The sequence below is a fragment of the Geodermatophilus nigrescens genome, assembly GCF_900129495.1.
Taxonomy (GTDB): Bacteria; Actinomycetota; Actinomycetes; order Mycobacteriales; family Geodermatophilaceae; genus Geodermatophilus; species Geodermatophilus nigrescens.
The window spans coordinates 55543-168719 of record NZ_FQVX01000005.1 but is presented as its reverse complement, the minus strand read 5'-3'; the positions used below and the strand labels follow the sequence as shown (position 1 = coordinate 168719).

At 75.7% G+C, this 113177-nt stretch carries 110 protein-coding genes and 2 riboswitches (2 of these 112 only partly in view); of the genes, 60 read left to right on the top strand and 50 right to left on the bottom strand.

Features of this window, described 5'->3' with window-relative positions:
- The 3 genes in view from BUE37_RS21100 to BUE37_RS21090 are tightly spaced (each overlapping or abutting the next) and all read right to left on the bottom strand, a layout consistent with a single transcriptional unit that may run on beyond the window.
- Window positions 1–2362 carry the 5' portion of a DNA polymerase III subunit alpha gene (locus BUE37_RS21100; protein ID WP_073422404.1) on the bottom strand. 1469 nt of this gene lie to the left of the window's left edge, so 2362 of the gene's 3831 nt are visible here — the first part of the coding sequence; the start codon lies at window positions 2360–2362; the stop codon falls past the left edge of the window.
- A complete protein-coding gene (locus tag BUE37_RS21095; RefSeq protein ID WP_083628983.1) occupies window positions 2359–2850 on the bottom strand; it encodes an SAV_6107 family HEPN domain-containing protein in 492 nt (163 codons plus the stop codon). The genes BUE37_RS21100 and BUE37_RS21095 overlap by 4 nt, the downstream gene beginning before the upstream one ends.
- Window positions 2850–3170, bottom strand: coding sequence for a DUF6504 family protein (locus BUE37_RS21090; protein WP_073422403.1), 321 nt, complete (start codon window positions 3168–3170; stop codon window positions 2850–2852). Before BUE37_RS21090 ends, BUE37_RS21095 begins: the two co-directional genes overlap by 1 nt.
- 214 nt (window positions 3171–3384) lie before the next feature.
- Here BUE37_RS21090 and BUE37_RS21085 point away from each other — a divergent pair, with 214 nt between their 5' ends.
- Genes BUE37_RS21085 through BUE37_RS21060 form a run of 6 tightly spaced genes read left to right on the top strand, consistent with a single transcriptional unit; the run spans window position 3385 to window position 8762 of the window.
- Window positions 3385–3912 (top strand): YbaK/EbsC family protein, encoded by a 528-nt coding sequence (locus BUE37_RS21085; RefSeq protein WP_073422402.1) that lies wholly within the window; start codon window positions 3385–3387, stop codon window positions 3910–3912.
- 13 nt (window positions 3913–3925) lie between these two features.
- On the top strand, window positions 3926–4498 hold the full coding sequence (locus BUE37_RS21080; RefSeq protein ID WP_083628982.1) for a GNAT family N-acetyltransferase: 573 nt from the start codon (window positions 3926–3928) through the stop codon (window positions 4496–4498).
- Between the two features lie 2 nt (window positions 4499–4500).
- Window positions 4501–6171, top strand: a complete 1671-nt coding sequence (locus BUE37_RS21075; RefSeq protein WP_073422401.1) for a phytoene desaturase family protein — start codon at window positions 4501–4503, stop codon at window positions 6169–6171.
- Complete coding sequence (locus tag BUE37_RS21070) at window positions 6168–6974, top strand: carotenoid biosynthesis protein (protein ID WP_245794827.1); 807 nt, start codon at window positions 6168–6170, stop codon at window positions 6972–6974. Before BUE37_RS21075 ends, BUE37_RS21070 begins: the two co-directional genes overlap by 4 nt.
- A complete protein-coding gene (locus BUE37_RS21065; protein WP_073422400.1) occupies window positions 6971–8071 on the top strand; it encodes a glycosyltransferase family 2 protein in 1101 nt (366 codons plus the stop codon). The genes BUE37_RS21070 and BUE37_RS21065 overlap by 4 nt, the downstream gene beginning before the upstream one ends.
- 19 nt (window positions 8072–8090) lie before the next feature.
- Window positions 8091–8762, top strand: coding sequence for a flavin reductase family protein (locus BUE37_RS21060; RefSeq protein WP_245794826.1), 672 nt, complete (start codon window positions 8091–8093; stop codon window positions 8760–8762).
- 61 nt (window positions 8763–8823) lie between these two features.
- On the opposite strand, the gene BUE37_RS21055 is transcribed toward BUE37_RS21060, so the two are convergent.
- The gene (locus BUE37_RS21055; RefSeq protein ID WP_073422399.1) at window positions 8824–9798 is read right to left on the bottom strand and encodes a carbohydrate kinase family protein; all 975 of its coding nucleotides are present in this window, start codon (window positions 9796–9798) and stop codon (window positions 8824–8826) included.
- A gap of 104 nt (window positions 9799–9902) precedes the next feature.
- Here BUE37_RS21055 and BUE37_RS24080 point away from each other — a divergent pair, with 104 nt between their 5' ends.
- Window positions 9903–10070, top strand: coding sequence for a hypothetical protein (locus tag BUE37_RS24080; protein ID WP_175562952.1), 168 nt, complete (start codon window positions 9903–9905; stop codon window positions 10068–10070).
- Here BUE37_RS24080 and BUE37_RS21050 read toward each other — a convergent pair.
- Entirely contained in the window at window positions 10067–10750 is a 684-nt protein-coding gene (locus tag BUE37_RS21050; protein WP_073422398.1) for a CDP-alcohol phosphatidyltransferase family protein, read from the bottom strand. The genes BUE37_RS24080 and BUE37_RS21050 overlap by 4 nt on opposite strands.
- An 88-nt stretch (window positions 10751–10838) precedes the next feature.
- On the opposite strand from BUE37_RS21050, the gene BUE37_RS24890 reads away from it, so the two are divergent.
- The gene (locus BUE37_RS24890; protein ID WP_073422397.1) at window positions 10839–11648 is read left to right on the top strand and encodes a lipase family alpha/beta hydrolase; all 810 of its coding nucleotides are present in this window, start codon (window positions 10839–10841) and stop codon (window positions 11646–11648) included.
- A 46-nt stretch (window positions 11649–11694) separates the two neighbouring features.
- Here the strand turns inward: BUE37_RS24890 and BUE37_RS24075 are convergent, their stop codons facing one another.
- Genes BUE37_RS24075 through BUE37_RS21020 form a run of 5 tightly spaced genes read right to left on the bottom strand, consistent with a single transcriptional unit; the run spans window position 11695 to window position 15401 of the window.
- On the bottom strand, window positions 11695–12297 hold the full coding sequence (locus BUE37_RS24075; protein ID WP_073422396.1) for a hypothetical protein: 603 nt from the start codon (window positions 12295–12297) through the stop codon (window positions 11695–11697).
- Window positions 12294–13148 (bottom strand): hypothetical protein, encoded by an 855-nt coding sequence (locus BUE37_RS23525; protein WP_073422395.1) that lies wholly within the window; start codon window positions 13146–13148, stop codon window positions 12294–12296. Before BUE37_RS23525 ends, BUE37_RS24075 begins: the two co-directional genes overlap by 4 nt.
- Complete coding sequence (locus BUE37_RS21030) at window positions 13145–14020, bottom strand: ATP-binding cassette domain-containing protein (RefSeq protein ID WP_073422394.1); 876 nt, start codon at window positions 14018–14020, stop codon at window positions 13145–13147. Before BUE37_RS21030 ends, BUE37_RS23525 begins: the two co-directional genes overlap by 4 nt.
- A complete protein-coding gene (locus BUE37_RS21025; protein ID WP_073422393.1) occupies window positions 14017–14850 on the bottom strand; it encodes a zf-HC2 domain-containing protein in 834 nt (277 codons plus the stop codon). Before BUE37_RS21025 ends, BUE37_RS21030 begins: the two co-directional genes overlap by 4 nt.
- Window positions 14847–15401 carry an RNA polymerase sigma factor gene (locus tag BUE37_RS21020; RefSeq protein WP_073422392.1) on the bottom strand — a complete coding sequence of 185 codons (555 nt, stop codon included), beginning with the start codon at window positions 15399–15401 and terminating at the stop codon, window positions 14847–14849. The genes BUE37_RS21025 and BUE37_RS21020 overlap by 4 nt, the downstream gene beginning before the upstream one ends.
- A gap of 190 nt (window positions 15402–15591) precedes the next feature.
- Here BUE37_RS21020 and BUE37_RS21015 point away from each other — a divergent pair, with 190 nt between their 5' ends.
- The gene (locus BUE37_RS21015; protein ID WP_073422391.1) at window positions 15592–16380 is read left to right on the top strand and encodes an ArsR/SmtB family transcription factor; all 789 of its coding nucleotides are present in this window, start codon (window positions 15592–15594) and stop codon (window positions 16378–16380) included.
- Here the strand turns inward: BUE37_RS21015 and BUE37_RS21010 are convergent.
- Genes BUE37_RS21010 through BUE37_RS21000 form a run of 3 tightly spaced genes read right to left on the bottom strand, consistent with a single transcriptional unit; the run spans window position 16370 to window position 19196 of the window.
- Window positions 16370–17182, bottom strand: a complete 813-nt coding sequence (locus BUE37_RS21010) for an ABC transporter permease (protein WP_073422390.1) — start codon at window positions 17180–17182, stop codon at window positions 16370–16372. The genes BUE37_RS21015 and BUE37_RS21010 overlap by 11 nt on opposite strands.
- The gene (locus tag BUE37_RS21005) at window positions 17179–18096 is read right to left on the bottom strand and encodes an ABC transporter ATP-binding protein (protein WP_073422389.1); all 918 of its coding nucleotides are present in this window, start codon (window positions 18094–18096) and stop codon (window positions 17179–17181) included. Before BUE37_RS21005 ends, BUE37_RS21010 begins: the two co-directional genes overlap by 4 nt.
- On the bottom strand, window positions 18093–19196 hold the full coding sequence (locus BUE37_RS21000; RefSeq protein WP_073422481.1) for a transcriptional regulator: 1104 nt from the start codon (window positions 19194–19196) through the stop codon (window positions 18093–18095). The genes BUE37_RS21005 and BUE37_RS21000 overlap by 4 nt, the downstream gene beginning before the upstream one ends.
- Window positions 19197–19289: 93 nt before the next feature.
- Here BUE37_RS21000 and BUE37_RS20995 point away from each other — a divergent pair, with 93 nt between their 5' ends.
- The gene (locus BUE37_RS20995) at window positions 19290–19931 is read left to right on the top strand and encodes a hypothetical protein (RefSeq protein ID WP_073422388.1); all 642 of its coding nucleotides are present in this window, start codon (window positions 19290–19292) and stop codon (window positions 19929–19931) included.
- Window positions 19932–19950: 19 nt separating this feature from the next.
- Here BUE37_RS20995 and metF read toward each other — a convergent pair whose 3' ends face one another.
- On the bottom strand, window positions 19951–20883 hold the full coding sequence (gene metF / locus BUE37_RS20990) for a methylenetetrahydrofolate reductase [NAD(P)H] (protein ID WP_073422387.1): 933 nt from the start codon (window positions 20881–20883) through the stop codon (window positions 19951–19953).
- A 104-nt stretch (window positions 20884–20987) separates the two neighbouring features.
- On the opposite strand from metF, the gene BUE37_RS20985 reads away from it, so the two are divergent.
- The 3 genes from BUE37_RS20985 to BUE37_RS20975 are packed head-to-tail and all read left to right on the top strand — an operon-like array spanning window position 20988 to window position 24606.
- Entirely contained in the window at window positions 20988–22187 is a 1200-nt protein-coding gene (locus BUE37_RS20985; protein ID WP_245794825.1) for a polyprenyl synthetase family protein, read from the top strand.
- A gap of 2 nt (window positions 22188–22189) precedes the next feature.
- Entirely contained in the window at window positions 22190–23680 is a 1491-nt protein-coding gene (gene crtI / locus BUE37_RS20980) for a phytoene desaturase family protein (RefSeq protein WP_073422386.1), read from the top strand.
- Window positions 23677–24606: a phytoene/squalene synthase family protein gene (locus BUE37_RS20975; protein ID WP_073422385.1), complete on the top strand. Its 930-nt coding sequence runs from the start codon at window positions 23677–23679 to the stop codon at window positions 24604–24606. Before crtI ends, BUE37_RS20975 begins: the two co-directional genes overlap by 4 nt.
- Before the next feature lie 55 nt (window positions 24607–24661).
- Here the strand turns inward: BUE37_RS20975 and BUE37_RS20970 are convergent, their stop codons facing one another.
- Window positions 24662–25000: an Rv2175c family DNA-binding protein gene (locus tag BUE37_RS20970; protein WP_245794824.1), complete on the bottom strand. Its 339-nt coding sequence runs from the start codon at window positions 24998–25000 to the stop codon at window positions 24662–24664.
- 84 nt (window positions 25001–25084) lie between these two features.
- On the opposite strand from BUE37_RS20970, the gene BUE37_RS20965 reads away from it, so the two are divergent.
- The 6 genes from BUE37_RS20965 (at window position 25085) to BUE37_RS20940 (ending at window position 31396) form a co-directional block, all read left to right on the top strand.
- On the top strand, window positions 25085–25894 hold the full coding sequence (locus BUE37_RS20965) for a TIGR02587 family membrane protein (RefSeq protein WP_073422384.1): 810 nt from the start codon (window positions 25085–25087) through the stop codon (window positions 25892–25894).
- A gap of 32 nt (window positions 25895–25926) precedes the next feature.
- The gene (locus BUE37_RS20960) at window positions 25927–26340 is read left to right on the top strand and encodes a hypothetical protein (protein ID WP_139253088.1); all 414 of its coding nucleotides are present in this window, start codon (window positions 25927–25929) and stop codon (window positions 26338–26340) included.
- Between the two features lie 39 nt (window positions 26341–26379).
- A riboswitch (ZMP/ZTP riboswitch) is annotated at window positions 26380–26463 on the top strand.
- A gap of 25 nt (window positions 26464–26488) precedes the next feature.
- Complete coding sequence (locus BUE37_RS20955) at window positions 26489–27943, top strand: glycine hydroxymethyltransferase (RefSeq protein WP_175562951.1); 1455 nt, start codon at window positions 26489–26491, stop codon at window positions 27941–27943.
- A 106-nt stretch (window positions 27944–28049) separates the two neighbouring features.
- The gene (gene pknB / locus BUE37_RS20950; protein WP_073422382.1) at window positions 28050–30059 is read left to right on the top strand and encodes a Stk1 family PASTA domain-containing Ser/Thr kinase; all 2010 of its coding nucleotides are present in this window, start codon (window positions 28050–28052) and stop codon (window positions 30057–30059) included.
- Window positions 30056–30934 carry a deoxyribonuclease IV gene (locus BUE37_RS20945; protein ID WP_073422381.1) on the top strand — a complete coding sequence of 293 codons (879 nt, stop codon included), beginning with the start codon at window positions 30056–30058 and terminating at the stop codon, window positions 30932–30934. Before pknB ends, BUE37_RS20945 begins: the two co-directional genes overlap by 4 nt.
- 135 nt (window positions 30935–31069) lie before the next feature.
- On the top strand, window positions 31070–31396 hold the full coding sequence (locus tag BUE37_RS20940; RefSeq protein WP_073422380.1) for a GYD domain-containing protein: 327 nt from the start codon (window positions 31070–31072) through the stop codon (window positions 31394–31396).
- A gap of 19 nt (window positions 31397–31415) precedes the next feature.
- Here the strand turns inward: BUE37_RS20940 and BUE37_RS20935 are convergent, their stop codons facing one another.
- Genes BUE37_RS20935 through BUE37_RS20925 form a run of 3 tightly spaced genes read right to left on the bottom strand, consistent with a single transcriptional unit; the run spans window position 31416 to window position 34810 of the window.
- The gene (locus BUE37_RS20935; RefSeq protein WP_245794823.1) at window positions 31416–32438 is read right to left on the bottom strand and encodes a threonine aldolase family protein; all 1023 of its coding nucleotides are present in this window, start codon (window positions 32436–32438) and stop codon (window positions 31416–31418) included.
- Complete coding sequence (locus BUE37_RS20930) at window positions 32431–33759, bottom strand: class II 3-deoxy-7-phosphoheptulonate synthase (protein WP_139253087.1); 1329 nt, start codon at window positions 33757–33759, stop codon at window positions 32431–32433. Before BUE37_RS20930 ends, BUE37_RS20935 begins: the two co-directional genes overlap by 8 nt.
- Window positions 33760–33787: 28 nt before the next feature.
- On the bottom strand, window positions 33788–34810 hold the full coding sequence (locus BUE37_RS20925) for an ATP-dependent 6-phosphofructokinase (RefSeq protein ID WP_073422378.1): 1023 nt from the start codon (window positions 34808–34810) through the stop codon (window positions 33788–33790).
- Window positions 34811–34902: 92 nt separating this feature from the next.
- Here BUE37_RS20925 and BUE37_RS20920 point away from each other — a divergent pair, with 92 nt between their 5' ends.
- Window positions 34903–35298 carry a PaaI family thioesterase gene (locus BUE37_RS20920; protein ID WP_073422377.1) on the top strand — a complete coding sequence of 132 codons (396 nt, stop codon included), beginning with the start codon at window positions 34903–34905 and terminating at the stop codon, window positions 35296–35298.
- Between the two features lie 158 nt (window positions 35299–35456).
- Window positions 35457–37586, top strand: coding sequence for a methyl-accepting chemotaxis protein (locus BUE37_RS20915; protein ID WP_073422475.1), 2130 nt, complete (start codon window positions 35457–35459; stop codon window positions 37584–37586).
- Between the two features lie 51 nt (window positions 37587–37637).
- Here BUE37_RS20915 and BUE37_RS20910 read toward each other — a convergent pair whose 3' ends face one another.
- The 3 genes from BUE37_RS20910 to BUE37_RS20900 form a co-directional block, all read right to left on the bottom strand.
- A complete protein-coding gene (locus BUE37_RS20910) occupies window positions 37638–38126 on the bottom strand; it encodes a polyadenylate-specific 3'-exoribonuclease AS (protein ID WP_073422376.1) in 489 nt (162 codons plus the stop codon).
- Window positions 38127–38151: 25 nt separating this feature from the next.
- Window positions 38152–39447 (bottom strand): cation:proton antiporter domain-containing protein, encoded by a 1296-nt coding sequence (locus BUE37_RS20905; protein ID WP_217651342.1) that lies wholly within the window; start codon window positions 39445–39447, stop codon window positions 38152–38154.
- A gap of 133 nt (window positions 39448–39580) precedes the next feature.
- Window positions 39581–40486, bottom strand: coding sequence for a short-chain dehydrogenase/reductase (locus BUE37_RS20900; RefSeq protein ID WP_073422375.1), 906 nt, complete (start codon window positions 40484–40486; stop codon window positions 39581–39583).
- 103 nt (window positions 40487–40589) lie between these two features.
- Between BUE37_RS20900 and BUE37_RS20895 the strand changes: the two genes are divergently transcribed.
- The 3 genes from BUE37_RS20895 to BUE37_RS24070 are packed head-to-tail and all read left to right on the top strand — an operon-like array spanning window position 40590 to window position 43644.
- On the top strand, window positions 40590–42098 hold the full coding sequence (locus tag BUE37_RS20895) for a flavin-containing monooxygenase (RefSeq protein WP_073422374.1): 1509 nt from the start codon (window positions 40590–40592) through the stop codon (window positions 42096–42098).
- Window positions 42095–43036: an alpha/beta fold hydrolase gene (locus BUE37_RS20890; protein WP_139253086.1), complete on the top strand. Its 942-nt coding sequence runs from the start codon at window positions 42095–42097 to the stop codon at window positions 43034–43036. Before BUE37_RS20895 ends, BUE37_RS20890 begins: the two co-directional genes overlap by 4 nt.
- Before the next feature lie 11 nt (window positions 43037–43047).
- A complete protein-coding gene (locus BUE37_RS24070; RefSeq protein WP_073422373.1) occupies window positions 43048–43644 on the top strand; it encodes a TetR/AcrR family transcriptional regulator in 597 nt (198 codons plus the stop codon).
- On the opposite strand, the gene BUE37_RS20880 is transcribed toward BUE37_RS24070, so the two are convergent.
- A complete protein-coding gene (locus BUE37_RS20880; RefSeq protein WP_245794822.1) occupies window positions 43641–44387 on the bottom strand; it encodes a lysophospholipid acyltransferase family protein in 747 nt (248 codons plus the stop codon). The genes BUE37_RS24070 and BUE37_RS20880 overlap by 4 nt on opposite strands.
- Window positions 44388–44540: 153 nt before the next feature.
- On the opposite strand from BUE37_RS20880, the gene BUE37_RS20875 reads away from it, so the two are divergent.
- Entirely contained in the window at window positions 44541–45272 is a 732-nt protein-coding gene (locus tag BUE37_RS20875; protein WP_073422371.1) for a hypothetical protein, read from the top strand.
- Window positions 45273–45276: 4 nt separating this feature from the next.
- On the opposite strand, the gene BUE37_RS20870 is transcribed toward BUE37_RS20875, so the two are convergent.
- From BUE37_RS20870 to BUE37_RS20855, 4 genes are read right to left on the bottom strand one after another with little or no spacing between them, the layout of a single operon-like run.
- A complete protein-coding gene (locus BUE37_RS20870; protein WP_073422370.1) occupies window positions 45277–46263 on the bottom strand; it encodes an ROK family glucokinase in 987 nt (328 codons plus the stop codon).
- The gene (locus BUE37_RS20865; RefSeq protein ID WP_073422369.1) at window positions 46263–46649 is read right to left on the bottom strand and encodes a hypothetical protein; all 387 of its coding nucleotides are present in this window, start codon (window positions 46647–46649) and stop codon (window positions 46263–46265) included. Before BUE37_RS20865 ends, BUE37_RS20870 begins: the two co-directional genes overlap by 1 nt.
- The gene (locus BUE37_RS20860) at window positions 46646–47815 is read right to left on the bottom strand and encodes an ArsA family ATPase (protein ID WP_073422368.1); all 1170 of its coding nucleotides are present in this window, start codon (window positions 47813–47815) and stop codon (window positions 46646–46648) included. The genes BUE37_RS20865 and BUE37_RS20860 overlap by 4 nt, the downstream gene beginning before the upstream one ends.
- A gap of 7 nt (window positions 47816–47822) precedes the next feature.
- Window positions 47823–48254, bottom strand: a complete 432-nt coding sequence (locus BUE37_RS20855; protein WP_073422367.1) for an SRPBCC family protein — start codon at window positions 48252–48254, stop codon at window positions 47823–47825.
- 154 nt (window positions 48255–48408) lie between these two features.
- On the opposite strand from BUE37_RS20855, the gene BUE37_RS20850 reads away from it, so the two are divergent.
- Window positions 48409–50202, top strand: coding sequence for an AMP-dependent synthetase/ligase (locus tag BUE37_RS20850; RefSeq protein ID WP_073422366.1), 1794 nt, complete (start codon window positions 48409–48411; stop codon window positions 50200–50202).
- An 82-nt stretch (window positions 50203–50284) separates the two neighbouring features.
- Here BUE37_RS20850 and BUE37_RS20845 read toward each other — a convergent pair whose 3' ends face one another.
- The 5 genes from BUE37_RS20845 to BUE37_RS20825 form a co-directional block, all read right to left on the bottom strand.
- Entirely contained in the window at window positions 50285–51403 is a 1119-nt protein-coding gene (locus tag BUE37_RS20845; protein ID WP_073422365.1) for a glycosyltransferase family 4 protein, read from the bottom strand.
- Window positions 51400–52716, bottom strand: a complete 1317-nt coding sequence (locus BUE37_RS20840) for a M48 family metallopeptidase (RefSeq protein WP_073422364.1) — start codon at window positions 52714–52716, stop codon at window positions 51400–51402. The genes BUE37_RS20845 and BUE37_RS20840 overlap by 4 nt, the downstream gene beginning before the upstream one ends.
- A 182-nt stretch (window positions 52717–52898) precedes the next feature.
- Window positions 52899–54089 carry a C40 family peptidase gene (locus tag BUE37_RS20835; RefSeq protein WP_083628977.1) on the bottom strand — a complete coding sequence of 397 codons (1191 nt, stop codon included), beginning with the start codon at window positions 54087–54089 and terminating at the stop codon, window positions 52899–52901.
- A gap of 17 nt (window positions 54090–54106) precedes the next feature.
- A riboswitch (cyclic di-AMP (ydaO/yuaA leader) is annotated at window positions 54107–54284 on the bottom strand.
- Between the two features lie 159 nt (window positions 54285–54443).
- The gene (locus tag BUE37_RS20830) at window positions 54444–54752 is read right to left on the bottom strand and encodes a hypothetical protein (protein ID WP_073422363.1); all 309 of its coding nucleotides are present in this window, start codon (window positions 54750–54752) and stop codon (window positions 54444–54446) included.
- A 111-nt stretch (window positions 54753–54863) separates the two neighbouring features.
- Complete coding sequence (locus tag BUE37_RS20825) at window positions 54864–56591, bottom strand: NlpC/P60 family protein (RefSeq protein ID WP_073422362.1); 1728 nt, start codon at window positions 56589–56591, stop codon at window positions 54864–54866.
- Between the two features lie 246 nt (window positions 56592–56837).
- Between BUE37_RS20825 and BUE37_RS20820 the strand changes: the two genes are divergently transcribed.
- Together BUE37_RS20820 and BUE37_RS20815 are read left to right on the top strand one after the other, a co-directional pair.
- Entirely contained in the window at window positions 56838–58703 is a 1866-nt protein-coding gene (locus BUE37_RS20820; RefSeq protein ID WP_245794821.1) for a DEDD exonuclease domain-containing protein, read from the top strand.
- A 41-nt stretch (window positions 58704–58744) separates the two neighbouring features.
- The gene (locus BUE37_RS20815) at window positions 58745–59032 is read left to right on the top strand and encodes an Lrp/AsnC family transcriptional regulator (protein ID WP_073422361.1); all 288 of its coding nucleotides are present in this window, start codon (window positions 58745–58747) and stop codon (window positions 59030–59032) included.
- Between the two features lie 7 nt (window positions 59033–59039).
- On the opposite strand, the gene trpD is transcribed toward BUE37_RS20815, so the two are convergent.
- Together trpD and BUE37_RS20805 are read right to left on the bottom strand one after the other, a co-directional pair.
- On the bottom strand, window positions 59040–60098 hold the full coding sequence (gene trpD / locus BUE37_RS20810; protein WP_073422360.1) for an anthranilate phosphoribosyltransferase: 1059 nt from the start codon (window positions 60096–60098) through the stop codon (window positions 59040–59042).
- Window positions 60095–60532 carry a hypothetical protein gene (locus BUE37_RS20805; protein WP_175562950.1) on the bottom strand — a complete coding sequence of 146 codons (438 nt, stop codon included), beginning with the start codon at window positions 60530–60532 and terminating at the stop codon, window positions 60095–60097. The genes trpD and BUE37_RS20805 overlap by 4 nt, the downstream gene beginning before the upstream one ends.
- A gap of 141 nt (window positions 60533–60673) precedes the next feature.
- On the opposite strand from BUE37_RS20805, the gene ctaE reads away from it, so the two are divergent.
- Genes ctaE through qcrB form a run of 4 tightly spaced genes read left to right on the top strand, consistent with a single transcriptional unit; the run spans window position 60674 to window position 64986 of the window.
- Window positions 60674–61288: an aa3-type cytochrome oxidase subunit III gene (gene ctaE / locus BUE37_RS20800; RefSeq protein WP_073422470.1), complete on the top strand. Its 615-nt coding sequence runs from the start codon at window positions 60674–60676 to the stop codon at window positions 61286–61288.
- Between the two features lie 7 nt (window positions 61289–61295).
- Window positions 61296–62177 (top strand): cytochrome bc1 complex diheme cytochrome c subunit, encoded by an 882-nt coding sequence (gene qcrC, locus BUE37_RS24885; protein WP_073422359.1) that lies wholly within the window; start codon window positions 61296–61298, stop codon window positions 62175–62177.
- The gene (qcrA, locus tag BUE37_RS20790) at window positions 62174–63286 is read left to right on the top strand and encodes a cytochrome bc1 complex Rieske iron-sulfur subunit (RefSeq protein ID WP_083628976.1); all 1113 of its coding nucleotides are present in this window, start codon (window positions 62174–62176) and stop codon (window positions 63284–63286) included. Before qcrC ends, qcrA begins: the two co-directional genes overlap by 4 nt.
- A complete protein-coding gene (gene qcrB, locus BUE37_RS20785; protein WP_073422358.1) occupies window positions 63286–64986 on the top strand; it encodes a cytochrome bc1 complex cytochrome b subunit in 1701 nt (566 codons plus the stop codon). The genes qcrA and qcrB overlap by 1 nt, the downstream gene beginning before the upstream one ends.
- Before the next feature lie 744 nt (window positions 64987–65730).
- On the opposite strand, the gene BUE37_RS20780 is transcribed toward qcrB, so the two are convergent.
- Together BUE37_RS20780 and ctaC are read right to left on the bottom strand one after the other, a co-directional pair.
- Window positions 65731–66135: a cytochrome c oxidase subunit 4 gene (locus BUE37_RS20780; RefSeq protein WP_073422357.1), complete on the bottom strand. Its 405-nt coding sequence runs from the start codon at window positions 66133–66135 to the stop codon at window positions 65731–65733.
- Window positions 66136–66177: 42 nt separating this feature from the next.
- Complete coding sequence (gene ctaC, locus BUE37_RS20775) at window positions 66178–67050, bottom strand: aa3-type cytochrome oxidase subunit II (protein ID WP_073422356.1); 873 nt, start codon at window positions 67048–67050, stop codon at window positions 66178–66180.
- A gap of 253 nt (window positions 67051–67303) precedes the next feature.
- On the opposite strand from ctaC, the gene BUE37_RS20770 reads away from it, so the two are divergent.
- The 3 genes from BUE37_RS20770 to asnB are packed head-to-tail and all read left to right on the top strand — an operon-like array spanning window position 67304 to window position 70023.
- Window positions 67304–67669 carry a metalloprotease gene (locus BUE37_RS20770; RefSeq protein WP_073422355.1) on the top strand — a complete coding sequence of 122 codons (366 nt, stop codon included), beginning with the start codon at window positions 67304–67306 and terminating at the stop codon, window positions 67667–67669.
- On the top strand, window positions 67659–68033 hold the full coding sequence (locus BUE37_RS20765; protein WP_083628975.1) for a DUF3817 domain-containing protein: 375 nt from the start codon (window positions 67659–67661) through the stop codon (window positions 68031–68033). The genes BUE37_RS20770 and BUE37_RS20765 overlap by 11 nt, the downstream gene beginning before the upstream one ends.
- A 55-nt stretch (window positions 68034–68088) precedes the next feature.
- The gene (gene asnB, locus BUE37_RS20760) at window positions 68089–70023 is read left to right on the top strand and encodes an asparagine synthase (glutamine-hydrolyzing) (protein WP_073422354.1); all 1935 of its coding nucleotides are present in this window, start codon (window positions 68089–68091) and stop codon (window positions 70021–70023) included.
- Between the two features lie 65 nt (window positions 70024–70088).
- Here the strand turns inward: asnB and BUE37_RS20755 are convergent, their stop codons facing one another.
- Window positions 70089–70445, bottom strand: a complete 357-nt coding sequence (locus tag BUE37_RS20755) for a HesB/IscA family protein (RefSeq protein WP_073422353.1) — start codon at window positions 70443–70445, stop codon at window positions 70089–70091.
- 143 nt (window positions 70446–70588) lie between these two features.
- Between BUE37_RS20755 and BUE37_RS20750 the strand changes: the two genes are divergently transcribed.
- On the top strand, window positions 70589–71200 hold the full coding sequence (locus BUE37_RS20750) for a DUF3043 domain-containing protein (protein ID WP_073422352.1): 612 nt from the start codon (window positions 70589–70591) through the stop codon (window positions 71198–71200).
- Between the two features lie 31 nt (window positions 71201–71231).
- Window positions 71232–72215 (top strand): aldo/keto reductase family protein, encoded by a 984-nt coding sequence (locus BUE37_RS20745; RefSeq protein ID WP_073422351.1) that lies wholly within the window; start codon window positions 71232–71234, stop codon window positions 72213–72215.
- Window positions 72216–72269: 54 nt separating this feature from the next.
- Here BUE37_RS20745 and BUE37_RS20740 read toward each other — a convergent pair whose 3' ends face one another.
- Window positions 72270–72482: a hypothetical protein gene (locus tag BUE37_RS20740; protein WP_073422350.1), complete on the bottom strand. Its 213-nt coding sequence runs from the start codon at window positions 72480–72482 to the stop codon at window positions 72270–72272.
- A 115-nt stretch (window positions 72483–72597) separates the two neighbouring features.
- Here BUE37_RS20740 and BUE37_RS20735 point away from each other — a divergent pair, with 115 nt between their 5' ends.
- Genes BUE37_RS20735 through BUE37_RS20720 form a run of 4 tightly spaced genes read left to right on the top strand, consistent with a single transcriptional unit; the run spans window position 72598 to window position 74955 of the window.
- Window positions 72598–73038: a phage holin family protein gene (locus tag BUE37_RS20735; protein ID WP_073422349.1), complete on the top strand. Its 441-nt coding sequence runs from the start codon at window positions 72598–72600 to the stop codon at window positions 73036–73038.
- A complete protein-coding gene (locus BUE37_RS20730) occupies window positions 73035–73514 on the top strand; it encodes a DUF3618 domain-containing protein (protein WP_073422348.1) in 480 nt (159 codons plus the stop codon). The genes BUE37_RS20735 and BUE37_RS20730 overlap by 4 nt, the downstream gene beginning before the upstream one ends.
- Window positions 73511–73786, top strand: a complete 276-nt coding sequence (locus BUE37_RS20725; RefSeq protein ID WP_073422347.1) for a DUF4235 domain-containing protein — start codon at window positions 73511–73513, stop codon at window positions 73784–73786. Before BUE37_RS20730 ends, BUE37_RS20725 begins: the two co-directional genes overlap by 4 nt.
- 32 nt (window positions 73787–73818) lie before the next feature.
- A complete protein-coding gene (locus tag BUE37_RS20720) occupies window positions 73819–74955 on the top strand; it encodes a YihY/virulence factor BrkB family protein (protein WP_073422346.1) in 1137 nt (378 codons plus the stop codon).
- Between the two features lie 33 nt (window positions 74956–74988).
- Here BUE37_RS20720 and gcvT read toward each other — a convergent pair whose 3' ends face one another.
- Window positions 74989–76098, bottom strand: a complete 1110-nt coding sequence (gene gcvT / locus BUE37_RS20715; protein ID WP_073422345.1) for a glycine cleavage system aminomethyltransferase GcvT — start codon at window positions 76096–76098, stop codon at window positions 74989–74991.
- A gap of 82 nt (window positions 76099–76180) precedes the next feature.
- Here gcvT and BUE37_RS20710 point away from each other — a divergent pair, with 82 nt between their 5' ends.
- The 4 genes from BUE37_RS20710 to BUE37_RS20695 all read left to right on the top strand — a co-directional run bounded on the left by BUE37_RS20710 (window position 76181) and on the right by BUE37_RS20695 (window position 82216).
- Complete coding sequence (locus BUE37_RS20710; protein WP_073422344.1) at window positions 76181–77692, top strand: leucyl aminopeptidase; 1512 nt, start codon at window positions 76181–76183, stop codon at window positions 77690–77692.
- Window positions 77693–77842: 150 nt separating this feature from the next.
- Window positions 77843–79222 carry a dihydrolipoyl dehydrogenase gene (gene lpdA, locus BUE37_RS20705; RefSeq protein ID WP_217651341.1) on the top strand — a complete coding sequence of 460 codons (1380 nt, stop codon included), beginning with the start codon at window positions 77843–77845 and terminating at the stop codon, window positions 79220–79222.
- Window positions 79223–79288: 66 nt separating this feature from the next.
- The gene (gene sucB, locus BUE37_RS20700) at window positions 79289–81232 is read left to right on the top strand and encodes a 2-oxoglutarate dehydrogenase, E2 component, dihydrolipoamide succinyltransferase (RefSeq protein WP_073422342.1); all 1944 of its coding nucleotides are present in this window, start codon (window positions 79289–79291) and stop codon (window positions 81230–81232) included.
- A 72-nt stretch (window positions 81233–81304) separates the two neighbouring features.
- Window positions 81305–82216, top strand: a complete 912-nt coding sequence (locus BUE37_RS20695; protein ID WP_073422341.1) for a TIGR01777 family oxidoreductase — start codon at window positions 81305–81307, stop codon at window positions 82214–82216.
- Window positions 82217–82221: 5 nt separating this feature from the next.
- Here the strand turns inward: BUE37_RS20695 and BUE37_RS20690 are convergent, their stop codons facing one another.
- Window positions 82222–83862, bottom strand: coding sequence for a serine/threonine-protein kinase (locus BUE37_RS20690; protein ID WP_073422340.1), 1641 nt, complete (start codon window positions 83860–83862; stop codon window positions 82222–82224).
- Window positions 83863–83980: 118 nt separating this feature from the next.
- Between BUE37_RS20690 and BUE37_RS20685 the strand changes: the two genes are divergently transcribed.
- From BUE37_RS20685 to BUE37_RS20670, 4 genes are read left to right on the top strand one after another with little or no spacing between them, the layout of a single operon-like run.
- Window positions 83981–85225, top strand: a complete 1245-nt coding sequence (locus BUE37_RS20685; RefSeq protein WP_073422339.1) for an NAD(P)/FAD-dependent oxidoreductase — start codon at window positions 83981–83983, stop codon at window positions 85223–85225.
- A complete protein-coding gene (locus BUE37_RS20680) occupies window positions 85225–85959 on the top strand; it encodes a Type 1 glutamine amidotransferase-like domain-containing protein (protein ID WP_073422338.1) in 735 nt (244 codons plus the stop codon). Before BUE37_RS20685 ends, BUE37_RS20680 begins: the two co-directional genes overlap by 1 nt.
- A 22-nt stretch (window positions 85960–85981) precedes the next feature.
- Window positions 85982–86641, top strand: coding sequence for a lipoyl(octanoyl) transferase LipB (gene lipB, locus BUE37_RS20675; RefSeq protein WP_073422337.1), 660 nt, complete (start codon window positions 85982–85984; stop codon window positions 86639–86641).
- Window positions 86642–86646: 5 nt separating this feature from the next.
- Window positions 86647–87033 (top strand): PPOX class F420-dependent oxidoreductase, encoded by a 387-nt coding sequence (locus BUE37_RS20670; protein ID WP_139253084.1) that lies wholly within the window; start codon window positions 86647–86649, stop codon window positions 87031–87033.
- A gap of 55 nt (window positions 87034–87088) precedes the next feature.
- On the opposite strand, the gene leuS is transcribed toward BUE37_RS20670, so the two are convergent.
- The gene (gene leuS / locus BUE37_RS20665) at window positions 87089–90004 is read right to left on the bottom strand and encodes a leucine--tRNA ligase (RefSeq protein WP_073422336.1); all 2916 of its coding nucleotides are present in this window, start codon (window positions 90002–90004) and stop codon (window positions 87089–87091) included.
- 215 nt (window positions 90005–90219) lie between these two features.
- On the opposite strand from leuS, the gene BUE37_RS20660 reads away from it, so the two are divergent.
- The 4 genes from BUE37_RS20660 to BUE37_RS20645 all read left to right on the top strand — a co-directional run bounded on the left by BUE37_RS20660 (window position 90220) and on the right by BUE37_RS20645 (window position 95668).
- Window positions 90220–92496 (top strand): putative bifunctional diguanylate cyclase/phosphodiesterase, encoded by a 2277-nt coding sequence (locus BUE37_RS20660; RefSeq protein ID WP_245794820.1) that lies wholly within the window; start codon window positions 90220–90222, stop codon window positions 92494–92496.
- A 77-nt stretch (window positions 92497–92573) separates the two neighbouring features.
- Window positions 92574–93647 carry a hypothetical protein gene (locus tag BUE37_RS20655; RefSeq protein WP_073422334.1) on the top strand — a complete coding sequence of 358 codons (1074 nt, stop codon included), beginning with the start codon at window positions 92574–92576 and terminating at the stop codon, window positions 93645–93647.
- Between the two features lie 102 nt (window positions 93648–93749).
- Window positions 93750–94724, top strand: a complete 975-nt coding sequence (gene lipA / locus BUE37_RS20650; protein WP_073422333.1) for a lipoyl synthase — start codon at window positions 93750–93752, stop codon at window positions 94722–94724.
- A 62-nt stretch (window positions 94725–94786) separates the two neighbouring features.
- The gene (locus BUE37_RS20645; RefSeq protein WP_073422332.1) at window positions 94787–95668 is read left to right on the top strand and encodes a DUF4191 domain-containing protein; all 882 of its coding nucleotides are present in this window, start codon (window positions 94787–94789) and stop codon (window positions 95666–95668) included.
- Between the two features lie 91 nt (window positions 95669–95759).
- Here BUE37_RS20645 and BUE37_RS20640 read toward each other — a convergent pair whose 3' ends face one another.
- The 4 genes from BUE37_RS20640 to BUE37_RS20625 all read right to left on the bottom strand — a co-directional run bounded on the left by BUE37_RS20640 (window position 95760) and on the right by BUE37_RS20625 (window position 99184).
- Window positions 95760–96467: a DUF2652 domain-containing protein gene (locus BUE37_RS20640; RefSeq protein WP_073422331.1), complete on the bottom strand. Its 708-nt coding sequence runs from the start codon at window positions 96465–96467 to the stop codon at window positions 95760–95762.
- An 8-nt stretch (window positions 96468–96475) separates the two neighbouring features.
- Window positions 96476–98206, bottom strand: a complete 1731-nt coding sequence (locus tag BUE37_RS20635; protein ID WP_073422330.1) for an MFS transporter — start codon at window positions 98204–98206, stop codon at window positions 96476–96478.
- 61 nt (window positions 98207–98267) lie between these two features.
- Complete coding sequence (locus tag BUE37_RS20630; RefSeq protein WP_073422329.1) at window positions 98268–98765, bottom strand: GNAT family N-acetyltransferase; 498 nt, start codon at window positions 98763–98765, stop codon at window positions 98268–98270.
- A complete protein-coding gene (locus tag BUE37_RS20625; protein ID WP_073422328.1) occupies window positions 98762–99184 on the bottom strand; it encodes an RDD family protein in 423 nt (140 codons plus the stop codon). The genes BUE37_RS20630 and BUE37_RS20625 overlap by 4 nt, the downstream gene beginning before the upstream one ends.
- A gap of 162 nt (window positions 99185–99346) precedes the next feature.
- On the opposite strand from BUE37_RS20625, the gene glnA reads away from it, so the two are divergent.
- The gene (glnA, locus tag BUE37_RS20620) at window positions 99347–100783 is read left to right on the top strand and encodes a type I glutamate--ammonia ligase (protein ID WP_073422327.1); all 1437 of its coding nucleotides are present in this window, start codon (window positions 99347–99349) and stop codon (window positions 100781–100783) included.
- A 64-nt stretch (window positions 100784–100847) separates the two neighbouring features.
- Here the strand turns inward: glnA and BUE37_RS20615 are convergent, their stop codons facing one another.
- On the bottom strand, window positions 100848–101918 hold the full coding sequence (locus BUE37_RS20615; RefSeq protein WP_073422326.1) for a tyrosine-type recombinase/integrase: 1071 nt from the start codon (window positions 101916–101918) through the stop codon (window positions 100848–100850).
- A 299-nt stretch (window positions 101919–102217) separates the two neighbouring features.
- On the opposite strand from BUE37_RS20615, the gene BUE37_RS20610 reads away from it, so the two are divergent.
- The 3 genes from BUE37_RS20610 (at window position 102218) to BUE37_RS20600 (ending at window position 105047) form a co-directional block, all read left to right on the top strand.
- Window positions 102218–103963: a DUF4304 domain-containing protein gene (locus BUE37_RS20610; RefSeq protein WP_073422325.1), complete on the top strand. Its 1746-nt coding sequence runs from the start codon at window positions 102218–102220 to the stop codon at window positions 103961–103963.
- A 158-nt stretch (window positions 103964–104121) separates the two neighbouring features.
- On the top strand, window positions 104122–104367 hold the full coding sequence (locus BUE37_RS20605) for a hypothetical protein (RefSeq protein ID WP_073422324.1): 246 nt from the start codon (window positions 104122–104124) through the stop codon (window positions 104365–104367).
- A gap of 422 nt (window positions 104368–104789) precedes the next feature.
- Window positions 104790–105047: a hypothetical protein gene (locus BUE37_RS20600; protein WP_073422323.1), complete on the top strand. Its 258-nt coding sequence runs from the start codon at window positions 104790–104792 to the stop codon at window positions 105045–105047.
- A gap of 1099 nt (window positions 105048–106146) precedes the next feature.
- Here the strand turns inward: BUE37_RS20600 and BUE37_RS20595 are convergent.
- Window positions 106147–107079, bottom strand: a complete 933-nt coding sequence (locus BUE37_RS20595) for an EamA family transporter (RefSeq protein ID WP_139253083.1) — start codon at window positions 107077–107079, stop codon at window positions 106147–106149.
- A 62-nt stretch (window positions 107080–107141) separates the two neighbouring features.
- Between BUE37_RS20595 and BUE37_RS20590 the strand changes: the two genes are divergently transcribed.
- Window positions 107142–107645: an Lrp/AsnC family transcriptional regulator gene (locus tag BUE37_RS20590; protein ID WP_073422322.1), complete on the top strand. Its 504-nt coding sequence runs from the start codon at window positions 107142–107144 to the stop codon at window positions 107643–107645.
- A 42-nt stretch (window positions 107646–107687) separates the two neighbouring features.
- On the opposite strand, the gene BUE37_RS20585 is transcribed toward BUE37_RS20590, so the two are convergent.
- Complete coding sequence (locus BUE37_RS20585; RefSeq protein WP_073422321.1) at window positions 107688–107960, bottom strand: hypothetical protein; 273 nt, start codon at window positions 107958–107960, stop codon at window positions 107688–107690.
- Between the two features lie 205 nt (window positions 107961–108165).
- Here BUE37_RS20585 and BUE37_RS20580 point away from each other — a divergent pair, with 205 nt between their 5' ends.
- The gene (locus BUE37_RS20580; protein ID WP_245794819.1) at window positions 108166–109332 is read left to right on the top strand and encodes a transglycosylase domain-containing protein; all 1167 of its coding nucleotides are present in this window, start codon (window positions 108166–108168) and stop codon (window positions 109330–109332) included.
- 97 nt (window positions 109333–109429) lie between these two features.
- The gene (locus tag BUE37_RS20575) at window positions 109430–110890 is read left to right on the top strand and encodes a sugar porter family MFS transporter (protein ID WP_083628972.1); all 1461 of its coding nucleotides are present in this window, start codon (window positions 109430–109432) and stop codon (window positions 110888–110890) included.
- Window positions 110891–110917: 27 nt separating this feature from the next.
- On the opposite strand, the gene araA is transcribed toward BUE37_RS20575, so the two are convergent.
- The 3 genes in view from araA to BUE37_RS20560 are tightly spaced (at most 14 nt apart) and all read right to left on the bottom strand, a layout consistent with a single transcriptional unit that may run on beyond the window.
- Window positions 110918–112426 (bottom strand): L-arabinose isomerase, encoded by a 1509-nt coding sequence (gene araA, locus BUE37_RS20570; protein ID WP_139253082.1) that lies wholly within the window; start codon window positions 112424–112426, stop codon window positions 110918–110920.
- Window positions 112427–112440: 14 nt separating this feature from the next.
- A complete protein-coding gene (locus tag BUE37_RS20565) occupies window positions 112441–113115 on the bottom strand; it encodes an L-ribulose-5-phosphate 4-epimerase (RefSeq protein ID WP_073422319.1) in 675 nt (224 codons plus the stop codon).
- Window positions 113112–113177: the 3' end of a xylulokinase gene (locus BUE37_RS20560; protein ID WP_073422318.1), read on the bottom strand. It continues 1557 nt past the right edge of the window; only the last 66 of its 1623 coding nucleotides appear in the window; its start codon lies beyond the right edge, outside the window; it ends in the stop codon at window positions 113112–113114. Before BUE37_RS20560 ends, BUE37_RS20565 begins: the two co-directional genes overlap by 4 nt.

Genomic DNA, 113177 nt, shown 5'->3' with positions numbered 1-113177 from the left:
CCGGCATGAACCAGGCCCGCACCTCCGCGTGCAGCTCCTTGTCGCCGAGCGCGCGGCGGGCCTCGTCGGCCTGGGCGAGGTCGCAGCCGGTCATCTGCGCCACGATCTGCAGCACCTGCTCGTGGAAGACGACGACGCCGGCGGTCTCCCGCAGGTACGGCGCGAGGTCGGGGTGCGGGTAGACCGGGTCGCGCCAGCCGTTCCGGGCGAGCAGGAACGGCGTCACCATGTCGCTCTTCACCGGCCCGGGCCGGAACAGCGAGATGTCGATGACGATGTCCTCGAACGTCTCCGGCCCGAACTTGCCGACCAGCTCGCGCTGCCCCGGCGACTCGATCTGGAACATGCCGAGGGTCCGGGTCGAGCGGATCAGCTCGAAGGTGGTCGGGTCGTCGCGCGGGACGGCGTCGATGTCGACGGTCTCGCCGTCGACCCGGGCCACCTCGTCGATGGCGTGCGCGATCGCCGACTGCATCCGGATGCCCAGCAGGTCGAGCTTGAGCAGCCCGAGCTCCTCGACGTCGTCCTTGTCGAACTGGCTCATCGGATAGCCGAGGTAGCTGCTCTCCACCGGCGTGCGGTCGAGCAGCGTGGCGTCGGACAGCAGCACCCCGCACGGGTGCAGCGCGATGTGCCGGGGCAGGCCGTCGAGCCGGGCGACGAGGTCGAACAGCAGGTCGAGGTCGCCGGTGCCGCCGCCGCGCTGGGAGCCCAGCCGGCTGGCCCGCAGCTCGGGCAGGTCGCGCAGCGCCGCGTGCACCTGGTCGGCCCGGATGTGCGGGAAGGCCTTGGCGACGGCGTCGATCTCGCCCGGGGGCAGGCCGAGCGCGGCGCCGACGTCGCGGATCGCGTGCCGCACCCGGTAGGTGTCCATCATCGAGATGCAGCTGACCCGGTGGGCGCCGAAGCGGGCGATGACCGCGTCGTAGACCTCCATCCGCCGGGCGGACTCCACGTCGATGTCGATGTCGGGCAGCTGGTGGCGCAGCGGGGAGAGGAACCGCTCCATGAGCAGGCCGTAGCGGATCGGGTCGACGTCGGAGATGCCGAGCAGGTAGGTGACCAGGCTGCCCGCGCCCGACCCCCGCGCCGCCGCCCGGACCCGCAGGCCCTTGATGAGGTCGACCACGTCGGCGACGGTGAGGAAGTAGGAGGGGTAGCCGAGGGAGTCGATGACGGCGAGCTCCTCCTCCAGCCGCACCAGCACCTTCTCGCTGCGCGCCATCCCGCGCCGGCCCAGCCCCGCCTCGCAGCGGGCCCGCAGCACCTGCGAGGGGCCCATCCCCCGCTCCGCCGGGGACGTGACGACGTCGAGCTCGGGGTAGCGCACGGTGCCGATGCCGAGGTCCTCGCGGACGTCGACGGCGCACTGCTCGGCCAGCCGGGCGGTGCGCTCGAGCAGCCGCAGCGCCGCGTCGCGGTCGGGGCCGGCGATCTCCTCGGCGACCTCGGCCATCTCCTTGCCCGACTTGAGGTACCCCTCGGCGGTGCGCCGGTCGACGTGCCGGGTGTCGAGGGCGACCAGCCGCCGGGAGGCGTCGAGGACGTCGGCGGTGGGCGCGTCGATGGCGTCGACGTAGCGGACGGCGTTGCTCAGCACCACCGGCACACCCTCCTCGGCGGCGAAGCGCATCAGCCGCTGGGCGCGCAGCCGGTCACCGCGGCCGCGGTGGTGCACCAGCTCGACCACCAGCGACCCGGGGCCGAACACCGACCGCCAGGCGTCCAGGCGTGCGGAGGCGACGTCGGCCCGGCCGGCGGCCAGCGCGCGGCCCACCGGCGAGTCGGGACCGAGCACCGCGACCAGGCCGGGCGCGTGCTCGGCGGCCAGCGCCAGCGAGGCGACCGGCTCGCCGCGGGTGCCGCGCAGGTGCGTGGCGCTCGTCAGCCGGCACAGCGACCGCCAGCCCGCGCCGTCGCGGGCGAGGAAGGTGACCCGCGGCAGCCGCGGGTCGACGCTCGCCCCGCCGCGCACCGGGCTGCGCCGCACCGGCGCCACCCCACCCGCACCGCGCCCACCCGCACCGTGTTCACCCGCACCGTGCCCACCCGCACCGCGTCCACCCGCGCGCCGGGCCGCCAGCTCGTCGTCCTCACCCAGCACGCGCGCCAGCGCCGGCGGCACCGTGGTGTCCACCGCCGGGGCGACCGCGAGGTCGACCCCGAACAGCGGGCGCACCCCGGCCGACCGGCAGGCCTGCGCGAACTTGACCGCCCCGTAGAGGCCGTCGCGGTCGGTCAGGGCCAGCGCACCCATGCCGTGCTCGGCGGCGCGGGCCACGAGGTCGGCGGGGTGGTTGGCCCCGTGGCGCAGGGAGTACCCGGAGGCGACGTGCAGGTGGACGAAGGGGTCGCCGCTCACCGCCCGCGCGCGGGACGGTGGGCGGTGCCGCCGACCAGGCGCGGCCGGGGCGCCGGCTCCGGCGTGCGGGCCAGCACCTCCTCGACCACGGCGAGGAAGGCGCCGGAGTCGCGGACCAGGTCGTCGGCCTCGCGCTCGGTGACCGCGCGGGACAGCCCGGCCTCGGCCGCGGCCCGCTTGGCCGCGCCGGCGGCGAAGAAGGTGGCCCACTCCCCCAGCTCGGGGGCGACCTGCTCGAGCAGCACCCAGGCGCTGCACGGCCGGCGGCGGCCGCTCTCGGGCCGGGTGCGGGCCGAGAGCACCGCGGCGGCGGCGCGCAGCGCGGCGAGGTGGGCGGTGGCGTAGCGGTCCCGCGCGTCGGCGGCGCGGGAGGCCTCCGCCAGGGCCCGGGTGGCCTGGTCGAGCAGCTGCGCCGTGGCCGCGGGCAGCGGCGGCGGGAGGGGCAGCTGGCCGGTCCCGTCGTAGGTCATGGCGTGCGCGGCGCCCATCAGTCGTGCACCCGCACGAGCGACCAGCGGTTGTCCGCCGCGTCCCAGCACAGGTCGTAGACGCCGGCGAAGCTCATCCGCGAGCGCCCGGCCCGCACCGCCTCGACCCGGTACACCTCGCGCGGGGCGACGAGGTCGGCCGAGGCGCCGCCGGCGGCGGTCCGCTGCCACCAGGGCGCGGTCTCCACCCACGAGTCGAGCAGCTCGCCGACGACGTAGCGGCCCTGCCCGCGCCAGAACTGCGCCGGCCCGAGCGGCCCGCGCTCGACCCGCACCTCCTCGCCGACCCGCTCGCCGACGTCACCCAGCACCCGGCTCATGACGACTCCCCACCCCGCGCCGCTGACGGCCTGCCTCCCGCCCGGGCGGGGAAGTCCCGGGGCGGTGCTCGACCCGTTCGAACGTCTGTTCGAACAGTTCGAGTAGACCCGACCCCGCCGGTCGCGTCAAGCCGGACGCGCCCGGCCGGAGGACTCCCCGTCCGCGCGCCGGACGGTACGGCGGGGGTGTGACAGCGGTGGCAGGATCGCCGCCATGACCCGACCCGCCGCCCACCCCCGGGTGGCAGCGATCGCCGGGCTGCTCGCCGCGGCCGGCGCCGCCGGGGAGGTGCGCGAGGTCCCCGCCGGGGCGCGCACCGCGGCCGACGCCGCCGCCGGGCTCGGCGTGCCGGTCGGGGCGATCGCCAGCAGCCTGGTGTTCGACGTCGGCGGCCTCCCGCTGCTCGTGCTCACCAGCGGCGCCCACCGGGTCGACACCGCGAAGGTGGCCACCCTGCTCGGCGTGCCCCGCGTCGAGCGCGCGTCGGCCGACTTCGTCCGCGCGCACACCGGCCAGCCCATCGGCGGGGTCGCCCCGATCGGCCACCCCGAGCCGATCGGCACGCTCGTCGACGTCGAGCTGGCCCGGCACGAGCGCGTCTGGGCCGCCGCGGGACACCCGTCGGCGGTCTTCCCCACCACCTACGACGAGCTGCTGCGCCTGACGGGCGGCACCGCCGCCGAGGTCGGCGACGGCCCGCAGGAGACCCTGCAGACCCCCGCGGGTGCGGTGGGTCAGTGAGCGAGGAGAGACCGTGACCGGCACGACGCCCGCCGCCCGGGTGACCGAGCTGCCCGCCGGCTGGCTGCGCGACCACATGCACGAGGCGCTGGCCATCTACGGCGCCGCCATGGGCTACGACGCCTCGGTGGTGGCCGGCCGCTACGGGTACGCCGTCCAGCACACCGAGCGCCCGGGCTTCCGCGCCGTCGGCGGGTTCGCGCCCACGCCCGACGGCGAGCAGCTCGTCGGCTTCGGCTACGGCTACCTCGTCGCCCCGGGCCAGTGGTGGCACGACCAGGTGCGCGCGGCGCTCGACCGGCGCACCGCCAAGCGCTGGCTCCCGGGCGCCTTCGAGGTCTGCGAGCTGCACGTGCACCCCGAGACGCAGAGCCGGGGCCTGGGCCGGCGGCTGCTGCACGCCCTGGTCGAGGGCGTCGACGCGCCGGCCGCGCTGCTGTCCACGCCCGACGCCGACACCAAGGCCTTCCGGCTGTACCACGCCGACGGCTTCGTCGACCTCGCCCGCGGCCACCACTTCCCCGGCGACGCGCGGCCCTTCGCCATCCTCGGCGCCCGGCTGCCGCTGCAGCCGGTGCGCCGCTGAGCGTGCCGGGACCCGACCGGGCCGCCGGCGGGGCCGCCGACCGCAGGGTCGACGCCGTCGTCGTCGGCGCGGGCCACAACGGGCTCGTCGCCGCCTGCTACCTGGCCCGCGAGGGGCTGACCGTCGAGGTCGTCGAGCGCGACGACGTCCTCGGCGGCGCGGTGTCCACCGTCGAGCGCTGGCCGGGGGTGCGGGTCGACCGCGGCTCCAGCGCGCACGTGATCGTCCGGCACAGCGGGGTCGTCGAGGAGCTCGACCTCGCCGCCCACGGGCTGACCTACGTCGACTGCGACCCCTGGGGCTTCGCGCCCGCGCCCTCCCCCGGCGACCCGGGCCCGGACGGCCTGCCGCTGGTCTTCTCGGTCGACCTCGACGCCACCTGCGCCTCGATCGCCGCCGCCTGCGGGCAGGCCGACGCCGACGCCTACCGCCGCTTCGTCGGGGTGTGGGGGCCGCGCAGCCGCGCCGTCGTCGACTCCTTCGGCCGCCGCCCCACCCCGCTGGGCCTGGCCCGCGCGTTCTGGCCGCTGGGCGCGCCCACCGGCGGCAACCCGCGCACCCCCGGCGGCGACCTCGCCGTCGACTTCCTCGGCTCCGGCGACGCGCTGCTCGACCGCTGGTTCGCCTCCGAACGGCTCAAGGCGGCGCTGGCCTGGTTCGGCGCGCAGTCCGGCCCGCCGATGTCCGAGCCCGGCACCGCGGCGATGGTCGCCTGGGTCGCGCTGCTGCACGACACCCCGCCGGGCCACCCGGTGGGCGGCTCGGGCGGGCTGACGGCGGCGCTGCGCGCCCGGCTGGAGTCCGACGGCGGCCGGGTCACCCTCGGCGACGGCGCCGCGCGGCTGCTGGTCGACGGCGACCGGGTGACCGGCGTCGAGACGGTGTCCGGACGGCGGATCGAGGCGCCGGTCGTGGTCGCCGCCTGCCACGTGCTGGCCACCCGCGACCTCGCCGGGGACCACGCACCGCCGGCGCTGGCCGACGCCGCCCCGCCGGTGGGCAACGGCTTCGGGCTGGTGCTGCGCTGCCTCACCGACGCCGTCCCGCGCTACCCGGGGGTCGACCCGGCGGTGTCCGCGCAGGGCCTGCAGCTGCTGTGCACCGACCGCGCGCAGCTCGCCGCCGCGCACGGCGACTGGCTGTCCGGCCGGCTGCCGCGCGAGCCGGTGCCGCTGGCGATGTCGTTCTCCGCGAGCGACGACACCCTCGCCCCGCCCGGGCGGCACGTCGTCACGATCTGGGGGCAGTGGTACCCCTACGACCTCGCCGGCGGCGGCGACTGGGACGCCCTCGCCGCGGGCGAGGCACAGCGGCTGGTCGACGCCGTCGAGCGGTTCGCGCCCGGGTTCGCCGCGTCCGTGCAGGACGTGTACGTGCAGACGCCGCTGCTGCTGGAGCGCGAGCTGTCCCTGCTGCGGGGCAACGTCATGCACGTGGAGATGGGTCTGGCCAGCATGTTCGCCTTCCGGCCGACGCCGGCGCTGTCGGGCTACCGCGTCCCCGGCCTGGCCGGCCTCTACCTGGCGGGCGCCTCCACGCACCCCGGAGGCGGGGTGTCGGGCAACTCCGGCCGCACGGCGGCGCGCGCGGTGCTCGCCGACCGCGGCCTCGTCACCCGCGCCCGCGCCCGCGTGCAGGGGGCGGCCGGCCGGCTGCTGCGGGCGGTGCGGTGAGCGCCGCGACGGCGGCCGTGCGGGGGGCCGGCGCCCCGGCGCGGGTGCCGCTACTCCTCGCCGTCCTGCTCGTGCTGGCCGCGATCGCCTACCCGCTCACCGACGGCACCGCCCGCGACGCGGTCTCCTGGACGATCGTGCTGCTCGGCTCGGCGGTGTCGGTGACCGCGGCCGCGGCCCGGCACGGCGGGCGCACCGGCGCGGCCGTGCTCGCCGTCGTGGTGGTCGCGGCGATCGCCTTCGAGGCGGTCGGGACGGCGACCGGGTTCCCCTACGGGCCCTACACCTACACCGACGCGCTGGGCCCACAGGTGCTCGAGGTCCCGTACCTGGTGCCGCTGGCCTGGCTGATGATGGCCTGGCCGAGCCGGGTGCTCGCCGAGCTGCTCACCCGCCGCGTGCGCCCGGGCCGGCGGCGGGCCGCGCGGGTCGTCGTCGCCGCGGCGGTGTTCGCCGGGTGGGACGTCGTGCTCGACCCGCAGCTGGTGCAGGCCGGCTACTGGACCTGGGCGGAGCCCACCCCCGGGCTGCCCGGCATCGACACCGTGCCGCTGACCAACCTGGGCGGCTGGCTGCTCGCGGGGCTCGTGCTCATGGCCGTGCTGGAGCTGGTGGTCGCGCGCACCGCGGTCCCCGGCGGGCCGCGCGCGGACGCCGCCCCGCTGCTGGTGATCGGCTGGATGGTCGCCGGCGGGGCGCTCGCCCACGCGCTGTGGCTGGACCTGCCCGGGTCGGCGGCCTGGGGCGCGGGGCTGACGGCGGTCGTCGTCGCCGTCCTCGCCGTGCAGGCCCGCCGGCGGTGAGCGGCGCGGCCGTCCGGGCGCTGTCCGGCCTGGCCGTCGCCGGCGCCGCGCACGCGGCCGTGAACGCCGCCCTGCTGCGGCGCGCGCCGGCCCGCCCGCCGGAGGTGACCCGGCCGGTCACCGTCGTCGTCCCGGTGCGCGACGAGGAGGCACAGGTCGGCGCCTGCCTGGCCGCGGTACTGGCCTCGCGCGGGGTGCCCGGCCTGCGGGTGGTGGTGGTCGACGACGGCTCCACCGACGGCACGGCCGCCCGGGTGCGCGCGATCGGCGACCCCCGGGTCGAGCTCGTGCCGGCGGGTGACCTCCCCGCCGGGTGGCTGGGCAAGCCGCACGCCTGCTGGGTGGGCGCGCAGACCATGCGCGAGGACGGCTACCTCGTCTTCGTCGACGCCGACGTGCGGCTCGCCCCCGACGCCGTCGCCGCCGCGGTGGCGCTGCTCGACGCGCACGACCTCGACCTGGTCTCGCCGTGGCCGCGGCCGGTGGCCGGCACGCTCGCCGAGCGCCTGGTGCAGCCGCTGTCGCCGTGGCTGTGGATGACGACGCTGCCGCTGCGGGCCGCCGAGCGCTCGCCGCGGCCGTCGCTGACCGCCGCCAACGGCCAGTTCCTCGCGCTCACCCGGCGCGGGTACCTGCGCGCCCGCGGGCACGCGGCGGTGCGCGACGAGGTGGTGGAGGACGTCGCCCTGGCCCGGGCGGTCAAGCGCTCGGGCGGGCGCGCGGTCCCGGCGGCTGGCGCGGCGCTGGCCGAGTGCCGGATGTACGACGGCTGGGCGGCGATGCGCGAGGGCTACGGCAAGTCGCTGTGGGCGTCGGTCGGCGGCTCGCCGGCGGCGTCCGTGGCGGCGGCCGCGGTGCTCACCGCCGTCGGCGTCGTCCCCCCGCTGGCGGCGCTGCGCGGCTCGCGGGCCGGGCTGCTCGGCTGGGCGGCCGGGGTGACCGGCCGGGCGGTGGCCGCGGCGGTCACGGGCGGGCGGGTGTGGCCCGACGCGCTGGCGCACCCGGTCTCGCTGCTGGCGCTCGACCTGCTGCTGGCCGGGTCGCTGTCGGGGCGGCGCCGGGGCACGCTCACCTGGCGCGGGCGCGCGCTGCGCTGACCCGGGGTGAGGATGGGGCGTGACCTCGCCCGTGGACCCGCCCGAGACCAGCCGCCCCCGCACGCCCTTCGACCCGGGGCAGATGCGCCCGTCGGACTTCTACCGGGTGATGAACTCCGTCGTCGTGCCGCGGCCGATCGCGTGGGTGCTGTCCCGTTCGGCCGAGGGCGTGCACAACCTGGCGCCGCACTCCTTCTACACGGTGGCGTGCGTGCAGCCGCCGGTCGTGCAGTTCACCTCGGTGGGCCGCAAGGACTCGCTGACCAACATCGAGGCCACCGGCGAGTTCACCGTGAACCTGGTGCCCGAGGAGCTGTTCGAGCAGGCCAACGCCACCGGCACCGACTTCCCGCCCGACCAGAGCGAGGCCGAGGCCGCCGGCATCCGGCTCGAGCCGAGCGAGAAGGTGGGCGCGCTGCGGGTGGCGCAGTCGCCGGTGAGCATCGAGTGCACGCTGCACTCCACGCTGCGGCTGGGCGACAGCACCGTCGTCTTCGGCCGGGTGGAGTGGGTGACCGTGGTGAGCGACGCCGTCCGCGACGGCCGGCCCCGGATCGAGGAGCTGCGGCCGCTGGCGCGCCTCGGCGGCAACGAGTGGTGCACCGTCGGCGACATCCGCACGATCCCGCGGATCCCCTACGCGAAGTGGGCCGAGGACCCCTCGATCGGCGAGCAGGTCCGCGGCGGCTGAGGCATGGGAGGCTTTCCCCACGTCCTGCGGCGCAGGACGTGGGGAAAGCCTCCCATGCCTGTCACGGCAGGTGCGCGGCCACCTCGGCGGCGGCGTCGGCGCCGAACGCGTCGGCGAACCGCTCGAGGAACGGCTCGCGGCGCAGCTCGTACTCCTGGGTGCCGACCACCTCGACGGCCTCGGTGGCCACCGCGGAGCCGAGCTGGGTGGCCCGCTCCAGCGACAGTCCCCAGGTGCGGCCGGCGATGAAGCCGGCGCGCAGGGCGTCGCCGCCGCCGGTGGGCTCGACCGGCTTGGTCTCCGGGACGGCGATGACCTCGATCGGGTCGGCGTCGCGCTGCCGGACGAGCACGCCCTGGGCGGCGCGGGTGGTGACCCAGGTGCTCACGCGGCCGAGGATCTCCGCGGCGTCCCAGCCGGTCTTCTGCATGAGCAGCGCCGACTCGTACTCGTTGGTGAACAGCAGGTCGGCGCCGTCGACGAGGTCGCGGATCAGGTCGCCGTCGGCCCAGGCCAGCTGCTGGCTGGGGTCGGCGGCGAAGGGGTAGCCGCGGTCGCGGCACTCCTGGGTGTGCCGGGCCATCGCCGTCGGGTCGTTGGGGCCGATGACGACGAGGTCGGGCGCGCCGACGCGGTCGCACACCGGGGCCAGCTCGATCTGCCCGGCCTCGCTCATCGCGCCCGAGTAGAAGGAGGCGATCTGGTTGTTCACCGCGTCGGTGGTGCACACGAAGCGCGCCGTGTGCTTGAGCTCGGACCAGCGGACGTCGCGGGTGTCCACGCCGTGGCGGGTCAGCCAGGCGTCGTAGTCGGCGAAGTCGTTGCCCACCGAGCCGACCAGCACGGGCGCGAGGCCGAGCAGGGCCATGCCGTAGGCCATGTTCGCGCCGGCGCCGCCGCGGTGCTGGATGAGGTCGTCGACCAGGAACGACAGGGAGACGTTCTCCATCTGCCCCTCCACGAACTGCTCGGTGAAGCGGCCGGGGAAGGTCATCAGGTGGTCGGTGGCGATGGAGCCGGTGACGACGACGGGCACGGGGGCTCCTCGGGACGGGACGGCGGAACCCGCCCACCCTAAGAGGCGCTCCCGGGGGACCGCCGCGCGGCGTGGGGTGCGGGCGGGACGGGTAGGCCCGTGCCATGACCGACCACACGCTCGCCACGATGGAGGAGCTGGACCCCGCGCGCGGCGGGGGCGGCCCCGGCGACCACGTCGCGGTCTGCGCCTGCGGCTGGCGCAGCGACGCCGAGCCCGACCGCGACTCGGCCCTGGAGCGGCTGACCGAGCACGCGGAGGAGAACGACTAGTCGCCCAGCGCCCGGCGCAGCGAGACGCCGAGCTGCGCGGTGCCGACCAGGCCGAGCAGGGCGCCGACGGCGGCACCGGCGGTGACCACCAGCGCCGGGCCGCCGTCGACCCCGGCCGCCGCGTCCAGCCCGGTCGCGGCCACGATGCCCGCCCCGCCCACGGTGAAGCCGGTCATCGCCACCCGGGTGGGCCGCTCCCAGACCGAGATCGACCCGGTCTCGGCCACCCCGGCCTGCCCGGCTCGGGCGCGCAGGTAGTCCGGCAGCCAGCACAGCGCCCCGAAGACGGCGGCCAGCCAGCCCGGCGCCCCCGCGGCCCACAGCGCCAGCGCGTAGGCGGCCTCGGTGAGCCGGTCGACGGCGGAGTCCAGGACGTAACCGCGGCGCGAGGCCCGCCCGCCCGCGAGCGCCAACGCCCCGTCGAGGGAGTCGAGCAGGCCCGACAGCCCGACCAGCAGCCCGCCGGCGATCAGCCACGCGCCGCCGGCCACCGCCGGACCGACCGCGGCCAGCGCGACGAGCAGGCCGAGCGCCGTCGCGGCGAGCGGCGGCAGCCAGGACAGCGCCCGGGCCAGCGCGTAGGCCAGCGACAGCCAGCCGTGCACCAGGCGGCTGGCGGCCGGGTCGGTGCCGCCGTGCCACCGCGACCACTCGGCGAGGTACTCGTCGCGGCTCAGCACGGGCGCAGTCTCCCGCAGCGACACGGGGAGGGACCGCGGCCCGCCAGTGCCGAGCCACCGTCCGGCCGGGACCGGGGACAGTGGAGCGGTGCTCGCCGGCCTCGCCCCCGCCCGCCGCCGCCTGCTGCTGGCGCTGCTCGCGCTCGTCGTCGTCGCGGTGGCCGCCGTCGCCGCACTGCTGCTGACCGGCAGCGGCGACGACGCCGCGCCCGCCGCCCCGGTGTCCCAGGACGAGCCCGGCCCGGTGCTGCTGGTCCCCGGCTACGGCGGGTCCACCGGCTCGCTGGCGTCGCTGGCCGGACGGCTGACCGCCGAGGGCCGCGACGCCACCGTCGTCGCACTGCCGGACGGGGGCACCGGCGACCTGGCCGCCGCGGCCGACGCACTGGACGCCGCCGCCGAGGACGCCCTGGCGCGGACCGGCGCCCGCAGCGTCGACGTCGTCGGCTACTCCGCCGGCGGGGTGGTGGCGCGGCTGTGGGCGGCCGACGGCGGCGCGGAACGGGCGCGGCGGATCGTGACGCTCGGGTCGCCCCACCACGGCACGCGGCTGGCCGACCTGGCCCTCTCCGTCGCCCCGGAGCAGTGCCCGGAGGCGTGCCGCCAGCTGGCCACCGGCAGCGACCTGCTCACCGGGCTGAACGAGGACGACGAGACGCCGGCGGGCCCCACCTGGGTGTCGATCTGGACGGCGCAGGACCAGACGGTGACGCCGCCGGAGTCCGCCCGCCTCGAGGGCGCGCTGGAGCTCGAGGTGCAGTCGGTGTGCGCGCAGGCGCAGGTGGGCCACGGGCAGCTCCCCCGCGACCCGCTCGTGCAGGCGATGGTGCTGGCCCAGCTCGCGGCCGGCGACCCGGTGCCCCTGGGCCCCGGCGACTGCGCCCGCCTGGGCGGCTGACCCGGCGCGGCGGGGATCAGGTGACCTGATCGGAGCGCGTCCTGGCTCACCGCCGACGCCGAGCCAGGACGCGCGGCGGTGAGCCAGGACGCCGCGGCCATGCGCCCCCGCCCGTCGCGAGGGTCACGACCAGCGCTCCGGCGAGCGCGGCGACCGCCCACGCGAGCGTGCCCTCCGGGGGCATCGGCACCGCCGCCGGGGCGAACACCAGCGTGGCGAGCAGCAGGCCCCCGGCCCCTGCCGCGACCGCCTCCCCCGGCTCGGCGACGCCGGCGCGGCGCAGCACCGCCGCGGCCGCGAGCGTCAGCGCGAGCACCCCGCCCGCGCTGACCAGCAGGGCGCCGACAGCGGTGCCCGGCGCCCGGACTGCCACCGCCGCGACGCCCGCCGTCCACAGGCCGCAGGGCACGGAGAGGGCGGCCAGGCGCCCCGCGGTGCGCCGGCGGAGGGAGGACGGCACGGCGTCGGCCGCTGCCGCCGCCGGCTCGTCGAGCACGAACGCCGCCGCGACGGCCGGTGGCACCAGGGCCAGGTGCAGCCAGGCGTAGGGCGGGCCGTCCCCCGCCGCGAGCACGCAGCCGGCCAGCAGCACCGCGCCCACGGCGGAGGCGCCGCCCACCGCGACCGGGTCGACGCCCCGCGGGCTCACAGGAACACCCGGGTGGGGTCGGCCGCGCAGGCCAACGCGAGGCAGCCCACCGCGACGACGGCCAGGACGGCGAGCACCCGCCACAGCCGCGTCCGCCGGGCACCGGTCGCCTCGTGGACCATGGCCGCCGTCGCCGCCAGCCCGCACAGCGCGACCTGGTAGGCGACGTACCACCAGGGCGACCCGCCGGCCAGCCACGGGGGCGCGTCGGGCCCGTCGGCGGAGGTCCACGTGGCGAACGGCGCGTTGAGGTGGACCAGCGTCCCCCACCGGGTGGCCGTCATCATCAGGCCGGCCGTGCAGGCGAGCGTCCAGCCGGTCAGGACGACGGCGGCGACCAGCCCGGCGCCGGGGAAGCGCGTCCAGCGGCCGACGAGGACGCCGACCAGCGGACCGCCCACGGCGGCGACCACGCCGGTCGCGAGCATCCCGGCCTGCCGGCCCCACCCGATCGCGACCGGCAGGTCCGCCGCCGCCAGCGCGAGCGCCACCCAGACCGCCCACGCCAGGGCCACCGCACCCGGGACCAGGCAGGCGAGAGCCAGCGCCGCCGTGCGCAGGGCGCCGTCGGCCGGTGCCGCCCGGACCGCGTCCCCCGGCCGCGACGTCGAGCGGGTCAGGGAGTGGCCGACCAGGACGCCGGCGAGGCCGAGGCAGGCTGCGGGGACGACGGCCAGGTCACCGCCGGCGTCGTCGAGGTCGCCGAGGGAGGTCGCGGTGGCCCAGAGCAGCAGGAGCACGCCGGCGAGGAACACCGGGGAGCGGGCGTAGCGGCGCGCCTCCGCGGCGGCCAGGGTCCGCAGGGTCGCACCCCGGGTCGACGGCGCGGGCCGAGCCAGCACGGCGCTCACGCCGCCACCCCCGTCGTCCGCGCGCGCTCGCCGAGCAGCAGCAGGTAGGCGTCCTCGAGCGTGGGCTCGGCCGGTTCGGCGCCGGCTGGGGCGGCCTGCCCGACGACGCGGTGGCGGCCGGTGCCGGTGCGCCAGGAGGCGCGGGCGGCGGGGTCCGGCGCGTCGGCCAGCCACACCCGGCCCGCGGCGGTGGCCACCAGGTCGGCGACCGCGCCGTCGAAGCGCACCCGGCCGCCGTCGAGCACGACGACGCGGTCGCAGAGCGCGGCGACGTCCTCGGTCTGGTGCGTCGACAGCAGGACGGTCGACCGCTCCCCCGCCCGGGACAGCACCTGACGCAGGGTCACGCGCTGCCCGGGATCCACGCCGGTGGTCGGCTCGTCCAGGAGCAGCAGGTCGGGGTCGCCGAGCAGGGCTTGCGCCAGGCCCAACCGGCGCCGCTGGCCACCCGAGAGCGCGGAGACCCGCCGGGCCGCCACGCCGTCGAGGTCGACCAGCTCCAGCACGCGGCGCACCTCGGCGTGCCGGGCGGCCCGGTCGGTCCACTCCTTGAGGACGGCCATGTAGTCGACGAAGCCGAACCCGGTGAAGCCGCGCGGGTGGCCCATCTCCTGCGGCAGGTAGCCCAGCCGGCGGCGGACCGCGGCCAGCTGCTCGGGCCCGGCCGGCCGGGTTCCGAACAGCACGACCTCGCCGGCGCCGGGGGTCAGCACGGTGGCCGTGATCCGCAGCAGCGTCGTCTTGCCCGCCCCGTTGGGTCCGAGCAGCCCGGTGATCCCGGGCCCGAGCGTCAGGTGGACGTCGTCCAGGGCGGCGGTACCGCGGAAGCGCTTGGTGACGCCGGTGAGCGCGACGGTCGGCACGACGGTCATGACGGACTCCCCAGGGTGGTGAGGGAACGGGACCGGAGGGCGAGCACGAGCAGCGCCAGGCAGCCGAGGACGGCGTAGGCGACGAGGAGGGCCGGCGCGAGGACGGCGGTGGGGTCGGCGGCCCGGGACGCCGAGGTCACCGCGGCTGTCCAGCCGGCACCGAGGGCGGCGGCGGTGACGGTCGGCCGCACCCAGGTCGAGGCGGCCAGCAGCGCCGCTGTGAGGGACAGGGCCGGCAGCAGCCACGCGACCGCCGTCCAGGACAGGGCCGGGACGAGCAGTGCTGCGAGCAGCACCGGAGGCAGGGAGGCGGCCAGGACAGCGGCCGTGCGGAGGAGCAGCAGGCGGGTCGCGGGGTACGGCGTGGCCAGCGCCGCCTCGTGGGAGGGGTCGGCGTCGGGGCCGTAGGCGAACGCGACGCCCGCGACCGGGACGAGCGGCGCCACGAGCAGGAAGAAGGTGAGCCCGCGGTCGCCGCCGTAGGCGGCCCCGAGGCCGACGAAGACCAGCGTCACGACCAGTCCCACCAGCCAGGAGGTGCGCAGCGACGGCGCGGTGGCGACGAGGAGGGCGTCAGGGGCGGGGACGCCGAGGCGGACCAGCAGCCGCTCCAGCCGGCGCGGGCGCCCGGCGACCGCCTCGTCCCGCACCCGCTCCCAGGCCGCGTCCAGCAGCGGCACCGGCACGTGCGCGGCGATGCGGTCCCGACAGGACGCACAGCGCAGCAGGTGCTGCTCCAGCGAGGCCGCCGCCACCGGGCCGGCGTCCCCCCGCACGTAGCGGGACAGCAGGTCCTCGTCGGCGTGCCACCCGCCGGTCGACGTGCTCATGCCAGGCCTCCGGCCAGTTCTCGACGCAGGTGTGCCTTCGCGCGGTGCAGACGGGTCTTGACGGTGGCGGCAGGGATGCCGAGCAGCCGGGCGGCCTGCCGGGTGGACAGCCCGTCGAGCACGGTCGCCTGCACCACGGCCCGCATCTCCGGTGAGAGCCGCAGCAGGGCCGAGCCCAGGTCGCCGTACTCCACGCCGAGCAACGCGACCTCCTCGGCGCTCGGCGCGGTCCCCGGGTCGGCCTCCTCCTCCAGCGGCAGCACCACCGCGGCCCGCCGCCCGCGCAGCCGCGACACCAGCCGTCGGACGGCGATGCCCCAGAGCCAGGCCGCGACCTCACCGTCGCCGCGCCAGCGCTCGGCGCCCCGCCACAACGCGAGGAAGCTGTCCTGGAGCACGTCGGCGACGACGTCCGGGTCGTTGCACCGGCGCAGGAGGCGAGCGGACAGCCACGGCGCGTGCCGCTCGTAGAGCCGGCGCATGGCCGCGAGGTCCCCATCGGCCAGGGCGGCCAGCAGGGCGGCGTCCTCGTCCGCCGGTCCGGCTCGCATGCCAGGACTGTCGCAGTGCGACCCCCGGATGGTTCCCGTCCCGGACGTGCGATCCCGGCCGGACCGCCCGCAGCGGGTCCCGGTCACCGGACCGTCGGGCGTCTCCCCCCGAGACGGGGGTGCGAGGGGACGGGACGCACCATCCGGCCGCCCGTTGACTCATGCAGGCAGATACCTGCATGATCCGGGCGTGGACGACGGACGGGACGTCGACGCGGTCTTCCGGGCCCTCGCCGACCCCACCCGGCGGTCGTTCCTCGACCGGCTGCGCGAGCAGAACGGGCAGACCCTCGGCGAGCTGTGCGCACGGCTCGGCATGGCCCGGCAGTCGGCCACCCAGCACCTCGACGTCCTCGTCCGCGCCGGCCTGGTCACCGTCGTCCGCCGCGGCCGCGAGCGCCTGCACTTCCTCAACGCGGTGCCCCTGTACGACATCGCGGAGCGCTGGATCTCCGCCTTCGACCGGCCTCGCCTCGAGGCCCTCTCCGCCATCCGGTCCCGAGCAGAGGAGCTCGCCATGTACGCAGCGGTCCCCACCTACGTCTACGTCACCTACGTCCGCGCCACCGCCGAGCAGGTCTGGCAGGCGCTCACCGACGCCGACCTCACCGCCCGCTACTGGGGGCACGCCAACGTGTCGGACTGGCAGCCGGGCAGCCGCTGGGAGCACCGTCGCACCGACGGCTCGGACGTCGCCGACGCCGGCGGCCGCGTGCTGGAGACCGATCCCCCGCACCGGCTGGTGATGACCTTCGGCGGGCCCGAGGAGACGCCCGGCGACTCGCGCGTCACGTTCCTCGTCGAGCAGGGCGAGGGCATCGTCCGGCTCACCGTCACCCACGAGGACCTGCCCGACGAGCAGGGGCTGCGCGACGTCTCGCAGGGGTGGCCCGCGGTGCTCGCCAACCTCAAGTCGCTGCTGGAGACCGGCGAGGTGCTGCCCGCGGCGCCGTGGGAGATGCCGGCTCCTACGAGGTGACGTCCTTGGTCGTGAAGTTGGCCCACGCCGCGGCGAGCAGCACGCCGACGTAGACGCCCTGCAGCGCCAGCCCGCGCACCACGTCGCGCCACAGGACGGGGTCGCGGAACAGGTCGACGAAGGCCAGCCAGTACCGCGTGGGCAGGTACGGCGCGATCGGCGAGGCGGCGTCGAGGGTGAACAGCAGCGACGAGGTCACCAGCACCGCCAGCGCCCCGAGCGCCGCGGCCAGCGGCGAGTCGGTGAGCGTGGAGAAGAACAGCCCGAACGCGGCGACGCCGAGCATCGACACCGCCACGTAGCCGATCGCCATCAGCGTCCGCACCGCCAGCTCCTCCGGCGTGAGCGAGGTGCCCGACACCGACGTGCCGCCGGCGACCGGCCGCGCGTCGAACAGCAGCGTGCCCACCAGGTAGCCGACGGCGGCGACCACCACGACCGTGACGACGACGAACGCCAGCACGGCCACCAGCTTGGCCACCAGCAGCCGGGTGCGCCCGGCCGGGCGGGCGAGCAGGTAGCGCAGCGTCCCGGCCTGCGCCTCCCCCGCGACGGCGTCCCCGCTGACCACCGCGACGGCGATCGGCAGGAACAGCGGCAGCACGATCGCCAGCGCGGCCAGCGGGTAGAGCTGGCCGTTGGTGAGCACGGCCGACAGGAACGGCGGGCCCTCCCCCGGCCGCGGCGCCAGGTCGGTGAGCCGCAGCAGCACCGCGACGAGCACAGGCAGGGCGTTGAGGACGGCGATGGTCACCCACGTCCGCGGCCGCCCGAAGGTCTTGCGCAGCTCGACGCCGATCACGCCCGCTCCACCCGGTCGGCGCTGGTGCCCGCGGCGGCGAGCACCACCTCCTCGAGCGTGGGCCGCTGCAGGGCCAGCCCGCGCACCGGCACACCCGCGCCCACGAGCAGCGCGTTGACCTCCGCCGGGTCGGCGCCGCGCACGACCACCCGCCCGCCGTCGGCGGACAGCACCCGGCCGTCGAGCACCGCGCGCACCCGCTCGGGCGCCGGGGTGTCGACGACGGTGGCGCCGGTCGGCGCGGTGAGGTGCGCCATCTCGTCCTGGAGCACCAGCCGGCCGCGGTCGAGCACGCCGACCCGGCTGCACAGCTGCTCCACCTCGGCGAGCAGGTGGCTGGACAGGAACACCGTCGTCCCGCCGCGGTGCAGGTCCAGCAGCAGCTCGCGGACCTCGGAGATGCCCTGCGGGTCCAGGCCGTTGGTGGGCTCGTCGAGGACCAGCAGCTCGGGACGGCGCAGCAGCGCGCCGGCGAGGCCGAGCCGCTGGCGCATGCCCAGCGAGTAGGCACCGACCTTCCGGCGCCCCACCCCGCCGAGGCCGACCTGGTCGAGCACCTCGGCGACCCGCCGCCTCCGCGTGCGGCGGGACCCGCCCGGCCCGGCGGCGTCGAGCAGCGCCAGGTTGGCCGCGCCGGACAGGTGCCGGTGGTGCGCCGGGCCCTCGATGAGCGCACCGACCCGCGGCAGCACCCGCCGTCCGGCCCGCGGCATCCGCTCGCCGAGCAGCTCCACCTCCCCGCGGGTGGGCAGCACCAGGCCCAGCAGCATCCGCACCGTCGTCGTCTTGCCCGAGCCGTTGGCGCCGAGGAAGCCGTAGACGTCGCCGGTGCGCACGTCGAGGTCGATCCCGTCGACGGCGCGGACCCGGCCGTACTGCTTGACCAGCCCGCGGGTGACGACGACCGAGCTCACGACGGCGCCCCGGTGAGCGCGGCGGCGGCGTCGGCGAGCGCGTCGAGGTCGACGGTGCCGGTGAGCAGGAAGGTGCCCGCGCCCGGGGCGTCGACGAGCATCAGCCCGAGCGGGCCGGCGGCGATCCGGGTGCCGCGCTCGTCGCGGACGGCGTCGGGTGCGGCGGCCAGCGCGGAGCGCACGCCCGCGGCCAGCCGGCCCGGCACCGGCGCGACGGCGAGCAGGGTGACGCCCCGGCCGTAGAGGCCCACCGCCTCCGGCGCCCCCTCGAGCGTGCGCCGGGGCAGTCCGGCCAGCTCGGCGGGCAGCCGGCCCGGGGACAGCGCCCGGTCGGCGGCCTCCCGGAGCAGCCCGCCGGGGTCCGCGCCCTGCCGGACGCGGGCGCCCGGCGGCGGGTCGAAGGCGACGACGCCGGCCGGGGGCACCGCGAGGTCGAGGTCGAGGAAGCGGGTGTCCAGCGCCGGCATCGTCGCGCCCTCGGCGAGGACCTCCACGGCCAGCGGGAGCCCGGTGGCGGCGTCGGCCCAGACGTCCACCCGGGCCACCGACGACGCCGCCGCGGCCGGGACCAGGCGCAGGCCGAGGGCGTCGCGGCCGGCCACCCGGCGGGCGCCGATCCGCGCCAGCTCGTCGTCGCCGGCCTCCGACAGCAGCCGCCGGCCCAGGCTCGCGGGGACCAGGTCCGGCGGCGCGGGCAGGGTGAGCGGCGCGGGGCCGGTGCGCTCGGCGGTGGCCGACTCGTACTCCCAGGTCCAGGTGCCCGCCGGGTCGGTGTGCACGCCGGTCTCCCCCGCCGCGCCCACGACGTCGACCCGGTGCTCGTCCTCGCCGCGCCACCACACGCGCAGCTGCACGCGGTCGCTGAGCAGGTCGGCGACGGCGGGCAGCTGGTCGCTCACCGGCAGGCTCAGCCCGCCGGCCGAGACCGCGTAGCCGGAGAACCCGACGCCGCCGCTGGCCAGCACGGCGTCGCGGAGGTCGGCCGCCGCGACGTCGGCGTCGTCGGCCGGCAGCGCCGCCACGACCGCCGGCAGCGCGCACAGGACGGCGACGAGCGCGGCGACCACCGCCCACCGGCGGCCCCGGCCGTGCCCCGACATGCGCGCCACGCTACGAGCGGCCCGCAACCCGGCCGCCCGGACCGTCGCGCAGCGCGGACGTGAGCGCGGCGCACCGGCGGGTATGCGCCCGTCATGGCCCCTCCCCTCAGCGATGCCGTCGTCGTCGACGTCCTGCGCCGCCTCGACCGGCTCACCGCGCCGCTGGTCACCCGGCTGGGTCGCCCGCCGCAGCTGCCGGCCGCCGAGCGCGACGACTGGTGGGCCGACCGGGCCTCGCGGGTGGCCGCCGCCGCGAGCGGCCTGCCGCGGCTGGCCGGGCGGCTCGCCGACGTCCTGCCGCTGCAGAACACCGTCGGCACCGCCGTGCAGTCGTTGGTGGTCCTCGGGGTCGCCGGCGAGCACGGCGTCACCGACCCGGCCGAGCGGGTGTCGCTGCTCTCGCGGGTGCTGCTCGCGCGCGACCTGCCGGCCGACCGGGTGCGCCCGCTGCTCGAGCGGGTGCGCGGCGCCTACACCGAGACCGCGTTCGGCGCGCGGGAGGAGCGCGTGGGCCTGTCCGGGGCGGCGCGCACCGTCTGGCGGGCCGCCCGGCTGCTCGGCCGCATCGACGAGGCGCTCGACGCCCGCCCGAAGGGGCGCCTGGGCGCGCGGGCGCTGGCCAACCTGCCCGTCGTCGGCGTCCTCGGCGGGTACGCCGCGGAGCGCGAGGCCCTGCGCAAGGCGGCGCGGATGACCGCCGACCTGCTCGGCCCCGCGCGCCCCGTGACGGTCTAGCGGCTGCCGGTCCAGCAGCTCAGGAGACGCCGGCCAGCGTCGAGGGCACCGAGGTCCCGGTGGCCGGGTCGGTGAGGTTGAGGAAGACCTCACGCGTCGCCGTCGACCGGTTCATGGTGATGAAGTGGATGCCGGGCACGCCCTCGTCCAGCAGCCGCCGGCACATCGCCGTCGCCACCTCGACGCCGTAGGCGCGCACCGCCGCCTTGTGCCGCGGCGAGTCGCCGTCGAGCTCGGCGAAGCGGGCGGCCAGCTCCTCGGGGAAGGCCTGCCCCGACAGCTGGACGATCCGGGTGATCTGCCGGGCGTTGGTCACCGGCATGACGCCCGCGATCACCGGGACGTCGCAGCCCTCGGCGGCCACCCGGTCGCGCAGCCGCAGGTAGTCCTCGACGCGGAAGAACATCTGCGTGATGGCGAAGTCGGCGCCCGCCCGGCACTTGCGGACGAACATCTCGACGTCGGTGTCCAGGTCCGGCGAGCGCGGGTGCCGCTCCGGGAAGGCCGCGACGCCGACGGAGAAGTCGCCCATGGAGCGGATGAGCTCGACCAGCTCGGCGGCGTACTCGAGGCCCTCGGGGTGCTTGACCCAGTGGGCCTGCGGGTCGGCGCCCGGCGGGTCGCCGCGCAGCGCCAGCACGTTGCGCACGCCCGCGGCGGCCAGCCGGCTGACCACGTGCCGGAGCTCGGCGACGGAGTGGTCGACGGCGGTCAGGTGCGCCAGCGGCGTCATCGTCGTCTCGGCGGCGATCCGCTCGGTGACCGCGACGGTGCCCTCGCGGGTGGAGCCGCCCGCCCCGTAGGTGACCGAGACGAACGACGGCTGCAGCCGCTCCAGCTGCCGCAGGGCGGTCCACAGCTGGGCCTCGCCCTCGGGCGTCTTCGCGGGGAAGAACTCGAACGACCAGGTCGGCCGCGAGGAGGCCAGCAGCTCTCGGACGCTTGCGCTCACGGGATCCGAGGGTACGTGCGGGACGGTCGGCGGCCGTGCATCCGCCCGCCCGGTCCGGGCAGAAGGACCCCCGACGGCGACGGCGCGACGGCGAGGAGAGCCCCGTGAGCAAGGCCCATCGGCCCCTGGACGGGACGCGCACGACTACATGGGGCGATACTGGCCGGGTGATCACCGGCGCGGCTGAGCAGCACGGATCCGTCGTCCGGGCGCTGCCGACGCCCCTGACCGCCGCCGACCTGACCCGCATCCGCGGCGCCGTGTCGGCCGCGCTGACCGGTTTCCTGGAGGAGCAGCGGGCCACGCTGTCGGCGATGGACCCCTCGCTGACTCCCCTCGTCGACGAGGTCTGCGCGCTGGCCGACGGCGGCAAGCGGCTGCGCCCGCTGTTCGCCTACTGGGGCTGGCGCGGGGTCACCGAGGACGTGAGCGGCCCCGCCGAGGACGACGCCGCGGTGCTGCGCGCCGTCGCCGCCCTGGAGTTCGTGCACGCCAGCGCCCTCGTCCACGACGACGTCATGGACGGCGCGCTGACCCGCCGCGGCCGCCCGGCCACCCACGTCGGCTTCGCCTCCCGGCACGGCGACGACGGCCTGTCCGGCGACGGCACCGCCTTCGGCGTCGGCGCGGCGATCCTCGTCGGCGACCTCGCCCTCGTGTGGTCCGACGAGCTGCTGCGCCGCTCCGGCATCTCCGCGCCGGCCCTGGCCCGCGCCCGCTCGGTGTGGGACACGATGCGCACCGAGGTGACCGCCGGGCAGTACCTCGACCTGCTGCGCGCCGCCGGCGGCCTGCCCGGCGCCCAGGGCGCGCTGACCGTCGCCCGGTACAAGAGCGCCGGCTACACGGTGCAGCGCCCGCTGCAGCTCGGTGCCGCGATCGCCGGCGCCGGCCCGCGCGCCGCCGACGTCTACACGTCCATCGGCCTGCCGCTCGGCGAGGCGTTCCAGCTGCGCGACGACGTCCTCGGCGTGTTCGGCGACCCGGCGGTCACCGGCAAGTCCGCCGACGACGACCTGCGCGAGGGCAAGCAGACGCTGCTGGTGGTCCTCGCCGAGGAGGCGGCCGACGACGCGGGCCGACGGCTGCTGCACGAGTCCCTCGGCGACCCCGACGCCGGCGAGGAGCAGTTCGCCGCCCTGCGCGCGCTCATCGAGCGGACCGGCGCCCGCGCCCGGGTCGAGGAGCGGATCGCCGAGCGCACCGCCACCGCCCGCGCCGCGATCGCCGATGCGCCGATCGCCGCGGAGGCCCGCGCCGCCCTCGACGCGCTCGCCGTCGCCGCCACCACCCGGACCGCCTGAGCGTGCGCACCGTCCCCGGGGCCACCGACCGGGTGGTCGTCGTCGGCGCCGGCCTCGCGGGCCTGGCCACCGCCCTGCGGCTGCGCGGCGCCGGCCGCGAGGTGACCGTCGTCGAGCGCGGCGACGGCCCGGGCGGCCGCGCCGGCGTGGTGCGGCGCGACGGCTACGTCCTCGACACCGGCCCGTCGGTGTTCACCGCGCCGGAGCTGGTCGCCGACACCCTCGCCGCGGTCGGCGAGAAGCTCGAGGACCGCCTGGAGCTGGTCCCGCTGGAGACCACCTACCGCGCGCAGTTCGCCGACGGCTCGCACCTCGACGTGCACGCCGACGTCGACCGGTTCGCCGCCGAGGTCGAGGCCCTGGCCGGACCGGCCGAGGCCGCCGCCCTGCGCCGCTACCTCGCCGACCTCGCCGAGCTGTACCGGCTGCAGCTGTCCACCTTCATCGACCGCAACCTCGACACCCCGCTGGACCTGCTCGGCCCCGAGCTGTGGGCGCTGGCCCGGCGCGGCGGCTTCGGCCGGCTGTCCAGCCACGTCGCCCGCTTCTTCGACGACGACCGGCTGCGGCGGCTGTTCAGCTTCCAGGCGCTCTACGCCGGCGTGTCGCCGTTCCGTGCGATCGCCGCCTACGCCGTCATCGCCCAGCTCGACATCGGCGCCGGCGTCTGGCACCCGGTCGGCGGGATCGGCGCGGTACCGCGGGCGATGGCCGCCGCCGCGGCCGACGCCGGCGTGGTGTTCCGGTACGGCGCAACCGTCGAGCGGCTCGACCTGCGCGGCCGGCGGGTCACCGGCGTCTGCCTCGAGGGCGGCGAGCGGCTGCCCGCCGACGCCGTCGTCGTCACCACCGACGTCCCGGAGCGGCTGGTGCCCGGCTTCTCCCGCCTGCGGCGGCCCACCTACTCGCCGTCCTGCGTGACCCTGCACCTCGGCGTGCGCAACGAGCTGCCCGGGCAGGCGCACCACACGATCAGCTTCGGCGCGGCCTGGCAGCAGGTGTTCGACGAGCTCACCCGCGACGGGCGGCCGATGAGCGACCCGAGCCTGCTGGTGAGCATGCCCTCGCGCACCGACCGGTCGCTGGCCCCCGACGGCGGGCAGGTGCTGAGCGTGGTGGCGCCCGCGCCGAACCTCGACCCGCGCTCGGGCGGCAACCCGGGCATCGACTGGGACGCCCTCGCCCCCCGCTACCGCGAGGAGGTGCTGGCCACGCTGGAGGCCCGCGGCTGGACCGGGATCACCGACGCGATCGAGGTGGAGCACGTGGACACCCCGCTGACCTGGGCGCGGCAGGGCATGGCGGCGGGGACGCCGTTCGCCCTGGCGCACACCTTCGGCCAGACCGGACCCTTCCGGACGCCGACGCTGCCCCGCCGCGGCCCGGAGAACGTGGTGCTGGCCGGCTCCTCGGTGCAGCCCGGCGTCGGGGTGCCGATGGTCGTCATCTCCGGCCGGCTGGCTGCCGAGCGCATCACCGGGCCGGTCCGATGACGGCGACCGAGCGGCCGCTGACCACGGCCGAGCGGCAGGAGCGCCTCGACGCCGCCTACCGGTACTGCGCGGCGGTCAACGCCGAGCACGGCAAGAGCTACCACCTGGCCACCCGGCTGCTCACCGCCGACCGCCGGCCGGCCGTCCACGCGCTCTACGCCGCCGCGCGCACCGCCGACGACCTCGTCGACCACCCGGGCGCCGACCCCGAGCGCGACCTCGCCGACTGGTCGCGGGCGTTGCTCGACGAGCTCGAGGCCGGCTGGTCCGACGACCCGGTGCGCCTGGCCACGGTGCACACCTACCGGCGGTACCGGATCCCGGTCGAGCACCTCGTCGACTTCCTCGCCGCGATGACCAGCGACCTCACCGTCACCGGCTACGCCGACATCGCCGCGCTCGACCGGTACATGTGGGGCTCGGCATCGGTGATCGGGCTGCAGGTGCTGCCGGTGCTCGGCACCGCGCCCGGCGTCACCCGCGAGGAGGCCGCGCCGCACGCCATCGCGCTCGGCGAGGCGTTCCAGCTGACGAACTTCCTGCGCGACGTGGCCGAGGACGCCGACCGGGGCCGCGTCTACCTGCCGGCCGACGTCATGGCCGCCCACGGCGTGACCCGTGAGCAGCTCGAGGCCAAGCGGTACGACGCCCGCTTCCGCGCGCTGATGCAGGAGATGGTGGAGATCGTCCGCCGCCGCTACGACGACGCCGCCCCCGGGACGCCGATGCTCGCGCCGGAGTCCCGCGACTGCGTGCGGGCGGCGACGGCGCTCTACGGCGGCATCCTCACCGAGATCGAGCGCGCCGACCACCGCGTCCTCGACCGCCGGGTGACGGTGTCCAAGCCGCGCCGGCTCGGCATCTTCGCCCGCCGCCTCGCGAGCGCCCAGGCCGTCCGCCTCCGGTCCCGCACCCGCAGGGCATAGGAAGCGATGCGCACGCGTCAGCTCCTGACACGTGCGCATCGCTTCCTACACCTCGTCAGAACGCGAGGGCCTGCGCCCGCCGCGTCACCTCGGTGTGCCGGTCGCCGCGGAGCGCCGCCACCGGGGTGCCCGGCAGCGACTCGTCCTCGCGGAACAGCCACTCGAACACCTCGGTGTCGGAGAAGCCGCCGTCGCGGAGGACGGTGATCAGCCCCGGCAGGTGGCGCAGCACGGCGCCGTCCTGGAGGAAGTCGGCCGGGATGCGGCTGTTCCCGCTGCCCGGGACGGCCATGAGCTTGCCCTCGCGGACCAGCTGCCGGACCTTGTTCGGCGAGACCCCGAGCGCGGCGGCGACCTCGGCCGGCGTGAGGGTCTGCATCTCGTCGGACTGCACGGTCCGAGCCTAGGACGCCGGTACCGCCGGCCGGGCGGCTGCCAGACTGCTCCCCCGGACGACCACCGAGGACACCTGGGGAGCATGGCGACCGAGTCGGAGGGCCGCGTCCTCCTGCAGGGCACCGGACGGGCGCTGGGCGGCGCCCTGCTGTTCGCGTCCCCGATCTTCATGACGATGGAGGTCTGGCAGCTGGGCCTGGTCGTCCCCCGGTACCGGCTGGCCCTGCTCACGCTGGCGACCGTCGTGCTGGTCCTGCTGCTCACCCGCTTCTTCGGCGCGACGACGGCCCGGGAGGGCTGGCGCGGCATCGTCACCGACGCGGGGATCGCGGTCGTCATGGCGGCCGTCGCGGCGACCCTCGTCCTCACCGCCCTCGCCGTGCTGTCCCCGCTGCCCGAGTGGCGCGACGCGCTCTCGGTGCTGGCGATCGAGCTGCTCCCGGCCGCGGTCGGCGCGTCCTACGCCCGGGGCCAGCTCGGGCGCACCGCGCGCCCGTCGCGGGTCACCGGCTACGCCGACGAGCTGCTGCTCATGGTCGCGGGCGCGGTCGTCTTCTCGGCCAACATCGCGCCCACCGAGGAGGTGGTCCTGCTGGCCGCGCGCACCGGCCCGTGGCACGCGCTGGCCCTGGTCGGGCTGAGCCTCGCCCTCATGCACGGCTTCGTGTACTCGGTGGGCTTCAAGGGGCAGGAGGCGCCCACCGGCGGCGTGCTGCGGACCTTCGTCGTCTTCACCGTCGTCGGGTACGTGCTCACGCTGGCCGTGTCGGCGTACCTGCTCTGGACCTTCGGCCGGCTCGACGGCACGGGCGCGGGCGCGGCCCTCACCCAGTGCGTCGTCCTGGCCCTGCCGGGCAGCCTGGGCCCCGCCGCCGCCCGGCTGGTGCTGTGAGGGGAGACGGACCGGTGGAGGAGACGGACACGGTGGACGACGGACCGGAGCGGGCGTCCGGGCACAGCGCGGCCGACCGGCCGACGCGCGGCGAGTACGCCGTCGGCGCGCTGGGGTTGCTCCTCGTCCTGGCGCTGCTGGCCTTCCTCGGGTACCAGGCGCTCGCGGTCCGGCAGACGGGACCGCGGCTCACCGCCACCGTCACCGGCATCGAGCAGGTGGAGGGCGGGTGGCAGGCCCGTTTCTCGGTGCGTAACAGCGGAGGCGCCGCCGTCGGGCAGGTGGAGGTGACCGGGACGCTGGAGTCGGGCGGGACGAGCGAGGAGGCGACGGCGACCCTGGACTACGTGCCCGCGCAGAGCTCCCGCGAGGGGGCGCTGCTGTTCACCGCCGACCCCCGCTCGGGCCGCCTCGAGGTGCGTCCCGTCGGGTACGCCCTCCCCTGACCTGCGGGATCCGCCGGACCGGCTCCCCGGCTACCATCGGCGGCAGGCCGTGACTGGCGCATCGAGGTGGGACACCACCGGGGAGCGGCCTGCACCTCCCCGCCGGGCGCCTGGGCACCGCTGACGACGACACCCGCCAGGAGCCCCCATGAGCGACGTGACCCCCTCCTTCGACGCCGCCGCCGCGTCCACGGCCTACCGCAGCGCGCTGTCGGTCATCGCCGAGGTCGAGCCGCGCGTGGCCGACGCGATCGGCGCCGAGCTCGCCGACCAGCGCGGCTCGCTCAAGCTCATCGCGAGCGAGAACTACGCCTCCCCCGCCGTGCTGCTGACCATGGGCAACTGGTTCAGCGACAAGTACGCCGAGGGCACCGTCGGGCACCGCTTCTACGCCGGCTGCCAGAACGTCGACACCGTGGAGGCGCTGGCCGCCGAGCACGCCCGCGAGCTGTTCGGTGCCCCGCACGCCTACGTCCAGCCGCACTCCGGCATCGACGCCAACCTCGTCGCCTTCTGGGCCGTGCTCGCCCAGCGCATCGAGTCCCCCGCGCTCGAGCGGGCCGGCGTCCGGCACGTCAACGACCTCACCGACGAGGACTGGGCCACGCTCCGGCACGCCCTCGGCGACCAGCGGATGCTCGGCATGAGCCTCGACGCCGGCGGCCACCTCACCCACGGCTTCCGCCCGAACATCAGCGGCAAGATGTTCGCCCAGTCCTCCTACGGCACCGACCCGGAGACGGGGCTGCTGGACTACGACGCCGTCCGCGCCCGCGCCCGCGAGTTCCGCCCGCTGATCCTGATGGCCGGCTACTCCGCCTACCCGCGCAAGGTCGACTTCGCGAGGATGCGCGAGATCGCCGACGAGGTCGGCGCCACGCTGATCGTCGACATGAGCCACTTCGCCGGCCTGGTCGCCGGGAAGGTGTTCACCGGCGACTTCGACCCGGTGCCCCACGCGCACGTCGTCACCAGCACCAGCCACAAGTCGCTGCGCGGCCCGCGCGGCGGGTTCGTGCTCGCCCAGCCCGAGTACGCCGACGCCGTCGACCGCGGCTGCCCGATGGTGCTCGGCGGGCCGCTGCCGCACGTCATGGCCGCCAAGGCCGTCGCGTTCGCCGAGGCGCGCCGCCCGCAGTTCGCCACCTACGCGCAGACCGTCGTCGACAACGCCGTCGCCCTCGCGGAGGGCCTGTCCCGCCGCGGCGCGACGCTCGTCACCGGCGGCACCGAGAACCACATCGTGCTGCTCGACGTCTCCGGCTTCGGCCTGACCGGCCGCCAGGCGGAGTCCGCGCTGCTCGACGCCGGCATCGTCACCAACCGCAACTCCGTGCCGGCCGACCCGAACGGCGCCTGGTACACCTCCGGCGTCCGGCTGGGCACCCCGGCGCTGACCACCCGCGGGTTCGGCGCCGCCGAGTTCGACCGCACCGCCGAACTCATCGTCGACGTGCTCCGCAACACGACGCCGACCACCACGCGGGACGGGTCGCCGTCCAAGGCGAAGTACGCCGTCGACGGCGGCCTGGCCGACAAGACCCGCGCCGCGGCCGCCGAGCTCGTCGCCGCCCACCCGCTCTACCCCGGCCTGGAGCTGTAGCCGGTCCGGCGCACCCTCCCGTGACCGGTGTGACGGGAGGGTGCGCCGGTCCGCCGCCTGCGCGTGTGTCCGCCGTTCCCGCGCCGGGCGCTCCTAGACTCGACGCGTGGACACCGCCGTGACCGACCCCGTGGTCGGCCTCGTCCTCGAGGGGCGCTACCGCCTCGAGGAGCGGGTGGCGCGCGGCGGCATGTCCACGGTCTACGCCGCCACCGACCTGCGGCTGCACCGCACGGTCGCGGTCAAGGTGATGGCCGAGCACCTCGCCCACGACGCGACGTTCGTCGACCGGTTCATCCGCGAGGCGCGGGCGGCGGCGATGCTCAGCCACCCGAACGTCGTCGGCGTCAGCGACCAGGGCAGCGACCAGGGCCTGGTGTTCCTGGTCATGGAGCTCGTCCGCGGCCGCACGCTGCGCGACCTGCTGCAGGCCCGCGGCCGGCTCACCGTCGGCGAGGCGTTCGCCGTCCTCGAGCCGGTGCTCGCCGGCCTCACCGCCGCGCACCGCGCCGGGATCGTGCACCGCGACGTCAAGCCGGAGAACGTGCTGATCGGCCTCGACGGCACGGTCAAGGTCGCCGACTTCGGGCTGGCCCGCGCGCTCACCGGCACCGGGCAGACCAGCCACACCGGCGGTGTGCTGATCGGCACCGTCGCCTACCTCTCCCCCGAGCAGCTCGAGCGCGGCCGCGCCGACGCCCGCAGCGACGTGTACGCCGCCGGCCTCGTGCTGTTCGAGATGCTCACCGGCCACCCGCCCTACGGCGGCGACACCCCGCTCGCGGTGGCCTACCAGCACGTCCACCACGACGTGCCCGAGCCCTCCTCCGAGGTGCCCGGCGTCCCGTGGCAGGTCGACGAGCTGGTCAAGCGCACCACCCGCCGCGACCCGGCCGTCCGGCCGCTGGACGCGGGCGCGTTCCTCGCCGACCTCGAGGACGTGCGCACCGACCTGGGCCTGGCCCGCGTGCCGGTGCCCACCGGGCGCAGCTCGGCCGGCCCCGGCACCATCCGCCCGACCAACCGGCCCTCGCGCCGGCACCCGTCCGAGCCCGGCCGCGACGGCCGGGAGCCCGGACGCGACTCGGAGCCCGGCACCGAGGTGCTCGGCGCCGGACGCTCCTCGCGCGGCGGCCGCACCTCGATGCTGCCGGGCATGGGCGCGGGCCCCACCACCGACGTCGGCGGCCGCCGCCCGGCCCCCGCGACCCGGCCGGGGCTCTCGCCGCACGTGCGCAAGCGGCGGATGCGCCTCGCCGTCGCCGTCGTGCTGCTGCTGGCCGTCACTATCGGCGCCGTCGGCTGGTGGATGGGCTCGGGGCGCTGGACGCAGGTGCCGACCGTCGTCGGCAGCGACCGCGCGGCCGCCGTCGACCTGCTGCAGGGCGCGGACCTCGACCCGGTGTTCGCCGAGGACGAGTTCAGCGAGACCGTGCCCGAGGGCGTGGTCATCTCCGCCGACCCCGAGGGCGGCGAGGCGATCCGCAACAGCGACGTCGAGCTGGTCGTGTCCAAGGGCCCGGAGCGCTTCGTGGTGCCCACCGACCTCGTCGGGGTGCCGATCGAGACGGTGCGCGACCAGCTGGGCGAGACGCCGATCGCCCTCACCGAGCAGCCGGACTACAGCGACGACGTCCCGGCCGGCTCGGTCACCCGCTTCGAGCCCGAGGCCGGCACGCAGCTCACCCGCAACCAGCCGGTCACCGTCTTCGTCAGCCAGGGCCGGGCGCCGGTCGACGTCCCCAACGTCATCGGGCAGAGCGCCGACGCCGCCCAGGAGAACCTCGAGTCGCTCGGCTTCACCGTCACGCGCACCGAGGGCCGCAGCGCCGACGTCTCCACCGGCGCTGTCATGGCCGTCGACCCGGGCCCGGGCACCGAGGCGCCCTACGGCAGCACGATCACGATCCAGGTGTCGCTGGGCGTGCCGCAGGTGACCGTCCCCGACGTCGGCGGGGAGCGCGCCGCCGACGCCGTCGCCGCCCTGGAGGCCGCGGGCCTGCGGGTGACGACGTCGACGTTCATCACCGGCGACCGCGTCTACCGGCAGAGCCCCGCCCCGGGCACCGTCGTCGACCAGGGCAGCGAGGTCAGCCTGCTGCTCAGCTTCGGGTGACCCCGCCCCCGATCGGGGCGCACATCCAGGTCGCCGGCGGTCTGGCCACCGGAGGACTGCGCTACACCGACGACGTCGGCGCCCGGGCCGTGCAGGTGTTCGTGGGCAACCCGCGCGGCTGGAAGCGCAGCGCCGGCGACCCCGCGCAGGACGCCGCCTTCGTCGAGGGCCTCGCCGAGCGCGGCATCCCGTCGTTCGTGCACACGCCGTTCCTGGTCAACGTCGGCTCCCCCACCGCGGCCACCGTCGACCGCTCCGTCGAGACCATCGCCGCCGACCTCGCCCGCGGCGTGCAGCTCGGCGTCCGCGGCGTCGTGGTGCACGCGGGCTCCGCCGTCGACCAGGACCGCTACGAGGCCGCGCTGCGCCAGCTGCGCGAGCGGCTGCTGCCGGTGCTCGACGCGCTGCCCGACGACGGCCCGCGGCTGCTGGTCGAGCCCACGGCCGGCGGTGGGCGCTCGCTCGCGGCCACCGTCGAGGACCTCGGCCCCTACCTCGCGGCGCTCGACATGCACCCGAAGGTCGGCGTCTGCCTGGACACCTGCCACGCGTGGGCGGCCGGGCACGACCTGGCCACCCCGGGCGGGGCGACGGCGACGCTCGATGCGCTGGAGGCCGCCGTCGGCCCGGGCCGGCTCGGGCTGGTGCACGCCAACGACTCCCTCGACGAGCGCGGCTCGAAGCGCGACCGGCACACCACGATCGGGGAGGGCTCGATCGGCGCCGCGGCCTTCGGCGAGCTGCTGGCCCACCCGTCGATGGCCGGCGTCCCGGTGGTGGTGGAGACGCCGAGCGCCGACCGCGGCCACGCCCGCGACATCGCCCTGCTCTGCGCCCTCCGCGACGGCCGCCCGCTGGAGACCTCCGCCGCCTGAGCGCCGCGCCGGGCCCCGTGCGCCTCCCGTCGTCGACGACCGATCGGGCAGGGCGAGGAGTCCGCCCCCGGCTGCCGGGCGGGGCTAGGCTCCCGCGCGTCCGGCAGGACTCCACTCGCGCGAGGGGGAGCCACCATGGCGCTCTACCTGTCGAGGTTCAGCTACACGCCGGAGACCTGGGCGCGGCTGGCCGGGAACCCCGAGGACCGGAGGACGGCGGCCGGGGCCTACATCGAGTCGGTCGGCGGCTCGCTGCACGGCTTCTGGTACGCGTTCGGGACGCACGACGGCTACACGCTCTGGGAGGCGCCCGACCACGTGTCGATGGCCACCGTCGCGATCGCCCTCAGCAGCGGCGGGGCGATCCGGTCGCTCGAGACGACGGTCCTGCTGACCGTCGAGGAGACCCTCGACGCGCTGCGGCGGGTCGGTCAGGTGCAGTACCGCCCGCCCGGCTCGTAGGCCCCGGCCCGACCGGGCGTCAGCGGTCGAGGAGGGCGGCGAGCACGTCGCCGGCGCGCTCGACCGCGGCCCGGTCGACGTCGAGGTGCGTGACCAGCCGGACGCGGCGCGGGCTCACCTGCGACACCAGCACGCCCTGCGCCTTGGCCGCCTCGGCCACCACGGGCGCGGGGACGTCGTCGACGACGACCATGTTCGTCTCCACCGTCGCCGGGTCGACGCCCAGGCGCTTGGCCAGCAGCCGCGCGTGCTCGTGGTCCTCGGCGAGCCGGGCGAGGTGGTGGTCCAGCGCGTACGACCCGGCCGCGGCGAGCACCCCGGCCTGCCGCATGCCGCCGCCGAGGCGCTTGCGCCACAGCCGGCCGACGGCGATCCGCTCGGCGGAGGCCACGAGCACCGACCCGACCGGCGCGCCCAGCCCCTTGGACAGGCAGACCGACGCGGTGTCGGCGAGCCGGCCGTAGGTGGCGAGGTCGACGCCGGCGGCAATGGAGGCGTTCCAGATCCGGGCGCCGTCGAGGTGCACGGCGACGCCGGCGCCGCGGGACCAGTCCCACAGCCGCTGCAGCTCGGCCAGCGGCTGCACCCGCCCGCCGCCGCGGTTGTGCGTGTTCTCCACGGCGACGGCGGCGGTGGCGGTCAGGTGCCAGTCGCCGCGCGGGCGCACCTGGTCGACCAGCGCGTCCGCGTCGAGCAGCCCACCGGCGGAGACGACCGTGCGGGTGGAGATGCCGAACACCGCGGCCGCGGCACCCATCTCGTAGGTGACCACGTGCGCGTCGGCGTCGCAGAGCACCTCCTGGCCGGGCTCGCAGACCAGCCGCATGCCGATCTGGTTGCCCATCGTCCCGGAGGGCACGAAGAGCGCGGCCTCGTGGCCGAACAGGTCCGCGACCCGCTCCTCCAGCGCCCGGATGGCCGGGTCCTCGCCGTAGACGTCGTCGCCCACCTCGGCCTCGGCCATCGCCCGGCGCATCGCCGGGGTGGGCCGGGTGACGGTGTCGGAGCGGAGGTCGATCAGCTCAGCCACGGCCTCAGCCACGCAGCATCTCCGCCACGAGGAAGGCCAGCTCCAGGGACTGCCCGGTGTTCAGCCGCGGGTCGCAGGCCGTCTCGTACCGGCTGTTGAGGTCCTCGTCGCTGATCTCCATGGCGCCGCCGAGGCACTCGGTGACGTCCTCGCCGGTGAGCTCGACGTGGATGCCGCCGGGCCAGGTGCCCAGCGCCCGGTGCACGTCGAAGAAACCGAGCACCTCGTCGACGACCCGGTCGAAGTGCCGGGTCTTGTAGCCGGTCGAGGACTCGTGGGTGTTGCCGTGCATCGGGTCGCACTGCCACACGACCTGGTGGCCGCTGGCGGTGACCTTCTCCACGATCGCCGGGAGGACGTCGCGGATCTTCCCGTTGCCCATCCGGCTGATCAGCGTGAGCCGGCCGGGGACGCCGTCGGGGTCGAGCCGCTCGACGAGCTCGGTGGCCTGCTCCGGGGTCGTCGTCGGGCCGATCTTGACGCCGATCGGGTTGGCGATCCGTGACATGAACTCCACGTGCGCGCCGTCGAGCTGGCGGGTGCGCTCGCCGATCCACACGAAGTGCGCCGACGCCGCGAACGGCCGGCCCTCGTGGTGCCGCAGCAGCGCGGCCTCGTAGTCGAGCACCAGCGCCTCGTGGCTGCTGTAGAGCTCCACGCCGCGCAGCGCGGTGTCGTCGACGCCGCAGGCCTTCATGAACGCCAGCGCCCGGTCGATCTCCCGGGCGATGACCTCGTAGCGGACGCCGGCCGGCGAGCTCGCGACGAAGTCCTTGTTCCAGTCGTGCACGGCGTGCAGGTCGGCCAGGCCGCCCCGGGCGTAGGCGCGGATCATGTTCATCGCCGCGGCGGAGTTGGCGTAGGCGCGCACCAGCCGGTTCGGGTCGTGCACCCGCTTCTCGGCTACCGGCTCCAGCGAGTTGATCATGTCCCCGCGGTAGGACGGCAGGCCGAGGGCGTCGAGCTCGGAGGAGCGCGGCTTGGCGTACTGGCCGGCCACGCGCCCCACCTTCACCACCGGCACGCTCGCGCCGTAGGTGAGGACGACGGCCATCTGCAGCAGCGTGCGCGTGGTGCTCTGCAGGTGCGCGTCGGTGTTGAGGTCGAAGGTCTCCGCGCAGTCCCCGCCCTGCAGCAGGAAGGCGCGGCCCTGCGCCACCTCGGCCAGGCGGCCGCGCAGCTCGTCGACCTCGCTGGGCGCCACGATCGGCGGCACGGTCGACAGCGTCGTCAGGACGGAGTCCAGGGCCGCGCGGTCGGGCCAGGTCGGCTGCTGGGCGGCGGGCAGCTCCCGCCACCGGTCGGCGGCGGGCGCGGACTGCGGCAGGTTCACGCCTGCGAGGGTACGGCGGTCCCGCAGGTCAGCCGAAGAACACCTCCACCTCGGCGTAGCGCTCCAGCGGCACGAGCTTGAGCCGCGCGGTGGCCTCGGCGATCGGCACCGGCACGACGTCGGTGCCGCGCAGCGCCACCATCACCCCGGACAGGCCGGCGGCGAGCGCGTCGACGGCGGCCAGCCCGAACCGGGTGGCGAGCACCCGGTCGAACGCCGACGGGGTGCCGCCGCGCTGCACGTGCCCGAGCACCACCGCCCGCGACTCCCGGCCGGTGCGCTCCTCCAGGACGGCGGCCAGCGCGGCGCCGATGCCGCCGAGGCGCACGTGGCCGAAGGCGTCGGTCTGCCCGGTGGCGGTGACCAGGGCGCCGTCGGCCGGCCGCGCGCCCTCCGAGACGACGACGATCGGTGAGAAGCCGGAGTCGAAGCGGTGCAGGCAGTGCGCCACCACCGCGTCGACGTCGAAGGGCCGCTCCGGAACGAGCACCACGGTGGCACCCCCGGCCATCCCCGCGTGCAGCGCGATCCAGCCGGCGTGCCGGCCCATCACCTCGACGACGAGCGTGCGGTGGTGGCTGTCGCCGGTGGTGTGCAGCCGGTCGATGGCCTCCATCGCCACCCCGACGGCGGTGTCGAAGCCGAACGTGTAGTCGGTGCCGTCGAGGTCGTTGTCGATCGTCTTGGGCACGCCGACCACCCGCACGCCCTCGGCGGCCAGCTTCGCCGCCACCCCGAGGGTGTCCTCCCCGCCCACCGGCACCAGCGCGTCGACGCGGTGCCGCTCCAGCGTGGCGAGCACCCGCGCCGGCCCGTCGGGCGAGCCGTAGGGGTTGGTGCGCGAGGTGCCGAGCACGGTGCCCCCGCGCGGCAGCAGCCCCCGGACGGCGGCCAGGTCGAGCGGCACGGCGTCGTCGTCCAGCAGGCCGCGCCAGCCGTCGCGGAAGCCGACCACCTCGTCGCCGGCCGCCGTCGCCTTCCGGACGACGGCGCGGATGACCGCGTTGAGGCCGGGGCAGTCGCCGCCGCCGGTCAGGATGCCGATGCGCATGCGTGCTCCCGGGGACGAACCGCAGGTCCGGGCGTGATCCTGCCGCAGATCGGGCCCGCCGAGGAGGGGGCGGACCGGGCAGGATCCGGCGCGTGGACCCCGCCGCGCTGCTCGCCCAGATGCCCTTCGCCGTCACCGCCGGGGTGGAGCTCCACTCTGCCTCCCCCGCCGAGGTCACCGGCCGGCTGCCGTGGGCGCCGGAGCGCTGCACCGCCGGCGGGGTGCTGCACGGCGGCGCGCTCATGACGCTGGCCGACACCGTCGGCGCCGTCTGCGCCTTCCTCAACCTGCCGCCGGGGGCGACGACCTCGACGCTCGCCTCGGCCACCTCGCTCCTGCGCGCCGTCCGGGGCGGCGCCGCGCACGCCACCGCCCGCCCGCTGCACGTCGGCCGCTCGACGATCGTCGTCCTCACCGAGGTGACCGACGACGACGGCCGGCCGGTCGCCTCGGTCACCCAGACCCAGGCGGTCCTCGGTCCCGCCTGACCCCCGTCGATCACACCGGGGGGTCACACCGCCGTCGCGACTCGTCCCACCCGTCCCACCGGTCCCGCGGCCGCCCGTTCCGGTACAGGTCCGGCCGTGAGGTGCCGACGCTGCCGCGCGACGCCGGGTGCACCCGCCCGGGTCGGGAGGGGGACGAGATGCGCGTGCCGGGGATCGGCCAGTGGGGCATCAGGACGAAGGTGGTCGCGCTCGCGGTCGTGAGCGTGGCCGTCACCGGCGGCGCCATGGCGGGGGTGAGCGCCTGGCAGAGCGCGCGCTTCGCCGACACGACCCACGACTCGGTCACCGAGCTGGTCGACGACAGCGTCGCCCGGACCGCGGCCGGCGTGCACGACGTCGTCGCCACCCAGGGCCAGTCGACCGCCGCGGTGGTCGACAGCCAGCTCGCCGTCGCCCTCGACGTGCTCGCCCGCTCCGGCGGCCTGACCGTGGGCGGCCCCGGCGGACCCGTGCGCTGGGAGGCCAAGAACCAGCTCTCCGGCGAGGTCACCCCGATGGACCTGCCTCGGGTGACCGTCGGCGGCGCGTGGCTCGGCCAGAACGCCGACCCCGCCGTGCCCACCGCCGTCGTCGACCAGATCAAGGCGCTGGTCGGCGGCACCGCCACGGTCTTCCAGCGGACGCCGTCGGGCGACATGCTGCGCGTGGCGACCAACGTCGTCTCGGCGACCGGCACCCGCGCGATCGGCACCTACATCCCGGCCACCAACCCCGACGGCGCACCGAACCCGGTCGTCTCCGCGGTCACCGCCGGGCAGACCTACCGGGGCAACGCGTTCGTCGTCGACTCCTGGTACGTCTCGGCCTACACGCCGCTGCTCGACCGGGCCGGCCAGCTCGTCGGCATGCTCTACGTGGGCGAGAAGCAGCAGTCGATCCCGGCGCTGCGCGAGAGCCTCGAGGCCACCGGCGTCGGCGAGAACGGGCACGTCGAGGTCTGGGGCGGCACCGGCGACCGGGCGGGCACCGTGCTGGTCAGCCCCGGCGGCGAGCGCGACGGCGAGCAGCTCATCGACGCCACCGACGCCGACGGCCGCCCGTGGGTGCGCGAGATCGTCGACGCCGCCGTGGCGCTGGAGGACGGCGCGCAGGCGACCGTGGCCTTCACCGACCCCGAGGCCGGCCCGAGCACCGCCACCGTCACCTACTACGCGCCGTGGGACTGGGTGCTGGTCACGATCGCCCGCGACGCCGACTTCACCGGCCCGGTCGACCGGCTCGACGACGGCCGCAGCGCGATGGTCACCGCCCTGGTGCTGGCCGCCGTCCTCGTCGCCCTGCTCGGCGGGGTCGTGGCCTGGCAGCTCGGCCGCCGGCTCACCGCGCCGCTGGAGCAGCTGCGCGCCCGGATGGCCGAGATCGCCGACGGCGAGGGCGACCTGACCCAGCGCATGCCGGTCAGCGGCGACGACGAGGTCGGCCAGCTGTCCGCGGCGTTCAACCGCTTCGTCGAGAAGGTCGCCGGCACCATCCGCGACATCGGCGGGTGCGCCCGCCAGGTGGCCGCGTCGGCCTCCGGGGTCGCCTCCGTGGCCGACGGGCTGGCCGGCCGGGCCGCGCGCAGCCGCGACCAGGCGCAGGCGGCGCAGACCGCGGCCAGCGACATCAGCGCCGGGGTGTCGGCGGCGGCCGCGGGCGCGGAGGAGATGGGGCTGTCGATCTCCGACATCGCCCGCAGCGCCGGCGAGGCCGCCGAGGTGGGCCGGCAGGCCGCCGAGCTGGCCCGCCAGACCGAGGGCGCCATCGCCGCGCTCGGCACCAGCTCGGCCGAGATCGGCGAGGTCGTGCGGGTCATCGCCGCCGTCGCCGAGCAGACCAACCTGCTCGCGCTCAACGCGACCATCGAGGCCGCGCGCGCCGGCGAGGCCGGCAAGGGCTTCGCCGTGGTGGCCAACGAGGTCAAGGAGCTCGCCCAGGAGGCGGCCCGCGCCAGCGACGACATCGCCCGCCGGGTGGAGGCCATCCAGGCCGACACCGGCACCGCGGTCGGCTCGATCACCCGCATCGCCGAGGTCGTGCACGCCATGAACGACCACCAGCTCACCATCGCCAGCGCGGTGGAGGAGCAGTCGGCGACCACCCGCGAGCTGACCCGCAGCGTCGCCGCGGCGGCCGACGGCGCGGGCTCGGTGTCCTCGACCCTCACCGTGGTGAGCACCGACGCCCGCGACAGCGCGGTCGACGTCGACCGGGCGCACGCCGCGGCGGTCGAGCTCGACGGCCTGTCGCAGGAGCTCACCCGCCTGCTCGCCGTCTTCACCGTCTGACCGCGCGCCTCCCGCGGAGGCGTCCCGATCGAGGCCGTCCGGGCCGACCGCTCAGCGGGCCCGGGCGGCCTCGATCGCGTTCCAGCGGGCGAGGTTGTAGCGGGCGTCGACGAGCGCGTCGTGCGTGCCGGCCGGCTTCGGCGGGAGCGCGGGCTGCCCGGCGTCGTCCCAGCGCTGCCGCAGCTCGCGGGTGAACCGCGGGACCGCGCGCGGCAGCGCCGTCATCGGGCCCCACAGCTGGGCCAGCGCGACGTGGTCGTAGGCGGCGAACCAGGCCCACAGCTCCACCTCCTCCCCCGGTCCGGTGAGGAAGGCGAGCAGGTCGTCGCGGATGCGCCGGCGGTCGCGCCAGGCGCGGTCCGACGGAGGCGGCAGCTGGTCGAGCACGTTGCGGCGCACCCACGGGATGGCGCGGCGCTCGTCGAACTCGGTGCTCACCGCGTAGAACTCGCGCCCGGTCTCGTCGACGACGCCGATGGAGACGAGGTCGATCGTCGTCCCGTCCTCGATGAACTCGGTGTCGTAGAAGTACCGCCGCACGGCACTCACCGTAGGTCCGGCCGTCTCAGGCCGCGGTGACGGGCGCGGCCTCGGCCGTGCCCGTCTCCGCCCGGGCCCGGGCCGCCCGCCGCCGGTCGAGCCACCACATCACCGGTCCCGCCGTCACACCGTGCAGCACCACCGAGCCCCCGACCACGAGGACCGTGACCGACCACAGCTGCTCCCCGCCGGGGATCTCGGCCTCCGACAGGCCGTAGGCCAGGTAGTAGAGCGAGCCGATCCCGCGGACGCCGAAGAAGGCGATGACCGCGCGCTCGCCACGGCCGGTCCGCCCGCCGGCCAGCCCGAGCCACCCCGCCAGGGGGCGGACGACGAGCAGGACGGCGGCGGCGAGGACGACCTCGGCCCAGCCGACCCCGGCGAGGACGCCGCGCGCCAGGGCGCCGCCGACGAGCACCAGGAGGACCACCGTGAGGAAGCGCTCGAGCTGCTCGACGTGCGCGTGCAGCACCTGGTGCCGTCCGTGGGCCCGCTCGGCCGCGCGGATGGTGCAGGCGCACACGAAGACCGCCACGAACCCGTAGCCCTCGGCGAGCTCGGCGAGGCCGTAGGTCAGCAGGATCGCGGTGAGGACCACGAAGCCCTCCGCACGCTCGGCCACGCCGGTCCGCTCCGCGGTGCGCGAGAAGAACAGGACGCGCATCAGCCAGCCGCACGCCGCACCGACGGCCAGCCCCGCGGCGAGGCGCCACACGACGTCGACCGCCACCCACTCCAGCAGCCATCCCCCGGGTGCGGCCCCGGCCGCGGCGATCGCGATGGCGGCGTAGGTGAAGGGGAAGGCCAGCCCGTCGTTGAGGCCGGCCTCGGAGGTCAGCGCGAAGCGCGCCTCGTCCTCGCTGTCGCAGTCCTCCGTCGGCTCCCCCACCTGCACCTCCGTGGCGAGGACGGGGTCCGTGGGGGCGAGCGCGGCGGCGAGGAGGACGGCGGCCGCCGCGCCCAGCCCGAGCAGCCAGCCGCCGAGCAGGGCGATGGCGACGACGGTCAACGGCATCGTCAGCGCCAGCAGCCGCCAGGTGGTCCCCCAGCGCCGCCAGCCGACCGGCCGGTCGAGCGCCAGCCCGGCCCCGAGCAGCGAGACGATGACGACCAACTCGGTGAGGTGGACGGTCACCGTCTCGTGCTGCACCGGGTCCGGCGTCGGCAGCTCCTCGACGAGCGCGAAGGCCAGCGCCCCGAGGGCCACGAAGACGATGGGCAGCGAGAGCGGCCGGCGGTCGAGCAGGCGGGGCAGCAGCGCCGCCAGGAGGGCGGCGACCCCGGCGGCCGCGTAGGCCAGGCCCGTGGGCTCCAGGCTCACCGCCGTCCACCACGGGGTCGGCGGGGCATCGAGGAGGTGCCTCGGCACGACAGGACTCGGGACACCGCCACATCCTGCGTGGACCGGACGTGTACCGCCCGGCGGGGCGCGACCGGTCCACCCCCGTCCCTCCTCAGCGGGCCCGGCGCCCGCCCAGGGAGGACCGGCCGAACTCCCGGCCCCGCAGTGCCGCGATGTCGCGCTCGAGCTGCGGCACGCGGGCGGCCGACAGCCTCAGCACGAACTTCTCCGCCACGGCACCGGTGACCGCCTGGCGCAGCGCCGAGACGACGCCGACCGACCGCGGCACGAACACCCGCCGCCCGCGGGTCTCCAGGTTCTCCACCAGCGCCTCGGCGCAGTCCTCCACCGAGGTGTAGGCGCCCAGCGGCCCCGGCAGCGACCGCCGCGCCTCGGCGAAGGTGGGCAGCGCCTCCTCGGTGTCGCGCACCATGTCGGTGTCGATCCACGTCGGGTGGGCGCTGGCCACGGTCACGCCGCGGTGCGCCACCTCCAGCCGCAGCGCGTCACCGAAGCGCTCCAGGCCCGCCTTGGCCGCGCAGTAGGCGCTCATCCCCGGCAGCACGGTGAACGCCGCCGCCGAGCTCACCAGCAGCACGTGCCCGCGCCGCTCCGCGATGGCCGGCAGCGCGGCGTGCGCGGTGAGCATGGCTCCGGTCAGGTCCACCTCGATCGTGCGCGACAGCGCGTGCGCGGAGCCGGTCATCACCGTGGTCAGCGGCGCGATGCCGGCGTTGGCGACGACGACGTCGAGGCCGCCGAACGTGTCCACGGTCCGCGCGACGGCGGTGCGCAGCGCCTCGGCGTCGGTGACGTCGCACTCCACCCACAGGTGCTCGGGACCGAGCTCGGCGGCCACCTGCGCGAGCAGCTCGGGCTCCAGGCCGGCCAGCGCCACGCGGGCGCCGCGGCGCGCGGCCCGCCGGGCCAGCTCCGCGCCGATCCCCCGGGCCGCGCCGGTGACCAGCACGACCTTCCCGGTGAGCGGGGTGCGGCTCCTGCGGGACCACGGCGCCATGGCGACTCCCTCGGTCGGCGCGCTCCTCGTTGAGCACTGCTCAAGAGCCGTTGTAGCGTGCTGACCGTTGCTCAGCAAGCCGGTCGACCGAAGGAGCTCCCTGGTGACGAGCACGCTGGACAGGCCCGCCCCGGGCGCGGAGCGCACCCGCGAGGTGGGCGTCGCGATCATCGGGTCGGGCTTCGCCGGCCTCGGGATGGCCATCGCCCTCCGGCGGCGCGGCGAGACCGACCTCGTGCTGCTCGAGCGGGCGCACGACGTCGGCGGCACGTGGCGCGACAACGCCTACCCGGGGGCCGCCTGCGACGTGCAGTCCAACCTGTACTCCTTCTCCTTCGCGCCCAACCCCGACTGGCCGCGCTCCTACTCCGAGCAGCCGGAGATCCAGGCCTACCTGCAGGCCACCGCCGACCGCTTCGACGTCCGCCGGCACTGCGTGTTCGGCGCCGAGGTCACCGCCGCCCGCTGGGACGACGCCGCGCGGCGCTGGGAGATCGAGACGACGGCCGGCCGGTTCCGGGCCCGGGTGCTCGTCTCGGCCGCCGGCGCGCTGGCCGACCCGGTGTACCCCGACATCCCGGGGCTCGCGTCCTTCGCGGGCACCGTCATGCACTCCGCGCGCTGGGACGAGGGCCACGACCTCACCGGCGAGCGCGTCGCCGTCGTCGGCACCGGCGCCTCGGCCGTCCAGATCGTCCCGGCGATCCAGCCGCGGGCGGGCAGCCTCGCCGTCTACCAGCGGACGCCGCCGTGGATCGTCCCGCGCACCGACCACCCGGTGTCCCCGCGGGTGCAGCGGCTCTACCGCTGGGTGCCCGGCCTGCAGCGGCTGGTGCGCGCGGTCCTCTACCTCGTGCGCGAGTTCCTCGTCGTCGGCCTGGCGAAGGACCGCCGGTTCCTGCGGCCCGTGGGCCGGGTGGCGCGGGCCCACCTGCAGCGGCAGGTGCGCGACCCGCGGCTGCGGCGGGCGCTGACGCCGGACTACACGATCGGCTGCAAGCGCATCCTGATCAGCAACGACTACTACCCGGCGGTCTCGGCACCGGGCGTCGAGCTGGTCACCGCGGGCATCGCCGAGGTGCGCCCGCACTCGGTGGTGACCGTCGACGGCGTCGAGCGCCCCACCGACACGATCGTGCTGGCCACCGGGTTCGCCGTCACCGACCTGCCGATCGCGCGGCGGATCACCGGCCGCGACGGCCGCACCCTCGCCGACGTGTGGTCCGAGGGCATGGCCACCAACCGCGGCAGCACCGTGGCCGGCTTCCCCAACCTGTTCCTGCTGGTCGGGCCGAACGTCGGCGTCGGCCACACGTCGATGGTCTACATGATCGAGTCGCAGGTGGCCTACGTCGACGACGCGCTGCGGACCATGGCCGCCGAGGGCCTGGCGGTCCTGGAGACCACGCCGGAGGCGCAGGAGGCCTACCGCGAGCTCGTCGCCCGCCGCTCCCGCGGCACGGTGTGGCTCGCCGGCGGCTGCGCCAGCTGGTACCTCGACCGGCACGGCCACAACACCACGCTCTGGCCGGACTTCACCTTCCGGTTCCGCAGGCTGACCCGGCGGCTGGACCGGGAGAACTACGTCGGCACCCCGGAGGCCGCCGCGTGAGCACGCCCCCGCCCCTCCGCCTGCGCCGTACGGCCGCCGTCGCCACCGACGACGGCGCCCTGCTGCACGCCACCGTCGACGGCCGCGACGACGCCCCCGTCACCCTCGTCCTCGCGCACGGCTGGACCCTGTCGCAGGCCGCCTGGGACGACGTCGCCGCGCTGCTGGGCGGCCAGGTCGCCGACGGCCGGCTGCGGCTGGTGCGCTACGACCAGCGCGGCCACGGCCGCTCGAGCTGGGGCACCGCGGACGTCTCCATCGACCGGCTCGGCGCCGACCTCGCCACCGTCCTCGCCGCGCTCGCCCCCACCGGCCCGGTCGTGCTCGGCGGCCACTCGATGGGCGGCATGACGATCATGTGCCTGGCCGCCGCCCGTCCCGGGCTCTTCGGCGACCGCGTCCGCGGCGTCGCGCTCGTCTCGACGTCGGCCGGCGACCTGCAGCCCGCCCCGCGCACCCGCGCCGAGCGGGTCCGGCAGCGGCTCACCCCCGGCGCGCTGACGCTGGCACTGGCCGGCGCGCGCGTGGTCGAGCGGCTGCGCCGCCTCGTGCCGCCGGAGCACCCCCGGCACCGGGCGGTCGTGCGCGACCTGCTCTACGGCGCCGACGCGACCGACGCGATGGTGCGGGCGGGCGCCGAGATCATGCACGCGACCACGGTGCGGGCGTTCACGGCGTTCCTGCCGGCGCTGGGCGACCACGACGTGCGCACCGAGCTCGCCGCCCTCACCCGGGTGCCGGTGGAGGTGCTCGTCGGCGACGGCGACAGGCTGACCCCGGTGCGGCACAGCCGGCAGCTGGCGCAGGCGCTGCCCGACGCCCGGCTGCAGGTGGTGCCGCGCACCGGCCACATGCTCCCCGACGAGCGGCCCTCCCTGGTCGCCGCGTCGATCGCCCGGCTGCTGACCGAGGCCGCGGCCGCCCGGGCCGCCGCCTGAGCCGGCCGGCCGTGACCGCTCCTGCCCCTCCCCCGCGCTCCCGCCGGTCGGCCGCCGACCGGCGGGAACAGCTGGTCGGCATCGGCCTGCAGCTGCTGCCCACCACGCCGGTGCAGGAGCTGACCATCGACGAGGTGGCCCGGCGGGCAGGCATCAGCCGCAGCCTGCTGTTCCACTACTTCCCGTCGAAGCGGGACTACTACCGGGCGGTGACCCGGGCGGCGGCCGACCTGCTGCGCACCCACCTCACCCCGCCGGACGGCGTCCCCGCGGCGGACCGTCCCGCGTGGATGCTCGACCGCTACGTCGGCTGGGTGGAGACCTACCGCGAGACCCACCTGGCGTTCGTCCGCGGCGCGGCCGGTGGCGACCCGTGGGTGGCCGAGGTCTACGAGGAGACCCGCGAGGCGCTGGTCGACCTGGGCATGGGAGCGCTCGGCATCGGCGCGCCCGGCGGCCTCGAGGACCCGCTGCGTCGGCAGTTGGTGCGCTCCTGGTTCGCCTTCACCGAGGACCTGGTGCACCAGTGGGTGCGCGAGCCCGCGACCAGCCGCGAGGACCTGCTCGCGCTGCTCACCGACGTCCTGGGCCGGCTGCTGGACCGCTAGCCGGCGAGGGTGTCGGGCGCGCGGTCGCCGGCCTCGCCGGCCGGGGGCGGCAGCACGCCGGGCCGCCCGCCGGCGGCCTGCGCCTTCTTCACCGAGGCGCCGTAGACGTCGACGTACTCCTGGCCCGACAGCGTCATGACCTCGTACATGATCTCGTCGGTGATCGACCGCTCGACGAACCGGTCACCGGCCAGGCCCTCGTAGCGGGAGAAGTCCAGGGGCTCGCCGAAGCGCACGCAGACCCGCGGCAGCCGCGACCCGAACGGCATCCGCCGCGGCGTGTAGGTCATGGCCACGGGGACGACGGGGGCGCCGGTCTCCAGCGTCATGCGGGCGACGCCGGTCTTGCCGCGGTAGAGCCGGCCGTCGGGCGAGCGGGTGCCCTCCGGGTAGATGCCGAGCAGCCTGCCCTGCTCGAGGATGCCGATGCCGGTGCGGATCGCGCCCTCGGCCGCGGTGGCGCTCGACCGGTCGATCGGCACCTGGCCCGCGCCGGAGAAGAACGCCCGCTGCAGGCGGCCCTTCACGCCGCGGCCGGTGAAGTACTCGGCCTTGGCCAGGAAGGTGACCCGCCGCCGCAGCGACAGCGGCATGAAGATCCAGTCGGCGGCCGACAGGTGGTTGCTCGCGAGGATCGCCGCGCCGTCGGCGGGGACGTGCTCCCGACCCTCGGCCCGCGGCCGGAAGACCAGCCTCACGGCGGGGCCGATCGCGACGAACTTGAGGAACCAGTAGAACAACACGCCTCCCTGTGGAACTGCCAGACTAGGGAGCCGGGCGTCCCGGCGACAATCGACCCCCCGGTCGCGCGCGTCCGCACCGGCCCGACCGCCGTCCGCCGAGGAGGACCCCGTGGCTGCAGCGCCGTCCCCGGTTCCCGCGCAGGGGTCGCCGTCGTGACGACCCCGCGACGCGGCCGCGGCCGCCGGGACAACGGCCTCGACGCGCCCCTGTGGGCCCCGCTGCGCGACGTCGACCCGCGGGTCGGCGAGCACCTCCTCGACGTGCTGCGCGAGGCCGGGATCGCGGCCTACCTCGAGCCGGCCGCCGACGTCGGCCCCTACACCCGCACCGTGTTCCTCCCGAGCCCGCCGGCCGACCGGCTCTTCGTCGACCGGGCGCGGCTGCGCGAGGGCCGCTCGCTGGTCGACCGGCACGCCGACGACCACGTCCCGGCCGCGGGCCCCGCCGCCGAGCGCCGCTCCACCCGCCCCGACCTCGACGAGGACGCCGAGTGGCGGCGCATCGTGGCCGCCTACGAGGCCGAGCACGGGCGCACCGTCGTCGAGGAGTCGCGGCCCGCCCCGGCGCCGGCCCCCGCCCCGGCCGAGGACACGACGCGGCACACCGTCCGGGACGCCGCCGGGGACGCCGACGACGACGCGGACGAGGAGCACTACGAGCCGCCGCCGGCCCCGCCGGTGCCCGTGCCCTCCCCGTCGACGCTCTACGCCGTGCTGCTGGCCGCGGCCGGCGTCGTGCTGGTCGGCGCCCCGCGGGTGCTGGGCCTGACCACCGACACCGGCCTGGTGCTCGGGGTCGCGGCGCTGGTCGGCAGCGCCGGGCTGTTCCTGTCCCGGATGCGGGAGCGCTCCACCGACGACGGCGACGACGGCGCCGTCGTCTGACGGGTCAGCCGCCGGTCTCCTGCGCGCAGACGGTGGCCCGCGCGAGGTCGGCGGCACCCACCAGGCCGGCCTGCGCGCCCAGCGTGGCGGCGACCACCTCCGGCCCGGGCCGGAACCCGCGTCCGGGCAGCACCCGGTCCAGCCGCTCGCGGGCCGGCCGCAGCACCATCTCGCCGAGCACGCTGACCCCGCCGCCGATGACGACGACGTCGGGGTCGAGCACCGCGGTGAGGTCGGCGATGCCCTGGCCGAGCCACTCGCCGACGTCGGTGACCAGCGCCAGCGCCACCGGGTCGCCGTCGGCCGCGGCGCGCGCGACGTCCTCGCCGGTGAGCCGGGTGGGGTCGCCGTCGACGCGGTCGAGCAGCCGGGCGGCCGCCGCCGGTGAGCGGGTGGCGACCTCGCGGGCGGTGGTGGCCAACGCGCTCCCGCTGGCGTACTGCTCCCAGCATCCGCGGTTGCCGCACGGGCACAGCCGGCCGTCGGGCACCACGCGCATGTGGCCCCACTCCCCCGCGACGCCGTGCGCGCCGCGCTGCAGCCGGCCGCCGGCGACGATCCCGCCGCCGATGCCGGTGCCGAGGGTGACGCACAGCGCGAGGTCGGCGCCCCGGGCGGCGCCGAAGCGGTACTCGGCCCAGGCGGCGGCGTCGGCGTCGTTGCCCACCCACAGCGGCCGCCGCAGCCGGGCGGCCAGGTCGCGGCGCAGCGAGCTGTGCCGCCAGGCGAGGTGCGGGCTGAACAGCACGACGTCGCCGGTGCGGTCGAACCACCCGGCCGCGCCGACGCCGACCGCGGCGAGCTCTCCCCCGTGCGCGGCGGCGAGCTCCTCGACCACCGCGGCGATCGCCGTCTCGGTCTCACCCACCGTCGCGGTGGGCGTGGACCGGCGGGCGGTGGCCAGGACCGTGCCGTCGGGGGCGACGACGCCGCCGGCGACCTTGGTGCCGCCGACGTCGACGCCCAGCGCCGGCAGCGCGGCCGCGTCCACTAGGCGATCTCGATGTGCTGCACCGGCGGTGCCGGCGGGGGTGGTGCGGACGCGGGCTGCTCGGGCTGCTCCGGCGCGGTCCGCCGCTCCTCCTCGGCCGCGGCGGCCGCGGCGGCCATGGCGCGCAGGGCGGTCGCGGCGCTGGTGAGCGCGTCGGCCAGCGCCTCGCTCACCTCCGGGCGGCGCACGACGGCGGCGACCTGGCACACCGGGCACCAGCGGCAGTCCCCGCCGGGCACGTGCCCGTCCCCGTCCGGCCGGCCCTGGAGGCCCGGCCCCTGGAGACCCCGTCCCTGGAGACCCAGCCCCTGGAGGTCGAGTCCCTGCAGGCCCAGGCCCGCGACCAGCCGGCGGGCCTGCTCGACCCAGTCGGTCGCCTCGCTCACCGCGTTCCCCCCTCGTCCCGGCCCGGCTCCGGTTGCTGGGCGGCCAGCAGGTCGGCCGGCCACTGCTGCGGGTCCGCCGCGAACCCGACCTCCAGCCGCGCGCGGGCGGTGCCGGCGTCGGCCAGGCTGCCCGAGGTGACCACGCACCGCCGCAGCAGCGCGTCCAGCCGCAGCGACCGGCGGGTGCCCGCGGCGGTGAGCACGAGGTCGTCCTCCCAGCGGGTCAGGCCGACGTCGCCCCGCTCGGCGAAGGGCAGCGGCAGCACCAGCCGCCAGCCGCCGTCGACCCGCTCGGGCGCCGGCGCCGGCGCCGGCTCCCCGGCGGGCCCGGGCAGGTCGGGCAGCAGCGCGGCCAGCGCGGCGGCGCCCCGCGGCGCGGCCGCGGACTCCGGCACCTGCACGACCTCCGCCACCTCGGCCAGCGCGGCCAGCGACTCCTCCTGCTCGGCGCGGCGCGCGGCCCACCAGCCGCCGGCGGCCGCGTCGGGCAGCACGCGGGCGAGCACCCCGGCCGCGGCCTGGCCGTGCACGGCCAGCGCCGTGGTGGCGCGGCGCAGGGCGGCGGCCGCGCCGGGCCGCGGCACGGCGACCAGCCGGACGGCGGTGGCCGAGGGGTCGGCGAGGGCCTGGGCGCCCAGCCAGGACTCCAGCTCCGGGACGGCGGCGAGCGCGACGTCGACCGCGCCGCGGCGGACCGTGCCCGCGCGGACGGCGGCGGTGCGGACCGCCCCCAGCATCCGCAGCCGCGTGGGCAGCGCCTGCTCCAGCCACCAGCGCAGCGCCCCGGGCAGCGCGACGAGCCCGGCCGCCGTCTCCAGCGGGCCGGCGTCGAGGACGACCAGGTCAGCGTCGCCGGCGCGCGCGAGCGCGGCCAGCAGCGCCACCTCCCGCGCCCCGGGCAGCGGGACCACCGACGTTGCGGGCGGCAGCGTCAGGTCGGGGACGGCGGCCGACAGCTCGGCGCCCCACCGCTCCCACAGCCGCTCGAGCCCGGCGCCCGGATCGGCGCGGACGACCTCGGCGCCCGCGTCCGCGACGCCGGCCGGCGGCTCCTGCGCGGTCACGAGCGCCACCCGGCGCCCGCCGCCCGCGGCGCGGACCGCGGCGGCCGCCGCGACGGTGGTCGTGCCGGCCCCGCCGGGGCCGGAGAACAGCAGGGTGCGCACGGGCGGCTCAGCCCTCGACGCGCTTCTTGAGCTCCTTGAGCGCGGTGTCGAGGATGACCTTCTCGGCGCGGCGCTTGAGCATCCCGATCATCGGCACCGCCATGTCGACGGTGAGCCGGTAGGTGACCTCGGTGCCGCCGCCGGTCTCGCGGAGCGTGTAGGAGCCGTCCTGCCGCTTCATGAGCTTGCTCTGCACGAGGGTCCAGGAGACCTGCCGGTCGCCGTCCCAGGTGTAGTCGAGGACGTACTCGTCGGTGAGGACGGTGGCGTCGATGACGAAGCGCACCCGGCGGGCGCGGCCGTCGGGCCCCGTCTCCTGCACCTCCACGGTGCGGGCCGCCTTCACCCACTGCGGATAGGCCGGGAAGTCGGCGATCACCGCCATCACGTCGGCCGCCGGGGCGGCGACGACGATCGACTGGGTCGACTGCTCGGCCATGGCCTGAGGCTAGCCGCTCCGCTCCCGCCCGCGGGCCGGGCCGCCCGGCTGCGGCTACTCACCGGTAGGCGCAGCCGGTAGATTCGTCGGGACGTGTCCCGCCGCGGGACCGCGGGCACCGGCGCCCCGGCCGAGCGGGGAGAGAGGACCGAGCGTGCGCGAGTACAGCGTCCCCGCGACGAGCGAGGTGGGCCCGGACGCGGCCCTGACCGACATGCTGACCGAGAACGTCGAGAAGCACGGCGACGAGGTCGGCCTCCGCATCCAGCGCGGCGGGCGGTGGGAGGACGTCACCTGGCGCCAGTTCGGCGAGCAGGTGACCGGCGTGGCCAAGGGCCTGATCGCCGCCGGCGTGCAGCCCGGCGACCGGGTCGCCCTGCAGGCCAAGACCCGCTACGAGTGGCCGCTGTTCGACTTCGCCATCTGGACGGCGGGCGCGGTCACGGTGCCGGTCTACGAGACCTCCAGCCCCGACCAGGTGGCCTGGATCCTCGCCGACTCCGGCGCCGTCGCCGCCGTCGTCGAGCGCGCCGAGCACGCCTCGGCCGTCGACTCCGTGCGCGACCAGGCGCCCGACCTCGGGCCGCTGTACGTCATCGAGGACGACGCCGTCGCCACCCTCACCGCCGCCGGCGCCGACGTGCCCGACAGCGAGCTGGCCGCCCGCCGCGCCACGCTGAACGCGGACAGCCTGGCCACGCTCATCTACACCTCGGGCACCACGGGCCGGCCGAAGGGCTGCGAGCTCACCCACGGCAACTTCCTGTTCGAGATCGACAACGGCATCACGCTGCTGGACCGGTTCCTCGGCGAGGACGAGTCGCTGCTGCTGTTCATCCCGCTCGCGCACGTGCTGGCCCGCGTCCTGCAGGTCGGCGCGGTGAAGACCCGCACGATCACCGGCCACACGCCGGACGTGAAGAACCTGCTCGAGGACCTCGGCGCCTTCAAGCCGTCGTTCGTCCTCGCGGTGCCGCGCGTGTTCGAGAAGGTGTTCAACTCCGCCAAGGCCAAGGCGGAGGCCGACGGCAAGGGGAAGATCTTCGACCGCGCCGCCGCCGTCGCCATCGCCTGGTCGCGGGCGCAGGACACCGGCGGCGCGGGCCTCGGCCTGCGGCTGCAGCACGCGCTGTTCGACCGGCTGGTCTACGGCAAGCTGCGCGCCGCCCTCGGCGGCCGGTGCCTCGGCGCCATCTCAGGCGGCGCCCCGCTCGGCGAGCGGCTGGGCCACTTCTTCCGCGGCATCGGCGTCACCGTCTTCGAGGGCTACGGCCTCACCGAGACCACCGCCGCCGCGTCGGTCAACCACGAGAAGGCGCTGCGCATCGGCACGGTCGGCCGGCCGCTGCCCGGCGTCTCGTTCCGGATCGCCGAGGACGGCGAGATCCTCATCCGCGGCGGCGTGGTCATGCGCGGCTACTGGAAGAACGAGCAGGCCACCGCCGAGGCGATCGACGCCGAGGGCTGGTTCCACACCGGCGACATCGGCGAGATCGACGCCGACGGGTTCACGAAGATCACCGGGCGCAAGAAGGAGATCCTGGTGACCGCGGGCGGCAAGAACGTCGCCCCCGCCGTCCTCGAGGACCGGCTGCGCGCGCACCGGCTGGTCAGCCAGTGCATCGTCGTCGGCGACCAGCGGCCGTTCATCGCCGCGCTGGTCACCCTCGACGCCGAGGCGCTGCCGCTGTGGCTGGAGTCGAAGGGCAAGCCCGCCGACACCCCGGTCGCCGCGCTGGCCGACGACCCCGACGTCAAGGCCGAGCTCGACGCCGCCGTCGCCGACGCCAACCGGGCCGTCTCCCAGGCGGAGGCCATCAAGAGGTACCGGGTGCTGGCCACCGACTTCACCGAGGAGAACGGGATGCTCACCCCGAGCCTCAAGCTGAAGCGCTCCGTGGTGGTCAAGGAGTTCGACGCCGAGGTTGAGGCGCTCTACAGCCGCTGACCCCGCCCGCCGCGAGCCCCCTCCCGCACCGCGGGAGGGGGCTCGCGCCGTCCCGGGCCCTCGGGTCCCCGGGACGTGCCGGTCAGGGCTCGAGCAGGGCGGCGAGGTCGGCGGCGATCGTCGTCCACGACCAGCGCCGCTCCACCCACGCGCGGCCGGCGGCGCCCATCGCCCGGGCCCGCGGCGGGTCGTCGAGCAGCGCGGTCACCGCGGCGGCCACCGCCTCCGGGGACCGCGGGTCGCGCACCACGGTGCCCGACTCGCCGTCGAGCACCGCCTCCGGCGCCCCGCCGGACGTGCCGGCCACCACCGGCAGGCCGCACGCGGCGGCCTCCAGGTACACCATGCCCAGGCCCTCGACGTCGAGGCCGCCGCGGCGGGTGCGGCAGGGCATAACGAACACGTCGCCCGCGGCGTAGTGCTCGGGCAGCTGCGCGGGCGGCACCGCGCCGGTCAGCACCACCGCGTCCCCGAGCCCGCGGGCCGCGCGCCGCAGCCGGGCCTCGTCGGGACCGCCGCCGACCAGGAGCAGCCGGGCGCCGGGGTGGCGGGCGAGCACCCGCGGCCAGGCGGCCACCAGCACGTCCTGGCCCTTGCGCGGCACCAGGCGGGAGACGCACACGACCACCGGCGCGTCCCCCAGCCCGTACCGGCGGCGGACCGCCGTCCCGTCGGCGGCCGGGGTGAACCGGTCGACGTCGACACCCGGCGACAGCTGCGCGAGCCGCGTCCGCCCCTCGAGCGCCGGCGCCAGGCGGCCGCGGGTGTACCCGCTGATGTAGGTGACGACGTCGAGGCCGCCGGCGATCCGCTGCACCAGCTGCCGGGCGACGGGCAGGGCGACCCAGCCGGTCTCGTGCCCGTGCGTGACGCCCACCAGGCGCCGTGCCCCGGCGGCGCGCAGGCCCGGGGCGAGCAGCCCGAGCGGGGCGGCCGCGCCGAACAGGACGGTGTCGCAGCCGTACTCGCGGACGAGCGCCGCCGCGGCCCGGGCGGTGGCCGGGGTGGGGAGGAGCATCGACGTCCGCTGCCGGACGACCGGGTAGGGCAGCTGCGCGTCGTACGCCTCCCAGCCAGGCGAGCGGGAGGCGAGCACCACCAGCGACCCCGGCGGGCGGCGCTCGAGCAGCGCGGCGACGAAGGTCTGGATGCCGCCCTGCCGCGGCGGAAAGTCGTTGGTGACGACGAGCGTGCGGCTCACCGGCCGCCCAGTCCGAGCCAGTCCTCCGCCATCGCCACCCGCTGGGCCGTCGTCGGGTGCGAGCCGAAGAACCACTGCCAGGCCGCGGGCGGGCTGGGGTCGGAGAGGTTGGTCTCCCCCAGCCGCTGCTGCATCGCCACGAACGCCGCGGCGTCGCCGGTGAGGTCGAGGGCGTGCAGGTCGGCGCGGGCCTCCACGTGCCGCGAGACGAGGTTCTGCACCGGGGTGGCCGCCAGCGTGCCGACGGCGCTGAGCAGCAGCACCAGCGGCACGACCCGCGGGTCGCCGGCCGACCCCGCGCCCGCCCGCCGCAGCAGGGGCGGCCACGACAGCAGCCAGCCGAGCAGCGCCACCGCTCCCGCCGCGCCGAGGGCACCCATCAGCGTGCCGGTGAGGACGTCGTCGGTGGCCACGTGCCCGAGCTCGTGGGCCACGATCGACTCGATCTCGTCGTCGGGCACGTCGGCGAGCAGCGTGTCGTAGAGGACGACGCGGCGCGTGGAGCCGAACCCGGACACGTAGGCGTTGAGCGACGTCGTCCGGCGGGAGGCGTCGGCCACGAGGACGTCCTCGACCGGCGTGCCGCTCTCCTCGGCGAGCTCCAGGACGTCGGTGCGCAGTTGCCCGGCCGGGAGCGACGCGAAGCTGTTGAACGCCGGCTCGATCACCACCGGGTAGAGGAAGGAGCCGGTGACCACGAGCGCGGCGGCGCCCGCCGACGCCCACGCCCACCAGGTGCGCGGCGCCCACCGGGCCAGGGCCACCAGGGCGAGCAGCCCGAGCGCGGTCAGGCCGGCGTCGATGGCCGTGTTCACGGCGACGTCGCGCAGCCACAGCCCCCACGACCGGGTCGACAGGCCGTAGCGGTGCCGGACCACCTCGCCGTACGCGCTGATCGGCAGCGTGGCCAGCCGCCCGGCGAGCAGCAGGACCACCGTGGCGGCCAGGACGGTCAGCGGCCACCGGCGGCCGTCGGTCCGGCCGAGCGCGCCGACCAGCCGGCTGCCGAGGCGGGTCAGGCCGAACAGTGCGGAGACGGCCAGGCCGAGCAGGAGGTTGGCCAGCGAGGCGGGACGCAGGTCGCCGGCCAGCGCCTCGGCGCGGCGCACCACCTCGGCGGGCAGCCCGGCGTCGTCGCTGACCGGTGTGGCCCCGCCGGGCGGGGGCGGCAGCACGGTCCACGGCGTCCGGACGGCGACCACGACGACGAACGCCGCCCCGAGCACCGCGGCGACGACGAGGGCGGCGCGGCGGGCGGTCCAGCGGCGGGCCGGCGCGGGGCCGGTGCGGTCCTCCTGGCGGGCCCTGCTCACGCCGCCGCCCAGCCCACCCGGCCGATCCTAGGCGGGCGCCGGGACGGTCGGCCCGGGCCCCGGACGCGGCGAGGGCCGGGGACCCGTGCTGGGTCCCCGGCCCTCGATGGTGAGGTGCTGGAACGGCCCCCTCCCGGGTCCCGCGCCGAGCTCGCGAGGCGTGGGGAGGAGGGGGTCCTCCGTCAGGCGATGCGGCGCATGGCGGTGATGCCGCCCATCGAGTCGACCGACACGACCTTCACCGGCACACCGGAGGTGGAGGCGTGCACCATCTGGCCGTTGCCGATGTACATCGAGACGTGGCTGACCGGGCTGTAGTAGAAGATCAGGTCGCCCGGCTGCAGCTGCGACCGCGTGACCGCGGTGCCCATCTGCGACTGCATGCGGCTCGAGTGCGGGAGGCTGATCCCGGCCGCCGCGTAGGCGTACTGGGTCAGGCCCGAGCAGTCGAAGGCGTTCGGCCCGCCGGCGCCCCACACATAGGGGTCGCCGACCTGCGCCAGCGCGGTCTGCACGGCGGCCTGCGCGGCGCCGCTGCCGCCACCGGCCGCCGCCACCGGGGCGGGCTGCGCCGCCGCGGCCTGACCGGCGGCCTGCGCGACCGGAGCGCTCTCGCCGGTGCTGCCACCGGCCGCCGCGGGAGCCGCGGCCTGCTCGGCCTCGCCGGCCTGCTGGGCGGCCAGGGCGGCCGCCTGCTGGGCGGCGGTCAGCGCGGCGAACTGCGCCTGGTAGTCGGCGATGTCCTCCTCGAGCCGCGCCTCCTGAGCGCTGAGGTCGTCGAGGGTGCGCTGCGCGTCGGCCTCGGCGGCGTCGGCGTCGGACTGCGCCTGCTGGGCGGCCGCGGCAGCCTCCCCGACCTCGGCGAGCACGTCGGTGGTGTGCCCGGCGATCTGGTCGAGGGTGGCCAGCGAGTTGACGAAGTCGTCGGCGGAGTCGCTGGTCATCAGCAGCTCGAGGCCGGCGAAGGTGTCGTTGCCGCCGGTCCACGCGGTGCGGGCGACCTCGCGGATCTGCCCGTCGAGGGCCTGCAGCTGGGCCTGCGCGTCGGCGAGCGCCTGGTCGGCGGCCGCGGCGGCGGCCTGCTGCTGCAGGACGGTCTCGCGGGCCTCGTTGACCTGCTCGGAGACGGCCTCCAGGCGGCGGCCGGCGTCGGCGGCGAGCTCGGCGGCCTGCTCCGGCGTGGTGGCCCGCTCCGGGTCGGCCACGGCGGTGCCGGGCAGGAGCGTCACGGTCAGCGCGGCGGTGGTGCCGACCAGCGCGACGCGGCCGAGGAGACGGCGGCGGGAGGGGCGGTGCGCCCCCGCGACACGGGCGGTGCTGCGGGACGCGGACTGTTCACGGGCATGCCCCAGGGAGGGGCGGGGGGTCGCCACGGGCGGCGGCTCTCCGTTTCTTCCTCAGCTACCGCCTACCGAGTTAGCTGACGGGTTCGGGCTGGGAAGACGTGCCCTATCTCTGGACCCCGGCGGACCGGTGTCCGTGAGAACTCACCCCAGTGCTGCGGTGGGTCCCCGGCTCACCTCGCGCACACCCGGGGGCGGCGTCCGGTGACTCGGCGGTGACCGGCCGAGGTCACCTCGCAGTGGGTGACGACCACCCGGCCGGACGCGGCCACAGTACGGACGTGATGCAGATGTGACAAACGCGGACCCCGGGAACTGTGAGAACACACACGGTGAGCAGTCGCGCCACTCCGGTGCGTGCCCGCCCGGGCCGTCACCTGCGTCTCAGCCGGTGCGGCGGCGCCCACCCGGCCGGGCCTCCCCCGCCGGCCGGTGACGCAGCGGAGGCACCAGGCCGCCGTCGGCCAGGGCGCGCACGGCGCGGCGCTCCACGTCGTCGAGGTCGACCACCACGCCCGCGAGGGGCGCGGCGGCGTCGTCCGTGGCGCGGGTGGTGGCGGCCGGGACCGGCGGCACCGGCAGCAGCACGGGCTCGGTGCCCAGCTCCGCCGGCGGCGCGCCGAGCAGCACGGTGACGACGCAGTCGGCGCAGCCGGTGCCGCGCACGGTGCACGAGTCGCAGTCGATGAGCATGGCGGTGTCCCTCCGGTGCCCCGCCGCGCGCCCGGGAGACCGGGCGACGGACGGGACGGGTCTCCCTGTCGGTTGGCCGGCACGCTAGGGACGGCCACCGACAGTCCCGGCTCAGCTGCCCGCGTACTCCCAGTGCCAGGGCTCCTCGCGGCCGTTGCCCGGGTCGGCCCAGGTGGGGTGCAGCCAGCCGAAGCGGCCGGCGTTGGCGACCATCCACGCGTACTGCGGGGTGCCGAAGGTGTCGATGCCGCCGCACAGGTCCACGGCCAGGCCCCAGCCGTGGTTGCTGGTGCCGGGCACCGCCGCGAGCGCCGGCTTCTCCCCGTAGAGCCGCACCTGCGAGGCGTAGGTGCGGTAGGAGTCGGTGATGCAGAGCGGCCCGCCGAACGCCGTCGCGTACGCGGCGCCCAGCGCCCGCCAGGCCGCCGCGGCGTCGCAGCGCAGCGCGTGCGAGCCGACGCCGATCGGGCACAGCGCGCTGGGCGGGATCAGGCCGTTGGGGTAGCCGCCCCACGAGCGCCCCTCGACGGAGCTCGGCGGGTAGACCGTGTTGCCGCACTCCACGCGCAGCGCGCCGCCGGTCGGGCCCGGCGGGGCCACCTCCGCGCGCGGGCCGAGGCTCGGCCGGCCGACGTGCAGCACCTGGTCGGCCGGCAACCGGCGGACGACGACCGCGCCGGCCCGCCCGTCGGCGGCCAGCATCGTCTGCCCGTCGAGAGCGATGCCCACGTGCCCGAGTCCCGACTCCGGCGTGCCGAGGAACACCAGGTCGCCGGGCAGCGCGTCGGCGAGGTCGACCGGGGTCGTTCCCGCGAACAGCCCCGCCTGGTCGCCGGGCAGGTCGATCCCGGCGTCGCGGTAGACCGTCGACACCAGCGACCCGCAGTCCCAGGAGTCGGGCCCCGCCGTGCCGGGCGCGTACGGCCGGCCGAGGGCGTCCATCGCCGCGGTGACGGCGGCCAGCGTCTCGGCCGGCAGCACCAGCAGCGACGTGGGCTCCCGCGGGGACTGCGCCGCCCCGCGCTGGGCGCCGCCGGCCGCGGCGCCGACCGGCAGCAGCCCGCCGGGCAGCCCGGCCGCGGGGTCGAGCAGCACCGACGCCGGCGGCGCCGCGACCCCGGCCGCCGCGAGCTGGTCGAGGTACGCGCGCCAGTTGGCGGCCGTCTGGCGGTTGACGTCGGCCTGCTGGCGCTGCAGGTCCGACAGCTGCCGGTCGACGTCGCCGAGGGCCACGTCGAGCTCGTCGGTGACCGCCTCCGCGCTCGCCTGCAGCTCGGCCACCTGGCCGGACAGCCGGTCGGCCCGCTGCTGGGCCTCGGCCAGCGCGGCCTCGGCCGCCGTCCGATCGGCCACCGCGGCCCGGCGCTGCTGCTCCGCGGCGGTCACGGTGGCGGCGGTGTGGTCGTCGACGGCCTCGAGGTAGCCGAGGGCGGCGACGACGTCGCCCGGGTCGGCGCCGCTGAGCAGGACCGACAGCGGCGTCAGCGCGCCGCCGTCCCGGTAGGCCGCCGAGGCGTAGCGGGCGACGACGGCCTGGTACCGCGCCAGCTCGCCCTCCGCGGCGGCGACGTCGGCCCGGGCGGTGTCGGCGTCGGCCTGCGCGGCGGCCAGCGCCTGCTGCGCCGCGGTCACCTCGGCCTGCCGCTGCTGCAGGTCGGCCTGCACCTCGGCGGCGCGCTGCTGAAGCCGGTCCAGTGCCGCGCTGTCGAGGGTGCCGCTGGTGCCGCCGGGCTGGTCGCTGGGCGCCGCGGCGGCGGGGCCGGCGAGCGCGACCGCCAGGACCGCGGCGAGGGCGGCGACGCCGAGCGACGTCGCGCCGCGCCGGGACCGCGCACGCATCGGACCACCCTCACTGGACCGGACCCCCCTGGTCCGCCGGGCGATCGTCGTCCGGGCCGCGTCCGTGCCGCAACCGGTGCGGGCGCGCCTCCCCCGCCCGGGCGAGGGCACGCCGGGCGCCGCGCCGGGGAGCCCGTCAGGACCCCCTCCCGGGAGCCGCTCCAGGACCGCCTCCGGGACCGCCTCCGGCAGCACCACCGGGGCCGCCTCCCCGGGACTGTCCGACCCCCGGCCTACCGTCCCGCCGTGCTCTTCCCCGCCAGCGGGGCCGGTTTCCGGCCGCCGCGACACGAGCAGGCACCCGCCCACGGCGACCGCCCGCTCCCCCGCACCCGGCCGGTCCCGCACGAGCCGCTGCCCTACGTGCAGGCGACGATCGACGAGCTCGGGACGCCGCTGGCCGGCGTCACCTTCGTGGTGGTCGACCTCGAGACCACCGGCGGGTCCCCGAAGGACTGCGCGATCACCGAGATCGGCGCGGTGAAGGTGCGCGGCGGGCAGGTGCTCGGGGAGTTCCAGACGCTGGTCGACCCGGGCTGCGAGGTGCCGCCCTACATCAGCGTGCTCACCGGGATCACGACGGCGATGGTGGCCACCGCGCCGCGCATCGACGCGGTCCTGCCGGCCTTCCTCGAGTTCGCCCGCGGCGCCGTCCTCGTCGCGCACAACGCCCCCTTCGACCTCGGGTTCCTCCGGGCCGCCTGCGAGCAGACCGGCACCGCCTGGCCCGCGGCCGCCTCGGTCGACACCGCCGTCCTGGCGCGCCGGCTGCTCAGCCGCGACGAGGTGCCCAACTGCAAGCTGGCCACCCTCGCGCCGTTCTTCTCCGCCACCACCTCGCCGTGCCACCGGGCGCTCGACGACGCCCGCGCGACCGTCGACGTCCTCCACGGCCTGTTCGAACGACTCGGCCCGCTCGGGGTGACGTCGCTGGAGGAGCTGACCGGGCTGACCCGGCAGGTCGACCCGGCGCGCCGCCGCAAGCGCCACCTCGCCGAGACCGTCCCGCACGGCCCCGGCGTCTACGTCTTCCGCGGCCCGCACGACGAACCGCTCTACGTCGGCACGAGCAACGACCTGCGCACCCGCGTGCGCAGCTACTTCAACTCCAGCGAGCAGCGCAGCCGGATGACCGAGATGGTCGCCCTGGCCACCCGCGTCGACGCCGTCCCGTGCGCGCACGACCTGGAGGCCGCCGTCCGCGAGCTGCGGCTGATCGCCGAGCACAAGCCGCGCTACAACCGCCGGTCCCGCTTCCCCGAGCGGGCGCTGTGGCTGCGGCTCACCGAGGAGCCCTTCCCCCGGCTGTCGGCCGTCCGCCGGACGCGGCCGGGCGCCGGGGTCTTCCTCGGCCCGTTCGCCGACCGGCGCGCCGCCGACATGGCCATGGCCGCCGTCCACGAGGCGCTGCCGCTGCGGCAGTGCACCTCCCGGCTCTCGCCCCGGGTGACCACCAGCGCCTGCGCGCTGTTCGGGATGGGCCGCTGCGGAGGGCCGTGCACGGGCGCGCAGTCGGTCGCCGAGTACGCCCTCGTCGCCGAGGTGCTGCGCGCCGCCGTCGCCGGTGACCCGGGGGCGCTCGTCGGGCCGCTGCTCGAGCGGGTCGACCGGCTGGCCGCCGAGGAGCGCTACGAGGACGCCGCCGTGCTGCGCGACCGGGTCGCCGTGCTGGTGCGCGCCGTCCGCCGCCGGCAGCGGCTGGAGACGCTGGCCGCCGTCCCGGAGTTCGTGCTGGCCCGTCCCGACGGCGCCGGCGGCTGGCACCTGACGGTGGTGCGCCGCGGCCGGCTGGTCGCGGCCGGCGGCGCACCGCGGGCGACGTCGGTGCGCGACGCGCTGGCGCTGCTGCGGGCCACCGCGGAGACCGTGCCGGGCCCGGACGGCGAGCTGGCCGCCTCCGTCGACGAGACCGAGCTGGTGCTGCGCTGGATGGAGAAGCCCGGCACCCGCCTGGTCGAGGTCGACGGCACGCTGGCCTGCGCGGCGCCGGGCACGGGCGGCTTCAGCGGGTTCCTCGCCCGCGTCGAGGCCGGGCGGGCGCTGCGCGACCCGTTCGCCGACGGCCGCCGGCTCGGCACCCGCTCCCGGCCCGACCGCGTCGTCGTCGCCTGAGCGCCCGCGGGGCGGCGCCCCCGCGGCTAGAGTCCGGCAGCGTGATCACCGCCATCGTGATGGTCGACGCCGCCACCGACGCGATCCCCGAGGTGGCGGCCGCGATCGCCGACCTCGACGGCGTCAGCGAGGTCTACTCGACCGCCGGCGAGGTCGACCTGATCGCGATCGTGCGGGTCCGCGAGTTCGAGCAGGTCGCCGAGGTGATCGCCGGGCGGATCAACAAGGTCCCCGGCGTCCTCGAGACCGAGACGCACATCGCCTTCCGCGCCTACTCCCGGCACGACCTGGAGGCCGCGTTCTCCGTGGGGCTCGAGAACGCCGACTGAGCCGGCGTCAGGCGCCGGCGGCCGCCCGGCTCACGTCCACCCAGCGCGCCAGCAGCGCCGCCGCCCGGCCGTCGTCGACGGCGGCCGCGGCCCGCCCGAGGCCGGCCGCCAGCACGTCGGGCAGCTCCCCGCCGCGCTCGTCGAAGGCGGCCAGCGCCGCGGCCGCGTTGAGCAGCACCGCGTCGCGCACCGGCCCGCGCTCGCCGTCGAGCACCCGGCGGAACACGTCGGCGTTGTGCGCCGGGTCCCCGCCGCGCAGCGCGTCCGGGCCGGCCGGCGCGATGCCGAGGGCGGCCGGGTCGACCGTCCCCGCCGTCACCGCGCCGTCGCGGGCCACCCACACCCGCGACGTCGTCGCGGTGGTGAGCTCGTCGAGGCCGTCGTCGCCGCGGAAGACCAGGGCGCGGGCACCCCGGCCGGCCACCACCTGCGCCAGCACCGGGGCCATCCGGGCGTCGGCGCAGCCGATCGCCGCGGCCACCGGCCGGGCCGGGTTGGTCAGCGGGCCGAGGAAGTTGAAGACCGTGCCGATGCCCATCTCGCGGCGCGGGGCGGCGGTGTGCCGGTAGCCGGGGTGGAAGACCGGCGCGAAGAAGAAGCCGATGCCGGCCTCGCGCACGCAGCGGGCCACCGCGGGGGCCGGCAGGTCGATGACGACGCCGAGCGCCTCGAGCACGTCGGCCGCCCCGGACGACGACGACGCCGCCCGGTTGCCGTGCTTGGCCACCGGCACCCCGGCGGCGGCGGTGACCACGGCGGCCATCGTGGAGATGTTGACGGTGTGCGCCCCGTCGCCGCCGGTCCCGACGATGTCGACGGTGGCCACCGGCAGGTCCACCGGCGTCGCCCGCTCGAGCATCGTGGCGGCGAGCCCCGCGACCTCGGCCGGCGCCTCGCCCTTGGCCCGCAGCGCCACGGCGAAGCCGGCGATCTGGGCGGCCGTCGCCTCGCCGGTCATGACCTCGCGCATCGCCCAGGCGGTGTCGTCGGCGCCGAGGTCCTCACCGGCCAGCAGGCGCGTCAGCAGGCCGGGCCACGTGGGTCCGGCAGCGGTGCGGGCGCTCACCGGCGGGCGGGACGGCGCAGCGGCGGCCGGGCCGCCCGCTCGCGCAGCAGCCCGGCGACGACCTGCGGCGCGGTCAGCGGGTCCACCGGCAGGGCCAGCGTCGCGTCGGCGCGCGACCAGTGCGCCAGCCAGCGGTCGGGCTGGCGGGCGATGAGCACGCACAGCGCGGGACGGTCGGCGACCTCGACGGTCAGCTGCCGCGACAGCGCCAGGCCGCCGGTCGGCTGCGCCTCCCCGTCGAGGATGCAGAGGTCCACCCCGCCGCCGTCGACGGTGTCGACGACGTCCTCGCCGGTGGCGCACTCGATCCAGGTCAGCGGCCCGACGTCGGGTGCCGGGCGGCGTCCGACGGCGGTGCGGACGGCCTCGCGGACCTCCGGCCGCGAGCTGTAGACCAGGACGGTCGCCGGCGCAGCGCTGATGCCATCGCTCACACCCGGCAGCCTAGTGCCCACGGCCGTCCCGCCCGGGGGACGCGACCCCGTCCGGGGGACGGTCTCGGACCGGTCACGGCCCGGGCACGCCGTGCCACCCACGGTCGGCCCGTGTCGCCGGCCGATGCCATGATGGGCAGCGTGACAACGGCCCCCGTGGCGAGCAGCACCTTCGACACCTCGCGGGTGCACTCCCTGACCCGACCGAACATGGTCAGCGTCGGCACGATCATCTGGCTCTCCAGCGAGCTGATGTTCTTCGCCGGGCTGTTCGCCATGTACTTCACCGCGCGGGCGCGCGCGACCGACGGCTGGCCCCCGGAGCCGACGGAGCTGAACCTCCCGTACGCGCTGTTCTTCACCCTGATCCTGGTGGCCTCCTCGGTCACCTGCCAGATCGGGGTCTTCGCGGCGGAGAGCGGGAACGTCTACGGCCTGCGCCGGTGGTTCACGATCACCTTCGTCATGGGCCTGGTCTTCGTCCTCGCCCAGGCCAACGAGTACCGCGTGCTCGTCACCGAGCACGGCACGACGATCTCCAGCTCCACCTACGGCTCGGTCTTCTACCTGACGACCGGCTTCCACGCGCTGCACGTCATCGGTGGCCTCGTGGCCTTCGTGTACGTGCTCATCCGGTCCACCATGGGCCGGTTCACGCCGGCACAGGCGACCTCGGCGATCGTGGTCTCCTACTACTGGCACTTCGTCGACGTCGTGTGGGTCGGGCTCTTCGCCACGATCTACCTGATCCGCTAGGGAACCGGTGTCCACCACGAACCCCCAGTCCGAGACCCAGGCCGACGAGGTCGCGCCGCGGTCCCGCTGGTCGCGCCGGCGCCCCGCCGAGGGCACCCCGGCCGCGGCCGCCCGCGCCCGGCGCCGCTCCAAGCAGCGCCGCCGGCTGGCCAACGTCGCCGGCCTGATGGCCGCGCTGGTCCTCACCGGCGCCGTCTACTCGACCCTCGCCCCCGGCGCCCAGGCGGCCGACGAGGGCAGCGAGTCCAGCGCCGAGGCCGCCGGCCGCGAGCTGTACGAGCGCAGCTGCATCAGCTGCCACGGTGAGAACCTCGAGGGCGTGCCCAACCGCGGGCCCTCGCTCATCGGTGTCGGCGAGGCCGCCGTCTACTTCCAGGTGCACACCGGCCGCATGCCGCTGATCCGCCAGGAGGCCCAGGCCCCCGACAAGCCGGCGATCTTCTCCGACGAGGAGATCGACCAGCTGATGGCCTACGTCCAGGCCAACGGCGGCGGCCCGACCCTCCCGTCGGGCGACCTGCGCGACGGCGACCTGGCCGCCGGTGGCGAGCTGTTCCGCCTCAACTGCGCCCAGTGCCACAACTTCGTCGGTGAGGGCGGCGCGCTGTCCTCGGGCAAGTACGCGCCGAGCCTCGAGGACGCCAACGACCTCGAGATCTACACCGCGATGCTGAGCGGGCCGGAGAACATGCCGGTCTTCGGGGACAACCAGCTCACCCCCGAGGAGAAGCGCTCGATCATCAACTACGTGCAGACGATCACCGACATGCCGGACCCGGGTGGCGCGGGCATCGGCCGCATCGGCCCGGTCAGCGAGGGCCTGGTCATCTGGGTCGTCGGCGTCGCGGCCCTGCTGTTCGGGATCTTCTGGATGGGGAGCAAGGCGTGACCGCCAGCAACACCCGCCCCGGCACCACGGGCGGCGCGGACGTCCCCGGCCCGCTGCACGGCGGCCCGGACGACGACTACACCCCGGAGCAGCTCGCCGCGCTCCCCCGCGAGGAGCTCGACCGCCTCGGCGCGCGCTACGACGGCGTCGAGATCCTGCACGTCGAGCCCGGCCCCGAGCCGGGCTCGGCGCTGGAGAAGCGCGCCGTCCGCCAGGTCGGCACCATGTTCGCCCTGGCCGGCCTCTCGGCGTTCGCCTTCGTCGTCGTCTACGCCGGTGCCGGCTGGTTCCTCCCCAACTGGGAGTGGCAGCTCGGCAGCAGCACCTGGAGCGTGCTCTACACCCCGCTCCTGGGCCTGACGATGGCGCTGGCCTTCACCTTCTTCGGCGTGGGCCTGGTGCTCTACACCAAGAAGCTGCTGCCGCACGAGACCGCGGTGCAGGACAAGCACGACGGCTCGCACTTCGACCGCGTGACCACCGGCGCGACGCTGGTGGGCGGCCTGCACAACTCGGGCCTCAAGCGGCGCAAGCTGATCACCCGCAGCCTCGCCTTCATGGGCGGTGGCCTCGGCCTCATGCTGCTGGCCCCGCTCGGCGGTCTGATCAAGAACCCGAACCGCGGCAACCCCCTGGGGACGACGTCGTGGGCCGAGGGCGTGCGCCTGGTCCGCGACGACGGCACCCCGGTCCGCCCCGGCGACCAGGAGCCCGGCTCGCTGGAGACCGTCTTCCCGGCAGTCCCCGGCGGCAACCGGCAGACCGACGCGGCGACCATGCTCATCCGCCTCCGCCCGTCGCAGCAGGCCGACGCCAGCTTCCGCGCCGGCCAGGAGGACTTCGGCTACGGCGACTACGTCGCCTACTCGAAGATCTGCACGCACGCCGGCTGCCCGGTCTCGCTCTACGAGCAGGAGACCAGCCGGATCCTGTGCCCCTGCCACCAGTCGCAGTTCGACGTCACGCAGGGCGCGAAGCCCGTGTTCGGGCCCGCCACCCGGTCGCTGCCGCAGCTGCCCATCGCTGTCGACGACGAGGGCTTCTTCGTGGCGCGCAGCGACTACATTGAGGCCGTGGGTCCCACTTACTGGAACCGGGAGCGCATCTGATGGCTCGCACCGCCACCGCACCGGGAGCGCCCAAGACGCTCGCGGGCAGGGCCGCTCTCGAGGTCGACGACCGGCTCATCGTCGCCGGTCCGCTGCGCAGGACGCTGAACAAGGTCTTCCCCGACCACTGGTCGTTCCTGCTCGGGGAGATCGCGCTCTACTCGTTCATCATCCTGCTGCTGACCGGCACGTACCTGACGTTCTTCTTCCAGGCCTCGATGACCGAGGTCGTCTACGACGGCTCGTACGCGCCCCTGCGCGGTGTCGAGATGTCGATCGCCTACGCGTCGACGCTCGACATCTCCTTCGACGTCCGCGGTGGTCTGCTCATCCGGCAGATCCACCACTGGGCAGCGCTGCTGTTCATGGCGTCGATCGTCTGCCACATGCTGCGGATCTTCTTCACCGGCGCCTTCCGCCGGCCGCGCGAGACCAACTGGCTCATCGGTGTCGCGCTGCTGATCCTCGGCATCTTCGAGGGCTTCGCCGGCTACTCGATGCCCGACGACCTGCTCTCGGGCACCGGCCTGCGGATCATGTCGGCGATCATCCTGTCGATCCCCGTCATCGGGACCTGGGCCCACTGGGCGGTCTTCGGCGGCGACTACGTCGGCGACCTGATCGTCGGGCGGCTCTACATCGCCCACGTGCTGATCATCCCGGCGATCATCCTGGGCCTGATCGCGGTGCACCTGCTGATCCTGGTCAAGCAGAAGCACACGCAGTTCCCCGGCCCGGGCCGCACCGAGCACAACGTGGTCGGCAACCGCCTCTTCCCGACCTTCGCCGGGAAGGCCACCGGCCTGCTGCTCGTCGTCTTCGGCGTCTGCGCCGGCCTCGGCGGTCTGGTGCAGATCAACCCGCTGTGGCTGTGGGGCCCGTACAACCCGGCCCAGGTGTCCTCGGCGTCCCAGCCCGACTGGTACGTGATGTTCCTCGACGGGTCGACGCGTCTGTTCCCCGCCTGGGACATCTACCTCCCGGGGAACTACAACATCCCGGCGCTGTTCTGGCCGACCGTGGTGCTGCCCGGCATCATCTTCACGCTCCTGCTGGCCTACCCCATGCTCGAGCGGAAGCTGACCGGCGACACCGCGTCGCACCACCTGCTGCAGCGTCCGCGCGACGTGCCCGTGCGCACCTCGCTGGGCCTGATGGCCATCACGTTCTACGTGGTGCTGCTGCTCTCGGGTGCCAACGACGTCATCGCCGACAAGTTCGACATCAGCCTGAACGCGATGACCTGGATCGGCCGCATCGGCCTGATCATCCTGCCGCCCATCGCGTACGTGCTGACCTACCGGATCTGTCTCGGTCTGCAGCAGCACGACCGCGAGGTCCTCGAGCACGGCATCGAGACCGGTGTCATCCGCCGCCTGCCCCACGGTGAGTTCATCGAGGTGCACCAGCCGCTCGGCCCGGTCGACGAGCACGGCCACGGCCAGCTGGCCTACGGCGGCGCTCCGGTGCCCAAGAAGATGAACCAGGTCGGTGGCGCCCGCCGCGCCATCCGCGGGTTCTTCTCGCCGATCGAGGAGCCGCGCGCGGTCGAGCTCGAGCAGCGCGGTGAGGAGCGGGGTCTCGCCCCGGCCGACCCGCACCGCGAGCTGACCTCCAGCGGTCGCCCGTCCGAGGGTGGCCGTCCCTCCGAGGGCGGGCGCCCGTCCGAGGGTGGCCGGCCGCAGGAGCCGCGCGACTAGTCGCACCAGCACGCACAGCAGGGCCCCGGTGGATCTCCACCGGGGCCCTGCTGCATGTCGGGGGCAGGACGCCGGCAGCAGGGACGCCGGGAGCAGGGACACATGGCCGGTGAACAGTGCCCGGGGAGCCCTCCCCCACCGACGGCGCGCCCGCTCCCGCACTCACCCACCGGTCGACGCTCCACCCGGCACCCGGCACCCGGCGACCGGAGGCTCGGGCCACCCGCGTCGGGACTCCCCGCCGACCGTGCCGGGGGCTGTGCCGCCGTGGCGGCTCCCGCGCGAAGTCGCAGGTGCGGCCGGCCTGGGACAGGGCGCGGCTGGGCGGGAGGGCGGCCGCCGGCGGCCCCAGCGCCGCCTGACGGCACCGCGCCGGGACCAGGCGACTCGGGGCTTGGCAAGGGGCCCACGGACCGTGCACAGGCCCGGTGGTGGCCCGGCACCACGGCATCCCTGCCCGCCGATGCCCGTGCCGTCAGCGCGGTCGCAGGACCACGGTCGGGGGCGCCGGCACGGCCGCTCCCAGCTCGACCACAGGCGGCAGCCCGCGCACCGGTCGACGGCCGCCGTCCTCCGCGCTCGGCCTGCACAGCGCCGGATCGCGGAGGGCCGCACCGGATCGCCGTCAGCCCGCCCAGGACCGCGTCAGGACCTCCCCGCCGTCCCCGGCACCCGGCAGGCACCCGGGAACGCACGAGGGCCCCCTCCCGCGGTGCGGGAGGGGGCCCTCGACGAGGCGGACGCTCAGCTGGACTGCGCGTTCTGCCCCACGTAGTACTCGAACAGCAGGCCGCCGACGGTGACCAGGAGGGCGACCGTGCCGATGGCGATGAGCCAGAAGTACCAGAACGCCAGGCCCAGGCCGGTGAGCGCGGCACCGACCGCGATGGCGAAGGGCCAGTAGCTCGCCGGGCTGAAGAAGCCCAGCTCACCGGCGCCCTCGGCGATCTCGGCGTCCTTGCGGTCCTCGGGACGGGCGTCGATGCGGCGCGAGACGAACCAGAAGAACCCGCCGATCAGGCCGGTCAGGCCGGCCGACAGCACCAGCGCGGTGGTGCCGATCGGCTCCCGCGACCAGAAGCCGTACACGGCGGCCGCGACGACGCAGAAGACCGCGATGAGGTTGAAGATGAGCGCTTCGACCTTCACGGTCGTCCTCCCTGCGCGACGTGGGTGCGGCCGGCGGCCGGGTCAGTCATTGGCCTGCTGGTAGTAGCCGTCGCCCACCCGGAACGGGCGGGTCGTGGTGGCCTCGCCCTCCTGGCCGATGGTCTCCAGCGCCTCGTAGGTGGTCTGGCCCTCCTCGCGCGCGGCGAGGTACGCCTCGTAGTCCTCGGCGCTGACGACGCGGACCTCGAAGTTCATGTACGCGTGGTAGCTGCCGCACAGCTCGGCGCACCGGCCGACGTACGAGCCGGTCTCGTTGGCGTGCACCTCGAAGACGTTGTCGCGGCCGTTCTCGTTGCCCGGGATGACGTCGAGCTTGAAGAGGAACTCCGGCACCCAGAACGAGTGGATGACGTCGGCGGAGGCGACCTCGAAGCGCACGTCCTGGTCGACCGGCATCACGAGGATCGGGATCTCGTCGGTGGCGCCGACGGTGTTCACCGGCTCGCCGTCGGCACCGGTGGTCTCCGGGTAGACGAACTGCCAGTTCCACTTGAACGCGTTGACCGCGATCGTGGTGTCGGGGTCGTCGCTGCGCTCCTGGACGTCGTTCTGCACGACGACCGTGAAGAAGAACAGGCCGGCGATGATGAGGAACGGGACGATCGAGTACGCGATCTCCAGCGGCAGGTTGTAGGCCGTCTGCCGCGGCAGCTCGTCGCCCTTCTTCCGGTGGACGATCACCGACCAGATGATCAGGCCCCACACGAGGAACCCGATGATGAGCGCCGCGATCACCGAGCCGGTCCACAGCTCGCGGACCACGGTGGCCTCCTCGGTCACCCCCTCGGGGAAACCGAAGCGCCAGAACTCGTTGTTCAGGTCGCACCCGGTGAGGGTCAGCACCCCCAGGAGACCGAGCGCGGCGACCCGCGCGAGCCTGCTGCGTCGAGCCACTGCTCGCTGCCTCCTCGTCCTCCGTCCGTGGAACCGGACGGCTCTGTCGGCGCGGCCTCGGACGGTTCCCGCCGAGGCCGGTGCGCCAGACCCCAGTCTGGGCCGAGACTAGCCGACCGCGCGAGGCGGCCGACGACCGGAGAGCGGGTACCGGCGGGTCGCCCGGGGCGTCCGGGACGGCGGTGACCAGGGTCGCGCCCGGGAGCCCGCCCGCGCCGCCGCCCCGCACGCGGTGACGGTTAGAGTCGGATGCGTGTGGACGCGGCTGCTGACCCCCCGGTGGGTGCTGCTGCACCTGCTGGTCGCCGTCCTGTTCGTGGCCACCTTCTTCCTCGGCTACTGGCAGCTGACCAAGGCCGAGAACGGGGGCGGGGCGGTCAACTGGAGCTACGCGCTGCAGTGGCCGCTCTACGGCTTCATGGGCCTGTGGTTCTACGTGCGCATGGTGCGCGAGGAGCTGCGCCGCGACCCCGACGAGGACGCTCCCGGCAACTCGCTGGTGCTCTACCAGCGGCCGCGGATCGACACCACCGGCGACCCGGAGCTCGCGGCCTACAACGCCTACCTGGCCGAGCTCAACGAGCGCGCCCTGGGCCAGGAGAGCTCCCGTGGCCGCTGAGCCCACCGTCGCCTCCGACCGGCTGCCCCGGGCACTCGCCCGCCGCGTCGGGCAGGGCGTCCCCGCCGCGCTGCTGCGCTACCGGGTCATGGCCTGGATCGTCGGCGTCCTGCTCGTCGCGCTGATCCTGGTCGCCGTGCCGGTCAAGTACCTGGCCGAGATCGACGAGCCGGTCGCCGTCATCGGCACCGCCCACGGCTGGCTCTACGCCATCTTCTTCGTGACCGCCTGCGACCTCGCCCTGCGCGCCCGCTGGACGCTCAAGGGCACCGTCCTGGTGCTGCTCGCGGGCACCGTGCCCGTGCTGTCCTTCGTCGCCGAGCGCGTCGCCACCCGCAAGACCCGCGCCGGCGAGCGCGTCTGACCCCGTCCCGGCCCCCTCGGGCCGGGCTCGAGCCGACCCCGGAGACCTGCGCCTCATGTGCGGCCTGCTGGCCTACCTGTCCACCGATGCCCCCCGGGTCGCCGAGACCCACGTCGACGACGTCCGCGAGGCGCTGCACTGCCTGCACCACCGCGGCCCCGACGACACCGCCGTCTGGTCCGACCAGAACGTCGTGCTCGGCTTCAACCGGCTGTCGATCATCGACGTCGAGGGCAGCCCCCAGCCCCTCCCCTACGCCGCGGACCGCTACCGGATCCTGTTCAACGGCGAGATCTACAACTACGTCGAGCTGCGCGAGGAGCTGCAGACGGCCGGCGCGCAGCTGGCCACCCACGGCGACACCGAGACGATCGTCGCGGGCTACCACCTGTGGGGCCAGGACGTCGTCCGGCGGCTGCGCGGGATGTTCTCCTTCGTCATCTGGGACACCCAGACCCGCACCGCGTTCGGCGCCCGCGACCCGTTCGGCATCAAGCCCCTGTTCACCGCGCGCCTGGCCGACGGCGGGCTGGTCTTCAGCTCGGAGAAGAAGGCGCTGCTGCAGCTGCTCGGCGGCAGCGCCGCGGCCGGCGGCGTCGACCCGGCGTCGCTGCAGCACTACCTGACGCTGCAGTACGTGCCCGAGCCCGCGACGCTGCACCGCGGGATCCGCCGCATCGAGAGCGGTACCAGCTTCACCGTCGTCGACGGCGAGCTGGCCACCGCGCGCTACTTCCACCCGGCGTGGACGCCGCAGCCGGTGCCCGCCGGCCGCGAGCAGGACCTCTACGACCGCATCGCCGACGTCCTCGACGAGTCGGTGGCCAAGCATATGCGCGCCGACGTCACCGTCGGGTCGTTCCTCTCCAGCGGCATCGACTCCACGGCCATCGCCGCGCTCGCCCACCGCTACAACCCCGACCTGCTGACCTTCACGGTCGGCTTCGAGCGGCAGGCGCAGTCGGAGATCGAGATCGCCGCGGAGTCGGCGTCGATCCTCGGCGTGAAGCACGTGCCGGTCGAGGTGAGCGCCCAGCAGTTCGCCGACGCCATCCCCGAGGTGGTCTGGTACCTCGACGACCCGGTGGCCGACCCCGCGCTCGTGCCGCTGTACTTCGTGGCCCGCGAGGCCCGCAAGCACGTCAAGGTCGTGCTGTCCGGGGAGGGCGCCGACGAGCTGTTCGGCGGCTACACCATCTACCGCGAGCCGATCAGCCTGGCCTGGGCGTCGGGGCTGCCGCCGGCCGCCCGCCGCGCCATGGCGCGCATCGCCGGCCTGCTGCCCGAGGGCGTGCGCGGCCAGGACCTGCTGCGCCGCGCCGCCACGCCGCTGGAGCAGCGGTACTACGGCAACGCCCGCAACATGCGCGACGACGAGCTCGCCGCCCTGCTGCCCGGGCGTGACCCCGACCTGTCGCACGTCGCGGTCACCGAGGACCTCTACCGGCGCACCCGCGAGGCCGGCTACGACGACGTGACGGCGATGCAGTACGTCGACCTGTTCACCTGGCTGCGCGGCGACATCCTGGTCAAGGCCGACAAGATGACGATGGCCAACTCGCTGGAGCTGCGGGTGCCCTTCCTCGACCCCGAGGTGTTCGCCGTGGCGAGCTCCATCCCGGTCGAGCAGCGGGTGCCGCGGCGCGGGGACGCCACCAAGTACGCGCTGCGCCAGGCGATGCGGCAGATCGTGCCGCCGCGGATCATGAACCGGCGCAAGCTCGGCTTCCCCGTCCCGACGGCGGAGTTCCTCGCCGGGCCGCTGCACGAGTGGGCCCGCGACGTCGTGACGAGCAGCCAGACCCAGCAGTGGCTCGACCGCGACGTCGTCCTCGGCCTGCTCGACCGGCTGCGCGCCGAGGAGGTGCCGAGCAAGCGGGTCGCCCGTCAGCTGTGGTCGGTGCTGGTCTTCATGGTGTGGCACGGGATCTTCGTCGAGGAGCGGATCGTCGTCGACGTCCCGGAGACGGTCTACCCCGTCAAGCTCTGAGGAACGACAGCGGCGCCCGTCCCCTGCGGGGGACGGGCGCCGCTGTCGCGTCCAGGCGCGGGTGCTCAGGAGAAGGAGTCACCGCACGCGCAGGAGCCCTGCGCGTTGGGGTTGTCGATCGTGAAGCCCTGCTTCTCGATGGTGTCGACGAAGTCGATCACCGCGCCGCCCAGGTACGGGCCGCTCATCCGGTCGACGATGACCTCGACGCCGCCGAACTCGTACGTCTGGTCGCCGTCGAGGAACCGCTCGTCGAAGAAGAGCTGGTAGCGCAGGCCGGAGCAGCCGCCGGGCTGGACGGCGATGCGCAGACGCAGGTCGTCGCGGCCCTCCTGGTCCAGCAGCGCCTTGACCTTCGAGGCGGCCGGGTCGCTGAGCAGCACGCCGGTGCTGCCGGCGGTCTCGGTGTCCTGCACCGTCATGTTCTGTCCTCCCACATCCGAGGGCGTCCGTTGCGGCACTCCCTGCAGCGGACCAACACCGCCGTGGCGGGTCGTCTTCCCACTGTACGGCGCGCGGCCGCGAGGACCAGTGTCGTGAGCGGACGCACGTAGACTCGTCTGCCGTGAAGCTCCGCCTGCCCGGGCGCCGGGACCGCGCCGCCGAGACCGCCCCGGACACCTCCGCCGACCTGACCGGGCAGCTGGTCAAGGCGGGCGGCAAGGGCCGCCCCACGCCCAAGCGCCACGAGGCGCAGGGCCGCCGTCCCGGTCCCCCGCCGCCGCCTCCGACCACCCGCAAGGAGGCCTACGCCCGCACGCGCCAGCAGCAGGCGCAGCGCCGGGCGGAGACCCGCGCCGGCATGGCCCGCGGCGACGACGACTACCTGCCCGCGCGCGACCGCGGCCCGGTCCGCCGGCTGGTGCGCGACCTCGTCGACTCCCGCCGCAACGCCGGCAGCTTCTTCCTGCCCGTCGCCGCGCTGGTCCTGGTGGGCTACTTCATCCCGAACCCGGCGGTGCAGAACTACACCGTCTTCGTCTGGTTCCTGTTCTTCCTGGTGATCATCGTCGACTCGGTGTTCCTCGGCCGGAGGATTAAGAAGACGGTGGCGGCCCGCTTCCCCGGGCAGCCGCAGCGGATGAAGGGGCTGGTCTGGTACGGCGTCAGCCGCGCCACGATGGTCCGCCGCTGGCGGTTCCCCAAGCCGGAGGTCGCGGTCGGCGCCGAGGTGTGAGGTCGGCCGGCGCCGCCTAGCGTCGGGGCACGTGGAGTACCGACGCCTCGGCCGTTCCGGCCTGACCATCTCCGAGATCGCCTACGGCAACTGGCTCACCCACGGTGGCCAGGTCGAGGAGGACGCCGCGCAGGCCTGCGTGCACGCGGCCCTCGACGCCGGCATCACGACCTTCGACACCGCCGACGTCTACGCCGGCACCCGCGCCGAGGCGGTCCTCGGCCGGGCCCTCGCCGGCCAGCGGCGCGAGGGCCTGGAGATCTTCACCAAGGTCTACTGGCCGACCGGCCCCGGCCCGAACGACCGCGGGCTGGGCCGCAAGCACATCACCGAGAGCTGCGAGGCGTCGCTGCGGCGCCTGCAGACCGACCACATCGACCTCTACCAGGCCCACCGCTACGACGCGACGGTCCCGCTCGAGGAGACGATGACCGCCTTCGCCGACCTGGTGCGGGCGGGCAAGGTCCTCTACCTCGGCGTCTCGGAGTGGCGGGCCGAGGAGATCGCCGCCGGCGCCGCCCTCGCCCGCGACCTCGGCGTCCAGCTCATCAGCAGCCAGCCGCAGTACTCGATGCTGTGGCGGGTCATCGAGGACGAGGTCGTGCCGACGTCGCAGCGCGAGGGCGTCTCGCAGATCGTCTGGTCGCCGCTGGCGCAGGGCGTGCTCACCGGCAAGTACCGGCCCGGCGAGGAGCCGCCGGCCGGCAGCCGGGCGACCGACCCCGAGGCCGGGCGCTTCCTCAAGCAGTTCATGACCGACGAGGTGCTCACCCGGGTGCAGGGCCTGCGCCCGGTCGCCGACGACCTCGGCCTGTCCATGGCGCAGCTCGCGGTGGCGTGGGTGCTGCAGAACGAGAACGTCGCCGCCGCGATCATCGGCGCCACCCGCCCGGAGCAGGTGCACGACAACGTGAAGGCGGCCGGCGTGCGGCTCGAGGCCGACGTCCTGGCGCGCATCGACGAGGTGCTCGGCGACGTCGTCGAGCGCGACCCGGCCAAGACCGCCCGCGGCTGACCGGCGGGCCTGGACCTCGACCTCAGGTCGAGGTCCAGGCTCGGCCTCCCCCGCTCAGGCCGGCTCGAGGCCCATCGGTCCGTAGGCCCGCGTGTCGCCGTCGAACAGGCTCACCGCGACCACGCCCCGGCCGAGCAGGTCGCGCCAGTTCTCCCCCAGCCACGACTCGGCGTCGCCCTGGTTGTCCGACGGGGGCACCTCGACGCCGAGCGCGGCCGGGTCCAGCGTTGCGCCGTCGCGGCCCTCCAGCCGCCAGGTCCAGCTCATGCGGCCAGGCTAGTGACGGCACGCCGGTCGTGTCCGGGGTGTGACCGGAGCGCGGGTTACGCGCCCGACGGCGGGGGCATGGGGGCGGGGACCGATCCCGCCCCACGGAGGACCGATGACCGCCCCGACCGCGGGGGGCGCCTCGCGCGCCACCCCACCGCCCCCTCCGGCCGAGGACACCTCGACCGGCCAGCTGATCAGCCAGCTGACCGAGCAGGTCTCGCGCCTCGTGCGCGACGAAGCACGGCTCGCCCAGGCCGAGATGACCCAGAAGGCCAAGCGGCTCGGCGTCGGCGCCGGACTGTTCGGCGGCGCCGGGCTCTTCGGCTTCCTCGGGCTGTGCGTGCTCGTCGCCACGGCCGTGCTGGCCCTCGACGTCGTGCTGCCCGCGTGGCTGGCCGCGCTGATCGTCGCCGTCGTCCTGTTCGCCGTGGCCGGCGTGCTGGCGCTGATCGGCAAGAAGGACGTGCAGCAGGGCACCCCGCCGGTGCCGACCGAGGCGATCGCCAGCACCAAGGCCGACATCGCGACCGTGAAGGAGAACGCGCGGCGATGAGCACCCCCAGCGATGCCAGCAGGTCCGGTGCCGGCGGGTCCGACCCCGCCGCGTCCGGTCCGTCCGACCCCGACGCCATCAAGGCCGAGATCGAGGCCACCCGCGAGCAGCTCGGCCGCACGGTCGACGAGCTCAGCCACCGGCTCGACGTGCCGGCGCGCGCCAAGGAGGGCGCCGCCCGCGCCCGCGACACCGCCGTCGAGACCTACCGGGAGAGCCCGCCGGCCGTGGCCGGCGCCGGTGCGGCGCTCGCCGGTCTCGTCGGGCTGGTCGTGTGGCGCCGCCGGCGCAAGCGGCGCCGGGCCGCGGCCGCCTCGACCGGCACCTCCGCCGCGCTCGCCGAGGCCCGCGCCGAGACCCGCCGGGCGCGCCGGCGGGCCGACCGCGAGGCCGCGCGGGCCCGGAAGGCGATCGCGCGGAGCACGAAGCGGACCAAGCGCACGGCGCGGAGGACGGCGAGGAGGGCACGGAAGTGAGCAGCAAGGGCGCGAAGCTGGTCTACCGCCCGGTGGGCCTGGCCGGCGGTGTGCTGGCCGGCCTCATCAGCGGCACCATCTTCAAGCAGGTGTGGAAGCGGGTGTCCGGCGAGGAGGACGCGCCCAGTGCCCTGCAGAGCGAGTACCGGATGCGGGAGGTGGTCCTCGCCGCCGCCATCCAGGGCGCGCTGTTCGCCGCCACCAAGGCCGCGATCGACCGCGCGGGCGCGCGGGGCTTCACCAAGCTGACCGGCAACTGGCCGGGCGACTGACGCAGGCACCACCGAGCAGAGGGGGCGGCGAGATGGCCGGGACCAGGCAGCGCGACAGCGCGGTCGACCGGATCCGGGAGCGGGTCGAGGAGAAGGCGGCCCGGCGGGCGGCCGCGCGGGCGGCGGAGGAGCGCGCCGCCCGCGGCGAGCAGAAGGGGGACCCCGGCGCCGTCCCGCCGGGCGGCCCCTCCGCCGAGCGGCTGCCCGGCGTCCACGCCGACTCGCCCACGGAGATCCCGGCGCGCGGCTGGAAGCAGGTCGTCAAGCGGGCCTGGGCGGAGCACAACGCCGACAACATGCCGATCATCGCCGGCGGCGTCGCGTTCTTCGCCTTCCTGGCGATCTTCCCGGCGCTGATCGCCACCATCTCGATCTACGGGCTGGTCGCCTCGCCGGAGACCGTCGCCCAGCAGGTCGAGGACCTCTCCGCCCAGCTGCCCGACGAGGCCGCGAGCCTCATCGGCGACCAGCTGACCGCGATCACGCAGAACAGCGGCGGCGCGCTGTCGATCGGCCTGGCGATCTCGGTGCTCGCCGCGCTGTGGTCCGCGTCGGGCGGGACCGGCAACGTCGTCTCGGCGGTCAACATCGCGTACGACGAGGTCGAGACCCGCTCGTTCGTCAAGCGCAAGGCGCTGGCCCTCGGGCTCACGCTCGGCGCCATCGTGTTCGTGCTGGTCACCTTCACGCTGGTCGCTGTCGTCCCGGCCGTGCTCGACGCGCTGCCGCTCGGCGTGGTCGGGACGGTGCTGGCGCAGGTGCTGCGGTGGGTGCTGCTGCTCGGCGTCTTCGCGGGCTCGCTCGCGGTGCTGTACCGCGTCGCGCCCGACCGCGACGCCCCGCAGCTGAAGTGGGTGAGCCTCGGCGCGATCGTCGTGACGGTCATCTGGGCGCTGGTCAGCCTGGGCTTCAGCTTCTACGTCAACAACTTCGGGTCCTACGACAAGACCTACGGCACGATCGCCGGCGTCATCGTCCTGATGCTGTGGCTGTACCTGACCTGCTACCTGGTGCTGCTCGGCGCGGAGATCAACTCCGAGGCCGAGCACCAGACGGCGGAGGACACCACGCAGGGCCCGCCGGTGCCGATGGGCGAGCGCAACGCCACGATGGCCGACGAACTGCCCGACCCGCCGGAGCCGACGAAGGAGTCGAAGCAGAAGGCCTGAGCGCCGGCCCGGCTCGCCCCGGGGCGGTCGCGGCTACCGGACGTGCGAGGGCACGAACGGCGGCCTGACCACCTCGACCGGCTGGGGGCGCCCGCGCACGTCGACGGCGAGCGCGGCACCCTCGGTCGGCGAGGCCGCGGTGTCGAGCAGGGCGAGGGCGATGCCGGTGCGCAGGCTCGGCGAGAAGGTCCCGCTGGTGACCTCGCCGACCCGCGCGCCGTCGGCGTCGAGGACCGCCATGCCCGGGCGGGGGATGCCGCGGCCCGGGGCGCGCAGGCCCCACAGCAGGCGGGCCGGCCCGGTCTCCCGCTCGGCCAGCAGCGCCTCGCGGCCCCAGAACGCGGGCTTGCGCCAGCCCACGGCCCACCCGCTGCGCGCCTGCACGGGGGTGATCGACCGCGACAGCTCGTGGCCGTGCAACGGGTAGCCCATCTCGGTGCGCAGGGTGTCGCGCGCGCCCAGCCCGCAGGGGCGGATGCCCTCGGTGGCGCCGGCCTCCAGCAGCCGGTCCCACAGCTCCCCGGCCCGCTCGGCGGCCACCAGCAGCTCGTAGCCGTGCTCGCCGGTGTAGCCGGTCCGGCAGACCGTGACCTCCTGCCCCTCGCCGCCGGCGAACGCCATGTAGGCCAGGTCCGCGGCCAGCCCCGCGGCGGCCAGGACGGCCGGGGAGCGCGGCCCCTGGACGGCGAGGACGGCGACCTCCTCGTGCCGGTCGGTGACGATCACCCCGGCGGGGGCGGCGTCGGCGAGCCGCGTCAGCACCTCCTGCGCGTTGGCGGCGTTGGGGACCAGCAGCACGTCGTCCGGGCCGTGCAGGTAGACGATCAGGTCGTCGACCACGCCGCCGGCGTCGGCCTCGCCGTCGGGGACGCAGCACAGCGTGTACTGCGCCTGGCCCGGCCCGATGCGGGAGAGGTCGTTGGTCAGGCAGGCGTCGACGAACGCGGCGGCGCCCGGCCCGCGGACCGTGCCGGTGCCCAGGTGGGAGACGTCGAAGAGCCCGGCCGCCTCGCGCACCGCCGCGTGCTCGGCGAGCACGCCGCCGCCGGCGTACTCGATGGGCATCGACCAGCCGCCGAAGTCGGCCAGCTTGGCGCCGGCCGCGACGTGCCGGTCGTGCAGGGGCGAGGTCCGGGGGCTCACGCCCGGAACCGTAGCGACGCCGGCCCGGCCGCTCCTTCGCAGTCCTCAGGACCGCGGCGCGGGCGGGCCCTACGATCGTCGGGTGCCGCCGACGATCACCGCCACCGACCGCCCGCTCGAGAAGACGCCCGCCGACGCCGTCGTCGTCGGTGTCGGGAAGGGCAGCTCGGGGCTGCTGCCCACGCCCGGCGCGGAGGCCGTCGACCGGCTGCTCGGCGGCCGGCTGCTGCCCGCGCTGGCCGACCTCGGCGCCCGCGGGGGCGAGGACGAGGTCACCAGGGTCGCGAGCCTCGGCCAGGGCCCCTTCCCCGTCGTGGCGGCCGTGGGCCTCGGGGCCCCGCAGCCCGGCGGTGGCTGGTCGCCCGAGGCGCTGCGCCGCGCGGCCGGTGCCGCCAGCCGGGCGCTGACCGGGCGGTCCTCGGTGGTCACGCTGCTCGCCGCCGTCGGGGGCACCCCGGACGCCGAGCGCCTGCACGCGGTGGGCGAGGGCTCGCTGCTCGGCGCCTACGAGTTCACCGCCTACCGCTCCGACCTCCCCGCCGACCGGCCGGCGCCGCCGCGCGAGTTCACCGTGGTCGTCCCCGACGCCGGCGCGGCCAAGGCCCCGCTCGCGCGGGTGCGGGCGGTCGCCGACGCGGTCGCCCTGGTCCGTGACCTGGTGAACACCCCGCCCAACGACCTCTACCCCGCCGAGCTCGCCGCCCGCGGCGCGGCCGCGGGCAAGGCCGCGGGCCTGTCGGTGGAGGTGCTCGACGAGGCGCAGCTGGCCGCCGGCGGCTACGGCGGCGTGCTGGCGGTCGGCGGCGGCTCCGCCCGCGGCCCGCGCCTGCTGCGGCTGACCTACAACGGCAAGAAGGCCCGCAAGAAGGTCGCCCTCGTCGGCAAGGGCATCACCTTCGACAGCGGCGGCCTGTCGATCAAGCCCGCCGCCAACATGCACCACATGACCAGCGACATGGCCGGCGCGGCCGCCGTGATCGCCACCGTCTGCCTGGTCGCGCAGCTGGGCCTCCCGGTCGACGTCACGGCCACCGTGCCGATCGCGGAGAACCTGCCCGGCGGCAGCGCCTACCGCCCGGCCGACGTCGTGACCTTCCGCAACGGCAAGAAGGCCGAGATCACCAACACCGACGCCGAGGGCCGCGTCGTGCTCGCCGACGCCATCGCCCGCGCCGCCGAGGACTCCCCCGACGTGCTGTTCGAGACCTCCACGCTCACCGGCGCCCAGCTGGTCGCGCTCGGGTCCCGCACGGCCGGCGTGATGGGCAGCGACGACCTGCGCGACGCCGTCGTGGCCGCCAGCCGGCGCAGCGGCGAGCCGATGTGGCCGATGCCGATGCCGGAGGAGCTCCGCAGGGGCATCGACTCCCCCGTCGCCGACTTCGTCAACGCCAACGCCGACCGCATGGGCGGCATGCTCGTGGGCGCCCACTTCCTCGCCGAGTTCGTCCCGGCCGGGCTGCCGTGGGCGCACATCGACATCGCCGGGCCGAGCTACAACACCGGCGCGCCCTGGGGATACACGCCCAAGGGCGGCACCGGCGTCCCGGTCCGCACGCTGCTGGCCGCGATCGAGGACCTCGTCGCCGGCTGACCCGGGCCGGCCGGGTCCCCGGCCGGCCCCCACGGCGCGTCCGGGACCGCCCCGCCCTCGGACTGCGGCGCCGCACGGAGTGGCAGGATGGATCCGGACCATCCCCCACCCACTCGAGCGGGGGAACCCGAGAACCTCGAGGAGCACGTCGTGAGCGCACCCACCACCCCTGCCGACCTGGTCATCCTCGGCGGTGGCTCGGGTGGCTACGCCGCCGCGCTGCGGGCGGCGGAGCTGGGCCTGTCGGTCGTCCTGATCGAGAAGGACAAGGTCGGCGGCACCTGCCTGCACCGCGGCTGCATCCCGACCAAGGCGCTGCTGCACGCCGGTGAGGTCGCCGACCTGGCCCGCGAGGGCGAGCAGTTCGGCGTCAAGACCTCGCTGGCCGGCATCGACATGGACGGCGTCAACTCCTACAAGGACGGCGTCGTCTCCCGCCTCTACAAGGGCCTGCAGGGGCTGATCAAGAGCCGGAAGATCACCTACGTCGAGGGCGAGGGCCGGCTGGTCTCCCCCACCGCGGTGTCGGTGAACGGGCAGACCTACGAGGGCCGCCACGTCCTGCTGGCCACCGGCTCCTACTCCCGCACCATCCCCGGCGTCGAGCTCGACGGCGTCCGCGTCATCGACAGCGAGCAGGCTCTCGGCCTCGACCGCGTCCCGACCTCGGCGATCATCCTCGGCGGCGGCGTCATCGGCTGCGAGTTCGCCAGCGCCTGGAAGTCCTTCGGCGTCGACGTCACGATCATCGAGGGCCTCAAGCACCTCGTCCCGCTCGAGGACGAGAGCTCCTCGAAGCTGCTCGAGCGCGCCTTCCGCCGCCGGAAGATCAACTTCGAGCTCGGCAACATGGTGTCCTCGGTGCAGTCCACCGAGAACGGCGTCAAGGTCAGCCTGCAGAACGGCAAGGAGTTCGAGGCCGAGATCGTCCTCGTGGCCATCGGCCGCGGGCCGGTCAGCCAGGGCCTCGGCTACGAGGAGGCCGGCGTCGCCATGGAGCGCGGCTACGTCCTCGTCGACGGCTACTGCCAGACCAACGTCCCGACCATCTCCGCCGTCGGCGACCTGATCCCCACCCTGCAGCTGGCCCACGTCGGCTTCGGCGAGGGCATCCTCGTCGCCGAGCGCCTCGCCGGCCTCCCGGTCGTGCCGATCGACTACGCCGGCGTCCCCCGGGTCACCTACTCCGACCCCGAGGTCGCCTCCGTCGGCCTCACCGAGGTGCAGGCGCGCGAGAAGTACGGCGACGTCGAGACCCTCGTCTACGACCTCGGCGGCAACGGCCGCAGCCAGATCCTCAAGACCCAGGGCGCCGTCAAGCTGATCCGCCAGAAGGACGGCCCGGTCGTGGGCGTCCACATGGTCGGCAGCCGCGTCGGCGAGCTGGTCGCCGAGGCGCAGCTCATCTTCAACTGGGAGGCCCTCCCCGACGAGGTCGCCTCCCTCATCCACCCGCACCCGACGCAGAGCGAGGCCATCGGCGAGGCCCACCTGGCCCTCGCCGGCAAGCCGCTGCACGCGCACAGCTGACGCCACACCCCGCGCCGCCGCCCGACCTCTCCCCCACCCGCGCCACCCCGAAGGAGCCCTCTCCCGATGCCGACCTCCGTCACCATGCCCGCCCTGGGCGAGAGCGTCACCGAGGGCACGGTCACCCGCTGGCTCAAGCAGGAGGGTGAGCAGGTCGAGGTCGACGAGCCCCTCCTCGAGGTCTCCACCGACAAGGTCGACACCGAGATCCCGTCCCCCGCGGCGGGCGTCCTCACCAAGATCCTGGTGGCGGAGGACGAGACCGTGGACGTGGGCGCGGAGCTCGCCGTCATCGGCGGGGAGGGCGACGGCGGCGGCGCAGGTGGGCCGGCGTCGGCCGAGGACGCTGACTCGACCCCGCAGACCCCCGACGAGCAGGTCGAGGACGCGGGCCCCGGCCCGTCCGAGGCGCCGGCCCCGGCCGCCGAGGCGCCCGCCCCCGACGCCGGCCAGGGCGGGAGCCAGAGCGGCCAGGGTGGTGGCGAGGGGACGCCGGTCACCATGCCGGCGCTCGGCGAGAGCGTCACCGAGGGCACCGTCACCCGCTGGCTCAAGGCCGTCGGCGACGAGGTCACCGCCGACGAGCCGCTGCTCGAGGTCTCCACCGACAAGGTCGACACCGAGATCCCGGCTCCGGTCTCCGGCACGCTGCTGGAGATCACCGTCAACGAGGACGAGACCGTCGACGTCGGCGCGCAGCTCGCGGTGATCGGCAGCGCCTCGTCCGGCGGTGGCGCCCCCGCGCCGGCCCAGCAGGCCCCGGCCCAGGAGCAGGCCCAGGAGCAGGCCCCGGCCCAGCAGGACACCCCGGTCACCCAGCCGGCGGCGCCGCGTCAGGAGCCGCCCGCCGAGGCGCCCCCCGGCCCCCCGCCGTCGGTCCCCGCGGGCGCCGACTACGGCTCCGGGGCGGCCGAGACCGTCGCCGAGCAGCAGCAGACGCCGCCCACCCAGCCCGATCCCGCGCCGGCCCAGCAGCAGGCCCCGGCTCAGCAGCAGGCCCCGGCTCAGCAGCAGGCGCCGGCGCAGCCGTCCGCGCCGGCCCCGGCCGACGGCAGCGGCACCTACGTCACCCCGCTGGTCCGGCGCCTGGCCGCCGAGCACGGCGTGGACCTCACCTCGGTGACCGGCACCGGCGTGGGCGGCCGCATCCGCAAGCAGGACGTCCTGGCCGCCGCGGAGGCGGCCGCGGCTCCGGCTCCGGCCGCCGCTCCCGCCGCGCCGTCGGCCCCGGCCGCCGCCGGTCGTCCCGCCGCCCCGTCCCCGGCCGCCCAGCCGGACCCGGCGCTGCGCGGCCGCACGGAGAAGATGTCGCGCCTGCGCGGCGTCATCGCCCGCCGGATGGTCGAGTCGCTCGCGATCAGCGCGCAGCTGACCACGGTCGTCGAGGTCGACGTCACCCGGATCGCCAAGCTCCGCGACCGTGCCAAGCGGGACTTCGAGACCCGCGAGGGCGCCAAGCTCTCGTTCCTGCCGTTCTTCGCCAAGGCGGCCGTCGAGGCGCTCAAGGCCCACCCGGCCGTGAACTCCTCGGTGGACATGGAGGCCGGCACGGTCACCTACCACGACACCGAGAACCTCGGCGTCGCGGTGGACACCGAGCGCGGCCTGCTGGTGCCGGTCATCCACGGTGCCGGCGACCTGAGCATCGGCGGCCTGGCGCGCAAGATCGCCGACCTGGCCGAGCGGACCCGGATCAACAAGGTCACGCCCGACGAGCTCGGCGGCGGCACGTTCACGCTGACCAACACCGGCAGCCGCGGCGCCCTGTTCGACACCCCGATCATCAACCAGCCGCAGGTGGCGATCCTGGGCACCGGCTCGGTGGTCAAGCGCCCGGTCGTCGTCCAGGACCCCGACCTCGGCGAGGTCATCGCGGTCCGGTCGATGGTCTACCTGGCCCTCACCTACGACCACCGGATCGTCGACGGCGCCGACGCCGCCCGCTTCCTCGGCACCGTCAAGGAGCGCCTGGAGGCCGGCCAGTTCGAGGGCGAGCTGGGCCTCGCCTGATGTCCCCCGGTCGGGCCCCGGCGCACGCGCCGGGGCCCGACCGCTTCCGTGCCAGGGGGGACGAGGAGCGTCATGAAGATCGCTGTCACCGGGGCCTCGGGCCTCATCGGCTCGGCGCTGGTCCCCGCCCTGCGCGAGGACGGCCACGAGGTCATCCGGCTGGTCCGGCGCACCCCGCGCACGGCCGACGAGCACCGCTGGGACCCCCAGCACCGGCGCATCGACGCGGCGGTTCTGGCCGACGTCGACGCCGTGGTCAACCTGGCCGGCACGCCGATCCGGCCGCGTCCGTTCACCGCGTCCTACAAGCGGGACCTGCTCGCCAGCCGGGTCGACAGCACCACCACCATCAGCGAGGCGCTGGCCACCGCGGCCGCCGTGGACCCCTCGCGGCCGCGGGTCCTGCTGTCGGCGTCGGCGGTCGGCTACTACGGCGACACCGGTGACCGCGTCACCGACGAGCAGGCGCCGCCCGGGGACGACTTCCTCGCCCGCGTCTGCGTCGAGTGGGAGGCCGCCACCCGCCCGGCCACGGACGCCGGCGTGCGGGTGGTGACCCTGCGGACGGGCCTGGTCATCGACCGCGGCGCGATGCTCGTGCGGATCCTCGGCACCGTCTTCCGCCTCGGCCTGGGCGGGCGGATGGGGTCGGGCCGGCAGTACTGGCCCTGGGTCGGCCTCGCCGACGAGATCGGCGCCATCCGGTTCCTGCTCACCGCCGACGGCGTCCGCGGGCCGGTCAACCTGACCGGGCCCGAGCCGGTGCCCAACGCCGAGTTCGTCCGGGAACTGGCCGCCGCCGTGCACCGGCCCGCCGTCCTGCCGGTGCCGGCGTTCGCCATCCGCGCCGGCCTGGGCGAGTTCGGCCGGTCGAGCGTGCTCGCGGGCCAGCGGGCGGTCCCGGCCGCGCTGCAGGCCGCCGGGTACCGCTTCACGCACGCCACGCTGTCCTCCGCCCTGCACCAGGCGCTCGCCCGGCGCTGACCGGCTCACGCCAGCCGCCCCGCCGAGCCGATCCGCCAGCCCTCCGGGCCGGGCACCAGCACCATCGCGACCTCCGCCGGCGCCCGCCCGGGCTCGGTGCGCAGGGCCGGACCGCCGGGGTCGGCCGCGGGCACGACGGTGTAGGCCGGCCAGGAGTCGACGAGGCCCACCCGCACCTGCCCGTCCGCGGCGGGCGGCCCGGCGACCTCCACGCCGGTGACGGCCGGCTCGAAGCCGCGCAGCGCCTCGCCGGCCGCGGCCAGCGCGGCGAGGGAGGCGCGGTCGGCGGCGAGGAGCGGGCTGTCGGCGGTGTAGACGCCGTCGAGCAGGGCCGTGTCGCCGGTGGTGAAGGCCTCCGCGCGGCGGTCGTAGAGGGCGACGAGCACCGCCGTCCAGTCCGTCGCCTCGGGCGCCGGGGTGGGCTCCGGGTCCGGGAGGACCGGCTCGGGGAAGACCGGCGCGGGGGTCGGGAGACCCGTGTCCGGCGCGGGCTCCGGGGCGGCCGTCGCCGTCGCGGTCGCCGGTGCGCTGGCCGTGGCGGCCGCTGCCGCCTCCGCCGGGAGCGGTGCCGCGCCCGGTCCGGACCGCGACCACAGCAGGCCGCCCCAGACGGCGACGCCGACGAGCAGCGCCGTGCCGACGGCGGCCGCGGCGCGGCGGAGCACCGCCGCCGAGGGCCGGCGCCGGCCACGCGCCGGCGGCACCTCCCGTGGCGCGGGGCGCCGGTGCCGGCCGGGCACCTGGTGGGTGAGCTCCGTGCGCGGCCCCGTGCCGGCATCGGCGAGGTCGGCGTCCGGGCCCCCGGCCGCGGGCAGCCGGACGGGCTCGGGCCGGCAGGCGTGCCGCAGGTCGAGGGCGAACGCGGCGGCCGAGCCCCGGGCGTGCGGATCGGCCGACAGCCCGCGGACGACCACCTCGAGGAGCGCGGGCGGGCAGCCGGGCGCCAGGGCGGCGAGGTCGGGCAGCTCCCCCGCCGCCGCGACGTCGAGGGTGTCGGCCGGGGTGGCGGCGTTCCACGGCGGCACCCCGGTGAGGGCGTGGAAGGCCGCCGCTGCCACGCCGAAGACGTCGGAGGCCGGACCGGGTGCACCCCCGCGGGCGACCGCCGGGTCGACGTAGGCCGGCGTGACCTCCCCGGCCGCCTCCTCACCGAGCACCCGGGCCACCCCGAGGTCGGTGAGCACCGGCCGCCCCTCCGCGGTGAAGACGACGTTGCCCGGCGAGAGGTCGCCGTGCACCACCCCGTCCTCGTGCGCGCGGGCGAGCGCCGCGGCGACCGGCGCCAGAGCGGTGACGACCTCCCCTGGCCGCAGCCGCCCGCGGCGGGCCAGCAGCGCGGCCAGGCTGCCGCCCTCCAGCAGGTCGAGGACGAGTGCCACCCGGGCCGGTCCGCCCCGCCGCGGCTGGTGCACCACCTCGTGCAGCCGGACCAGGTGCGGGTGGTCCAGCGCACCGAGCAGGGCGGCCTCGCGCGCCTGCCGGGCGGCATCGCCCGCGACGAGGACCTTGACCGCCACCGGCGGGCCGCCGCCGCGCGGCCGGGCGCGCCAGACCTCACCCGACCCGCCCCGGCCGAGCAGCCGGTCGAGCAGGTAGCCGGGCACGACGGGCGGCAGCGGGCACTCGTCATCGGGAGGCGCGGACACGGCCGGGACGGTAGGTCCCGCGGCGCCCCGCCCGCTCCGGCCGTCCACAGGCCGGGATGCCGTCCACAGCCCGCCCGGCCGACGGGTGCCGCGGCCGTGCTGCGCCTAGGTTCGGGCCATGCCGCTCCCTGCTCGTGCCGAGGTCGTCGTGGTCGGCGCGGGACTGGCCGGCCTGTCGGTGGCCACCCGGCTGGCCGCCGCCGGGGTCGACGTCCACGTGCTCGAGGCCGCCGCGCACGTCGGGGGGCGGCTGGCCACCGAGCGGGTCGACGGGTTCGTGGTCGACCGCGGGTTCCAGGTGTTCAACACCGGCTACCCGCGGGCCGCCGACCTCGACCTGCCCGCCCTGGACCTCGGGTACTTCGTGCCCGGCGCGGTGGTCCGGGTGGACGGCGCGGCGCACCGGGTCGCCGACCCGCGGCGCCGGCCGGGCGCGGCGCTCGACACCCTGCGCGCGCCGATCGGGTCGCTGCCGCAGAAGGCGGCCATCGCCGCGTTCTCCGCCCGGGCCGGGTACTGGCCGGTCCGGCGGCTGCTCGGCGCCCGGGAGACCTCGGCGGCCGAGCACCTGCGGCAGGCCGGGGTGGGCACCGCGGCGCTCGAGCGCTTCTTCGGCCCGTTCCTCGCCGGTGTGCTGCTCGAGGACCGGCTGGAGACCTCCAGCCGCTACCTCGACCTGCTGTGGCGGAGCTTCGCCCGCGGCGCCACCGGGCTGCCCGCGGCGGGCATCCAGGCGATCGGTGAGCAGCTCGCCCGCCGGGTCGGCAGCGACCGGGTGCACACCGGCGTCCGAGTGGAGGCGGCCACCGGCGACGGCGTCACCAGCGACGCCGGTCCGGTGCGGGCCGACGCCGTCGTCGTGGCCACCGACCCCGGTACCGCCACCGGGCTGGTGCCCGCGGTCGAGGCGTCGGCGCCGCGGCAGGTCACCACGCACTACCACGTGCTGCCGTCCTCGCCCTGGACGGAGCCGCTCATCGTCCTGGGCACCCCGGGCGGGCGGCTGGTCAACAGCGTCGTGCTCAGCGACGCGCAGCCCGCCTACTCCCCCGACGGACGGGCCCTCGTCGCGAGCAACAGCCTCGCCCCCACCCGCGAGGCCGACGTGCGCGACGAGGTGGCCCGGCTGCACGACGTCGCCGCCGCCGACCTGGCGCACCTGACCACCGTGACGGTGACCGGCGCCCAGCCCGCCGCCCTGCCGCCGTTGCGTCACCTCCGCCCGGTCGACCTCGGCGGCGGGCTGTACGTGTGCGGCGACCACCGCGACACCCCGTCGATCCAGGGCGCCATGGCCAGCGGCCGCCGCACCGCCGCCGCTGTCCTGCGCGCGCTGCGGCCGGGCACCGCCGGAGCCGCCTGATGGCCGCCACCGCACCGACCGTCCTGGCCACGAGCATCGGCTTCGACTCCCGCGGCCGCGGTCCCTCCGACTGGGCGCCTGGTCCCGTCTTCGACCTCGCCGCCGAGCTCGCCGGGGCGCCGGAGCGGCCGCGGCTGTGCTGGCTCGGCACCGCCACCGGCGACGACCCGGCGCGGCTGGCCGGCGTGTACGGCGCCTTCGCGGGCAGCCGGGTGCAGGTCAGCCACCTGAGCCTGTTCCCGATGCCCACGGTCGCCGACGTGCGGGCGCACCTGCTGGCGCAGGACGTCGTCTGGGTGGGCGGGGGCAGCGTCGCGAACCTGCTCGCGGTGTGGCGGGCGCACGGGCTCGACGAGGTGTTCCGCGAGGTGTGGGAGGCGGGCGTCGTGCTGGGCGGGGTGTCGGCGGGGTCGCTGTGCTGGCACGTCGGCGGCACCACCGACTCCTTCGGCCCCGACCTGCGCCCGGTGACGAACGGCCTGGGGCTCATCCCCACGTCCAACGGCGTCCACCACGACTCCGAGGAGCAGCGCCGCCCGCTGTACCACCGGCTGGTGGCCGACGGCACGCTTCCGGCCGGGCACGCCACCGACGACGGCGTCGGCCTGGTCTACCGGGGCACCGACCTGGTGGAGGCCGTGGCCGACCGGCCGGGGAAGGCCGCCTACCGGGTGGAGCGGGGGCCCGGCGGCGGTGCCGTCGAGACCCGGGTCGAGCCGCGCCGGCTGCGGTGAGCGCGGGCATAGGCTGGGTGGCGTGACCGAACTGCGCGTCGTCCGGGCCGGCACCGTCCCCTACGAGGAGGCGTGGGCACGCCAGCGCGAGATCCACGCCGCGCGCGTGGCCGGGGAGGGCCCCGACACGCTGCTGCTGCTCGAGCACCCGTCGGTCTACACCGCCGGCCGGCGCACCGAGCCGCACGAGCGCCCGTTCGACGGCACCCCGGTCGTCGACGTCGACCGCGGCGGCAAGATCACCTGGCACGGGCCCGGCCAGCTGGTCGGCTACCCGATCGTCGCGCTGCCCGACCCGGTCGACGTCGTCGCGCACGTGCGGCGCCTCGAGGACGCGCTGATGGAGGTCTGCGCCGGCCTCGGCGTGAGCACGCAGCGGGTCGAGGGACGCAGCGGCGTCTGGATGGCCGCCGACCCGCCCGGTCCGGACAGCCGGCACCGCCCCGAGCGCAAGATCGCCGCGATCGGCGTGCGCGTGGCGCGCGGCGTGACCATGCACGGGTTCGCGCTCAACTGCGACCCCGACCTGGGCGCGTTCGGCGCCATCGTCCCGTGCGGCATCGCCGACGCCGGCGTCACGTCGCTCACCGCGGAGCTCGGCCGCGACGTCCCCGTCGCCGAGGTCGTCGACGCCGTCGAGGACGCGGTGCGCCACGTGCTCACCCTCGCCCCGGCCGTCTGACCGCCGTGGCCGGCCTGCCGCAGAGCAGCACCTACGTCAGCCTCACCACGTTCCGCCGCACCGGCGAGGCCGTCCCCACCCCGGTGTGGGCCGCGCCCGACGGCGACCGGCTCGTCGTCTGGACCCGCGCCGACTCCGGCAAGGTCAAGCGGCTGCGGCACACCGCCCGGGTCACCGTGGCGCCGTGCGACGTCCGCGGCCGCACCACCGACGAGCCCGTCGAGGCCACCGCCGTCCTGCTCGAGCCGCACGAGTGGCGGCAGGCACGGGCCGCCCTGGCGCGGCGCTACGGCTGGCAGTGGAGGGTCTCCTACGCCAGCTCGAAGCTCTGGCAGCGGGTCACCCGACCCGGCATCCAGCGGCACGCGATGATCCGCGTCCGCCCCGCCTGAGCCGGGGACGGCCCGCCCCGTCCCGCCCGGGCCGGAGCCCGGGCGGGACGGGCGGTCAGCCGACGACGAAGTTGACCAGCCGGCCCGGGACGGCGATCACGCGCCGCACCGTCTTGTCCGCCAGCTGCGCGGCCACCCGCTCGTCGGCCCGCGCGGCCGCCTCGAGCGCCGCGGCGTCGGCGTCGGCCGGCACGTCGACCTGCGCGCGCACCTTGCCGTTGACCTGCACGGCCACCTGCACGGTGTCCTCGGCCAGCCAGCGCTCGTCGGCGACCGGGAACGGCGCCCACGCCACCGAGTCGGCATGCCCCAGCCGGGCCCACAGCTCCTCGGCCAGGTGCGGGGCCAGCGGCGCCACCAGCAGCACCAGCGGCTCGGCCACCTCCCGCGGCACCGGCGAGTCGGCGCCGTAGGCCGCGGTCAGCGCATTGGTCAGCTCCGCGACCCGGGCGATCGCGACGTTGAACCGCAGCGTGGCCATGCCGTCGCGCACGCCGGCGATCGCCCTGTGCAGCGCCCGCAGCTCGTCGTCGCCGGGGGCGGCGTCGGCGGCCCGGACGGCGCCGGTCTGCTCGTCGACGACGACCCGCCAGATCCGCTGCAGCAGCCGCTGCGAGCCGACGACGGCCTTGGTGTCCCACGGACGCGACTGCTCCAGCGGGCCGGTGGACATCTCGTACACCCGGAAGGTGTCGGCGCCGTAGGCCCCGATCATCTCGTCGGGCGTGACCATGTTCTTCAGCGACTTGCCGATCTTGCCGTACTCGCGGTTGACCGGCCTGCCCTCGTAGAGGAACCGCCCGTCCTGCTCGACGACGTCGGCGGCGGGCACGTAGAAGCCGCGCTCGTCGGTGTAGGCATAGGCGGAGATGTAGCCCTGGTTGACCAGCCGGCGGAACGGCTCCTCGCTGGAGACGTAGCCCAGGTCGTGCAGCACCTTGTGCCAGAACCGCGCGTACAGCAGGTGCAGCACCGCGTGCTCCATGCCGCCGACGTAGAGGTCCACGCCGCCGACGTCGCCGGGCGTCCGCGGGCCCATCCAGTAGCGCTCCAGCTCCGGGTCGACCATCTGCGTGTCGTCGCCCGGGTCGATGTAGCGCAGGTAGTACCAGCACGAGCCCGCCCAGTTGGGCATCGTGTTGGTCTCACGGCGGTAGGGCTTCAGGCCGTCGCCCAGGTCCAGCTCGACGGTCGCCCACTCGGCCACCCGCGACAGCGGGGGCTCGGGCGCGGAGTCGGCGTCGTCGTCGGCGAAGGTCTTGGGCGAGTAGTCGTCGACCTCGGGCAGCAGCACCGGCAGCAGCGACTCCGGCACCGCCCGCGGCAGGCCGTCGGCGTCGTAGACGACCGGGAACGGCTCGCCCCAGTAGCGCTGCCGGCTGAACAGCCAGTCGCGCAGCTTGTAGGTGGTCGTCGCCTCGCCGTGCCCGGCGGACACCAGCCACGCGGTCATCCGGGCGATGGCGTCGGCCTTGTCGGTCAGCCCGTCCAGCGAGACCTGCTCGTTCGACGAGTTGATCATCGGCCCGCTGCCGGTGTACGCGCCGCCGTCGAAGTCGGCGGGCGGCTGCACGGTGCGCACGACGGGCAGGCCGAAGGCCTCGGCGAACTCCCAGTCGCGGGTGTCCTCGCCCGGCACGGCCATGATCGCGCCGGTACCGTAGCCGGTCAGGACGTAGTCGGCGATGAAGACCGGCAGCTCGCGGCCGGTCACCGGGTTGACGGCGGTGGCGCCCAGCCAGACGCCGGTCTTCTCCCGGCTCTCGTTCTGCCGGTCCAGCTCCGAGCGACGCGAGGCCTGCCGCTGGTACTCGCGCACCGCCTCGGCCGGGGTGGCCGCGCCGCCGGTCCAGCGCGGGTCGGTGCCGTCGGGCCACGCCTGCGCGGTGAGCGTCTCCACCAGCGGGTGCTCGGGCGCCAGCACCATGTACGTGGCCCCGAACAGCGTGTCGGGACGGGTGGTGAACACCTCGATCGTCTCGGCTGGGTCGTCCGCCCGCCCCGCCGCCCCGACGGCGAAGCGGATCCGCGCACCGGTCGACCGGCCGATCCAGTTGCGCTGCATCTGCTTGACCGAGTCCGACCAGTCCAGCCGGTCCAGGTCGGCCAGCAGCCGCTCGGCGTAGGCGGTGATCCGCATCATCCACTGGGTCAGCGGGCGCCGGAACACCGGGAAGTTGCCGCGCTCGGAGCGCCCGTCGGGCGTGACCTCCTCGTTGGACAGCACCGTGCCCAGGCCCGGGCACCAGTTCACCGGCGCCTCGTGCCGGTAGGCCAGCCGGTGCGCGTCGACGACCTGCCGCTTCTCGACGTCGGACAGCTCCGCCCAGGGCCGGCCCGACGGGTTGGTGCCCGGGGCGGGCGAGCGGGTGCCGGCGTCCAGCTCGGCCACCAGCTCCTCCACCGGGCGGGCGCGGCCGGCCTCCTCGTCGAACCAGGCGCCGAAGATCTTGAGGAAGATCCACTGCGTCCACCGGTAGTAGCCCGGGTCGATCGTCGCGAAGGTGCGGCGCTCGTCGTGGTCGACGCCCAGCCGGCGCAGCTGCGCCCGGATCGCCGCGATGTTGGCCTCGGTGGTGATCCGCGGGTGCTGCCCGGTCTGCACGGCGTACTGCTCGGCGGGCAGGCCGAAGGCGTCGTAGCCCATCGGGTGCAGCACGTTCTCGCCGTCCATGCGGCGGAACCGGCTGGTGACGTCGGTGCCCAGGTAGCCCAGGGGGTGCCCGACGTGCAGGCCCGCGCCCGAGGGGTACGGGAACATGTCCATGATGAAGGTCTTGGGCCGGTCGGCGACGCGGTCGAAGCCCTCGGACAGCCGGCCCGTCGGGTTGGGCGTGTGGAAGGTGCCCTCGCGCTCCCACCTGTCCTGCCATTCCAGCTCGATCCGCTGCGCCAGCGCGGGTGTGTAGCGGTGCGGCGGGACGCCCTCGTCCGCAGGCTCGGTGGTGGGCTGGCTCGCCGTCTGGCTCATCGCGGTGCTCCCGGGGTCATCCGTCGGCGGACATGAAAAAACCCCTCACGCAGGAGGGGTCGCCGTGCTGACTGGTGCTTCAGGTCAGCACGGCCGGAGAAGCAGGCGCCCGCCGGTCACTCCCCCAGCCTAGCGCGACGCCGCGACTCACCCGGAGGGGTCGGACCGGCGGTGCCCGGGTGCATGTCGGCGCGGTACCCGCCGATGGAGTCCCCGTGCGCCCTGACGCGGTCTCCCCCCGGCGTGCCGGGACCGATCCCCGTGACCTCCTGCTGGTGGTCGCGGCCCTCGGCGTGACCGCGTTCTCCACCGGCGTCGGCCCGCGGCCGGGCGGAGCGGTGTGGGACGTCGTCTACGACGTCGTGCTCTACCACGTGGCCTGGGTCGCCGCGGGCATCGCCTGCTGGCTGACCGCCCCCCGCGCCCCGCGCGAGGCCCTCGGCTGGCGCGCCATCGGCACCACGCTGCTGCTGGCCAGCGTCGGCAACATCGCCCGCATCATCGAGACCGGCCAGGCCGGGACGACGCCGTCGGTGGTCGGCGACACCTGCGTGACGGTGGCCTACGCCTTCCTCTACGTGGCGCTGTTCGTCTTCATCCGCGCCCGCGTGAGCCGGTTCCTGCCGAGCATGTGGCTCGACGGCGTCATCGGCGCCCTCGGCACCGGCGCCGTCGGGATCGGCTTCCTGCTCGGTCCCTACCTCACCGGCGCCGGCACGGTCTCCTACCTGCAGCTGGCCTGGCCCGCCGCCGACGTGCTGCTGCTGGCCCTGCTCGCCGGGGTCGGCGCCATCCTCGGCGTGCACCTGGACCGCACGCTGCTGCTGGTCAGCGCGTCGGTCGCCCTCATCTGCGTCGCCGACGTCGGGCTGTTCCTGCTCAGCGTCGCCGGCCGCTACTCCGACGGCGGGCCGCTCGAGCTGGTCTGGCTGGCCGGCGTGCTCTGCGCCGGCGTCGCCGCGCAGCGCACCACCGGCGACCCCGAGCCGCGCGAGGAGGGCGCCGGCGTCCGGATCTCCTGGCGGCTGGTCGCGCTGCCGCTGGCCGGGGCGCTGGCCGCCCTCACCGTGCTCGCCGCCGGATACGGCGACCACCTGCCCGCCAGCGCCGGCTGGCTGGCCGTCGGCTGCGTGCTCGCCGTCCTCGGCCGGACGGCGGTCACCTTCCGGGAGGTCCGCTCCTTCGCCGTCGCCCGCCAGGAGGCCCGCACCGACGAGCTGACCGGCCTGCCCAACCGCCGGGCGCTGCTGGAGACCGCGCGCACCGTCGTCGCGGGCGCCACCACCGCCTCCCCGGCCGCGCTGCTGCTGCTCGACCTCGACGGCTTCAAGGAGGTCAACGACAGCCTCGGCCACGGCGCCGGCGACCAGCTGCTGTGCCAGGTCGGCCCGCGGCTGACCCCGGCCCTGCGCCCCGGCGACGTGCTCGCCCGCCTCGGCGGCGACGAGTTCGCCGTCCTGCTGCCCGCCACCGACCTCGACGGCGCCGCCGAGCGGGCCGGCATCGTGCACGACCTGCTGCGCCAGCCGTTCGTCGTCGACGGGATCCGGCTGCACGTCGGCGTCAGCGTCGGCGTCTCCACCGCCCCCGTGCCCGCCGACGACGTCCAGGAGCTGCTGCGCTGCGCCGACGTCGCCATGTACGCGGCGAAGACCGAGCGCACCGGCGTGCACGTCTACGTGCCCGACCCGCGCAGCGGCTCCGGCGAGCGGCTGCGGACGATGGAGGAGCTGCGCACCGCGCTGGTCGAGGACCAGCTCGACGTCCACCTGCAGCCGCAGGTGGCCATGGACGACGGCCGCGTGGTCGGCGTCGAGGCCCTGCTGCGCTGGCACCACCCCGAGCGCGGTCTGGTCGGCCCCGGCGTGGTGCTGCCGGCCGCCGAGCAGGCGGGGCTCATGCGCCCGCTCACCGACACCGTGCTCGAGCGCTCCCTCGACGCGGTCGCCCGCTGGTGGGGCGAGCACCGCGTGCCGGTGTCGGTGAACCTGTCGGCGGCCAACGTCGCCGACCTCGACCTGCCCGGCAAGGTCGCGGCCAAGCTGGCCCGCCGCGGGCTGCCGCCGACCGCGCTCACCCTCGAGCTGGTCGAGGACACCCTCATGGCCGACCCCGAGCGCGGCCGCACCGTGCTCGGCGAGCTGCGCCGCCTCGGGGTGCGCACCTCGATCGACGACTACGGCACCGGCTACAGCTCGCTGGCCTACCTGCGCCGGCTGCCGGCCGACGAGCTCAAGCTCGACCGCAGCCTGACCTCCGACGTCGACGTCGACGAGCGCGCCGCGGCGATCGTGCGGCACACCGTCGCCCTCGCCCACGACCTCGGGCTGACGCTGGTCGCCGAGGGCGTCGAGGACGGCGCCACCGCCCGGCGGCTGGCGGCGCTGGGCTGCGACGTCGCGCAGGGCTACGCCGTCGCCCGGCCGATGCCGGTCGAGGACCTGCTGGTCTGGCTCGCCGCCGACCGGGCGCCGCTCACCGCGGCCCCCTGAGCGGCACCGCCCCGGGGTGTGCCGATCCGGCCGAGCGTGCAGGATGGCCGGAGTCGATCAACCCGGAGGTGCGATCCGTGTTCCGCTCCCAGTCCCACGGCCAGGTCATCGGGGCCGAGCTGCAGGAGAGCCTGAGCCACCTCGGCGCCGCCGTGTCCGAGGCCGGCCGGGCCGCCGCGGAGCAGCTGGGCCCCCGCGTGGAGGCCGCCCGCGAGGCCACCGGCCCCGTCCTCGACGCCGCCCGTGTGGCCGTCGCCCCGAAGGTGGCCGCGGCCGTCGCCGCCGCCACCCCCGCCGTCGACGCGCTCGTCGACGCGCTGACCCCCCGCGTGGAGGCCGCCCGCGACGCGGCGACGCCGGCGCTGGAGCTGGCGCGCGAGCGGGTCGACGCCGCCGTCGACGCGCTCACCCCGCGCGTCGTGGCCGCCCGCGAGTCGGCCGGCCCGGCGGTCACCTCGGCGCTGGCCGCCGCGGGCGCCGCCGCCGCGAAGGCCGCCGCCGACCTCGGGCCCCGGCTCGAGGCCGCGCAGTCCGCCACCCGCACCGCGCTGGCCGCCGAGGTGGCGCCCCGCGTGGCCGCGGCCCGCGACACCGTCGTCCCCGCGCTGGGCAGCGCCCGCGACACCGTCGTCGCCGGGGTGGGCACCGCGCTGGGCGAGCTCGACCAGCGGCGCGCCGAGCTCGTCGGCGGCACGGCGAAGGCCGCGAGGAAGACGAAGAAGAAGTCCGCGAAGAAGGTCGCGCAGGCGAAGCGATCCGTGGGTAGTGACACGGGGTCGCGCCGCTGGCCGTGGGTGCTCCTGGCCCTCGCCGTCGGTGCGGCGACGTTCTCCTTCCTGCGCCGCAGGAAGCAGGACCCGTGGACGCCGGCCCCGGCCGGTGACGGGCCCGTGCCGAGCTACCGAGAGGACCCCGTGCCCAGCGCACCGAGCAACGACCAGTCCGGCAAGACCGTCTCCTCCGCCCAGTGGGAGTCGGGCGACTCGGCCCCGCCCGAGTCGGACATGGGCATCCGCGACGCCCAGAACGTGGCCGGCGACGACGACGCCGGCGCCACCGACCCGACCGAGACCGCGCCCGAGCCGTTCACCGGCGGCGGCAACGCGCAGGAGGGGCCGACCGCCGGTCCCGCCGGGCCGGGCATGGCCTGACGGCACCCGCCGCAGCACCCGCCGCGGCACCCGCTCCGCACACCGCCCCCGCCGCCTCCGAGGCCGCGGGGGCGGTGTGCGTCCGGGGGTACCGTGGGGATCATGAGCGAGACGGCGACGACCAGCACCTCCGACTCGTCCCCACTCGGTCCCGCCGGCCGCAAGCTGCTGCGCCTGGAGGTGCGCAACAGCCAGGTGCCCATCGAGCGCAAGCCCGAGTGGATCAAGACCCGGCTCAAGACCGGCCCGGAGTACACCGAGCTCAAGTCGCTGGTCCGCCGCGAGGGCCTGCACACCGTCTGCGAAGAGGCCGGCTGCCCCAACATCTACGAGTGCTGGGAGGACCGGGAGGCCACCTTCCTCATCGGCGGTGACCAGTGCACCCGGCGCTGCGACTTCTGCCAGATCGACACCGGCAAGCCCGCCGACTTCGACGCCGACGAGCCCCGCCGCGTGGCCGAGAGCGTCGCCGCGATGCAGCTGCGCTACGCCACCGTCACCGGCGTCGCCCGCGACGACCTGCCCGACGGCGGCGCGTGGCTCTACGCCGAGACGGTGCGGCAGATCCACGCCGCGGTCCCCGGCTGCGGCGTCGAGCTGCTCATCCCCGACTTCAACGCCGACCCCGCGCAGCTGGCCGAGGTGTTCTCCTCCCGTCCGGAGGTGCTCGCGCACAACGTCGAGACGGTGCCGCGGATCTTCAAGCGCATCCGCCCCGGCTTCCGGTTCGAGCGCTCGCTCGCCGTGATCACCGCCGCGCGCGAGGCCGGCCTGGTCACCAAGTCCAACCTCATCCTCGGCATGGGCGAGGAGCCGCACGAGGTCGTCGAGACCATGCGCGCGCTGCACGAGGCCGGCTGCGACCTGCTGACCATCACGCAGTACCTGCGCCCCTCGCCCCGGCACCACCCCGTCGTCCGCTGGGTGAAGCCCGACGAGTTCGTCGGCTTCCAGCAGCAGGCGGAGGAGATCGGCTTCCCGGGCGTGCTCGCCGGGCCGCTCGTGCGCAGCTCCTACCGGGCCGGCCGGCTCTACCAGCAGGCCGTGGAGGCCCGCGGTCTGACCCCTCGGGGCTGAATCCCGCGGTCCCCCGCCCGCGCCCGACCGGGGACGCGCCCGCGCGCCCCTATCCTGGGGACATGGCACGCAGCAAGCCCACAGACTCCACCGCGCCGTCCGGACGCGGCAAGGCCGCGACCGGTCCCGGCTCCCGCGGCCGGACGACGGGCGGTGCCACCGCGGCCAGCGCCGTCGGCGCGGCCGGGACCGGCAAGGCCCCCAAGGCCGGCAAGGCCCCCAAGGCCCCGAAGCTCGGCAAGGACGGGCAGCCCAAGGTCGGCCGGCTCAAGCGGTTCGGCAACCAGGCCCGGATGATCAAGCAGGCCTACTCGCTGACGGCGAAGAACGACCCGAAGCTCCCCTGGTTCATGCTCATCGCCTTCGTGGTGGTGGCCGGCCTGATCGAGCTGGTCGCGATCCTGTTCGGCGCGCCGTTCCTGTTCCTGCCGATCGCGATCGTCCTGGGCCTGCTCGCCGCGATGATCGTCTTCGGCCGGCGGGCGCAGGGCTCGGCCTACCGCCAGGTGGAGGGCCAGCCCGGCGCGGCCGCGTGGGTGCTCGAGGGCATGCGCGGCGACTGGCGGGTCTCCTCCGGCGTCGCCGGCACCGCGCAGCTGGACTCCGTGCACCGGGTGCTCGGCCGCCCCGGCGTGATCCTCGTCGGCGAGGGCTCCCCCACCCGGGTCCGCGGGCTCATCGCGCAGGAGAAGAAGAAGATCGCCCGTGTCGTCGGCGACACCCCGATCTACGACATCACCGTGGGCGACGAGGAGGGCCAGGTCCCGCTGCGCAAGCTCTCCACCCACGTGATGAAGCTGCCGCGCAACCTGTCCGCCGGTGAGGTCAACACCCTCGGCCGGCGGCTGGCCGCCCTCGGCGGCGCGCGCATGCCGGTGCCCGGCGGGCCGCTGCCCGGCGGCCGGCAGATGACCGTCAGCCAGCGGCAGGTCCGCCGCCGCTGACCCCCGGTCCGGCAGGGAGCCCCGCACCGCACGGTGCGGGGCTCCCGTCGTGTCGGGGGCGCGTCAGACGGCGGCCGTCAGACCGCCATGGTTACGCGGCGACGGCCGGACGGCGCCGCCGGAGGCCCAGCATGTACGGCAGCCCGGCCCCCGCGACGGCGGCCGTCCGGCCCAGCCGCGCCCGCAGCGGCGGGGCCGGCAGCTCGGGCGGCGGGCCGGCGAGGTCGCCGACGTCGACGAACCACGAGCGCACCGGGCCGATCCCCTCGAGGTCCTGGGCGATCTCGTGGGCGTCGTCCGGCAGGCCGTCCCCGCTGCGGTAGAGCTCCTCGGACAGCAGCACGTACTCCGGGACGTCGACGGGGTTCTTGAGCATCCGGTGCACCTGGATGACGTCGATGCCCACGAGCTTGCGGCGCTGCCGGATCGTCTGGGTGGCCACCTCCCCGACGTGCGCGACGAACTTCAGCGTCAGCGCCTCCGCCTGGGCGCACCCCCGGCACGGGCACAGCACCGCCGCGACGTGGCGTCGCTCCGCGTGGAACGCGCGGTGCATGGCGACGACGGCGCGCGTGGTGGCGTCCAGCGGGCCGCCGCCGGGGCCGTCGGCGCGGCGCGAGAGGAAGGCGGCGTCCCCCTCGATCTCGACCAGGTCGAAGCCCCGGGCGGCGTCGACCACCCGGTCCAGCAGCCGCGCGGTGTTGACTTCGGCGTGCGCGAGGCTCATCCGGTGGGTGCTCATGTACTCGGTGTAGCCACCGATGTCGGCGATCAGCAGCAGAGCCCGGGCGGAGGCCATGCGGCACGCTAGCGGCCCGCGGGCGGGCCGGACGGGTCCGCGCCCGGCCTCGCTCGTCCCGGCACCGGCCCGCGGCCGGTCGTGTCCGACGGTGCGTACCGGTGCAGCATCGAGTCCACCGCCGTCCCCGCCTGCCGGGCGCTCGGCGGGTAGCCGAGGACGGCCGCGACGAAGCGTTCCGGGCGCAGCGTCTGCAGCCGCAGGTCACTGAGGGCGCGGACGGTGGCCGTGCGCCGGGTGCTGCGCAGCAGCGCGATCTCGCCGAAGCCCTGCCCCGGGCCGAGCGTCGCCAGGGCGCGCCCGTCCCCGGTGACCGCGGCCGTCCCCGACTCGATGACGTAGTACCGGTCGCCCACGTCGCCCTCCGCGACGACGACCTCGCCGGCAGGGACGGCCACCGGCTCCAGGTGGCGGGCCAGCTGCTCGACGGCGGGCAGGGGCAGGACGCCGAGCACGTCGACGGACCGCAGCAGGCCGATGTCGCGGTCGCGGACGCCGATCGAGCGGTCCAGCCGCCGCAGCCGGCGCCACGCGGCCGCCGCCGCGAGCGGGCAGACCAGGCCGATGGTGACCAGGGCGGTGCGCACCCCGGCCCGGTCGGCCACGAGCGCCGCGACGATCGCGCCGGTCCCCATGGCCAGCGCGACCAGGCTCTCCAGGACGCCGAAGACCCGCGCCAGCACGTCGTCCGGCGCGGTCCGGCCGAGCAGGGTGAAGCCGCCGACGTCGATGAGCGCGTTGCCCACCCCGACGCAGGCGAGCAGCAGCAGCGCCGTCGTCTCCGTGGGGACCAGGCCGATCAGCGTCACCGGCAGGCCCCACAGGGTGACGCCGAGAGCGAACCAGGCGCCCAGCGCGCGGGTGCCGACCAGCAGCGACGCGGCGAGCGAGCCGAGCACCGCCCCGGCGCCGATGGCGGCGGTGAGCGCCCCGGCGCCGGGCTCCCCGGTGCCGAGCAGGTCGATGGCGACCACCACGGTGAGCACGGTCAACGCGCCGCGGGTGAGGGTCTGCGCCGCCGCCAGCCCGACGACGAGCGCGAGGTCGCCGTTGCCGGCGACGGCCCGGATCCCCGCGAGCGCCTCACCGACGAGGTGCACCCCGGCCGGGGCCGGCGGTCGCGGTGGGGCCTCGTAGCGCAGCCGCACCAGCAGGAGCGCCGCCCAGCCGGAGGCGGCGGCCGAGACGGCGAACACGACCGTCACCCCGGCCCAGCCGAGCAGCACCGCGGCCAGCAGCGGGCCGAGCAGGGTGGCCAGCGAGTCGAGCAGGCCGCGCACCACGTTCGCGCCGGCCAGCTCGCGCCCGGTGCGGCACAGCGACGGCAGCAGCGCGGAGTGCGCCGGCCGGTACAGCGTGGCCGCCACCGTGGACACCACGGCCAGCGCGTAGACGACCGCTGACGGGCCGGCCGTCCCGACGACGACGGCGGCCCCCGCGGTGGCCGCGCCGCGCACCGCCGACACCAGGACCAGCACCCGCTCCCGGCGGCCGCGGTCGGCCACCGGCGCGAGCAGCGGCGTCAGGACGGCGGAGGGCACCATCCGCAGCAGCCCGACCAGCCCGACCGCCGTCGCCCCGCCGTCGCGGTAGGCCACGATCCCGAGCCCCACGGTGAACGCCCACTCGGCGGTCCAGGCCCCGAGGAAGCTCAGCTGCGCCCGGCGCAGGGCGGGGTTGCGCGCGTTGGCGGCGAAGGCGGCCGCGGCCTGCCCGATCCGGCCGCTCCCCTGCGCCATGGCGGGACGCTAGCGCCGCCGGGGCCGCCGATACCGCTCCGCCGGCGTCCGGCGGAGGAGGTCAGAGGCGGTCGAAGGGGGCGGCGTAGCGGAAGGTCCCGCGCGGCCAGGGGTCGGTGAGCGCGCGGGCCTGGAAGTGCGCGCCCCACGCGGGGTCCGGCGCCGCCACCCCGAGGTCCGCGGCGGGCACGAAGCCCATCCGGGCGTAGTAGGCCGGGTCGCCGAGCAGCGCGACCAGCCGCTCCCCCGCCGCCTCGGCCACCGCGACCAGCGCGTGCACGAGCACCGTCCCGACGCCGCGGCCCTGCGCCTCCGGCCGCACGCCGAGCGGGCCGAGTCCGAGCGCCGGGGCGCCGTGCGGCTCGACCCACCCGCGGGTGGCGATCACGTGCCCCACCACGTCGTCGCCGTCGACGGCGACCAGCGACAGGTGCGGCAGCAAGCCCACGTCCTCGCGCAGCTCGTCGGTGAGCCGCGCCTCGACGTCGGTCGGGAAGGCCGCCCGGTGCACGGCCGCGACGGCCTCGGAGTCGGCGGGCCGCTCGCGGCGGACGATCACCTGTCGCGGACGACGGCGGTGTCGGTGAGCCGGTCGTGCAGGCCGCGGCCGTCGGCGTCGACGACGAGCGTCGGCACGAGCAGGAACAGCAGCCCGGTGCGCACGACCGCCCGCCACGGGGCCAGCCGCGACGCCGGCCGGGGGTGGGCCAGGCGCAGCCCGAGCAGCCGCATGCCCGGCGTCTGGCCGATCGCGACGAGGAAGACGACGTACACCACGGCCAGGGACAGCAGGCTCCAGTTGCCCGGCAGGTCCGGCGCGGTGAAGAACCCGGCGACGACGGCGGAGAGGAACGCGTCGACGAGGAAGGCGAGCACCCGGGTGCCGAAGCCGGCCAGGGACCCCGGCCCCTCGGCGGGGAGGCCCAGGGAGGCGCCCCGCCGTCGCTCCTGAGAGGGTGGCTGCGCGTCCCTGACCATGCTCCCAGCGTAGGACCCGACCGCCGTCGGCCCGCCCGCCGCGGGGAGTGCCCTCCCCGACACGCCGGGCTCGTTGTTACCGCCCCGAAACAGACGGGACACCGGCGGGCAACTCCCCGGCCATAGCGTGCGGACGGCTGTCCACCCGATACCGGAGGATCGATGTTCACCAGTCCCGACGAGGTCGCCGGCTACATCCGCGACAACGACGTCGAGTTCGTCGACGTGCGTTTCTGCGACCTGCCCGGCGTCATGCAGCACTTCACCATCCCGGCATCGACGTTCGGCGAGGACACCTTCTCCGACGGCCTCGGCTTCGACGGGTCCTCGATCCGCGGCTTCCAGGCCATCAACGAGTCGGACATGCTGCTGCTGCCCGACGCCAACAGCGCCTACGTGGACCCGTTCCGCAAGAGCAAGACGCTCAACGTGAACTTCTTCATCCACGACCCGATCACGCGCGAGGCCTACAGCCGCGACCCGCGCAACGTGGCGAAGAAGGCCGAGGCCTACCTCGCCAGCAGCGGGATCGCCGACACCGCCTACTTCGGCCCCGAGGCGGAGTTCTACATCTTCGACTCGATCCGCCACGACACCGGGATCAACGAGGGCTACTACCACATCGACTCGGTCGAGGGCTCGTGGAACTCGGGCTCGGCGACCGGCGTCAACGGCGTCGGCCCGAACCTGGGCTACAAGACCCGCGCCAAGGGCGGCTACTTCCCGGTCGAGCCCTACGACCACTACAGCGACCTGCGCGCCGACATGATGCGCAACCTGACCGGCGTGGGCCTCGAGCTCGAGCGCGGCCACCACGAGGTGGGCACCGCCGGCCAGGCGGAGATCAACTACAAGTTCGACACGCTGCTGCGGTCGGCCGACAGCCTGATGCTGTTCAAGTACGTCATCAAGAACACGGCCTGGCAGGCTGGCAAGACCGTCACCTTCATGCCCAAGCCGCTGTTCGGTGACAACGGCTCGGGCATGCACTGCCACCAGAGCCTCTGGAAGGACGGCGAGCCGCTCTTCCACGCCGAGACCGGCTACGCGGGCCTGTCCGACACCGCCCGCCACTACATCGGCGGACTGCTGGCCCACGCGCCGTCGCTGCTGGCCTTCACCAACCCGACGGTCAACAGCTACCACCGCCTGGTGCCCGGCTACGAGGCCCCGATCAACCTCGTGTACTCCGCGCGCAACCGCTCGGCCTGCTGCCGCATCCCGATCTCGGGCGACAACCCGAAGGCCAAGCGCATCGAGTTCCGCGTGCCCGACCCGTCGGCCAACCCCTACCTCGCCTTCTCGGCGATGCTCATGGCCGGCCTCGACGGCATCAAGAACAAGATCGAGCCGCCGGCGCCGGTGGACAAGGACCTCTACGAGCTGCCGCCCGAGGAGGCCCTGGGCATCGAGAAGGTGCCCGCGTCGCTGGACGCCGTCCTCGACCGGCTCGAGGTCGACCACGACTACCTGATCGACGGCGGCGTCTTCACGCCCGACCTGATCGAGACGTGGATCGAGTACAAGCGGGAGAACGAGATCGACCCGATCCGCCTCCGCCCGCACCCGCACGAGTTCGCGATGTACTACGACATCTGATGCGGACTGGGCCGGTGACCTGCATAGACAGGTCACCGGCCCTTCTCATGCTCTCAATCTGCTCTCAGCGCAGATGATCTTGGGGGGCCGGACGCGCGCGGAGTACCGCCCCCACGACGGTCCGGGTGGCCTCGTCCCGGTCAGGCCAGAGGTGTCCGTAGGTGTTCAGCGTCGTCGTGGCCGAGCCGTGCCGGAGGCGGTGCTGCACCGTCTTGACGTCGAGCCCCGACGCGATGAGCAGCGAGGCGTAGTAGTGGCGCAGGTCGTGGAACCGGAAGTCCTCCGGCAATCCCACGTGCTTGCGCCGAGCTGCTCGGACCGCCCGCTCGATCGCCCAGGTGGACGACGGACCGCGGATCCCGTCGGTGACGACGGTCGATCCGGGGAACCGTCGCACCGCTCCCGCCAACTGCTCGACGAGCTCGGCCGGGATGGGGATCGACTGACCGCTCATCGCCGACTTGAGCGGCTTTCCGCCGGCCTGCTCGACCGGAGTGACGACGCCGGCCTCGAAGTCGACGTCGACGACCCGCAGGCCGGCGACCTCGGCGGTGCGCAGGCCGGCGAAGGCGCCGAGGAGCACCGCGGGACGCAGGTGCTCCGCGACGGTGTCGTGGAGAGCGAAGACCTGCTCGGTGGTGGCGACGTAGGGCCTGGGCCTGCCGGCGGCCGGCGAGGTCCGGTGGGAGCACGGTGATCGCAGGATGAGCCCGTCGTGCACGGCGTCGGACATCAGCTGGGACAGCCGACGGTGCAGTGCGTAGACGTATGAGTCGGCGGCGCCCGCGGCCTTGAGCTCCGCCGTCCAGCGGCGCACGTCCGACGGCCGGATGGCAGCGAGCGGCCGGGCGCCGAACGCCGCCCTGATGTGGGCGAGGTGGACGCCGGCCTGCCGGACCGTGGAGGGACGGCGAGTGCCGTAGCCGGCCAGCCACTGGTCGCACCACTCCCCCACGGTCAGCTTGGCCGTGGCCGGGTGGATGTGCCGGCCTTCCGCAAGCGCCGCGGTCTGCTCGGTCAGCCACCGGGTCGCATCGACCTTGCGGCCGAAGGTCCGGGTGATTTGGGTGGCGCCGGGAGCCGGTCGATAGCGCGCCTGCCACGTCCCGTTGGCGCGCCGGTCGACGCTCCCCACGCGATACACCTCCCCAGCACCGACGCGGAGGTAAGCCAGGCACGAGGACCTTGCCTCTGGGGGCAACGCACGACATCTGTGGATGGCCGATCGCCTGTTGACAGCCACTCACCGCGAGGCTGACGGGACGCCGCTGCCCTCCGTCGCAACGGAGGTTGCTGAGCAGTCCTCCTGTACTTCTCCAGTGAGGTCAGGCCCCTACTTGAGGGCACTCACTCGCTACAGATGGCGGACATCGATGCGCGTGTCGAGTCCCGGGCGGCGGAGTGGCAGGGAATCCGAGCCTGATACTGACGCGCGTGCCGGACCTGGAGTCGCACCGTGCGGCGGTGGATCGTGCGCTGTCGGCCGCGGGAGTCACCTGGGAGGCCTGGCCCCAAGCCGCCGTCGAACATCTCGCCGACCCGCAGGACCGGCTCTCGGCACTACTGATGCTCTTGGCACCCTCGGCGACTGTGTCGCCCGGCGACGAGGCGGCCGCTGGTGACCGGTCGCGTGAGGTCATCGATCGGCTCCGCCGGCGGCGGCTGCCCTGGACGGCGGCCACGGCAGGACTGGCGCTGCGCGTGGTGCGACAGCGGGGCGAGTTCGACCACGTCCGAGTCCCGACTGCCCTACGGGCAGCTGAACGGGTTGCCGTGTCGGGCGCAGCCGACGTCGCGCTGCTCGATGAGCTGCAGCGCTGCCGGAGCTGGCTGACCGGCATCCCGCACGACTGGCAGGTGCCTCAGACGCGGTCCCTGGCCGACCGGGTGCTGGCCGCGCTGGCACCACCGGACATGCTGGACCTCTCGCTGCTGCACGACGGGGACTGCTGGGGTGCTGCGGCCCGCGAGTGCGTCCGCGCCCATGACCCGAGCGCGGTCACCGCGCTGGTCAGACGACTCGGGGAGCTGGGGGCCGGCGCTCCGTCGGCGACCTGGCTGCGGCGGGTGCAGGACGCCCTCGAGGCGTCCGCCGCCCGGGACCTGCTGCGCGACTGGCTGCGGCTGGCTGCCGACAGCGACGTCATCGCCCGCGACGGGCAGCACCGGTCCTCCGGCGGGCGACTGTTCGCCCCGGGCAACGAGGACATGGTCCGCGCCGCGGTCGTGGCGACGCGGCTGTTGCCCGAGGAGCAGTGGGTGCCTGAGCTGTTGGGGGTGCTGGCGCGGCGCGGGGCAGCGAGCAGCGGCGCGCCGGGGGTGACCGAGGCGCTGTGTCTGAAGGTCGCGGGTGCCGCTGTCGACAGCCTGGCCGCCCGCGGGACACCCGCCGACCGGGAGGTGCTGGGACAGCTGTTGGTGGACCTGTCCCGGCGTGACCTGGTGAAGCGGATCGGCGTGGCGCTGGGCGCCGAGGCCCAGGCGGCTGATCGGGACACACGACTTCGGCGGGAGAAGGCGGCCGCCGTGCGGCGCCGAGCGGACCCCGCGCCGCGACAGGCACGGGCGGAGGTCGACGCGCTCCTGCGGCGGCATCTGGCGGCCACGCTCCGCCGGCACGGCTTCCGCGGGAGTGGCCGCACCTGGCGACGGCTGCACGACGACCGCGTTGACGTCGTCTCCCCGGGGTCCAGCGGCGATGAGCTCGCGGTGGCCTACGGCACCCGCTTCGACGCCGCACATCCCGAGAGCGAGCCCCATCCGGTCGAGCGGGCCGCCCTCCGTGATCACCACCTCGACATCCGGCTCATCGAGTACTGGGGGACCAGCGGATCGGACCTCGACCGGCTCGCCCGGCACCTGGACGTCGTCGTCGTGCCGTTCCTGGACACCCTCGGGCGCTACGAGCTGACCCGTTCCTTTCTGGAGCACCGCAGCGGTGCACCGGCTCCGGGGTGGGAGCTCGAGGTCGTGGAGCCCCACGGGCCAGCAGCCGAAGGGCTGCTCGGTCTGCTCGCGCTCGCCGCGTCGGACCGCGCCACGGCGATCGACCGGCTGACGCGCCGGCTGGCGTTCGAGGACTCACCTGGGCGCGGCGATGGCGACCACGCTGAGGCGGCCCGGCGCTTCTGGCGCGGCCAGCTCGCCCATGCTCAGGCGCTGCCCAGCGGCGACGACTAGAACGGCGCTGCAAGGCCACCGGTCCATGGGCTACGACAGGCACGCCTCGATGTCCCCAAGCGGCCCACTATGGGACACCCCCGACGCGGAGCTCAGCCACGTTGCCACGCAGCCCGCAAGACACCGACAGCCGCGCCCGAAGGAGGAACCGAACCGAAGTGGAACTCAACAAGGCGCTGGATCGCGTCTCGGACGCAAGGTCTCTGGCCGCCTTCCTTGAGCAGCTGAGGAAGGACCCGATCATGAGCGAGGTGGGTTCCGCCGAGATGCTGATCGAGCGTATGCAGGCGTTCTTGACGGATACGGCGACCGACGGCGGCTACATGCAGCGCTACGCGAACGTCTCTGGCAAGGGGTGGCGACTAGCAGCGGACCTCGTCTTCTCGTCTTTCATCTACGAGTGAGCTACCGGCTAGGACCCTCGGGCGGATGCCCAGCGACGACCGCTGTACGGCAGCACCTGACGGAAGCTCAGCGCATGACAGCTCGTCCAAGAGCCAGCTCGGTCAGCAGCCAGCCCCATCGCGAACCGGCCGATGTCCCTGAGCGGCCCACCTAGGGACACCGCTCAGCAGTTCCGGCTCTGGCACCGTTCAGGCCACATGATGGTCGCGTGACCTTGAACGCACGGCGCCGACTTGGTGCATGGGTCTTGGCGCCTTGCCTTCTGTTCGGCCTGGCTGGTTGTTCGCCAGTTCCCACGTTCGGGGTCGCTGGCGATGACTCCAGCGTGCAAGTCCTCCTCGGAAGGTGCCCGGACGAGCGCGTTCAGGAGGTAAGCGTCCAACGCGCCGACTCATCAGGAGGCGGCGAGGTATCCGGTCCCATGCTCTGGCAGGTCAAGTCAGAAGCCGGTGTCGAGGTTGGCGCCGTAACGGTGGGGACGGAACCTCCTGGCTTCATCACGACGGTGGCCCTCAACGGTCGGCTCCCCGCAGATGCTGACCTCGTGGTCTACGTGACCACCACCTTTGCCGACAGCAACATGGGCTTTCGGCAGTCAGACCTGCAGCCTGGCGAGGTCTACGTCTTCGGCGACAGTGTTCCTCGCGCGGAGTTCGAGGAACAAGACCTCAACTGCTAGCGGCTTCACGGCTCGACGACGACCACTCCGCGGATGTCCCATAGGCCGCCTTCAGGGACACCTCGCCGTGGCCCATGACCCCACATGGAGGCGTCGCCGCGGCGTCCTGTCGAGCGGCCCTGCGGTGCTCATCCAGAGCTCGGGCCGTCGGCACTGGAGATGGCCAAGATCGAAAGGGACACACCTCATGCACTCGGCGTCCGCGAACTCGTCGGACGGGTTGCTGGAGGTCGCTGAGGAGTCTGTGCCTATGGCAGCTGGCCGACGGACCGAGGACCGAATACACCGGCGCGAGGCTGAACGACAGCGTCGCGAGCGCCGTTCACGACGGGATGCCACAGACCTACCGGTGGCGGCTGAGTCACCGACGGATGCTCGCTCAATCGGCGAGGCCCGGCGGCAGGCAGCGACGTCTTGCGCCTGGTGCGGCGGTGCCATCACGCCCCGGCCGCGAGGGCCGGTCCCGAAGTGGTGCTCGGTCGGCTGTCGACGTCGCGGCTGGGAGCAGAGCCGCGCCGCAGCTTCCGGCCGGTCGGCCATCGAGGTGGTGGAGCGGCGGGTCGAGGTTCGCGTGCCGGTAACGCCGAGAGTCGGGACTGGCCACCCTTGCTCGCGGAGCTGACCCGCCAGCTGGAGGACGGACGCGTCTAAGACCGCGACATGCTCCGGCTTGGTGAAGCACTCAGGTCGGCCCTTGACGCCCACAACCGTCGGCTGCTCGGTCGGGACGCGGCCTTCTTGCGCCCGAGCTGAGTGACCACAACGGCTGAAGACCCAAGCGAGCCGTCGCCCCGCCGAATGATGGCGCCCACGGTGCCAGCCTCCACAGCGAACGGAACGGTGGGCGGACGGGATGAAGCGGTCTCGAGTGCGCCCGCGCGCATGAGTACAGGTTGAACTTTGCGGGCCTGCTCTCAATCGGCTCTCAGCAGGTTCAGCGACGTCCGCTAGTGATCAGGCACGGCCAACCGGAAATCCCCAGCTCACAGCAGTGTCCGTCATTAGCCAATGTAAGCGGTCCATACGGCACGAGAACGCCATGTACTACGACATCTGAGTCGTCCCGCGGACGGAAGGGCCGGTGACCTGCGCCAGCAGGTCACCGGCCCTTCCCGTGTCCCCGCTCCGCCCGCTCGCGGTGCAGGGCCACCCCGGCCACGACCAGCGCGACCCCGGCGGTCTCCCGGGCGGTCGGGACCTGGGCCAGCACGACGATCCCGATGACGGTGGCCGTCGCCGGCAGCAGCGACACCATCAGCGCGTAGGTGGCCCGGGGCAGCCGGCGCATCGCCAGCTGGTCGCAGACGTAGGGGACGACCGAGGACGACACCCCGACGCCGATGCCGGCGGCCAGCGCGACCGGGTCGGTCAGGGCCGGGACGGCGCCGGTGATCCCGACGGGCAGCGCCACGGCGGCTGCGACCAGCATCGACAGCGCCAGCCCGTCGACGCCCGGCAGCCGGTCGTCGCGCGCGACGCGGTGGCCCAGCACGACGTAGGCGGCGAAGAGCACGGCGTTGGCCGCGGCGAAGGCGAGGCCGGCCGGCTCGGCGACGAGCTGCACGTCGGTGAGCAGGTACACCCCGCCCACGGCCAGCACCAGGGCGGCCAGGTTGCGCCGGGTGCGGGCGGCCAGCGCGGCCAGCGCGACCACCGGCAGGAACTCGACGGCGGCCACCGTGCCGAGCGGCAGCCGGTCGACGGCCAGGTAGAAGCAGCTGTTCATCACCGCCAGCACCGCGCCCCAGGCGACCAGCAGCCGGCGGGTGCGCCCGTCCAGCCGGCGCCAGGTCCGCCACGGCCGCCGCCACAGGGCGAACACGAGCGCGGCGGAGGCGATGCGGAGCCAGGCGACGCCCAGCACGTCGACGCGGGCGAACAGCAGCACCGCGAAGGCCGGCCCGAGGTAGTGGAAGACCGCGCTGACGACGAAGTACGCGTGCGGGGGCACCCGCGCGGCGGCGCCGGTCGCCCCGCGTCGCGCGGGGGCCGGACCGGGCGCCGCGCCGGTCCCGGCGGAGGAGGATGTCACGCAGTCAGGGTCGGAGGCGGCTCGGGGCAGCACCAGGGCCGTCCTGAGGTCAGGAGCGCCGGATGGGTGCCACCCGGAAACCGAGGCTGCCGGACGGCCTTCCGACCGGGAACCAGCTCCTCGACGAGGTCAACCGGCGCCTGCTGGACGAGCTGACGGCCGACCCGCGCCTGAGCGCCGCCGCCCTCGCCCGGCGGGTCGGGATGTCCGCCCCGGCCGTCCGCGAGCGCGTCGCCCGCCTCGAGCAGGCCGGCGTCATCCGCGGCTACCGGCTCGACGTCGACCCCGCGGCCCTCGGCCTGCCGGTGAGCGTCTGGGTGCGGCTCCGCCCGACGCCGGGCAGCCTGCCCCGGGCCGAGCAGCTGGCCCGCCAGGTCCCCGAGGTGAGCGAGTGCCACCGCGTCTCCGGGGAGGACTGCCTGCTGCTGCGCGTCCACGTGCCCACGATCGCCTCGCTGGAGGGGGTCCTGGACCGGTTCCTGCTCTACGGGCAGACCACCAGCTCGTTCATCGTCTCGACCCCTGTGCCGCCGCGGACCCCCGGACCCGGGGACACGACCCGCTGAGCATCCGGACGCGCCGCGTCCGGACGTGCCGGGCGCCGGGCCTCAGACAGCGGCCGGGTGGCCGGCGACGATCACCGAGCGCTCGCTGACCTCGAACACGTCGTTGACCGCGTTGTCCCCGACCAGCTGGTCGAGGACGCCGTCGAGCGTCTCCCGGTCCTGGACCCGCCACAGGCACAGGGCCCGGCTGTCGTCGGCGGCGGTGCAGGTGGACATGAGCTCGACGCCCGCCGGCAGGGCGCCGAGGTCGGCGTTCGCCATCATCTGCTCCCACCGCTCGCCGTCGCGGATGGTGTGCACGACTCCGAAGTACACGGCTGCCTCCCTGGGTTCGCGGATGGCTGGGGACGCGCCACAGCGTGCTCGGGGAACTGGCCGGCGGACAGGGCCGTGGGTCCCTGCCGCGGGGTCCTGCCGTGGGGAGCGGCGGAGCGACCCGCCGCCCGCGACGGCGGCTCGCGCGCAGGCCCCGCCCGTACCCTGGAGGACCGGTCCGTCGGTCCACGGGAGGACAGCACGCATGCCCTTCGCGCCCCGCCGCCGCTCCTCCGGCGAGCCCCCGCCCGAGCCGCGCCGGACCGACCGCGTCCGCACCCGACGGACGCCGCGGCCGGTCGCCGGAGCAGCCGGGTCCGGCCCGTACGGCGACCCCTGGCCGTACGAGGGCCCCGGGCCGTACGAGGGGTCCGGCCCGTACGACGGGTCCGGGCCGTACGGCGAGCCCTGGTCTCCTCCTCCCCCGTCGGCGCCCGGTACCCCGCCGGGCCGCGGCGCGCGGCCACCCGGCGGCGGGGCACCCCCGCCCCCGCCGCCCGGTCCGCCGCCGCGGCGGGGCTGGGGCCGGCGCCGCGACGAGGGACCGCAGCCGCGCCGGCCGCGCCGCCGGCGCGTCCTGCGCCGGATCGGGTTCGTGCTCGGCGTCGTCTTCGTCGTGCAGGCGCTGGTCATGGTGTCGCTGCGCTGGGTGGACCCGCCGACGACGGCGTTCATGGCGGCCAACGACCTCGGCGCGATCCAGCAGTCGGTGCCGGTCGAGCACGTGTCGCGCAACTTCCTCGCCGCCGTCATCGCGCACGAGGACCAGCAGCTCCCCTACCGCGACGGCGCCTTCACCTGGGACGAGCTCTCCGGCCGCGCCGAGGCCCGGCTGCGCGGCGAGGAGGACCCCTCGGGGTCGACCATCCCGCAACAGGTGGCCAAGAACATCTTCCTCAACCAGAGCATGAGCGTCTGGCGGAAGGCGCTGGAGGCCGGGCTCTCGGCGGAGATGGCGCTGGTCGTCGACGACCGGCGGATGCTCGAGCTCTACGTCAACTACGCGCAGCTGGGCCCGCAGCTGTACGGCATCTGCTCGGCCAGCTGGTACTACTTCGACACCCCGCCGTCCACGCTGACCGTCGACCAGGCCGTGCAGCTGGTCGGGCTGCTCCCCTCCCCCGGTCACGTGCAGCGGGCACCCGGCGGCGGGCTGGACTACGACGTCGAGGACGGCCTCGGCTGGCTGTCGCGCTCCCACGTCATCAACGCGCAGAACCGGGTTCCGCGGCACATCGAGGCGCAGGGCTTCGGGCCGGTCGAGGACGCCGGCGTCGAGGGCCTGGCCCAGGACCAGCCGCCCTCCGACGACGACTGCTCCGAGCGGCCCGAGGAGGTCGCCGACCTCATCGCCGAGCAGGGCACCGCGTAGCTCCTCTGGCAGGCGGCGTCGCCAACGGCCCCGTAGCGTCCCGGTCGATGCCTCAGGGACGGGGCACCGCGCTCCACCGTCCAGGGGAGAGGACCGCATGGCCACGTCCGAGGGCCACGGCGCCCGCACGTCCGCATCCGGCACCGTCGGGAGCCGGCCAGGAGCGGACGACGGCGGGGGCCTCACCGGCGCCGTCGTCGTCGTGGCCCTGGTGTCGGCGATCTCCGGCCTGCTGTACGGCTACGACACCGGCATCATCTCCGGCGCGCTGCTGCAGATCAGCGACGAGTTCGGCATCGGCAGCGGCTGGGAGCAGGTCATCGCCGCCTCGATCCTCGCCGGTGCCGTCATCGGCGCACTGGTGTGCAGCCGCCTGTCCGAGCGGCGGGGCCGGCGCGGGACCCTGCTGATCGTCGCCGGCGTCTTCGTCCTCGGCTCGCTCGGTGCCTCGCTGGCGCCGGACCCGCTCACGCTGTCGATCGCGAGGGTGGTCCTCGGCTTCGCCGTCGGCGGCGCCACGCAGACCGCCCCGGTCTACGTCGCCGAGTTGGCGCCCAGCCGCTACCGCGGCCGGCTGGTGCTGTTCTTCCAGATCGCCATCGGCGTCGGCATCCTCGTCGCCACGATCGTGGGTGCCACGGAGGCCGTCGACTGGCGCATCGCGATCGGCGCGGCCGTGGTGCCCAGCGCGATCATGCTCGGCCTGATGCTGCGCCTGCCCGACAGCCCGCGCTGGCTGGTCAAGCACGGCCGGGACGACGACGCACGGCAGGCGCTCGAGCGCGTCCGCCCGGCGGGCACCGACGTGTCCGGCGAGCTGTCGGACATCGACGAGCTGGTGGAGGCCGAGCGGACGGCGAGGACCAGCGGCTGGCGCGGCCTGCGGGAGCCCTGGGTGCGGCCGGCGCTCGTCGTGGGCTGCGGGCTCGCGATCTTCACCCAGCTGTCGGGCATCGAGATGATCGTCTACTACTCCCCGACGATCCTCACCGACAACGGCTTCTCCGACACCGCCGCGCTGCGGGTCTCCGTCGCCCTCGGGGCCACCTACCTGGTCACCCAGCTGATCGGGCTGGCGATCATCGACCGCGTCGGCCGGCGACGCCTCACCCTGCTCACACTGCCCGGCGCGGCGCTGGCGCTCATCGTCCTGGGCACCTTCTTCGTCACCGGCAACGACGGCGAGGCGCAGGTGCCCTGGATCATCGCCACGCTGATCGCCTTCATGGCCTTCACCGCGGGCGGCATCCAGCTCATGGGCTGGCTCACCGGCTCCGAGATCTACCCGCTGGCCACCCGCGAGGCGGGCGCGGCGGCGCAGTCGGCGTCGCTGTGGGGCACCAACCTGCTCATCACGCTGACGCTGCTGACCATCATCGACACGATCGGCACCGGCCAGACCTTCTGGCTCTACGCCGGCTTCAACGTGGCCGCCTTCGTCTTCCTCTACCTGCGCATGCCCGAGCTGACCGGCCGCAGCCTGGAGCAGATCGAGCACAAGCTGTCGGAGGGCGAGTTCCGGCCCGCCGACTTCGCCGGGCAGCGCGCCGGCCGGTGACCCGCGGGGGTCACCGGCCGGCCGCGGTCAGAGCCCCCCGGCGAGGCGGTGGTAGGCCGCGCTCCAGCGCAGCTCCTTGGCCAGCGACCGGCGGGTGGTCGCGTCGTCGATGAGCACCAGCTCGGTGCCGAAGACCTCGGCGAGGTCGGTGAGCTCGTCGGCGCCCAGCGCCGTCGACAGCACCGTGTGGTGCGGCCCGCCGGCGGTCAGCCAGCCCTCCGTGGCCGTCTCGAAGTCCGGCCGCGGCCGCCAGACGGCGTGCGCCACCGGCAGGTTCGGCAGCGCCTCACCGGGGTCGACGACGTCGATCTCGTTGGCCACCCACCGGAACCGGTCGCCCAGGTCGCACCACCCGACGACGACGCCCTCGCCGGGTGCGGCGGTGAACACCAGCCGCGCCGGGTCCTCGCGGCCGCCGATCGACAGCGGGTGCACCTCCACCCGCGGCCGGCCGCCGGCGATTGTGGGGCACACCTCGAGCATGTGCGCGCCCAGGATCCGCGGCGTCCCGGTGAGGTCGTAGGTGTAGTCCTCCATGAACGACGTCCCGCCGGGCAGCCCGGCCGCGGCGACCTTGAGCGTCCGGAGCAGGACGGCGGTCTTCCAGTCCCCCTCCCCGCCGAACCCGTAGCCGTCGGCCATGAGCCGCTGGACGGCGAGGCCGGGGAGCTGGCGCAGGCCGCCGAGGTCCTCGAAGTTCGTGGTGAAGGCGCCGAAGCCGCCGTCGTCGAGGAAGGTCCGCAGCGCCGCCTCGACGCGGGCCTGGTAGCGCACGGCGTCGTGCCGGTCGCCGCCCGGGCGGCAGTCGTCGGCGAAGGCGTAGAGGTCGCCGTACTCCTCGACGAGGACGTCGACCGCCTTCTCCTCCACCGCCTCGACCACGGCGACGAGGTCGTTCACGCCCCAGGTGTTCACCGAGACGCCGAAGCGGATCTCGGCCTCGACCTTGTCCCCCTCGGTGACGGCGACGTCACGCATGTTGTCGCCGAAGCGGGCCAGCTTCAGCGACCGCACGGCGGTGGCCGCGGCCGCCGCGCGGGCCCACGATCCGACCCTCGCCCGCACCCGCGGGTTCCCCACGTGACCGGCGACCGTCGTCCGCGGCATGCGCAGCCGGGTGAGCACGAACCCGTACTCGCGGTCGCCGTGGGCGGCCTGGTTGAGGTTCATGAAGTCCATGTCGATCGTCGCCCACGGCAGGGCGGCGTCTGCCTGGGTGTGCAGGTGCAGCAGCGGCTTGCGCAGCGCGTCGAGGCCGGAGATCCACATCTTCGCCGGGCTGAACGTGTGCATCCAGGTGACCACGCCGACGCAGGACGGGTCCTCGTTGGCCTCCCCCATCGTGCGGCGGATGGCGCCGGCGTCGGTGAGCACCGGCTTCCACACGACCCGCACCGGCACCTCGGCGGCCTCGTCGAGCGCCTTGGCCACCCGCTGCGACTGCTCGGCGACCTGCAGCAGCGTGTCCTCTCCGTACAGCCCCTGGCTGCCGGTCAGGAACCACACCTCGTGCGCGGCGAACGGGTCTGCGACCACGACGGCGTCCCTCCTCACTGTCCGTAGACGTTCTGGTAGCGCGCGTACAGCGCGTCGACGTGCCCGGGGCTGATCGGCAGCGGCTCACCGAGCTGGCGGGACAGGTGCACGGTGCGGGCGACGTCCTCGGTCATGACGGCGGCCTTGACCGCGTCCCGCGCGGAGGCGCCGACGGTGAAGACGCCGTGGTTGCGCATCAGGACCGCCGGCGAGCGGGACCCGCGCAGGGTGGCGACGACCCCCCGCCCGATCGAGTCGTCGCCGATGAGCGCGAACGGGCCGACGGGGATGGCGCCGCCGAACTCGTCGGCCATCGCCGTCAGCACGCAGGGGATCTCCTCCGCGCGCGCCGCCCAGGCGGTGGCGTACGGGCTGTGGGTGTGCACCTGCCCGTGCACCTCCGGCATGTGCCGGTAGACGTAGGCGTGCGCGTCGGTGTCGCTGGAGGGCCGGCGCACGCCGTCGACCACGCCGCCGTCGAGGTCGCAGACGGTGATGCCCTCCCAGGACAGGCCGTCGTAGGGGACGCCGCTGCCCTTGATGACGAAGAGGTCCTCGCCGGGCACGCGCTCGGACACGTTGCCCGAGGTCCAGGTGACCAGGCCGTTGCGGGTCAGCTCGCCGTGCAGGCGGGCCACGGAGTCGCGCTGCGCCCGGTGGGTGCCGCGCTCGGTCAGGGTGGCGGTCATCGGGGTTCTCCTCGCTGGGCGGGGCTGACGTGCTCGACGGCGGCGCGCTCGACCGGGAGCGC

Excerpts from the sequence above, each read along its gene's own strand:
- BUE37_RS21095 (WP_083628983.1), bottom strand. The coding sequence starts at position 2,850 with ATGGGCGCCGCGCACGCCATGACCTACGACGGGACCGGCCAGCTGCCC.
- BUE37_RS21090 (WP_073422403.1), bottom strand. The coding sequence starts at position 3,170 with ATGAGCCGGGTGCTGGGTGACGTCGGCGAGCGGGTCGGCGAGGAGGTG.
- BUE37_RS21085 (WP_073422402.1), top strand. The coding sequence starts at position 3,385 with ATGACCCGACCCGCCGCCCACCCCCGGGTGGCAGCGATCGCCGGGCTG.
- BUE37_RS24080 (WP_175562952.1), top strand. The coding sequence starts at position 9,903 with ATGACCGACCACACGCTCGCCACGATGGAGGAGCTGGACCCCGCGCGC.
- BUE37_RS21030 (WP_073422394.1), bottom strand. The coding sequence starts at position 14,020 with ATGACCGTCGTGCCGACCGTCGCGCTCACCGGCGTCACCAAGCGCTTC.
- BUE37_RS21025 (WP_073422393.1), bottom strand. The coding sequence starts at position 14,850 with ATGAGCACGTCGACCGGCGGGTGGCACGCCGACGAGGACCTGCTGTCC.
- BUE37_RS21020 (WP_073422392.1), bottom strand. The coding sequence starts at position 15,401 with ATGCGAGCCGGACCGGCGGACGAGGACGCCGCCCTGCTGGCCGCCCTG.
- BUE37_RS21000 (WP_073422481.1), bottom strand. The coding sequence starts at position 19,196 with ATGTCGGGGCACGGCCGGGGCCGCCGGTGGGCGGTGGTCGCCGCGCTC.
- BUE37_RS20995 (WP_073422388.1), top strand. The coding sequence starts at position 19,290 with ATGGCCCCTCCCCTCAGCGATGCCGTCGTCGTCGACGTCCTGCGCCGC.
- BUE37_RS20975 (WP_073422385.1), top strand. The coding sequence starts at position 23,677 with ATGACGGCGACCGAGCGGCCGCTGACCACGGCCGAGCGGCAGGAGCGC.
- BUE37_RS20965 (WP_073422384.1), top strand. The coding sequence starts at position 25,085 with ATGGCGACCGAGTCGGAGGGCCGCGTCCTCCTGCAGGGCACCGGACGG.
- BUE37_RS20955 (WP_175562951.1), top strand. The coding sequence starts at position 26,489 with ATGAGCGACGTGACCCCCTCCTTCGACGCCGCCGCCGCGTCCACGGCC.
- BUE37_RS20940 (WP_073422380.1), top strand. The coding sequence starts at position 31,070 with ATGGCGCTCTACCTGTCGAGGTTCAGCTACACGCCGGAGACCTGGGCG.
- BUE37_RS20925 (WP_073422378.1), bottom strand. The coding sequence starts at position 34,810 with ATGCGCATCGGCATCCTGACCGGCGGCGGCGACTGCCCCGGCCTCAAC.
- BUE37_RS20915 (WP_073422475.1), top strand. The coding sequence starts at position 35,457 with ATGCGCGTGCCGGGGATCGGCCAGTGGGGCATCAGGACGAAGGTGGTC.
- BUE37_RS20900 (WP_073422375.1), bottom strand. The coding sequence starts at position 40,486 with ATGGCGCCGTGGTCCCGCAGGAGCCGCACCCCGCTCACCGGGAAGGTC.
- BUE37_RS20855 (WP_073422367.1), bottom strand. The coding sequence starts at position 48,254 with ATGGCCGAGCAGTCGACCCAGTCGATCGTCGTCGCCGCCCCGGCGGCC.
- BUE37_RS20830 (WP_073422363.1), bottom strand. The coding sequence starts at position 54,752 with ATGCTCATCGACTGCGACTCGTGCACCGTGCGCGGCACCGGCTGCGCC.
- BUE37_RS20825 (WP_073422362.1), bottom strand. The coding sequence starts at position 56,591 with ATGCGTGCGCGGTCCCGGCGCGGCGCGACGTCGCTCGGCGTCGCCGCC.
- qcrB (WP_073422358.1), top strand. The coding sequence starts at position 63,286 with ATGGCTCGCACCGCCACCGCACCGGGAGCGCCCAAGACGCTCGCGGGC.
- asnB (WP_073422354.1), top strand. The coding sequence starts at position 68,089 with ATGTGCGGCCTGCTGGCCTACCTGTCCACCGATGCCCCCCGGGTCGCC.
- BUE37_RS20755 (WP_073422353.1), bottom strand. The coding sequence starts at position 70,445 with ATGACGGTGCAGGACACCGAGACCGCCGGCAGCACCGGCGTGCTGCTC.
- BUE37_RS20740 (WP_073422350.1), bottom strand. The coding sequence starts at position 72,482 with ATGAGCTGGACCTGGCGGCTGGAGGGCCGCGACGGCGCAACGCTGGAC.
- BUE37_RS20735 (WP_073422349.1), top strand. The coding sequence starts at position 72,598 with ATGACCGCCCCGACCGCGGGGGGCGCCTCGCGCGCCACCCCACCGCCC.
- BUE37_RS20730 (WP_073422348.1), top strand. The coding sequence starts at position 73,035 with ATGAGCACCCCCAGCGATGCCAGCAGGTCCGGTGCCGGCGGGTCCGAC.
- BUE37_RS20720 (WP_073422346.1), top strand. The coding sequence starts at position 73,819 with ATGGCCGGGACCAGGCAGCGCGACAGCGCGGTCGACCGGATCCGGGAG.
- sucB (WP_073422342.1), top strand. The coding sequence starts at position 79,289 with ATGCCGACCTCCGTCACCATGCCCGCCCTGGGCGAGAGCGTCACCGAG.
- BUE37_RS20695 (WP_073422341.1), top strand. The coding sequence starts at position 81,305 with ATGAAGATCGCTGTCACCGGGGCCTCGGGCCTCATCGGCTCGGCGCTG.
- BUE37_RS20685 (WP_073422339.1), top strand. The coding sequence starts at position 83,981 with ATGCCGCTCCCTGCTCGTGCCGAGGTCGTCGTGGTCGGCGCGGGACTG.
- BUE37_RS20680 (WP_073422338.1), top strand. The coding sequence starts at position 85,225 with ATGGCCGCCACCGCACCGACCGTCCTGGCCACGAGCATCGGCTTCGAC.
- leuS (WP_073422336.1), bottom strand. The coding sequence starts at position 90,004 with ATGAGCCAGACGGCGAGCCAGCCCACCACCGAGCCTGCGGACGAGGGC.
- lipA (WP_073422333.1), top strand. The coding sequence starts at position 93,750 with ATGAGCGAGACGGCGACGACCAGCACCTCCGACTCGTCCCCACTCGGT.
- BUE37_RS20645 (WP_073422332.1), top strand. The coding sequence starts at position 94,787 with ATGGCACGCAGCAAGCCCACAGACTCCACCGCGCCGTCCGGACGCGGC.
- BUE37_RS20640 (WP_073422331.1), bottom strand. The coding sequence starts at position 96,467 with ATGGCCTCCGCCCGGGCTCTGCTGCTGATCGCCGACATCGGTGGCTAC.
- BUE37_RS20635 (WP_073422330.1), bottom strand. The coding sequence starts at position 98,206 with ATGGCGCAGGGGAGCGGCCGGATCGGGCAGGCCGCGGCCGCCTTCGCC.
- BUE37_RS20625 (WP_073422328.1), bottom strand. The coding sequence starts at position 99,184 with ATGGTCAGGGACGCGCAGCCACCCTCTCAGGAGCGACGGCGGGGCGCC.
- glnA (WP_073422327.1), top strand. The coding sequence starts at position 99,347 with ATGTTCACCAGTCCCGACGAGGTCGCCGGCTACATCCGCGACAACGAC.
- BUE37_RS20600 (WP_073422323.1), top strand. The coding sequence starts at position 104,790 with ATGCTCTGGCAGGTCAAGTCAGAAGCCGGTGTCGAGGTTGGCGCCGTA.
- BUE37_RS20590 (WP_073422322.1), top strand. The coding sequence starts at position 107,142 with ATGGGTGCCACCCGGAAACCGAGGCTGCCGGACGGCCTTCCGACCGGG.
- BUE37_RS20580 (WP_245794819.1), top strand. The coding sequence starts at position 108,166 with ATGCCCTTCGCGCCCCGCCGCCGCTCCTCCGGCGAGCCCCCGCCCGAG.
- BUE37_RS20575 (WP_083628972.1), top strand. The coding sequence starts at position 109,430 with ATGGCCACGTCCGAGGGCCACGGCGCCCGCACGTCCGCATCCGGCACC.
- BUE37_RS20565 (WP_073422319.1), bottom strand. The coding sequence starts at position 113,115 with ATGACCGCCACCCTGACCGAGCGCGGCACCCACCGGGCGCAGCGCGAC.